Here is a 115,343-nt window from a genome sequence, read left to right on the forward strand (position 1 = left end):
AGGTCGTAGGTAACCGGCTCTCCGTCTGACGAGGAATGAGTTCGAGGATCGCGAGCTGCGTTGGTTCCGTGAAAGATGTCCAGTGCCGCATGCGTGTCCTGTCGTCGTCGGGTTTTGCTGCTGCCAACGTCGCGAATCGCTTCTCCAGTCGCGCAATTATTTCCACTCCACGCCCACTTCGCGTGCCGTAGGCAACCAATAGCCGTGAGCAACCAATACGAGTACACCATCATCTCTACGCATAATTACCTGAATTCCATACGCAGTCAACGGGATCCAGGGCAAGACGGTAACCGCGTTTGACCACAGTCTGCACCGCTTCGGGTGCGCCGAGACACGCCCGCAATCGCGCCACGGCAGTTTCGACGGCGTGAGTATCAGTGCCACCACCGGGCAGAGCGGCAAGGAGATCCTCCCTGGAGACGACGCGACCAGGACTCGCACCAAGGGTTCGCATCAGCGACATCGCCGCGGGCGACAGTTGCCTCACCGCTCCGTCCACGACTACGCAACCGCTTCTAACACTAATTTCATGCGCACCGGCCTGAATTTGATTGGCTCGCAGCGGAAGTTCCTCGACAATATGCCTGGCAAGTGCGCCCAGACGGGAACGGACAGGTCCCGTCGTCGGAACGTTCAGTGCATCCAACGGCGCCGATGCGACCGGTCCGACACACACAGCCGTCACCGACCCGCGCATGGCACCGAGGACCTCGTCGAGTCGTCCTGTACTGTCCGCACGCATCACCAGCGACGAAACCGCCGCCGCACTGGTAAAACTAACGGCATCAATTCCGGCAGAAGCGATTGCGTCGATCATCCGATCGAGAAGTGTCGGGTCTTCCGGTGGCTCCCAACGGTACACAGGGACCGCGATGACTTCGGCACCCGCGTCCCACAATGCCTGACAGAAATCAGAAATTGGTTCCCACTCGGTGGTGGCGCCGCGCAATTGAACAGCAATACTCTTGCCCGAGACGCCCTCGGACAGAAGATGTTCGAGAACCTCGGCCGAAGACTCCGAAACCGGTGACCACTCTTCGCGCAAGTCTGCCGCATGGATTGCACCCTTCGCCTTGGGACCCCGAGCCAGCAGACGCGCCGAACACAGTGCCGCGCTCAAATTCTCGGCCTCGCCCCAACCGTCAGCAGCCTCGAGCCAACCCCGAAATCCGATTCCGGTGGTAGCAATCACCACCTCGGGAGGATTCGAGATGATCTGTTGTGTAACGCGTTCCAGCTCACGATCGTCGGCGAGCGGGATGATGCGGATCGCCGGCGCGAACATCACATCTGCGCCCCGTCGGGTAAGGAGTGACGCAAATTCCTCGGCGCGACGCGAGGCCGTGATGCCGACGGTGAATCCCGCCAACGGCATATCGTCATTCACGAGGCAGTCTCGACAACGCAACCGGTGCTGCGCACTTGAACTACGCCGGCACAGACGTGAACCTCATACACCGGAAGCGATACCGACTCGTCGTCCAATGCCCGTCCGCCGATCAACGAGAACGCCTGCTTCAGAAACGCGGACAACACAATTGGTTCACCATTGCGATCACCGACCAGTCCACGCGATATCACAGCGGCGCGGCCGTACGGATCGAAGTTGCTCACGGCCCGCAAGGTGCCAGCCTCGAGCCCTAACAGCGCTCCCTGCTCCCCACTGCGAAGCAACACGGCAACTCCACGGCCCGTAATCAGGTGACTCAGCGGGCACGCCGACGTCCACTCGAGTCGCTCTGAAGCCAGCTTGGCGATCCGCACATCGATGACACTCATCGAGTCCTCCTCGTGTTCTGTTTACTCTGTTCTCGGAATCTATTCCTTCCCGAGGACTGACATCACGCCACTTCGCCAGGGCGCTCTTCCCTGTACAGAGGAGACACCCGGACCGCAACAACACCATCCCGGCTGCTGTCCTACACCACGCGGAGGTAGATCCTCATGCCGCTTGACTGCTCAACCAACGTGCGCCGATGCTCCGAGAATCGACGAACTGCATCGTAGCCACCTGCAAGTCTGGCTCGCGCCAGCAGGTACTGACATTGTCCAATCGATCCTCGAGAGTCATCATCACCACCTCCGATCGCCGGCGTAGGTACCTCCTGAACCTCTCACGGACGTGAACGTTGCGCACGGGCCCAAGTACCCGGATGGATACCTATCTCTCAGATGCACGCAAAGCCGCAACCTCGTCGCCGGCCAGAACCCGGTCAGCAGCTCGAACGATTCCGAGCGAAACCCTGGACCGGGCCCGAAAGCAGCCCAACCGTGGATGCGGCGGTTCAGCCATGAGGGGCAGCTCGGCACGGCTAGTGGGTCATACGTGTTGTGTGCTCCTCACTGATGACCCATACTCTTCAATTTACCCGAGTCTGGGGTCGCCGCCATTTATCCGAGCCCGATCACCCACCCGGAAACTGGACAGCCTTCGAGGTGCGGCGTCAACCCATCGCCTGCTCCACCAAGGGCGGTTGCCGCAGCTGAGGAGCGCCAAGCGCGTTCTGGATTCGGGTCGCGGTGTCCTCGAGTCGACGTTGCCTACCCGCCCGCCGCAAAGCGATAACGACGCGGGCCTTGGTCAATCGCGCACCCCGCGCAGGCGTCGGTGCGATCGCGAGTATCGCGCGGGCGTCCGCCATGGCGAGGTTTGTGTGAGCGGTGCCGGCGAATGCGTTGAGAAAACCCGGGTACTACTCGCGCAGGAGTGCACGCAGTTCCACGCAGTTCTTGGGTTGCCTTGGTGCGCCGCCCGATAGCGTCTTGGGAAGCGCAGGCGAAGACCGTGATGCCCGCGCAAGGTCACTGTCGGCGGGCAGCGTTCGGTGCGCGTACGCGTCGGTGCGCGTCGGTGCGCAAAATGTTCGCCAGCGTCATCGCGTTCACATGGTCGGACTTCTTGCGTGCCATCGAGTGCCGATCGCGGTAGCGGGCCACCGCCATGGGATTGATGGCATGGACTTTCTCCCCGATCCGCGCAATCCGACGACCAGCAGACCTCGTGAGTTCTCGATCGCCACGGGAATCGGATCGGTGGAAGTGCCACCTGCCTCGGCGAGCAACCCGAGCAGATCGCCGAATCCTTCAGAGCTATCGTCGATTCGACGCTTTGCCACTAATAGCCGTCACCATCGACCACCACGACATCACGGTGGTCCTCCGCCCAGTCGATCCCGCAGAATAGTTTCACCAGCCCCTACCTTCCTCCGACGACTGATCTCCTTCGCGTGGCTGCACCCAACGAGAACGCGCGGCTTAATGACGAGGCTCGATGACCTTCCCTCCGATGAGCCGTTCGCGATCCCAGCAATCCGCACGGTTCCGGTCTTCCTCTGAGAGCTCCAAAGCTCGTGAACTACGAGGTGTTGACCGTGCGGACCGGTTTGAATCACAAACAACAACTGTGACAACCAGTACCCAGGTGATGGCCCCGACACGCCGCCGGCGCCGATCTATCAGGAGGGATCGCATGTCCCCTGGGACAAGGCAGGCATCCATCGGTCGTGCGGGACCATCACCTCAATCAGTCCGCAACCCACCTTCCAGACCTAAGTGAGCCTGTATCGGACTGCGCAAGCAGCACTAGAGGATACGAGCATCCGAACAATCACAGCAGAGAAAACATCGTTCCACAGTTACCATTCGGATGTCATTAGGGACAGGGCCACCGGAAACGCAAACTCACCTCCATCGCAGTCAAACACGCACCCGTATGGGCGCTCGACTGGCCGACGAGATCATCGCCGCTCTCAGCACACAAACGGTTATAGCGCCCGGCAGCAATGCAGCGGAAATTGTCCTACCGAAACTTGCCGAATCTCTCGAAAAAGATTCTGCTGCAACGAAAGGACATCCGCGATGATGTCGAGAGGGTGCTCGCTGACCACCCTCTTTCCTAGCCGGTGACCCACAGGTCTGGCTCTTCGATCCGCAGTGAACACCCCGCACGATCAGGAAACCGCAAGCTCAAACGCGCCCAGTTCCTATCCGCGTTCGCGGCCCTGCACGACTCGACCAGTCGCTCTGCTACGACTGCAAACGGGCTGAAGGCAAGAAACACAATGCCGCTCTGATCTGCCTCACCAGACGCCGCTGTTGTGTTCTTACGCGATGCTCACGAACAAGACCCTTACCAAACGTCTTCCGCTGCAGCAGCTTGACGGAAACTACAGGTACACACCACTGCCCGTGATCCGCGACATCACTGCGCCGCCGTTGACCGTGGATACACACCACTGACAATCACGGTATGAACCTTTGCAGTTCGCGCCGATCGTCGTGCGGTTTCAGTGGACTAGATGAGAACAATGACTTGTCCCAAGGATTCGTATGAGGACTGCGGCATCCCTCAAGAACTCGACAGCAGCCCGGTTGGCGACGAGATAGTTGTCGTTCCGACGTATAGGGCGGTGACGTTCTCTAGGGCTGATGCGATCACCCGGCATCAGCAACGTACTTTCGCCTCAGCCGATTCGATGACGCTATCCGCTTCCGAAATCGGTGGGAATCCGTATCGCGCAGAGGTAACGTGGTTGCAGAGGTAGCTGCAGTGAAAGTGAAGGTCCCATGTACCCCGCCAACAAGGCAAACTTGGGTGACCTTCCCCATTCGTTGACGAGTTTCGTCGGCCGACGGCGTGAGATATCCGAAGTGCGGCATCTGATGTCCGTGTCACGCCTCGTGACGTTGACAGGCGTTGGGGGTGTGGGAAAAACAAGACTCGCACTACGGGTCGCCGTCGACTCACGTCGAGCATTCGAAGATGGCGTCTGGCTGGTCGGTTTGGGGGAACTGAACGATACCGGCGCAGTCGTGGATACAGTTTCTGCCACATTGAACTTGCGCGAGGGCGGGGGCACTTCGCTCGAAGACCTTCTCGTCGAGTACCTAACATCGAGGAAATTGTTACTTATTCTCGACAACTGCGAACACCTCGTCGAATCGATCGCCGACCTCACTTCGACACTCCTGCACAGCTGCCCAGACCTCCGAGTTCTAGCGACCAGCCGGGAACCCCTGGGAATCGGGGGCGAAGCCGTTTTCCGAGTACCTCCCCTCACCATGCCAGAACCGGATCGTCAGCCCACGATCTCCAATGGACTCAACAACTACGAAGCAATAAGACTCTTCGCCGAACGCGCTGCGACAGCTGCCCCGGACTTCGCCATCACCGAACGAAACCAGGATGTAGTCCTGACCATCTGCCGACGTCTCGACGGACTGCCGCTCGCGATCGAATTAGCAGCAGTCCGGCTCCGCGCGATGTCGGCGAATCAGATCCTGCAACGTTTGACAGACCGCTACGCACTGTTGACAAAAGGCAGTCGCGGAGCACCAGCCAGACAGCAAACACTTCAATGGTGCATTGACTGGAGTCACGACTTATGTTCGCACGCCGAACGAGAAATGTGGGGCCGTCTTACAGTGTTCTCGGGCAGCTTCGAACTCGATGCGGTCGAAGGAATCTGTGCTGGCAATATGCCACCGACGCAGGTTGTAGACGTAGTGACGTCCTTGATTGACAAATCGATCCTGATACAAGAAGGCGTCGACGGAACGATCCGGTACCGACTGCTCGAGACGCTGCGCGATTACGGCATGGAACGGCTGCAGGAGACGTCGGAAGTCGCATCTCTATTGCGACGACACCGCGACTGGTACGAAAGGGCGGTGATCGAAGCAGAGAGAAACTGGATCGGTCCGCAGCAGATGGATTGGATCGCAATGCTCAACGCCGAACAACCCAACGTCCGTGCGGCGCTGCAGTTCTGTCTGACCTGGCCAATCGAGGCGGAGGCGGGACTTCGCATGGCAAATGGACTGTATCCGTACTGGCGCGCGCGGGGAAAGCTGCGTGAGGGCATCCGATGGCTCAGGCAGCTTCTGGCAGTTGCGGATTGCAAATCCGGTTTCGAGCGAATCAAAGGCCTGTATGTACTGAGCGTCATGTCAGCACTGCACGGCGATGCGGATTCTTCATTGCTCAACGCGCAGAAGGGAAGCGCACTCGCTGCCCAGGTCGATGATCCCACCGCCACGGCGCTCATGGCTGACGCCGCCGGCCATCATGCTCTGTTCACTCACGACTTTGCAGGGGCCTCCGCGCATTTCGAATCCTCGCTCGCAGCATTTCGCACAGAAGGTCATATCCTGTACATGATCTGGTCGCTTCTAGGCCTCGCCGTATCCAGCAGTGCGCAAGGGGATTGGGCTCGGAGCGATGAGTGTCACCGGGAAATACTGCAATTGACTGAGTCATGCGGCGAATCCGTCTATCGGGGATGGTCACTCTTGGGCGCAGGAATCGGCGCCTGGAATCGGGGAAACTTCTCACGTGCAAAAGAATTGGCCGAAGAAGGGGTACGACTCGCTCGATCAGCGGATAACCGGCTAGGAGCAGCCGGATGCATAGAGGTTCTCACATGGATCGCTACGGATGAAGGTATCCCCCGGCGCTCCGCGACACTGATGGGCATCGTCGAAGCCATCGCACAGACGGTCGGGAGCCCTAGCGCTGTCTACCCGAACCTCCTCGTCCACCAAGAGCCGTACGAAAAACGGGTCCGCCAATCGATGGGTGATCGCGCGTTCACCTCGGCGTTCCGCGATGGATTCCGTATGCGATTCGAAGACGCCGCAGCATTCGCACTGAACGAGGCAACGGGTGGGTTCAGAGCGCCTGCAGTGTCAAAGACCACCTCCCTCACACGCCGCGAAAGGGAGGTGGCCCAACTCGTCGCCCAGGGAATGACCAACAAATCGATCGCAGCCAAGCTCGTCATCTCACAACGCACTGCACAGGGGCACGTAGAACATATTCTCCGCAAGCTCGGATTCACTTCCCGCAGCCAGATAGCGGCATGGAGTATCGAACAGTCTCAGAGCGCCGAGCCTGAGTAGCGTAAGCCACCTTCAGAAGCGAAATCCACAGCTGTTCTGATGTCACTCGAACACTCGGTGCGGAGTCTAGTCATGAGCCCCGCCAGGGATCCGAAAAGCTCTACTGATCAAATTGGGGCGAGTGGGACGAGCCGATATTCCCTCTACAACGGCTGCACAGTCGCTACGAACGAACGCTCGCCGGTGCGGTCACCGCCATTCGGGCTGCCGCCCGGCCCAGCAGTGGATCGTCGACGAGGGTGTCGACCGTCCAAAGATGCTGCTGCTGGTGTTATTCGCGCGATTCACGAGCTGTGCGCAGAAGTCGGTCGCCGGATGTAACGCGGCCGCTGCCGCGCGCGGGTAGGCTGAATAACTGAGTTGCTGCGCTGACTGCGAACTGGTGGGCGGTCGGAGCAGATTATTGGATGTCGGCGGCATTGTTATGGACCGAGGTCGTATCCCTTCACAGAGGAGGGCAAGTCGTCGATGACGGACCACGATGAGCCCGGGCCGCTGGATGGCTTCAGCTCGGAGATCAAAGCGGAACTCGAATCCGAGGGGTTCGTGGAAGTCGAGGAAATCGGCCGTGGCGGTTTCGGGGTTGTTTATCGGTGCCGGGAGCCTTCGCTCGAGCGGACCGTGGCGATCAAGGTGTTGAGTTCGGGTCTCGATCAGGACGGCTATACCCGTTTTCTGCGGGAGCAGCGCGCGATGGGGCAGTTGTCGGGGCATCCGAATATCGTCAATGTGCTGCACATTGGTGTGACTTCCACGAGGCGCCCGTTCATAGTGATGCAGTATCACCAGCAGAGCTCTTTAGACGAGGCTGTGCGCCGTAGAGGGCCGATGCGCTGGAGCGCAGCGATCCGTATCGGTGTGAAGTTGGCGGGCGCCTTGGAGACCGCTCACCGGGCTGGCATCCTGCACCGGGATGTCAAACCGGGCAATATCCTGTTGACCGACTACGAGGACCCACAACTGTCCGACTTCGGTATTGCACGTATTGCAGGCGGATTCGAGACCGACACCGGCACCATCACCGGATCCCCAGCGTTTACCGCCCCAGAAGTTCTCGCTGGTGAGCCGCCAACGGTTGCGTCCGACGTGTACGGCCTTGGTTCCACACTGTTTTGTCTCATTACCGGGCATGCGGCCTTCGAGCGGCGTTCCGGCGAGCAGATCATTGCCCAGTTCCTGCGTATCGCCTCCGAGTCGGCGCCGACGATGCTTGCGGCGGGGCTTCCTAGCGATCTTCGTGAGGCCGTGGAGAGAGCGATGGCGCGGGATCCGGACCGACGCCCAAGCACCGCGGCGGATTTCGGCAATCAACTCCGCGAGATCGAGCGCGCGCACGGGTTAGCCGTTGATGAGATGGCGCTCACGGCTGGCGAGGACGCGGGTTCCGCGCTGATCCAACCCGCGCCGACCGTCGGCTATGTCAGGACTGAGGTGCACCGGGGCCCGGGTGACTACGACTCGGTGTCACGGCTGCGACCGCCCAGCGCAATGACCAAGTATCGTCCTCCGAGGTCGTCGCGCGCTCTGGTCGTGCGGACTCGGCTCGCCGAGCGTCTGCAGGATGCGGGTCGGCGACGGTTGGTGTTGATACATGCGCCGGCAGGTTTCGGAAAGAGTACTCTCGCTGCGCAGTGGCGGGAGGTTCTCATCGAGGACGGTGTTTCGGTGGCATGGCTGAGTATCGACGCCGACGACAACAACGTGGTGTGGTTCCTCGCCCATCTGGTAGAGGCAATTCGACATGTCCGAGACGACCTCGCCTCCGACTTGGGGCAGATCCTCGAGGATCGCGGCAGCCAGGCTAGTCGGTATGTACTGACGACGTTGATCGACGAGATCCATGACATTGGGGAGCCGTTGACTGTCGTGGTCGACGACTGGCATCGGGTGAGCAATCCGGAGACGGTGGCAGCCATGGAGTTTCTGCTCGAGCACGGTTGCCACCACTTGCAGGTGATTGTGGCCAGCCGCACTCAAACAGGCTTGCCGTTGAGCAGGATGCGGGTGCAGGACGAGGTGGTCGAGATCGATTCCGCCGCGCTGCGCTTCGATGTTGCCGAATCAGGTCGTTTTCTGGTCGATCTCGGTGGTCTGTCGCTGGAACCGCAGGCGATCGCCGACCTGTGCGATTCCACGGAAGGATGGGTCGCAGCCCTGCAGCTCGCTGTTCTGTCACTGCGAGGACGGGAGCATCCCGCAGAGTTCATCAGTCACCTTTCAGGCAGGCACCGGGGTATCGCCGAGTATCTCGTCGAGAATGTCCTCAACACGCTCGAACCTGACATCGTCGACTTCATGCTGGCGACGTCGGTGACCGAACGTATGTGCGGTGACCTGGCTGCCAGGCTTGCTCAGGTGGGCAACGGGCAGGTGCTCCTCGAGCAGATCGAGGACCGGGACCTGTTCTTACGCGCTCTCGACGACGAGCGTAAGTGGTTCCGCTACCACCACCTTTTCGCCGATTTTCTTCGGCGCCGGCTCGCACGAGACCAGCCCGAGCGAGTCGCCGCGTTACATCGTGAGGCAGCGCTTTGGTTCGCCGACCACGATCTTCTCAGCGAGGCGGTTGACCAGTCTCTCGCAGGCGGGGACGAGGAGCGGGCCGCCGATCTTGTTGACGGGATGGCGTTGATCGAGCGTTCGCAGCTTGCCTCGGCATTGGGGCTGATCGACAAACTGCCAATATCAGTGGTCGCCGGACGGCCGCATCTACTGATCGCGGCCGCTTGGGCGCACGTGCTCCTACACCACGAACGCATCATCATTGATCAGACACTCGACGCGCTGAACGTCAGCCTTGCCGCCCTCCCCGATGAGGCCGGGGCGACCGCGGATCTTCGGGTCGAGGCGGCGCTGGTGAAAGGAATTGCGAATCTGCTTGGCGACCACATCGACGGACTACTCGATTTGGTGTCGGACTGTGTCGCCCGGAAGAGGACCCTGCGCCCGTTTGCGCTGGCTGCTGCCGCGAATGTGGCTTCTTATGAGGCAATTCACCGATTTGAGTTCGACGCGGCCCAGCGGTGGCAGAAGTGGGCCGAGCCGTACCACGCGCGCACCACCGGCCCGTTGAGTGCCGTGTACGGATACTGTTTTTCCGGACTCGCAGCCTTCGAGATGCTCCGCGTCGACGAGGCAGAACGACACTTCCGCCGTGCGTACGAACTGGCCGGGCGCTCAGGCGGCTCGCGGTCATACTCGACACAGCTCGCAAGCGCGATGCTCGGTGACCTGCTCTACGAGAAGGGATACGTGGACGAGGCCGAGCGGTTGCTCGATGAGAGCCACCAACTCGGATCCGAGGGGGGAGTGGTCGATTTCATGCTCGTCACATATGGGACCGGGGCGAGGATCAAGGCCATTCGAGGAGACCTCGTGGCAGCGCGCGACCGACTGGACGAAGGGGCCGCGATCGCAGCGGCATTGAAACTGCCACGACTCACTGCGCGCATCGAGAACGAGCGCACACGGTGGAATATGAAGGCCAATATTCGGTCGCCCGTCCGACGAGAAGCAGCCGCGGAGACAGACTCATCCCCGCTCAACGGTACCTTGGAGATGACCACCGAACTCTACGAAGATGCGGCCATCCGAATATTGCTCGCCGAGAAGACATCGCACGACGCGGTCGAGGCACTCGAACTCGCGTCCGCGCTGGTAGCCAGGGTGCGAGCGCAACCCCGTCCCCGCGCAGCCCTTCGCGCGGGTCTGCTCGAGGTGGCCGCGCTGTGCGCGGCGCATGGCGACGAGGAAGCGGAGGCGGCGTTGGTCCCGCTCGCAGCGAGATGTGGCCAGCTCGGCTTGGTCCGCCTGCTTTGTGACGAGGGACCCGCGCTGACAAATCTGGTGGCTTCGCTTCGAGAACGGTTGTTGCACAACCGATGGCCCAGTGAGTGGCCAGAGGTTGACGAACTATTCTTGTCAGCAGTTTTGGCCTCGGCAGAACCAACCGATCCGCAGTTGTCCACTCCATTGAAATGAATCGGGGCTCCGAGGGACCCTGGACGTGCCTGGGATACGGCACGTCCCAGTGATCGGCTTCCGTGGTCCATGGGAGTGAGCGGCCGCGGTGTCGGTATCAGTGACTGCTCAGCGATCGATGGGTCAGACGGTTTCGAGGGTTTGCTCCGGGGCGGAGACACCCGAAGTCCGTGACTGTCCGGCAATCCCGATACCGCCGAGCAGGATCAGCGCGATGCCAGGGACGATGAACCACCATGTCAAGGTAGTGGCCGCCTGGCTCGCGGTGGGGATGTTCGCCGCCAGCTGGAAGTTGCCGACGTTGGCCTCCATGCCAGCAACGAGTGCCTCGAACCTGGGAAGGATGGCGTTGAGCTGCGCTATGCCGGTCGCGACGTCGGAAAAGTTCTGCCCCATGAAGTCTTGGAACTGCCCTGGATCCATTTTCAAGGCGCCGGCCAGCGCGGGCACGGTCTGGGTTTGGAGTTGGTCGGACATCGCCGCGATCACAGTCATGTCCGACCGCACGGCTGCCACTCCCTGGTCGGTGACCACCGGGCCGAAGGCCACAGTGAGATCGTCGACGGCCTTGGCTTTGGCGGGAACGGACAACACCAGCGGGGCGATAACGAACATGAGTCCCACGGCGAAGCCTGCCACCAGTGCTGCCCGAGACAGACCCGGTCGGCCGCGAAACAGGGCACCGACGGTGAGGAGGAACAAAACAGCGCCGGGGATCAGGAACAAGAACGGCACCACGGTACTGGGGAGGAAGTTCGTGGGGATCTGATCGGCGTTGCGGAAGTTGGGCGCCTGCGTTTCCAGGCCGGTCACCAGGGCATCGAATTTCGGCAGGATCGTGTCGAGCTGGTCACTGCCGCTGACGACGTCCGGGAAATTCTGGTCCATGTAGTCATGGAACTGGTTCGGGCTCATAACGAGCGCGTTCGGCAAGGCGGGCAGGGTCTGCGACTGCAGCTGATTCGACATCGCCTGCACCATGTCCATGTCGGCCCGGGTCTGGGCCAACGCCTGAGGCTCGAAGCTGGCACGCAGGTCACCTGTGAGGTGTTCCACGCCCTGGACCTTGATCATCATGTCGGTGACGAGCGGGAATAGAAACAGTACGGCGCCGATGGCGGCGACGACGCCGAGCACGACGGATCGTCCTAATGGCATTGCTTTGCTCCCTTGATCATTCATCGGCACAGACCGCTCGTACGGCCCGAAAACGTCCGGTAGGTAAGTGGTCGATCAATTCCATTCGCGTTGCGGTGCAGTCGAATACGTTAGCCAAGCGGTTTGTGGCAGATCCAATTTAGGAAAAAACCAAGCCTCGCAGCCTCTGAGTCCACGGAGATGGGTGGGTGTTAGCCGAGATCACCGTCGGCGACGGGATGTTCCGTCGATAGTTATGGTGGTCGACACTTCGAGTCGTCATCCGACTTCGACGCCGGAAAACCAGGTACGTACACACACTGCACTGACAGAATGCAGCTGCAACGAGCGGAATCAGTCTGATGCGTCGTATTCTGCGACGCGCATGAAGGCCCATCGCGCCTCGATGCGAGCGAGTGCAACCCCTCACACGAAGTGCAGCACGGTGAGTGACAGTTTGTGGGCACGAAAAAAGCCGAGCCCCGCGATGACGAAGTGAAGGGCCAGGGGTGGCAGGTCTATGGGTTCCTAAGTTGTTTGTATCGGATCCCCGAACGTCCGGAAGATCCCTCAAATTGACAGTGAAATGTCCGACGGCCGCCACCGAGCACCGTGAGGTCGTTGTTTGCAGCGCGACTAGCAGAACGTGAGGATCAGTTCCTTCACTTCCTGGGGATAGTGGCGGGCAGCACGGCAGCTGCAGGCGAGTCGTAGAGGCGATCCTCGTACTTTTGTTTGGAGATTCCGAAGCTGATTCCTCAGGTCCTCCACCGAATACGGACCACCGCCGGAATAAGTCCACCAAGAGGTCGTCTTCACGTCTTTCTGTGTGACCGTGTAGGTAGAATTCATCGCGGTTACGCCGGTATGATTTTGGTGTGGTTCGTCGCCGCCTTCGCGTAACTTTTCAATGTGAAGTCAGCGGTCAGCACTTCACTGAAAGAGGGACGGCGTGGGCCAGCAAGTATTTTGCGGGCAGCCAAATGATCGCTTGGTCGATTAATCGATTCGACGCATGTGAGCAGATCGTTCCTGAAACGCAGCACGGAAAAGCTGGAGCTTTCCGAGTCTCCATGGACGATTGTGCTGTCGTCGGCGGACGCTAACCCGGCGATTTGGATATTCAGGTTGAACTGATGGGTCCAGAACCAGGGAACCGAGGCATACGGTCCACTGTCGTGCATCAGTCGACGTGCCACGTGCCGGGCGTGATCGACGGCATTCTGCACGGACTCCAAACGAACGCGTCGGCCCGCATGGACGCTGGGAAAGTTAGCGCAGTCTCCGATCGCGCTGATGTGAGGGTCATCAGTGAGCAGTTGGCCATCGACTTCGATCCCGTTGAATGTGGCAAGGTTAGATGCCTGCGCTAGTGCGATGTTCGGTTCCACGCCTATGCCTGCAACAACGGTGTCGGCGCGCAGGACAGCTCCCGTGTCGAGCTCGACGCCGGAGACTGCCCCGTTTCGCATGGTGAGGGCCGTGACCGCAACGCCATTGATCAGGGTTACACCATGTGACCGGTGTTCTCGCGCAACACAACTCGAAACTGCGGGATCAACGGCTCGCTGCATGATCCGATCGGAAGCCTCGACGACCGCGGTATTGTGCCCCGACGCTGCTGCTGAGGCGGCGACCTCCATGCCGATGAACCCGCCACCGATGATCACCACGTTCTGCGATGGCCCCTGCAGGCGTTCGCGGATTGAGTCGGCATCTGCGGGAGTCTTCAACGTGAAGACTCCCTGTGCTCTTCCTCCTGGAACCGTGAGAGATCGAGGCTCGGTGCCCACCGCAAGTATGAGATGTGCGAAGTCGATTTCCGTACCAGAGCACAAGACGACACGGCACTTCTCTCGGATGATCGCCGTGACAGAGTCTCCGGTGAGCAGTTCGATACTGTGGCGTGAATAGAACTCCTCGGGGCGGAGCGGGAGAGCTTCAGCCGGTGTGTGGCCGGCGAGGTAGCCCTTGGAAAGGGGCGGTCGCTGGTACGGCAGGTCGGGCTCATCTCCGATGAGGACGACCCTGCCGGCGAAAGATTGCTCACGTAGCGACACCGCCGCCTGGTGCCCGGCCTGTCCCGTTCCCACAATGACGATGCAGTCCTCTGAGGTAAACCGATGTGTCTGCATGTCAGTATTGGGTCGACGGAAGTACGACGACAAGCCCGTCGATATCCGCGGTGACGGGGAGTTGGCAGGACAACCGACTTGTCTCCAGGCGAGGGGCGAGTGCATTGTCGAGCATCTCGTCCTCGACCTCGCCAATGTCGGGAAGCGCGATGTCGGTGCTTTCGACATACACATGGCATGTCGCACACATGGCGTTTCCCCCGCACTCGGCAACAATCTCGTCGATACCGGCGCCCAAGGCAGCTTGCATGACACTGGTTCCGTATATCGCATCGACAATGGTTTCGGTTCCGCCAACGAGACGAAAACTTATCTTAGGCATTGAATTTCGTTCCTTCAGGTGTGACTGTTCTGACGAAGGGCGGACCGGGTGTGCGTACCGCTCATGGGCGCGCAGCACCCGGCGCCGGCGCAGGCTCCCGGACGAACCGGAACCTGCCCCGGCACTAGGTGCGTGATCAGCGCGGATAGATCTTGAGGGGCACGGACTCCATGCCGCGGATGATGTTGTTCGGGTGCAAGTGGGGTTCACCGTTCAGTTCGATCCGGTCGACACGCCTGGCCAGCTCCTTGAACAGCGAGGTCACCTCGAGACCGGATAGGTTCTTGCCAACACAGGAGTGCAGACCGTAACCAAACGCAAGGTGGTCGGTCGGGTTTCTCCGAACGTCGAATATGTGCGCGTTCGGGTAATGCCGCTCATCTCTATTCGCTGAGGCATAGCTGTGCAGCATCCTCGATCCGGCCGGAATCGTGATCTCGCCGAGCTGAACCTCACAGCTGGTCACCCTTGTGAACCACTGCGCGGTCGATTCCATCCGAGCTCCCTCGATCACTGCACTCGGAACGAGTGACGGATCATCACGGACGATCGCCCACTGGGCAGGGTGCCGCGCGAACAGCAGCAGCAGATTGCCGATCAGACTGGCCGTGGTGTCCAGGCCGGCCAAGGCCGCAACGCCGATGATCCCCAACGCTTGCTCGTCGGTGACCTTTCCAGCGTCGGCGGCCGCCCAGGCCTGCGCGGCGAGGCTGCCCGCCCTGACTTGGTCGCGCCCGAGGCTGGATGCGACGAAGTTGATGAGCTTTTCTACGCTGGGGAGCGTGTCGTCGTAAGTGCCCTCCGGTCCAGTGCAGTGGTACGAATCCGTCGCCCACCGAAGCATCTCCGGGCCGGCGACGGCGTTTTCGGCGCCGAGTGCGTACATGAATACAGCAGAGGGCATCCGCTGTGCGACCTCAGGAACTCCATCGAATTCCCCCATTTCCAAGATCCTGTCGACCACGTCCTTAGCGGCCACGTCGATGTTCGATTGGTAGGCCAATGCGGGTTTCGGGCCGATTCCCTGCATCATGATCCGGCGAGGAATGGCGTGTTCCTCCCCATCCTTCAGGGCCATGAATTCAGCCCACGCGGTGTTGATCGTGTCGCTCATAGCGATGCCGCGGCCTGAGATGAAGGTGTGAGGATCACCCAGAACTCGTTTGACTTCGTCGTATCGGAAGGTCCCCCACATGTCGTACTTGGCCATATATGCTGCGGGCCCGATGTCGCGAAGGGTCCGGTAGTCGTCATATGGGTCCGCCAGTGATTCTGCGGAAAACAGGTCGATATCAGATGAGAATCGTTCGGTATCAACCGAAGTCGTGGTTGAGGTTGTCATCGATTCACTCGCTTTCTGTGTTATCTGTGTCGGGGGAAGGTTCTGATCAGTTGCCGAGTGCGGCTGGGGTTTCCGTGCGAGTAGTAGCGTCACGGAGGCCGGCTAGGGCATCCTTTACTGCCGAATCAACTAGCAGAGCGAGGTTGTCCGGAGTGATTTCACTCGAGTACACGACGAGAGTTTTGTCCTCGATGGGGATGACATCAATAGTCCCCAGGTGGTGCTCCACGGGAAGGTCTCCACCCTGAATTTGGTACTGGAACCTGCGCAGAAACTCGTTTGAGGTGACGATTTTCTCCTCGAGCCGGCTGCCGTCGCTCAATTCGATGTGGCGAACACCATTCGAATCGAGATGTGATCGGGAAATCAGTGGGTACCATTCGCTGATGGTTGCCGCATCGCTAACTACCTCCCAAACGCGATCCGGTTTTGCATCGATAAGAATTTCTGCTCGGAGACTCGACATTTGTTTCTCTTTCAGTTGATTCATCTGATTCATCGGCGCAGGTGACTATTCGACCCGTGTCGGCTGTGTCGGCTGTGGTTCCCAAGAAACCGCATCGCCGCACTCGCCTCTTCTGATATACCGAGCGTACCGTGACTACAGTCACATCCATTTGTGCGTTTGTGCAGGACCTATTGTCGTTCTGTGCACACGTCTACCGTCTTGCGTGATACCTTGCGTGCCGATAAGGGTCGATAAGGGTCGATAAGCTGCGTGAGCGCCGCCTTATCCGGCCGGCGAATGTGCCACCGTTGCATCCAGGAAGTACTGACGTGCGGTTTACTGCCAGTCCGCACAACTGGGTGGCACCGCGATCACGGGACCGGTAGGTGATTTATGTCGATAATTTATGTCGATATGTAGAGCCTGCGGTACTCCGAAGGGCTCGCGCCGTACTTCTCGCGGAATATCCGGCTGAAATGCGCCTCGTTGATCATGCCGTGCGTCGCCGCAATCTCACCGACCGGCCGCCGAGCCATCAGAGGGTCGACCAACTGCTGCCTTATGCGTTCCAGGCGCCGGTGTCGTACGTATTGTGCGACACCAAATTTCTCGTTTTCGAATGCTTTATACAAGTATCGAACTGAAACGAAATGAGCTGCGGCGATATCCCCCACTGAGAGATGGGATTCCCTGAGATTATCCTCGATAAATGTCTTGACTCTGATAAGAAATGACCGCTGGGCGCATTCTGAATCGCTGGAATCCAAGAGCATTTCCCTGTACAAGGTCTCCACCAGATCCAGCAGGGTGGAGGATACTTTCCGCGAAACAACGTCCGAGAATTCGCCCCGCGAGTCAACCAGATGAAGCAACATCGCTGAGACCAGCTTTCCCAAACCATCGCCATCTGACATTGCTGTAGCTGTCACGCGGGCCATCTGGGTCACATCAAGGTTGAGCGCACTCCGGTCGAACATGGAAACCGCTGTCGTGTGTGGTGAACCGAAACGGGCTGCGAATTCACGGGTCGAGTCGTAAACCGTGAACTGCCCAGGACGGAGGACGGCTGTCCTACCGTCCTGGGTAAACGTAGCGATTCCCGCTCGCTGAAACGCGATGCAATAGTGTTCGCTCTCGTCCGATCGGGCCTGCACTTCAGTGCGAACGATCGTTTCGGGTCTCGCATGCACAACTGACAACTGGATCCCGCCGAGGTGGTGGGTATCGACTTCGCACCGGAAATCGTGCTCCACCTCGGTGCCTACCTGCAACGGAAAGAACGTTCCGCTGAGGGCGTTCTGCCAACCATCGAGTTGTTCTCGAACCCTCTCTCGAGGGTTTCCCGGCGCGATTGGAGATGACATATCGGGTGCGATTCTTGTTTCAGGCTCTCAACTCGTACGGCGAGACTCGCCGTACACACATCATAGAGCGATGTTGACGGCTTTGGTCTGGGTGTAGTGGTCGATGGCGGTTGCGCCGAGCTCACGCCCCCAACCGGACTGCTTGTATCCGCCGAACGGCATGGCGGTGTCGAACCCGTTGTATTGGTTGATCCACACCGAACCGGCCTTGAGCTGACGGGCCGTGAGGTGCGCCTTGGACAGGTCCTTGGTCCAGATTCCGGCGGCGAGGCCGTAGATGCTGCAGTTCGCCGCCTTCGCTACTCCTTCCTCTGCGTTGAACGGCATTGCTACGACGACGGGGCCGAAGATCTCCTCCTCAACGATGCTGAACTCGGGCTTCACGTCCACGAATACCGTCGGTTCGACGTAGAAGCCGGTGCCGCCCCAGCGTTTACCGCCGGTGAGGGCGCGGGCGCCGTCGGCGAGTCCGGCGGCTAGGTAGCCGGTGACCTTGTCGAACTGTTCCTGCGACACCAGCGGTCCGAGCTGGGTCGCGGGGTCGAGTCCGGGGCCGATCTTGACCTGGCTGGCGGCTTCGGCGACCGCGGCGGTGAAGTCGTCGAAGATGCTGTCCTCGACGAACATTCGGGTGCCGGCAACGCAGCACTGGCCGTGGTTGAACAGCCAGGCGTTGAGCGATCCGGTGACGGCAGCGTCGAAGTCGGCATCCGCGAACACGATATTGGCGCTCTTGCCGCCGAGTTCGAGCGACACTTTCTTCAGGTTGCCCCTGGCGGCGTCGACGATCTTCTTCCCGACCTCGGTGGAGCCGGTGAACGCAATCTTGTCGACGTCGTCGTGGGCCGACAGTGCCGCCCCGGCATCGCCGTAGCCGGTGACGATGTTGACGACGCCGGGCGGGAAGCCTGCCTCCTGGAATACCTCACCGAGCAAGATCGCGGTAAGCGGGGTCTGCTCGGCGGGCTTGAGGATCACCGTGTTGCCGGCCGCGAGTGCGGGCGCCAGCTTGAACGCGGCCATCAGCAGCGGAAAGTTCCAGGGAACGATCAGACCGCAGACACCGACGGGTTCACGCAGCGTGTACGCGTGAAACTGGCCGCCCGGGGCGAACGGCATGCTCACGTTGACCGTGCTGCCTTCGATCTTGGTAGCCCAGCCTGCGAAGTAGCGGAAGATGTCGGCCGACCACGCGACGTCGACGGCCGCGGCGATGCCCGCCGACTTGCCGTTGTCCAGCGCCTCGAGCTGGCCGAATTCCTCGGCGCGCGCGGAGAGGATGTCGCCGACCCGCCAGATCAGCCGTTCCCGCTCGTTGGGCTTCATTGTAGGCCACGGGCCCTCGTCGAATGCTGTGCGGGCGGCCCGGACCGCGCGGTCGACGTCCTCGGCGCCACCACGCTGAACCTCTGTGAGGGCGTGGCCTGTGGCCGGGTCGTAGGTCGTGAAAGTGCGGTCCGATGCGGCCGACACCCATTCGCCTCCAATGAGGAGTTTCTTCGCGCTCCCCAGGAATTCCTGCACGTCGCGGCGGATTGCCCATTCAGTAACAGCTGTCATACGAACTCTCCATTTTGCAAAATCAGCCGGCGGTGCCGCGTTGGCCCTGTCCGGTCAAGGTTTCGGTGCACCTCCGACGTTAGGTGATGGGCGCCACACTCAGTGATGGAAATCGTGCACTGCGCATTGCGCATTTGTGCACACTTCGCCCAATGCTGTGCTGCTTGTACCAACGCTTGCATTCCGAACAACATGACGCGAAGACGCGATCCGTGTGAGCTTTCGGTGCAAACAAGCAGGGCGTTTTCCGATCTTCGGCCTCCGTGTGCAAGTCAAGTTCGAGACCTGCCAGAGCGGCGCTCCGTTCGGCAGCAAGTCGGGGCCATACTTGAGGGTGGTGCGAGTAGTGCTACCGCTTCCGCTTTAGCTGGACTCCCCAGAATCTAATCGCCATGAATCTGAACCCGCGCGCCAATACCGTCGATGGAGTGCTGCGGCGCTCGGCAGCCAAATACCCCGATCGTGTGGCCGTGATCTTCGAGGACCGCACTCGCAAGTATCGCGAACTCGACGACGCGGTCACGCGGGTCGCCGCCTATCTACTGAGCTTGGGACTCGAGCACGGTGATCGTGCCGCCGCGTACGGAACCAACTCCGGCGCCTACGTCATCAGGTTCCTGGCCTGCGGGCGAGCAGGTTTGGTGCACGTACCCATCAACTACGCACTCAAGGGTGACGAAGTGGCTACCTCATAGCACAGTCCGGTGCCCGGGCGGTTCTGGTGGATCCAGCGCTTGCCCCGACTCTCGACTCGGTGCGGGAAGATCTGGAACTCGACTACGCGTTGCGCGACGCCGAACTGTCGGCACTGTCACGTTGTTGAACGCGGCGAACTGGGAGAATATGGCGTGACCACTCCAACGCTGTCGTACAAAGGGCACCGCTACCCGGTCGAGATCATCAACCACTGCGTGTGGTCATACTTCCGGCTTCCGCTCAGCTTCCGTGAAGTCGAGGAGATGATGCTCGAACGCGGTGTCGTGGTGAGTTACGAGACGATCCGCCGGTGGTGCGCCAAGTTCGGGCAGGCCTACGCCAACCAGTTGTGCCTGCGGCGGGCGCGGCCCGGCGACAGGTGGCACTTCGATGAGGTGTTCATCCGTATCAACGGCGTCCAGCATTATCTTTGGCGGGCGGTCGATCAGGACGGCAACGTGCTCGACGTGCTGGTCCAGTCGCACCGAAACGCTGTGGCGGCCAAGAAGTTCTTCCGCCGACTACTCAAAGGATTGGAGTATGTTCCGCGAGTGATCGTTACCGACAAGCTGACTAGCTACAGCGTCGCACACCGCGAGATATTGGCCTCGGTCGAGCATCGCCGATCCAAGTACTTGAACAACAGGGCAGAGAACTCGCACCAACCGACCCGACAGCGAGAACGGGCAATGAAACGATTCACTTCGCCCGGCCACGCGCAACAATTCCTGTCCGCGTTCAGCGGAATCTCACCGCACTTCCGGCCAGGCCGACACCGGCTCTCAGCGTCCGAATGGCGTGCTGAGATGGCCGACCGCTTCGCGGTCTGGCAGGAGGTCACGCGAGCGGGGTTGCATCCTGCAGCGTGAACAATCCCAACTGGGCGCATCGCTGTGTGCTCCAAACCGATTGCACCACTATTTCTTTGAATCAACGTGACAGTGCCAACGCAACACCTAGCTCAAGCCGAACAAGTACGTTCAGTGTCGGTGCGCCGACTCGACGCCGAAGTCCGGCCGATGTGCTCGCTGAGAGAGCGAGTGAAGCCGGCGGGCATCGAGAATCCGACTTGCGGCCAGTCCAGCCGATCTCACGCCCGCGTCCAAGTATGCGGCCCCGGCCGCGATCCGACGGCGGCGCGCCACCGGACGAAGAAAAGCCCGGTTTCCTCGGTAAACCCCGCGCTGCAGTGTACGAACGCCTATCCGTTCCGATCGTTGGCAAGCCGCTCCCGCACGCCCTGCTGATCCACATCGTCGGAAGTTCGATCCCGAGCGGTGGCGCCGCGCCAGGGAACACGGAGGACGGGAGTCTCGGTGCGATCGTCGATAGCGCCGATGGTCGCTTCGACAGCGCCGGTGTCGACTCCGTCGGGCAGTCTGGCCAGCCTGTGAAGGTTGATCTCTGTTCGTTCGATGCACATCAGCAGAAACGCCGGCGATCGGCGCTGTCCACGTCCTCTGCGCGGCTGGCCACTCATGTCAGATGATCGTGTAACCGAGTTCGTGCGCCGCGGTGTAGATGCGGTCGGCCAGTGCCGGATGACTCAACGGTTGCGAGAACTCGGGAAGAGCGGGGAAGGCGCCGGTGGCGCGTTCGAACAACGCCATGCACACAGTTCCGGCGTACCTGCCCCGGTAGATGATTCCGTCAAGATTGTCATGGGCGCGGTGAATTGTCCTGGCCCAGTGTTGGGTTCGTCGGTGCGCTGCCGAATCTAGCGCATGGTTCCCGCCGACTCGGGTTGCCCACACTCCGGTGCCGATTCCGGAGACATCGAGAAGGCGCAGTGCGCGCACGAATTTCACACCTGTCAGGAACGGTTCGCAGTGCCGCCGGTCGATGGTGCGTGAGGATTGGAATGCTTCGGCTAGGGCGCCGCGGGGATTGCTTGCGCCGTACCAAATTCCGTATCTCACCCGATCGGCAGGAGGGAGTGGATGGTGATCGAACCGAAGGACCGGCCCGAAGGTGCGAAGTCCGCTCCATGCAAGGACGTGGGGGCCGGCGGTGCGGTGCACCCTCCAGACCACGTCGCCCGGTGTCCACTCGATCACCTCGTCGGGAAGAATTCCCGCATCGCGGAGGTCCTCGATCGACGGCGGCGCAGGCAACATCACCGCCATCTAGGCGGATGCCCACTGCGCCGCAGTGATCACATCGGCGGCCTGGCTGATGTCATCGTCGGTTCCAGCAGACCCTGTCAGCCACGCCACGATCGACACCGGCTCTCCCTCGACGATCAACGACTTCTGTGGCGTGGTGAGCAACGCCTGCACAGACAGCGGATGCATGTCGCCCTCGAGCAGAGGAACGATCCGGTCGAGGTGCGGTACCTGACCGGTGGAGGTGAACTGGGCGGGCGGAAGTAGCCGGTTTCGGCCAGAGGCGAACGCCCACAGTCTGTGTTCGGCGAGGAGTTGGCGGATCCGCGCCGGCGTGACGCCGAGTCGCTCGGCGGCGTCCGGAATGGAGAGAGATTCGTGCACCAGGTTCTGCATGCGAATATCGCGGTCTACCCGCGCCGACGCCGCTGCCACCGGATCAGCGACAAACCCGGCATCGTCAAGGATGTGGGCGTCGTGGGCAGAGAGGACTGGCGCGATACCCCTGCGTTCGGAGGCGAGGCCTTCAAGGATATGCCAGAGATGACTTCGGTCGAGATCGGTACCGGTGACCTCTTTCAATGCGTCTTCGAAGGGAAGATCACCATGCAGGAAGCGCTCTCTGGTGCTACTGGTCGCTGCGTCCGACATCTCCACGCCTTTCGTTGATTTGCGCACGTAAATCAATGATAGCGCGCTGGGAGGTCGACGACCACCCATCAAACCCCACAAGGCCCCGCACCCCCGCACATGTTCAACTTCTTTGGACCCAGCACCTGCCAATTCGCGAACGTGCGACGCGTCGGGATCTCGACGCGTCGCGATGATGTAGTCACATCGTGACCGGACTCCCCACCCCAGAATCACCCCAAGTTCGACGGACACAGGCAATATCGATTCATGAACGCACCCATCGACCATCTCGCGCAGCGCCGCACCCGGCACCATTCCGAGCGCACCCGTCCCACAGTCGTCCACTGCTACAGCGAATACGCCCGCTACCTCGACGCCGGGGCCACCACACTGGTCATCGACACCGGCCCCGACCAATGGCTCGAACTCGGACACATCCCCGGCAACGTCGACGTCACCATCACCGGACAAACCTGCGCCGCCGTCACCTGCGCCGCCGTCACCGGCGGATCCATCACCGCCGCCGGACGGTGCTTCCTCCAAACCACCCACCACGCCCGCGTGAGCGCCTACGACTTCGCCCACGTCGAAGCCTTCGACACCGCCACCATCGACGCACACGGGGAAAGCCGCATCGTCGGAACCGATTACGCCGACATACGGGCAGACGAGCACGCCATCGTCTTCGCTCACTGCCACTGCCACGTCCACGCCGCCGGACACACCCGCACTGCGGCTACCGACACCACCACCGTCGCCATCGACGGCAACGCCCACGTCCACGCCAGCGCCGGCGTACGCATCACCGGCGATCGTCAATCTACGAATCTGACCATCGACCCCCGCCCCATCAATCGACTCGCCGACCACCTCAACAGGTAAAAACCAGCCCGCAGCGCTCCTTGCCCACCCGCGATCGCAGCAACCGCCTTCCTTGTCTCACACCCGGTCTCTGCCGACCTTCCATCAGCGACACCAGTGCTACGCTCTGCACGGCGGTGCGAGTAGTGGATGGAAAATCCACCTCGCGCCATTTCTCGTCCAGGGGCGCGTCTGGATCTGTTGATGCACTAGCCGAAACATCACCGGTGGGTGCTCCAGACATCAACGCGCGCAACCTTCCATCCCGGCCAAAGATAGTTGCCGTCCGACCCTGTTCACGCGCCGTCTACAGCCACCACGTAGCTCATCTGTGACGGCGTGTTTCGGCACTGAATTGAGGTCTATCGATGCCTGAAATATATTCGATTACAGCATCATTCGTCGAATTCTAGTCCATGATCTACGTGACATGGTCGAATGACGCCCAGTGCCCACAGCCCGGGGTGAGCGGTGTTCGGGCTCGATCTCGCCGGAGCGTCCAATGCCGTCTATGACGACCATGGTTGTTCAGTGAGCGTCGATTTCGCTGCTAACTGTTCTGGTTCTTGAGGGACGAACTACTGCTGATCTGATCCCGCCCTCACCTCGACAGCCGAGTTGATGAAGATTCGTTGAAGCTCTTCGCCGGGGTAAGTCGACGTAATGACTACCAAGATAGGTTGTCGGTCACGTACGGTTTAAGCGATGCTGCACAATCACCACACCGGGCGCGTTGATACGCCACCAGCATCGTGATCGTCCCACTCGACGCCCGCCGGTCCTGCATTTCTCCGATCTTGACCTACGGTGAGATCTGAGGGCGTAGACCAAATATCCTCAAAGTAAATGTGTTTGGGCGCTGGGGCTCGGACTGCCCGTCTGTTTCCACGCCTGTTTTCTCAGAGCATGCACTCGGGCGTCGCCAAGCCCTGAGATCACATCGGTAAGTTGACTCATGTGCTCGACCATCGACTTTTCGTCGTTCGACTGAAGCGGTCTGATCGGTGGATTCGATGCCGTCCTGATACGAACGCGCCGTCGAAACCTCCCCTGGTTCCCGAGGACGAGCGCCGCTGTATCTGATCGCCCCTCACGCCTCTGCGGCCGAGTTGATCGAGAATCGCTAGCTGTTGAGTCAATAAGACCCCTGAATCTCGACACCCCAAATCAACACGTTCCGAAACGAACCAGAACGACGGCTCCCGCGCGCACTTGACGTTGGCGGGTGAAACAAGGGCGGCGGCGGTCCACGTCCGCCACATCGGCCAAATGCGCCGAGCAGTCGAATAACGTCATGCGCTCATGCTGAGGAGAGATGGCGCTGTGATCGGCGACGATGCGTTCTACCAGATCGCGGCCTCTGCCACGATCGAGAGGCAATGCAGCAAAAGACGAATCGACGGCAAGAGCCGGATGCGATGTGACGGCCGGATCCGTGGTCAGGACCCACGCGAGAGTGTCCTCGTTGCGCCGAGGGCGGTACGCGAGGCCACCGATAACAGGGTCGGCAGCATGGATCGCGTGTGCCCACCTGCGCGTCGCGACGTAATGTCGCGCTTCACATTTGGTCAACCACAAATCCCGACCGACCGCAGACAGGTGCGGGCCGTGCAGCGCCGCAACGGTAAGGGTGCGGGTGAGCGTCAACGCGGTCAAGGTTCGGCCCGCCACCACGCTGGCAGGCACAATCCTCGCAACAGTCGGATCCAAAGGCAGATCCCGGCAGATAGTTTCGGCGATCGCTCCGTCCGGACTGTCAGCGATGTACAGGTAGGCGTACGCGGGGCGTCGAGGGAGTCGAATCGGCCACCGGAAAACTCGTCCGGTTGCGCGGTGGGATTGGGTGCCAACGCGCTGCGGCGGCTGCTGTGGACTCGCCACACCGTCGTGCCGGCGGCGAGTGTGCTGCGATGAGCCGGCCGGAACAGGCCTCCGGCCGGTGGTTCTATATCCGGCATCAGTCAGCTAGCACCGCGGAGGCCAGTCGTTCGAGTTTCCGATGGGCGGCAGGGTCGGGATCTACCGCGAGATCGGCCGGAGTTTGCCCCTGCGGCAGTCGCGTGGACGGCGCCAACCACCACGAGGCCACTCCCCACGGGTCAGCCCCCGCACCAAGAAGCACATTGACCGTGGCCACGACCTCACGCACCGAAGCGGTCATGTCATCGAAAGGCCATGTCTTTCAGTGGCATTCGGGGGTGAGTGCCGTCAAAAATTGCTTTTCGCTGTTGTTTTCTTCCAGAATTAGGTCGAGTTTCGACGCGAACAGCATGTTGTAGTCGCGCTCGCCGTAATCGAAGAGGTCGAAGGTTCCCAGACAAACAACGCAACTGTCCCCGATTTCCCGAAAACTACGCGTGCGACATTTGTTCCATCTGTGGCCGGCGGAGAGTAATCAGGGAAGGTCGATATCCAGGTCGAATCCAAGCCTGAGGGTTCGGCGGACCAGGTCCAGTCCCCATCCCGGCACAGAGAGATCACTGGTGTCCGTTATGTCCACGGGCAGCGAGTTACGGCGGTCGACGAGCATGACAGCACGTTCGTCCTTGCCGTGTCGGCAGGGGTAGCGGACACCCAAAGCACCCGGAGTCCCCACCAAGATGTCCGTGCAGGTTACACGCGAATCCCGGTAGTCTCGCCACGTGCACCCGACCAACGATCCGTCCTGGTTGATCGCAGCCAGTCCAACCTGGGTGTCAAGGGTGATCACCGAAATGTTTTCTCCAAGTGTTAGTTTCGTCAGCGAGAAGTCGGCGACCGCCGCGTAGGAAAGCAACTTGGATTTGGGGATGTCGGTACCTCGCAGAATTCCTTCTGCCACCACGGCACCTACCGATAATCCGACGTACAGGTATCCGCCCAACCCCGATCCTCCAGGACAGACCGTGTCGTCATGGACCGGATCGAACCGACCCTGGCGCGGTAAGCCTCGGTGCTTTCTGATATCGAAAGCCACTGCATCGGTCAGCGGTGCGATCCCCGTCGAGTTGAAACTGTTTGCAGGGTAGCGGCTGTCGGTGCGGTGAACACGCCACAGTTCCGCCCCAGCCGGCACGATCGCGGTGTGTGCAGGCGCTCCGTTGTACTTGCGCACCCGCTCACATGCCTCGACGCGAGTAGTCGAGCACGTTGTCGACCGCGATCTCCGTGAGCTGCCCGGCCTCGAGATCCTCGAGCGGACTGTTTCCGTCGAGCAGATCCGTACTCGTCAGCCACCAACTCGCCGCGCCGTACGGGTCCCGCTCGACATGGAGCCGCAGGTTCGCGTGCCGAACCACGTCGTGGATCTTGTGCCGCTCCTCGTCGAGCTGAAACGCTGGGTACTTGTAGTTGGGTCGGGTCCCGATGGGCAGGCCGATCAGCTCACCGGCCTTGCGACGTTTCTGCGCGACGCTGCGGGTCGCTTCACTTGTCGGAGCGAGTATGCGGGCGACGTCCTTGGAGTCGAGGACATCGAGGGAATCGAGAATTGACCTTCGTGCATTCGCCAATGCTGTTGACCTGGATGGATCCTCGTCATCTGTGGAGGTCTCCGGTGGTGTCGTCGAGACCTCGTCAGATACAGAGACCGACGCGATGAGAAGCTGCGCGAGCGCCAGACGCTGTGTGCCGGTCAGGGAAGCTGCCGAAAGTTGTGCGACCGCGGTGACGATGTCACCGCTGGCAGTGCCTTTCCCTGCCGGTGCGTGGAGGTCGTCAACTCGCGTGACTTTCTCTCGACCGCGCTCCGGAACGGGGCGGGAAGGGTGCAGTTCGGTGGTGTAGGCCTGCCACATTTCCGCCACGTGGACGCTGAATGCGTGAGGGAGACCGTCGGTGCGGATTGCTGCGGTCAGGTGCTCCACCGCCACGGAATCGATGTCGTAGCCGGCGACAGATGTCTGCGATCGGGCAATTTCGGCACTCATGGCGCTCCTTACCAGCCGAAGGCAAGTCCAACTTGAAGTACCTATCGTACCTGACGTACCACAAGGGCGTAATCTTCACCCTTGAACGTCACACACCCTCAGGCTGGGATGATCCGCTATCGGCCGCGATGCTCGGTGAGGCCTCGCGTCGAAAGCGATGGCCTGCCACTCGAGCCAGGGAAACCCCACGTCGATACACCTCGACAACCGATACCGCAGCCAGACCGACAATCGGCCGTGAACGAAAATCTGGTCGATATCAACGGCCGGCGAAAGTTACTTAGCGAAAAGAGTTAGCACTCGATGTGCATGAGTGCTAAATTTTGTTGAGGGCTACGCCACAAGCAAAGGCCCTGGCCGAGTCCGTCACAAGCCACTGGCCTTCGGCCGATCGCGACGATCAGCCGCAAACGCGGTCTCGACCACCCCCGCGCAATGTCTTCGATCGAACAGACCGAAGACATCCCCGGACCGCAAATGCCGACAGATGCCCGTCGACACGACTACCGACGACACGAAGGAGGAGTATGACCACCGTCCCCCACAGCCGCCACACCGACAACCTCCCGTGGGCCTCCTACGGCGACAACGACACGCAGCAGCAACACCGCTCGCGGTTACCCGCGGCGTCGATCACCTTGGGGGCACTGTCCATCGCGGCGTTCTGGATGGTCGGACTCGGCTTCGTACTGGGAGTAGCCGCCGCGGTGTGCGGCACCGTCGCCACGTCACGGCCCGCGGTCGCCGATGACGAAGCAGCCTCGCTACGGGCCCTACTCGGCATCGTTGCCGGCGCCGCAGGCATTATCGTATCCGCGGGCGCCGCCCTACTCCCCATGCTGGCGCCACGGTGAACCCCACACATGGGTCTCCCTGCGGTGAAACAGCCCTCTAGGTGCGCTGATTCCCCACCCGGCCCCTTGGAGCAACTGGACTCTCATCGGTCTGCTGATCACACCACTGGCCGACGAGCTTCCTGATCGAGAGACTGCGTCAAGCGCCAATCCCGGGGCCCTAGTCCCTAGAAAAATACGCAGCATTGCTAATTTGGCGCTCAAAGAACATCCACCCGCGGAGGATGGGCGTAGTCAGCTCCCGATCACTAGAGGTATCGACCCATCCTCCCCAACACATTGGCCTCTCGTTCACCAGCCAACCGGCGAAGTTATCCACAGTGACTTTGTCGTCCGTACCCACCGCCGTCGACACTGAACGCACAATCATCCCGGCAGAAACAGACTCCACCTCATCTGTCGGGCAAGCATTCTCCGGCGGCAGATGAGGTACCCACATGTACAACGCACCAACATCATCGAGCCGTCGACGTACCAGAAAGACCGATTCCAGCCGCCACGCACTAACACTCGGGCTCGCCATGTCCACGCTCGGAGCCGGAACTTTAGCGCTCACGGTTCCCTCACTCGCATCCGCGACACCGGCTGGATGCACCGAGGTCCTTGCGGTGATGACCCCGGGGACGTGGGAAACCACGTCCGACGCCGATCCCGGCGTTCCCGTCGGAATGCTCGCATCGGTGGGCAGTTCACTGAAATCGACGTACGGCGACACAGTCGGTCTGTTCTACACCCCGTACGCTGCCTCGGCATTCGATCAAGGAAAAACCTACGGCGACAGCAAGACAACGGCCATCGACACGATCAACGACAAGGTAAGCACTGTCGCCGCGAAATGCCCCAAACAACATTCATCTTCGCCGGCTACTCCCAAGGCGCCGATGCCACCGGAGACATCGCCTCCGCCATCGGAAACGGCAAAGGCCCGATCAGCGCCGACAAGGTCCTCGCCGTCGGACTGCTCGCGGACCCTAGCCGAGGAACCGGCTGGTAGTTGGGGTGACGGGTGACGGAGTCGATACCCTCGCTGGCGTACTTGGGGACCTCGGCAAGAAGTGCGACACGTTCGTCGGCGCGTGTTTCCAACTGCGCCACCTCATGCTCGAACCGGCCCGTCGACGCGGCTCGGATAAGCCATTGTTGGGCTTCGGGATCGTATTCGTAGGCGGCAATCACGGCGGACTGTTCCAACGTCAGACCGGATCCCTGGTCCAGCAAATTCCAGCGCGGCCGACGATTTTGCGATGACTAACGTGTGGTCGACGCCCTTTTCTTGGTGCAGGTGGCCTGGGCGGTCTTAGTGGCAGACATACCGGCGAGCGAGAGTTGTTCGATCGCGCTGACCCGGTGGGATGCGCACAACTCTTCCCACTCCAAGCTGACGAAACGGTCGACGATTCAGCCGATGGTCATGGCTCTGTCGTCGCCATCGGTAGCCACCGGCACGACGTAGACCGGGACGGGCCTCGCGGGCAGCGAGACCGGCCCCTATGCAGAATCATTGCGTACGGGCCGGTTCTCATGTTGCCGACTAGCCTTTCTGCCGACCCGCAACTCGGTCCGCAGTCGAATCATCCGTCAGGAGCCACCACGGCCATCCCGAAAGATTGTTATGGCAGTTCTGATCTCACGAAGTCGAAGATGTCCACACCACCGGTCGCGAAATTTTGCAGATCTGCTTGGGCCGCGGCGCCCTCCGGCGAGGACAGCGCCGCCCGCATAGTCTCCTCGGACTCAAAATCGCCCTCGAACAAAGCAAAGATCGAAGAGCCTGATTGCTCATGGTGCACATCCAGCGAGTATCGGGCAGCGCGTAGGCCCGGCAGTGCGGCGGCCAGAGGTAGGTGTTTGTTGCGGTAGTGATCACGGAATGCCACGGGGTCGACAGGCGGGCGATAAGTCACCATCAAGGTGTGCACGATCGGTTCCTCGTTTCCTTAAACAGCTGTTAACTGGTTTGTGGGTGTGTAGCTTTCCCGATGGATGCGGCGGGGTGAGATCCGTCGGCGTTTGAGTGCCTTGACGCCAGCTTCGACCATGGCCGGCGGGCCGCATAGGTAAGCCGAGAAGTTCTTGCACGACGGAAGGTCCGCGACAAGTGCGTCTCCGACGTAACCGGTCCGTCCGGTCCATCCGCCACGGCTGAGGCATGGGGTGTACCGGACCCCGGGGTGATCGGCGGCAAGGTCGTGCCAGTAGTCGACGTCGTAGAGGTCGGATTCGAATCGAACTCCGTGATAGACGTGGATCTCACGATGCGGATCGAGCTCCAGCGCAGCGGCGGCGATGGATTTCAGTGGCGCGAGCCCGGTTCCGCCGGCCAAGAGAACGAGGCCGAGTTCCGGATCGTCTGCGGTGTAACAGAAGTCGCCCCAGGGTCCGGTCATCGACACGGGGTCGCCGACTGCCAGACCGTCGAAGATCCAGCCATCGGTGGCGCAGCCGCCGGGCTGGCGCCGGATGTGGAACTCCAGTTTGTCGTCCTGGCTGGGCGGATTCGCCATCGAATATGGACGGGTGGTGTCGGTGTCTGGGATCGACAGCTCGACGTACTGACCGGCGGTGAACTCGAGCGGCTCGTCGAGAAGGATCGTCACGGCGAGGGTGTCGTCGGCCACCTGACGTATCGCGCCGACCGTTCCGGCGATATCACGGAGAACGTGATGTGGTGTGCCGGAATCGATCCCCACAGAATCGATCGTCACATCCGAGGTCGGGATCGACTGGCACGCCAGGACATATCCTCGATCCTGCTCGGCAGTCGAGAGCACAGTGTCCGGGGCAGGAGAGGTCTCGACGGTGCCACTGCTGATTCGGACCTTGCACGTGCCGCATGTGCCCTGGTTGCATGAGTTCGGGATCCACACGCCGCCCCGTAGGAAGGCGTCGAGCATCTTCTGGTCCGGGCCGCACGGGACGGTGCTGCCGCCGGTGTCGATCCGGAACGGTGGTTCGGTCATGTCATACCTCCCAAGTGGCGTGCAGCGAGGTCGGTCCGCGGAATCCCCAGCCCCAGAACTCGACGTCGCTGTCGGTGTTGCGTTCGAGGTTCGGGATGGATTCGAACAGTTCCTCGAGGCCGATCCGGCACACGTGATTCGCGAAGTAGATTCCGGCGCAGGCGTGATTTCCTGCCCCGAATGCCAAGTGCGGCAAAGGTGGCCGGGTGATGTCGTAGTCGGATGGGGCATCGTAGATGGTGTGGTCGTGGTTGGCCGATCCATAAGACATCAGGACCACCGATCCTTCGGGCAGATCGACACCGGCCACTTCGACATCGCGAGTGCTGATTCGGGCGGTCGCCGACCAGATCGGGGAGGTCCAGCGCATACCCTCGGCGATGGCCCGCGGGATCAGACCGGGTTCGTCGACTACCTGCTCGAGCTGATCGGGGCGGGTGAACAAGCCGACGAGGGTCGATGACATCGCATGTCCGGGTTCCTGCATCGCGCCGAGGAGGTAGACGTAGAGCGTCGGATAGATGTAGTCGCGATCACGGGTCTGCCCGGGTTCCATGCCGTCGTGGAGCCAGTGTGAGATGGCGCTGTCGTCGGGATTGTCGATCCAGTTGTCGATCAGTGGGTCGACGATGGACCGGATCTCTCTCTTCGCGTCGTCTGCTTCGAGGAAGCCGTCAGGGTTGGTGAACTCACCGTTCTCGTCGACGCCTGCGTTGGTGAACGAGTTCGACAGCTTGTGGAACCACTCGCGAAGCTTGTCCGAGCTGACGGACTGCAGTCCTAGGAGGTCGCCGAGTGCGCGGACGCTGACGGGTTCGCAGTAGTCGGCAACCAGTTCGGCGTGGCCGTTGTCCTCGAACTCGGTGAGGTAGCGGCGTGCGATGGGACGAACGAGGTCGTCGATCCAGCGGTCGACCTCCTGCGGTTGTAACGCGGGGTCGACCATTGACCGAAGATCGTGGTGAATCGGTCCGTTGACTCCGATGACGGCGGGGTGACCGAAGGTCCGTCCACCCGCTTTGGTGATGACTGCTTCGAAGTCGGGACTCGTGGCGATCGACCGGCAAATGTCGGCGGTGGTCGCCACGTATGAACCCAGGACCGGGAGATAGGCGAGCGGCGCCTCTTCGCGCAGTCGCTCGTAGACCGGGTAGGGATTCCGCTCGAGTTCGGTCATCGTGATGCCGTCGATCCAGGACAAAGTGCTGGTCATCGCGTCTCCTCAGTAGTTCGGGTGTTCGCTGAGCTGGTATGACATGACGGTAAGGCCGCCTGGTCTTACCGGCGACAACCGATGCGCGAGATCAGTACCGATTGCGCGAAAAAAGTGATTCCCATCGCTGAAAGCTCGACATGTGTGTCAGATCACGAGTTGAATCGCTTGTGCAGTTGTCGCAGCCCGATGGACGGAACGAAAGCTCAAATGCCCCAAGTACCTCACCCGAGAAGCACTCGCACCCGTGATTGGGAGGCCGCGCACCTGGCCGTCGAAAAGGTGTACTTCCCGCACGAGCTGCACGCGTTGTCGTCACCGGATCTGTTGGCGCTGACCATGCAGAGTGTCGACCTCGGGCCGGTCACGATCGGCCGGCTGAACTGGGGCACCGACGTGTCCATCGCGTGCGACTACCTGGGCGCCTATGAGATCAACATCCCGATCAGCGGACGCCTCGATTCACGGTCCGGGTCCGCGATTACGGTGTCCCAGCCCGGGCAGGCGACCGTGTTCACGGCCGACCGATCGTCGATGATCACCCGGTGGTCGGGCGACTGTCAGGTGGTGGGGGTGAAGTTCGAGGCCGAATACCTCGAGCGCGAGGCCGATCGCGTGCAGGCCACTCCTCTGCGTTCACGGCTGGTGCTCCCGGATCAGCTGGACTTGGGCGGGCCCGATGAACGCAGCTGGTTCACCCTCGTGCGCGCGCTCACTGCTCAGCTCCGGGAGCCGGCGGATCTGCTGTCGAATCCGTTGGTGGGTCCGCAATTGGCGAGCGCGGTCACGACTGCCTTCATCCTGGCGGTCTCGCCTGAGACGATCGGGACCGGATTGCGGCCCAGGATAGTCAAGCGTGTGCTCGACGCACTGCATGACGATCCGGCAAAGAATTGGACACTAGCCGACATGGCCGAGCTCGGCGGGTCCAGCGTGCGCCGGCTGCAGGAGGGGTTTGCCGAACACGTCGGGGCAAGTCCGACCGCGACGCTGCGCGACATCCGGCTCAGCCGCGCCCACGCGGACCTGACGTCGGCAGATAACGCTGCGAACGTCTCTGAAGTTGCCGCGCGTTGGGGCTTTCCGGGGGCGAGCCGGTTCGCGGCGGCCTACCGGAAGAGGTACGGCGTATCCCCCTCTCAGCAGCTGCGAATGTGACGCATTCACTTGAGAAGCCGCAGGGACACTCTGAAACTAGCCAGCAGTCAGTCCGTCACGCCAACGCTCGACAGATCTCGACACGTTCTCCGTGCCAGGTAGTTCGGGGAAAACCTGCCAAATAATTCCGAAGGTCACAGGGCTACGCGAGGGTCTCGACTGCCGATCAGACCAATGATCCGCAGAGCGACGCTCTGAGCGCTGCCAGCTGTTTCAAAGTCTGAACCGAAACCGCCTCCGGTGCAACGACCACCCGGCCGCAACTGACCGATCTTCTTTCCCCTCTTCGCGAGGGGGACACATTGGTGGTGTGGCGGCTCGACCGACTCGGCCGCGCACTCCCCCACCTACTGCAAACCGTGGAAGATCTCGCCGCCCGCGGCATTGGCTTCAAATCATTGACCGAAGCGATCGACACCACCACCTCCGGCGGCAAACTCATCTTTTCCATCTTCGGCACCCTCGCCACCGGCGACTCGATCCGCAAAGGACAACCCCTGTGCTTGATCGGGGACTCCGGAACCGGGAAATCGCATCTGCTCATCGGTCTTTGGGCTGCGGCCGCCGAAGCGTGTTACTGCGTCAAATACGTCCTCGCAACTCGGTTGGTGCCACCGAACGGGAGGAGAAGAATTCCGTCGCGATCGCGTCGAACGAGTCCTTCTCGGGCTGGACGAAAACGTTTACAGACCCGAGGCTTTGTGCGGCGATCGTGAATCGGCTCACGTTCGGCGGCAACATCATCGAAACCGGCACCGACTCCTACCGATTCGCTCATACCCGAAGTCAGCAATCCGCCTGACCCATACACCCGAGCGGGTCCGGATCAAGCCGCCCCACTGGACCTGAATGGGATTGACATATTCAGAGATCCCGAACTCACCGACAGTCTCATGGCTGGAGGGGACGGACTCCCGCCACGGCAGGGAGTGCACCCGATGAATGACGAGTTCAGCGAATTCGACGGTGAACTCGAAGACGACATCCCTAGGCGGGTGTACCTGTGTGAGCAGGCCGCAGAGCTATTCAGTGCCCCGGTCTGCCCCCACCCATCGCGCGGCCCACACATAAGGACAGCTACAAGCAGGACTTTGCTGTCTGCACATACTGATTCGATGCGTCGATCCCTGGTGCCTCCGGCCAGCGGGTGAACTCATGCGAGTACCCCTCGGCCGAGTAGATCTGTGCGCCGGAACCGTCGAGGCTCGAGGTCGCCCACACGCCGGTTTGTTCGTCTCCACCCGGTGCATTGAACCGCGCGGCGATGTAGTAATTGTCGACCGCTTTGACCGCTTGTGCTTCCGAAATCGTGATGGGTACGGCCGGGTTTGCCGCCATCGCCGGCAACTCGATCCGTTCCATGACCGCCGCGGGAACCTCGAGGCATTCTGCATCCGTGCCGCTGTCCGAAGACCCGCATGCTGCGATGGAAGCGACCGCTGCGAGGAGCGCCAAAGCACCGCTGTACATCGGAAGACGTGTCGACATCTCCGAATCATGGCAGGAGCTATGCCCGGCGCGTGTTCAACACGCGGAGGAGCACTCGGGTCGTTGTGAGCCTGCGCCTCAGCCCACATACGCAGCTCGCTGCAACGTCAGCAACTCACCGCGTCCCCACTCGACAGCATCACAACCGTTTCCATGCGTGTCGACTATTCCAGGCCCAGCTGAACCGCACTTAACGGGTGTCCGGCGAACGACGCTTCGCTTAGAAATTCAGTTCCGACTTCTAGACTCCGACTTCGAGGTTCGACCTCGAACCCAACGTCACCGAGCGATCGCCGAAGTCGGCTACCACACGAAGTCGACCACCGAGGGCTTCGACGTAGGACTCCAGAGTTCCGAGCTGTGTGTCGGAGGTCGCCCCGCTCGATCTGCGAGACCCGCGACTGGGACACCCCCATCAAAGCCAACAGGCCCTGGAGGATCACCTGTGCGCGGCCGACCTCGACCGAGCCTGGCGATCGGGCTGGCCATCCGCGCCTGCCAGGGTGGGCATCGAGTACTTTTTTCAACTCCAGCCCAGTGGGTTTCACGCCTTGCCGATGCTCACCATGGCGGGCGATTGGAAGCGGAATTGATCAAGCTCGGGCGTTATCCGCTGCTTGTCGTCGATGAGGTCGGTTACATCCCGTTCGAAGCGGAGGCAGCGAACTTGTTCTTCCAGTTGGTCTCGAGTCGATACGAACGGGCCAGTTTGATCATCACGTCGAACAAACCGTTCGGCAGATGGGGCGAGGTATTCGGCGACGACGTCGTGGCCGCGGCGATGATCGACAAGTTGGTCCATCACGCAGATGTCATTTCCCTCAAGGGCGACAGCTATCGCCTCAAGGATCGTGATCTCGGCCGTCCGATGACCGACCGGAACACCGACACCTGAACGGATAACCGCATGCAGGGGGTCAATTTTCAGATGCCGGAAAGGGGTCAAAATTCAGATGCCGTTGACAGTAGTCATGGTTAGGGAAGATTCACCATCGGAAGGTCATCACCGATGACGTCCCAGCCCCAACCGTCCCACAAGCAAAAGAAGCAGTCGTCAGGAGTGGACGTGTAGGGGGCCGATATCTCTGCGACGATCTTGAACTGGTCATTCTCGGTGAGATAGCCGTCGTCCGCAGGAGTAAGAGCGTCAGCCGGACTGCTAGCGTCGTTTTCTCTTTGACCCTCGTATGTCGGATCCGGTATGAACCGCAACCTCGCATATGCCGGGAACCCAATCGGACCGCTCACGGTGAGTTGATACCACGGCAGATCCTGCCCAACCAACCAATCGGCCGCCGATACGTTCGGTATACACGCTCAGGCTCATTCCCTCATTCTTCCCGCCCAACGCGTCATACGTTCACCTACAAGCACGACGACACACACCCCCACCGAGCGGATGCTGATTGCTCTCGAGAGCCTGGCAACCGAATCGCGCTCAGATCGTTCCTGCGGGATTCGGCGTGCGTTTTGACCATCGACGAAACGGACGAGCGCTGAACGTATGGTCAGCGTCGCGGCCCCAGTAGTCGGGACCAAGGTGATCTGGGCTTACGAAACAGGCTGTCGTCGTAGTGGCCGTCGACGTCGATGATCTTGATGTCGAGATCGACGCGTGGCGGATCGTCGAGGTGCTCGATGAAGACGCAGACGGCAGTCTCGACGTCGAGGCGAATCGTCGACGACGATTCCGATATCCATCGATCCTGGTCGTCGGTGGGTTCGCCGGCCAGCAATGAGCAGCACGAGCATCGCGGGTCATAGTTCGGCGTCGGGGTGGCCGTTGCTTCCCAGGCGGCGCGGCCGTGATGCGTCACAGCACGCAGACCTGTTAGCTCTACCGGCGGCGTCTGGTCGTCGTCGGTTCCGCCGAGTCCTCGGTCCGTGAGTTCGGCCGGGTCGAGCATCGCCACCCAGTGATAATCGGTGTAGAACGGTGCGTCGAAATCTATGTCCGATCGACCCGGGCGGTCGGTGACGAGGCCCTCGGAATTGAGGGCCGGTTCCGTTTCAGAGGGCCATATCCCTGGCGTTGGAAGCCATTTCCCCTTGGATCCTTCCTTATAGAAGGATCCCTCGAACGCTCTCGTGCTGACTCGAGTATCTCGAAGGGTGCCGTCGGGCCCTTCGATGCGGAAGCGGTCGGGCCGGCGAATCCAGACGTGGTCGGCGCTTGCGGCGCCGCGATCCTTCCATTCGAACTGGATGCTGGACCAACGCCACGGCGAGGAGCGGGCCAGAGCGCGGAATCGCGCGGGCGTTGGTTGCAGTCTGGCGTCGGTCACTGCTCCAGTCTCCCCGCGGTGCACCCGACAACTGGATGTGCGGGTTGTCGGAGCTGTCGTCCGTTCGCATACGAACATAGCGGCACCACCACTTCACGTGACTCCTGATTCCCTACGAGACTCCAGTAACCGAATCGCTCTCTCGTTCCTGCGGGTTTGTGTGTGCGTTTTGACCATCGGCAAACCGGATCATTTCTCCTGCCTGCCACTCACCAACATTGTCAACATCCGGGTCATCGACTACCGCGTCGATCCGCGGCTCCGAAATGATGAGTTCGATCGCCTCGGCGGCCCTGCAACCACCACAAAGCGCAGACCGCCAACCATCACGCCCGAGGGATTTCGTGGTGTGCTGCGGATCGCACAGCAGTCATGACAGCAGACGAGCAGGATTCTCTAACCAACCCCTAAGAGCTCACTAACGATCGCCAAGTTTCCCGCCCATAGATTCGGAGATGTCGAGGCCATCCTGGCCACGACCCTGAGCGAGGAGATCACCCATGCGTAAGACCGCCATCGACAACCCAGTCCGCCGGCGAGTCGCCATCACCGCAGCCGGAATCGCTGCCGTCGCCGCGATCGCCATGCCCGGCGTTGCCTGGGCCACCGGCGGCCTCTCCGAGACCGCACCGGTCGTAGTCTCCGCCCCCGTCCTGGAGAGTGCCCCGGCCATGCAGTCCGACACCCCGAACAGCGAGTGTGGCCGCGACCTGACCCCAGAAGAGGTCGACGCGCTGGTCGCGAAGGGTGAGGTCAGCCGGGAAGACATCACGCCCGCAGCCGCCATCGAACCCGCGGTCGTCGCCAGCGCCGAGGAGACCCGTGCCTACGCCGAGGGGCCCGGTACCGGCGAGGCAGCCGTAGGCACGGACGCGAGCGTCACATCCGCCATGCCGGCCTGCTGACCCGGTAAGCGCTGCGGGCGGGCGAGCCTAGTTTCTCCGCGCTCAGGCGCGATGGATCAAGTGACTGACCCCGCCCGCATCCTGCTCGTCGACGGCGACACCAAGGTCCTCTCGTCCCTCACTGAATCGCACCGGCGAGTCCGCCGGGATGCTTCTATATCTGTCAAGACACCAAGATTGGGTGTGCAGTGGCGAGTGTCCGGAACAGCTGCCGGGTGGCATAACACTTGAGGGATCGCATGATCTCCTTGGTTGTGCGGCCTTCGGTTCGTCGACGTTCGATATAGGCGCGAGTTTGGGGATCAACCCGCATCCTCACGATGACAATGGTGGTCAGCGCCCTGTTCAGACGGCGGTCACCGCCGCGATTGAGCCTGTAGCGCACCGTGTTACCTGATGAAGCCGGGACCGGGCAGATCCCGGCGAGCGAGGCGAACGCCGCCTGTCGAACGCACCCGACCTGCATGTGACCACGCGATCAGGACAGTCGCTGCAACCACTGCGCCCACCCCGACCGCGGCAGTGAAGTTCTGGCGCATTGGTCTTGACCAATGCGTCGAGAGAATCTCGATTGTCAATCAGCTCCGAGTCGAGCGCACGAATCCTCTTGGCTAGTCGCACGGCCTCTGCTCGGCACGTCGCAGTGGTGGCGTCCTCGGACCTAGCTCGCCAGGTTGCGATCGCCGTGATCTGACTGTATGTCAACGATTTTCGTGCATCGACACCAAGTTCGACGGTACGAACCAAAGCCGGTCAACGCATTGACCGCGCGCGTCTGCTCACACGTTATCTGCTCACGAGCGACCACGAGAACACGCATCGCCACTCGCGATCCATCCGCACGTGCTCGGCGCAGTCGATCGACATCGACAGACAGAACCGACCGGGCGATGTGAGCGGCGTCGAGATCGTCGGTCTTTCTGACTCCTCGCCGATCCGCCGAACCCATCACGGAGGGTTCGGCTACCGGGAATCCCGCCGCAAGAACGCGGCAGGAGAGTCCGGCTCCGTAGGAGCCGATGCCTTCGATGACGACGAGGGCGGCTTGTTGAACTGCTCTGTGTGCAATCCACGTGCGGGCCCGATCAAGACCCGCTGACTTGCTGGAAAACTTGCTTTGTCCTTCCGCGGCACCGGTTGCTGCGGCCCCGACACACAGCGCATGGGCGGCAGCGTGGGTATCTACACCGATGACGATCTCGTAATGATCTTAGGGCGATAGGCATAGCGACGGATGTCCCTTCCGATGGGCGACGTCGTTGTCGCCCGTCGGCCCGGAAAGAGCACTTCGAGGCAGGCCTGTAATGAGCCACGACCTCGCGGCAACGGGGTCGGGCAGGCTTGAAAATCAAGCCACCGAAGAAGGACCGGACCTTCCGTCGCCGCCACAACAGAGTGGACAAACCCCGGCCAGTGCACCCCGAATGAGCAAAACGATTCACGAGTCACACGGCGTTGTAGCGACGACACCTATCCTGTCAGCCCGCCCCGGGCCGGCCACTACAAACACTTACATGCGATTCAACGGCATACCCGCCTAGACACTTCCCTGGAGCCAAGGACAAGCGAATACTCACCGACCTCGACCCCACCCCTGCAACCTTGCAGCGCCCTAGTGACCACAAGTTGGGACCGCCTCGCGTGTTGTGAAACGTGGCCCACAAACCGAATGAATGCTCGGCAAAACGCACATGCAAAGCGACGACCCAGGATTGATGTACCCCGAGTTTGTAAACCGCCGGCGGCTTGGATGGGCCAGCGGAGGCCATCGACGGAGTTCCTTTCGACCTGCCCCAAGTTTCGGAATCAGCGACGGGCGGTATCGACGGCAATCCGCTCATAGATGTCAACGCAGTCGAGCAGCTCGTCGAGGGAAATCCGATCGACGCCGTCTGGCGACGGAAGTGAAATGTATGGTCCTACTCGTGCAGTATCAATTCCTGCCACGCGAAAGACCACGCCGTCCGTCGATCCTTTCCACCGGGAGATCACCGGAAGCTCATCTGATTTTACTGTCCTCCAGTAATTTTCAGCAGAGCGCACAATCTCCGATGTTCGAGGTGTTGCGGCGCCCTGATCGATGTGGACGATATCCACGACTATGTGTACGCACTCGCGGTCCAATGCCGTGCCTCGAATGGAAGAGCGCAAATACCCGCCCAAAGATTCCCGGATGATCACAGCGTCGATCTCGCCTGGATGCACGAGGTAGCCGTACAGTTCCACCACTGCAGGAATCAGATCCGGCTTTGTGATGATCCCACCGCGAATCGCGCCCAAACCGACTTCGGCGCCACACTGCTCACCGGCCTCTGCGGAATCCACATAGCACCGACCCCACTCCTCGATGGCCTCGATGATCAGGCCACAATGCCGCAGCACCCCACCTTCGGGCGCATTGGTAGCCCGCCACATCACTGGACCCCACTCGCCTGAAACGCGAACTCGGAAATAGAGCGCGCCCGGTTCGTCGTACAGAACCCCTCGCGGGCCAGCCTTCGCCACAATCACATGTCTCGGGTGTGATTGTGCTGCTAGGTATTCCGTAGCTCCCGTCCGTCTTCGCGACGGGCTGTCGAAAGCTGATTCGACTGTACGGTGAGTACCGCCCGCAGCCAATAGCAGTTGCAGACGATACGGTCCTGCCATGTCGGACAGTTTTTCGGCCGCCAATACAAACGCAGTGAGGGCAGCCGCTGCCGGTCCTTTGGCAACTCCCAACCCCAACCCGGAAACAATGCGAGATGCATCCTCTAGCTGATATTTCTCATCCCGCACCACGTCACCAAGAATTGGACGATCCACCACCAGATCGCCGAAGAGCGACGTGTCCAGGTGCGAATAAAGAAGGAGTCCACCGGTTTCAGCATCTCGCGAAGTTGTCACAAGTACCGAGGACGAATTTTCTCCGTCACCGTCGATGAGCTCCCAATGAAGGTGGGGAAACTGCGACATACCCCAACTGACGATGGACTCCGCAAGAAGTCGCTCCTCACCCGCGGGGCTCGACACACTGGTCAGCAACTCGAGCGCCTCCACGAGGAGGCGCTGACGAGCCGCGACCGGTGTCAGCTCAGAAGCGTTCCCAGTCATCCGACGCTGCTCGCCATACATCGATATTTCGGGGATCGGCCGTCATCCGTCGCGCCTGATGAGTCTCGTGCTCCTCAGGGGTGAAAACACGGTGGCCGTCGCACAATTCAATTCGGGGTCCGTGCTGCGGCTCATAGAGGTAGAAGGCGATCGAAGTGGACGCCGAATGATTGACAATATCGGAGGCGATGTTCACATCTTTGTAGAGCGCCTTCGCGCGTCCCCTCATCACGTGGTCGAGGCTCTTCATCTTGAAGCACAGGTGCGCGACGTAGTACGAATTATCCTGCCTCAGTGCAAGTGAATGGTGGTATCGATCTTCGCCGCGAATGAAGGAAGAGGCACCGAATCCGTCCGAGATGATGAAATCCGACGCGAGGAAGCCGAGGATATCGAGGTAGAAATTCTGGGACTCACGATACGCCGGCGTGGACAGGAATGGGTGAACGATTTCGAGGGGGCGCCACTCTACGAGCGGCGGTTCCGCGTATTCCTCGAACCCGGTAAAGATCTCGATTGTTTGACCATTCGGATCCTTGACGGCAAATCCGTCTTCGACCAACGCGGCAGTGCGCGGATGCATGTCGAAAACCTCGATGCCGTTGTCTTCGAGTCGCTGCCGAATCTCGGCAAGCACAGTCGCAGACTCTGCGCTGTAACCCAAAGCAAGACAATGAAAATCGGACAACGTTGTGTCCTCCACCAGCTCGATCACATGGTGAGAGGTATCTGCGCGCATAAATGCGTGCTCAGCCGAACGTTCTTCCAGACTCAATCCGACGTGATCGGTGTAGAAGTTGATCGAACTGGCCAGGTCGGGCACAGCGAGCCGCGCGTACTCGAACGCGTAAGGACCGCGCGGCCGTGTTGCGGTAGCAGTCATGGGATCAGTCCTATTCAGATGATACGAATCGACCGTAACGATTGTCTGTCCAGCGATTACGGATCGCCATTTTTCGGTCACGAACGATTCGTGTGATTGTCCGTTGAGATATGCGTTCAGCTCTGTACGACTGGGGAATTCGACGGTAAATACATGAGACATCGTGGTGTCTCGTTCGCTGATGTTGGGTCCCAGTACCCAATTGCTCATGGCTGGATATTGAGCGGGGAAGGTGTCGAGTTCGTCGAGGATCGCTTGCCGATCCGTTTCCTCCACCTCCGGTTTGAAACTGAAGGCGACTACGTGCTTGATCATGTCGCTCCCCGTTAGATGATGAAGCTCAGTCGTGCACCGGACGTGAGCAGTTCATGCGAAAGCACCGACCGCCTGCGCCGGAAGCGAAGCCCGGACTCCGCGATCTCGAGAAGGTGCTTGTAGTAGCCCACGTAGCACTGGGTCGTTTCGTCGCGGAAGCGGTGAATCACGAACGACGCCTTGATCTCGACCAGATTACCGGTTCGTTCGCCCACTGCGACATTGCTGATCATGCGGTGCACACGAGATTTGGGGTTCTCGGCGTGTGCCTTGCGACTCTTCAGTCTCTTGACCCTCGCCTGAATCAGGTCGTAATTGTCCAGGATGAAGAACCCGCCGCCGCGTTCGTCCCAGCCGCGCCAATCGGTAGTCGGTACCTCGTACACAGATTCAGAGGTGAAGAGCGCCAACCAATTATCCAACTGCCACGCGTCAAGAATCTCGGCCTCGCGGTACAGAAACTCCTCGACGTCGAAACGAGAGACATCCGCATGGTGTGTTGTGGGTGTAATCGATGCAGTCATGACTGATCCTCCTCCGCCGACCCGTTGACCTCTCCTACTGCTCGGCTCCAGTGACGCCAGAAAGTTCGCATCTGTCCTTCGTCGATGGAACGCCCCTTTTCTCCGCGTACTTCGGAGATCATTCCACGCGACATATCGCTGTAGTCGTTGATTCCACGTCGGTCACCGGCCGTCGCGACGATGCCACGCTGCACGGCTTCATAAGCTTCGATGTCATCCGGCGTGGCCAACCCGCCTGGGCCGACAAAGCTGGCCATGGTTCGCAGGCGGATTTCACGGGCCTGGTCAGACTCGTCAGTGGGGACGTATTGCCAAGCGCGGACATCAGTTTCACCCGCTGCAAGCGGCTCGAGCTGACGAATGGTCAGGGCTTCGAGGTCGAATAGCAGGAGATTCGGGAAGACAAAGAGTATTCGGCTCGCATCACCTACCGTGTCAGCACGCTCACGCCCGAGCCTTGCGGCCATCTCTTCCCGTGTTTTGCGGGTGCGCTCTTTCTCTTCCTCGCCGAACCGGGGCTCCCACAACATTCCGAGGCGACCGTTGTGACCAGTAAGCACCAGCATGGAATGCCCGTTGCCGAGGTTGTATCCATACTGATCGTCGTCGGTAACGTGGAATCCCGTTTCTCTCAGATACCCGACAAACGTATTGTGCGTGGGAGCGAAATGGTAACCGTCCATGGCATTTTCGACGGCAAGCTTCCAGTTTCCCTTGATGCCGTAACGCTGAATTCCGGGCAACGCGACCATGCCGGCGGCGCTCTGCTCGGTGGCCATGCTGATGACATCCGCGGCAGCGCCTAGATGCTCTTCCAGCGAAGGCCCTTCCTCTGCAAACGAAATGAAGACGAATCCCTCATGGCTGTCGACCCGCGGAACGGCACGCAGTTTCACCGAATCCCGAAAGTCACGTGAAAAGTCGTATGCATCCTCACCCGGGATAGCTGCGATCTCGCCTGACGTTGTGAAAGTCCATGCGTGATAGAAGCACTGAAGGTGCCGGGAATTTCCTTCCGCCTCACGACACAGTGTCGTTCCGCGATGCGGACAGGAGTTGAGGAATACCCTGATCTTCCCTTCGTTGTCGCGGACGAAAATCAGAGGCTTACCCGCAATCACCCGAACGCGGTAGTCGTTATTCCTCGGAATCTCGGTCTCGTGTCCGAGATAGACCCAGGTCTTCATCCATACCCGTTCGCGTTCGGCCGCGAATACCTCGGCAGATCGGTAGGCCTCGCGGTCTACACGAAAGGTCAAGTTGTCCCAGTCTTCTCGAACAAAAACGTTGCCCAGTCGTTCGGGTACATGCTGGGTGATGCTTTGCGTCATGTTGTCAATCTCCTACAGTCGTATCTCGGGCTGAGCGAGAAACGGAGGGTTTGTGAACAATCTTTCGAGTGATGGTGCGATACAACGCTCAGTGAGATTCGGTACGCCAGGTTGTTTCGCCAACCCTCGCCCGTGCCCGTCTCAGGGTCATTCCATCTGGGAGCAGGCTTGTCCGGTCATGAGGTCCTGACAGTGATCAGCTGCAGCGAGTTCCAACCAATATCTGCTTAGCCTCGTCAAATCCGCCCCCAGCCTCTCGACGGTTATCCACACCACCGCGGCTCGGTGACCGGTCGCGAGACGGTCCGCTGCGATCATGCGCCAAGGGCGGGAATATCCGCGACACGCGACTGGTCGGCAACCTAGAGTTCAGCGCACTCCGTATCGAACGCCGCTAGTTTCGCTCGTCGCCATTCCACTACCGCGCCGTGCAGCCTCAATCTTGATCGGAGTGAGAGTTTCATTCGCTGTCATTGATCGTCCTTGCGTTCGTGGCCGCGAAACAGTTGCTAAATCGAGGAGTGTGATGACCGAAAAGAGGCGGACAAATGCACCCTCTCGACGCGATTCTCGACACAGCCGAGAGTATCAATACGTGTCACTTTGTGCAATGGTATATCGCATATGGATATGATGAGGCTGAGAGGACCTGGTGTCGGCACCGCCACCGAAAGGCGGTTCGACTCAGTGACATGACAAAACCGACGAAAGCTATGCTCAGCATTTAACCGTAGTCGAACCGGCGCACTCGCGAGTGTGTTCTGACTGATATTGCCTGGTTGAAGTACATTTTGGGAAGCCTTCCCACTGCCCAATTCGACCACTTCGAATCAAGAGCAGCGCAGATGTGAACCTTGCCCCCACAAGGTATCCGTTCCACATCGCAATATGTAACACCAGAAAGCAATACACAACGATCGACCAGGACCAGCAATACTTACCCACGGGCTGCGATCCGAATCGATGCATTGGTCAGTCACGCATACCGTAGGCTCTGGGGAAACAATTCGAACCCGGGGACACGATGACAAAGAAAACCGATCAACCCGATAATGCTGCTGAAGCCAGCCCCAATGCGATACAGGCCGTCGAACGTGCTGCGATGATCCTGTCCGCATTCACCGTTCGCAAACCCTGGCTGAGCCTCAACGAATTGACCGCACATCTCGGCACCAGCAAACCCACTGCACACCGCTACACAAAAGCCCTCCGTGCTGTCGACCTACTCCGTTACGACGAAGCCAAGGCGCTGTATTCGCTGGGACCCCAGATCTTGGCGCTGTCGTCAGCGGCCCGTGCCGGACTACCCATCATCACCGCAGCCGGCCCCTTCATGGATCGCCTCATGCGGGAGATCAACGAAACCGTCGTGTTGAGCATCTGGGACGGAAGCGATTCCGTTGTCGTTGTCCGCGCCGAAGACAACACCGACCGAACCACGAGAGTCAGCATTCGAGCAGGCACTCGGCTGCCGCTGTTCACATCCGCGCAGGGTCGCATATTCTGCGCATATGTCGACAACGACGATAATCCAATACTCGTCAAGCGAATGGGCCGGGTTCCCGGATTGCGGGAAGAGCTTCGGCGAGTACGTTCGAGCGGCTTCTCAGTTAACTCGCCCGACGGTCACGGAACCAGGACCATCGCCGCACCGGTATTCGCCGATGGCGAGGTAGTAGCAACGATTGCAGTAGTCGGGACCGCAGAATCCATCTCGGCAGCGCCCGAATCCCCCATGGTCCGCGCATTGCTGCAGACGACCGCAGATCTTGCATCCGGACTAGGATCCTGATTCTTACCGGGGCACAAGGATTTTCGTCACTCGCGCCCCGGCAATATCAAACTTTTCCACACGATTCGCCTGCCGACTCCTACCCTGCACAGCTATTCGCATCTGTTATCCGGACCTTTGACAATGCCTTCGATATCGGAAAAGTGCCGCCAACCGTCGCAGACGGTTGGCGGCACTTCTCCGACAGCAAGGCCCTCAAGCACGGTTCAACAACAGGTTCCGTCGTCTACTGGAGCCACATGGCGCACGTTCGTTCCCCGCCACGGCACCTGATCCACAAGTTCGCCCCGATTTACCACCAGTACCGGTTCCAGTCGTTTCACCGGCAGTCGATCATCGCTTGCGTCCGGCAGAATATCGGGTTCCGTCAACTGCTCGAGGACTGTGATCGATGCCATCCCTCCCTCTGCCAACACTCCGTATCCGTCCACGCTGATACCCAGAAGCTCAGCAGGACGTATTGTCGACGCAACAAGCGCATCGGACAACGGCATTCCCAGTGCAATCATTTTCGACATGACCGTCAGTAGGTCATATGCAGGTTCACGCCAATTGCGCAGGCTGAGATCAGATCCGATCGTATCCGGATAAAATCCTTGTTCGAGTGCGATACGCGCAACTCGATAGGCCAGTTGCGTCGTACCGTGGCCGACATCGAACAACACACCGCGCTCCCGCGCTGCGAGAGCGGCCTCATTCAGCCGGCCTCCATCGAGAAGCCCAGCGGACTTACCGTGGAATGAATGTGTGAGGATGTCCCCTGGACGAAGCTCGTCAAGAACTTCCTCGATCGAACATGCTGTCTCCCCGAAGTGCACCATGACGGCCTTGCCGATGCTCTCGCCTACCTCGATTGCTGCGCGCAAATATTCGAGTGGAGTTTCAGCTGCCTGACTTCGCGAGAGCCGAACCTTGACGCCCTTGACGATGTCAGGGTAATCCTTGCCGACTGCAATTGTCTTGTCCTGCATGACTGCTGCGGGCGACGCGAACTCGCTCACCTCCATGTTCGACAGACCCACCGAGGAAATATTGACGAACCCAACCACTCGGCACGGTGAATCCTCGACAATGTATCGACGAAAGCCTTCAAAATTGCTGCAACCGAAACTACCTGCATCGGCCACTGCCACAACACCGCGTCGAAGATGCGCCTCCACCACTGGAACCGACTTCTCGAAAACGCCGTCGTAAACATGAGTGTGCATGTCGACCAGGCCCGGAGAAACGATCTTGCCACGACAATCAACGACATGTGTTGCAGTGCCGGCGATGTCTTGGGCAATTCGTGCGATATGACGACCTTTGATGGCAATATCTGACGTGCGGAAGGTCCCCGTCGTAGATTCGAAGACGTTACCTCCCCTCAAAATTATGTCGTGCTGCCTGGCAGAGTTGTCTTCCTGCATTCGATTCTCCAAGCATTAGTAGTGGTACGCAGCACTCTGCGCACAAAATGACAGTTGCGGGCTAACGATATGCACGAAATCCACTGCCCTCGTAGTCTTTTCGAGGTGGCGCAAAAACATCGACATTGATGCAAAAATCGGTGACCGGTTCGATGTAATGCGGCTGCTTCGCGGGCACGAAGAGCATTGATCCCGCTCGCATTCGGTGCGGTACTCCGTCGACGTAGTAGTCCGCTTCACCCTCGAGTATCAACGCAAGTTGGTCGAAGTCGTCATGTGAATGAGGACGAAGCACCATGCCGTGGGACAAATGATGCCAACACAGCATCACGTCAGGTGTCGAGTAGATCTTCCGGCTCACTCCTGGGCGAATTTTTTCTTCGTCAATCTCGTCCCAATTCACGGCTACGGAAAGGTGCTGCATGTCGTTCACGATTGCTCCTGGATGGTCCCGATCGGGTCGTATGTAGGTGCAGATTCCGATGCCGGCGTCAATGTGCGGAGTCCACTTGCAAGAATCTGAAGGTCTGATCCGATCACGGTGTAGCGGTCTCCCCATCGGGTCGACATATCGAGTGACGACCGATCTGCAACCCACGATCCGGTCGGTACTCCCGCGTCGCGCGCAGCATCCCTCAACCGAATGCGCTCTGATCGATACGCCTCACCGTCGGTGGCACCCGCATCTCCCAGAGCGACGGACATATCTGTGGGGCCGTGGAACGCCACATCGACGCCGCGCACTATATGATCAAGTGGGTCAGACAGATTCGGTGACTCGATCTGGACAACGAGCACTGGCGGTTGCTCAACCTCTCCTGCCAGGTATTTCGGAATCCCTGCGCGGCCGTAATCGGCCTGGCTGTGCGCAAGACTGATGCTCCGTTTCCCCGACGGGGCATATCTTGTCGCCATTTTCAGATCGTCAACTTGCTTACGCGAGACAACATTCGAGAGCTGAATGCCCACGGCGCCGGCTTCTAACGCGCGATTCACATACCCGATGTCCAGCGTGGGTATGCGGACCAATGCCGGAAAGCCAAGTGCACATGCATATCCGAGAAGTTGACGGACACTGTCGTCACCGAGTTGAGAGTGTTCGGCATCGATCACAACAAAATCAAGCCCGGCGGTGTGCGCGATATCGACGACGCTGCAATCATCGATCTTGACGAATGTCCCTATGACAGTTGCAGTCTCGATTAAGCCTCGGCGAAGACCAGCACGCATATCCAGCATTCGCATCGACATCTCACACCGACATCTCTGAGGAATGCCCGGGCGAGGCCGACCACGATGAATTGACCAGCGGCGCCAAGTTGTTGACAGCAGTCGCAGCCTCAGCGAATCCAACGGCGATGATCCTGATCTTGCCTTCGAAGTCTGCGATATCACCGACCGCGTAAACCCTGGGTATGTTCGTCTGCATCGTGCGATCAACGAGGATACGACGCTGGTGGAGCTCGAGTCCCCACTCCTGCAACGGCCCCAGTTCCGCCAAGAAACCGAGCGCAGCCACCACCGTAGTCGCGGGGAGCGTCGTACGGTCACCGTTTACACCGCGCGCGACCACTGATTCGATGCGCTCGGTGCCACTGACAGATTCAATTTCGCATGAGGTCAGTACGTTCACTGACGAACTGCGAAGCTGAGCGACACTGTGTTCGTGCGCACGAAAGCTCCCGCGACGATGCACAAGGGTTACCGACGATGCGACCCCTTCCAGAGCGAGCGCCCAGTCCACCGCAGAGTCACCGCCGCCGACGACCACAACCTCGTGCCCGGCCAAGTCAGCCAGGCGCGGAACAAAATACTGGAGACCGCGGCCAAGGTAATCAGCTGCCGGTTCGAGCACGCGCGGTTCGAAGTTACCTATTCCGCCGGCTATGACAATGCCCTTGGCAGTGAGGGTAGTCCCCTGCGCGGTAGTCAGTTCCACTCCGTCGGCAGAGCAACTCAACTTTTCTGCGCGCTCACCGAGAACCCAGATCGGCTTCGCTTTTTGCGCCTGAGCAACGAGACCATCGATGAGTACCTGCCCCTTCACCTCTGGGAAACCGGCAATATCGAAGATTTCCTTCTCCGGGTACAGGGCAGAACATTGGCCACCGGGCTCCGGTAGCGAATCCACGATCGCGACGGACATACCTCGAAATCCCGCGTAATAGCCGGCATAGAGCCCGACCGGACCAGCCCCGACAATCACTACATCGACCTCATGGTTTCCGGACGGGCCAACGCCGTTCATACCCGTCGGGACCAGCGGATCTCTCACTGGAATCCTCTCAGCGGCGGTCTCCGGCACCGATGCCGCACTGGCGAGCGGTGCGGTGTGGGTTATGTACTCCGGCTCAGCGGTTTTCACTGCGGACGCCATGAGCGGCAACGCCGCGACGTACGGGTGATCGACGGCGAGGGGACCAATCTTGCGGGCACCTCCGGGTGAAGGCATTCCGAGGTTCACGAATACGGCCTCGTTGATCTCGCGGTACGGCAAGCGGTCTTCAGGCAAGTCTTCTTCATGGAAAATTGAGATTGTCGGACAAACCGGTTCGCATCGGCCGCATTCGACGCATTCGTCAGGATTGATGTACATCATTCGCGGGCCTTCGTAGATGCAATCCACGGGACACTCTTCCATACAAGATTTGTCCTGGATATCGACGCACGACTCTGTCACCACGTAAGCCATGTCACCCTTCCTTCATAAGCTCGCGAAGCGAGACCGAGCCCGAACGAGCACCGACGGTATTGACCAGCGGCGTGCAGGTTCCCACCGAAATCGTCACAACATCACCAACATTCAAATATTGCCCGGAATCGATCCCCCGTCCTTTCGGTCCACCTGTGAGCACGACATCTCCGGGTAAGAGAAGCGCGAACCGCGAAATGCGGGCGAGCAATTCCGGTACGGAATAGACCAGCTCGCGAGTGGAAGAATTCTGCCGAGGTTCTGAGTTCACCCAACTCCGGACCGCAATATCGTCGCGATTCTCGACGCAAGACAGCGGCAACAGTGTCGGACCGATCGCCGAGAACTGTGGGAAGGACTTCCCGAGCGTGGGATTATCCGTTGCCTTCATCACGTCTCGGGCAGTGGAGTCGTTTGCGGCAGTGATCGCGGCTACGTAGTCCCACGCATGTTCCTCGGACACGTCACACATGTGCCGACCAATCACGACGGCCAGCTCGCCCTCATAGTCAAGCTGGTCTGCGATTGTGTCTGGTGCCCCGATCTCCGCACCCGGATTCGCCAGGCTGCTCGGAGCTTTCATGAAGATGGTCGGATTGCCCGAGCGGACAAACTGCGTCCCCGTCTGCGGTCGATAATTCGATCCGACACCCCAGATCGAAATCCGACGTCCCAGCGGGGTCAATACTCGGGCATCAGAGAATGCGATCTCGTTCCGAACCGGCGCCTTGCGAAGCTCCTCCAATGTGGATCCAGCCGCAAGAACTTCCGAAAGATCCGCAAACTCTTTGGCCAGCAATGTAATTGATTCGCCCTCTAAAACCCCGATGCCATCATCGGTAAGAAGCAGCTCCATGGCTCGTATATTGCATTGCGAGACGCCATGATGTCAAGCAATACGTGTGGCGTGCACACGCTCTGCGGCGACCGCGCCGGAACGGCTCGGCTACAGCGCCTCCACCAGCGCAGCTGGGATCGATGCACGAAGCCAGAGCGCCGGACTGACACTGCCGGTCGATCACAGCCCACCGCTGTTAACATCAAGCAAGACAATGAATTTCAGGCGATCCGGGGTTCCAACATGGAATTGTTGATATATTCCGTGCGGACCATTTACGCGAATGGTCAAGAAATAGTCACAGTCGGCTTTCCGTCGACGGATTGTCAGGAGGGGTCTGAGTGGAACTCGTGGGTGACGTGCCACTGACGCCCCTGGGAATCACCGTCCTGGGCCTACTGTCCGAGCGTCCGATGCACCCCTACGAAATGTATCGACTTGCCTCGGTTCGCCGGGGGGATCAACTGGTGAAGATCAAGCCCGGCTCGCTCTATCACACGGTGTCCATCCTGGAAAAGCGGGAACTTCTCGCCTCGATCGGTACCGATCGTGAAGGAAATCGTCCTGAGCGAACGACCTACGGGATCACCGCACGAGGCCGGATGGCCCTCGAACACCAAACGCGTGAGATGCTGGCAATTCCAGTGCGGGAGTATCCGCGACTGCCACTCGCACTCGCCGAAATGCACAACCTCCCGGCCGCGACCGCGTGTGAGATGCTTCGAATCCGCCTCACGCATCTTGACGAGACAATTGCGAACTTCGAGACCGACTACAAAGCGATGAATGGCGTGGAAAAGCCACGAATCTTTACGGTGGGCGCCGATTACGCCCACGCACTCACGGTCGCCGAACGAGAGTGGATCAACGCATTGGTGAACGACATCGAGAGCGGCGAAATGCCCTGGCTTTCACAAGAACTCATCGACCGGATGCCCGGATCCACATACTGAATCGCAAACTCCACCGCGACTGAACTACGCGATCGACACGACCGGCCTGACCACGTCGGATGCGACCCGGGCCATGAGCTAGGCGATTCTGGCCCTTCCAGCCCTTGATTCTTCACTCTCTGCCGACCTGGTGGCGGCGCTTCCGCCGCGTCCTGAGGTCGATGCTGCGGGAAATGCTTGACAATCTCGCCCGATGCCCACAGCATATCTCGTACTACGAGTTACCGAATCGCAATGCGAGATGGCAATCGTCCCGTACACCACGGCGTCAGTCGAAATCTTGCGGACAGTAGTCACCACGTCAGGTAGTTCGAGGCCCGCGTGACTCCACCAGCCCGAAAGGACACACCAGTGAGACCCTTCCAGCGAGGTAATGCCGCAAAGGTGGCAATGGCTGCTGTTGTCGTACTCTCGCTCGCAGCGTGTGCGAGCAACGAAGCATCCGGCAGCGAGCAGGGAAGCAAGGAAACTGCTTCGACCCCAGCGGGGCAGCCTGATGTCAACGGAGACGGCAAGGTCGTCATCGGAATTCTCAGCCCGGGCGACATCAACGACGGAGGCTACTTCCAGAGCTTCGTCGATGGTGCGGAGACGTTCTCAAAGCCCAAGGGCTGGACGGTCATCGCTCGTGGCAACGTCAGCACAGCCGATGCCCTGAGTGCCGCTCGCGCCTTGTGCGCGCAGAAGGTCGACATGATCGCCCTGGGTGCGGGTTCGCTCGCCGACGCGATCCCGGCATCCGAGGAACCGGCGTGCAAGAACACCGTCTGGTACGTCCCCGCGCAGGGCAACATCGCGCAGACTCCGCGTATCCTGCTCTCCGAGGACAGCGTCAACCAGAACCTTCTGGCCGCGGGCTATGCGGCCGGCCTGCTGATGCAGGACAAGCAACTCAACCAGGCCGGTTTCGTCGGCGGCCTCGACGTCGAGTTCGAGCGACGCGCTGCGGCGGCATTCAAGAGCGGCGTTCGCTCGGTTCTGCCCGATGCCAACGTGCTGACATCGTTCGCGGGCGATCAGAACGACTCGGCCAAGGCCAAGGAAGCCACCCAGGCGCAGCTGCGTCAGGGCGCCAAGGTCATCTACCCCTATCTGGGCGGATCGACTGATGCTGCTGCCCGCCTTGCCAATCAGGCGGGCGCGCTCACGCTGACACCGGGAACCAACCGGTGCGCGTCAACTGATCCGACGTTCGACATCTCGGTCATCTTCGATCCGGGCTCCTACCTGACCGCGGCGCTTGCACAATTCGCCGACGGCAAGCTCGAGATCGGCACGAAGAAGACATGGAAGATGGGTGTCGACGCCGTTCCAACCGTCAAGTTCTGCAACGGAACCGACGAGCAGAACCAGAAGCTCGATCAGTTCATTCAGGATATCGGTTCAGGAAAGATCAACGCCGATGACGAAGTCAAGCGCCTTGGTTCCTGAGGTCGCGCAGCGGGTTTCCGGGATTGCTACGGCGGTCCCGGAGCCAGCGTTGGAGCTGCGCGGAATCAACAAAGCCTATGGCAAAGTCGTTGCCAGCGAGAACGTCGATCTGTCGATCAAACCCGGTGAGATCCATGGACTTCTGGGTGAGAACGGCGCCGGCAAGTCCACCCTCATGAAGATCCTTCTAGGCCTGGAAAGACCGGATTCAGGCATCATCCGTATTCAGGGCAACGAAATCCGCATCGCCAACCCGCAGGACGCGCGCAAGCACGGGATCGATATGGTCCACCAACATTTCAGCCTGATCGGGCCAATGTCAGTGTGGGAAAACGTTATCCTCGGAGACACCGGTGCGATCAACCGGTCGTCGGCCTGCGAGCAGATCGAGCACGTGGCCCACCGTTACGGACTGCCAATCGACCCGCTCGCGCGAGTCGATGCACTGTCCGCCGGCGAACGGCAGCGGGTCGAACTGATCAAGTGCCTGCGCCGTGAGCCAGAGTTCCTGGTTCTCGACGAACCGACCTCGGTCCTGACACACGAAGAGTCCGAGGAACTGTTCGACGTCCTGCGGCGCATGGTTCAGTCGGAAAACCGGGCCGTGATCCTGATCAGCCACAAGCTGGCCGAAATCACGGCCGCGACGGACGCGATCACAGTCCTACGCAAGGGACGCGTCGTGTTCCATCAGGAAACGTCGCTGACGACGCACCAGGAACTCGCGCGTCAGATGGTCGGACGCGATGTCTCGCTACTGGCCGACGCGGCAGCGGTCGGTGTACTACCCGTCCCGGGTGCCGACAGCCGGACGGGTGAATCCGCTTCTGATTTCTCGAACCAGCCGGCTGCCTTGAGCCTGCAGGAACTGACCGTCGTCCAGGACGGCGCAGTGCTGCTCGACAAGTTCAGTCTCGACGTCGCTCCGGGCGAGATCGTGGGCCTGTACGGCGTCGAGGGCAATGGTCAGTCTGTGCTCGGCGATATCCTATCGGGCCTGGTCCTTCCCAGCTCCGGCTCCATGTCGGTCCAGGGCGAGATCGTCGACCTGGGACGTGCTGACGCACTGACTCGCGCGGGCATCGGCATCGTCCCGGAAGATCGGCACCGCTCCGGTGTCATTCTCGCTCTGAGCGTTGCCGAGAACCTGGCGATGAAATCCCTGAACGCTGTCAGTGGACGCTTCCTGCTGTGCCAACGTGCGATGAGGGAGAACGCCCAGCGACTGATGGTGGAGTACAACATCACTGCCCCGTCGGTAGATGCTCCCGTCGGCCGATTGTCCGGCGGTAACCAGCAGCGACTGGTGCTGGCACGTGAGCTCTCCAACAAGCCGCGCGTCTTGGTGGTCGCCCAGCCGACCCAGGGACTGGACATCGGTGCGATCGAAGACATGTACTGCCGCATTCGCACGGTGGCGTCGCAAGGTATTGGCGTGCTGCTGATCTCGACGGAGTTGGAAGAGGTGATGACGCTCGCATCCCGAGTCGCTGTCATCTCCTCGGGCATTCTCAGTGGTGTCCTGGCCGCCGAAGACGTGACCGCCGAGCGTCTCGGCCTGATGGTGGGAGGAGCGTCCTGATGGATGCGTCGCAGAATCCGGCCGAGTGGAACTCGGCCGAACCGAACCGTTGGCGTGAACTGCTGGTCGGGCTCAAACCTTCACGGTCGACCGCTCAGCTTGCCTTGGTGACGGCCGGGGCCGTCCTTCTGGCGATGGCACTGTCGCTGGGGCTCATCGTCTGGACCGGTGGTTCCGCGTGGGACGCGGTCAACGCGCTCTACACCGGAAGCATGGCCTCGACGTCCGCTTGGTCCACGACCTTGCTGTACGTCGCTCCGCTCTTGCTGGTCGCGATCGGATCGTGCGTCTCGATGCGCGGCGGCATCTTCAACATCGGCCAGGAAGGTCAGGTGCTGATTGGTGCGCTAGCTGGCAGCTGGGTCGCACTACGACTCGCGCTGCCCGGAATGTCACTCGTGATCGCGACGCTGGTAGCAGCAACCGTTGCCGGCGCTTTGTGGGCCGGCCTGAGCTCACTGATGTATCGACTGCGCGGTGTCAACATCGTCGTCAGCACCTTGCTGATGACATTCGTCGCGATCCAGATCGTCGGCTTCGCCGTGAGCAAGGACTGGTGGCTGCAGGCTTCCCGTATCGGCGATTCAGTCGTGGAGAGCCAGTCCAATCAGCTACCGGCCAACGCCCGGATGGGATCCTTCGGTGAGTATCCGAATATCCAGATCAACGGCGGACTGATCATTGCGTTACTGCTCACGGTCGCCATCGCGCTGCTGGTGTCGCGCTCGCGCTGGGGCCTTCAACTCAAGATGATGGGCCTGAGCCCGATCGCAGCCAAACATGCAGGCGTCAAGACGGGCCGGCTCTCGGCCTTGGCATTGACCATCTCGGGGGCGACTGCCGGCTTGGCCGGCGCAATCCTGGTCACCAGTCCCGTCGGCACCAATCGCCTTCAGCCGGAAGTCTCGAACGGAATCGGTTGGGACGGTCTGCTTATCGTCCTGGTCGCTCGATCGAACCCGCTCATCTCCGTTCCCGTTGCATTGTTGTTCGGCGTGCTACGCGCCGGCGGAGGATTCCTGGCTTCGACGGGAGTGCCGTCGTCGTTGGTCGACGTCATGAAGGCGTTGCTCGTGCTCGCCTTCGTGGTGCCCCCCGCCGTGATGCAACTCCTCGAGCATCGACGCAAGCGGGCCAAAAAGCCCTTCATCACGACTCCGGCCACCAAAAATCCGACGCCCGAGGGAGCTGTGGCATGACTGCGGCAGACAATTTGACCACGATCCTGTCCAGCGGAATGCGGCTGACTGCACCACTGGCGTTCGCGGCGTGCGGTGAGTACCTTGCGCATCGTGCCGGTGCAATCAACATCTCCGTCGAGGGCATGATGCTCGGCGCGGCCTTCGGCTCAGTCGCCGTCGCCAGCGCGACCGGCAGCGCCACAACAGGTTTGGTGGCAGGCGCCCTGGTTGGCCTCGTCATCGCGATGGTCCACGGAAACCTCGTGCATCGCGCCCACATCAACACATTTGTCGTGGGTCTCGTCCTCAATGCCCTGGTCCTCGGTCTCACGACATTCCTGATCGCGATCAGCACCTTCACGAGCCACCAGGTCACCAAGATCGAAATACCACTCTTGTCAGACCTACCGCTGATCGGCGAAGCCCTGTTCACGGGGCGATGGCCGATGTATCTACTGGTGCTGATCATCCCGCTGACCTGGTGGCTGGTCGAACGCAGCAGGTGGGGTCTCGAACTCCGGGCCGTAGGCGAAGATCCCATCGCGGCCGACCTGACGGGCATCGAGGTCAACAAGCGTCGGCGTCAGGCGCTGATGTGGTGTGGTCTGCTGGCCGGACTCGGTGGTGCATATCTGGCTGTCGGTGAGGTCGGTTCGTTCAACCAGAACATGACCGACGGTCGTGGCTACATCGTGCTCGCCGCAGTGATCTTCGGCGGCTGGCGTCTGGGTCGCACGATGCTGGGTTGCGTCCTGTTCGGCCTGGCCGACGCGATGCGCCTGGCACTGCCGTCAATGGGACTGACGTTGGACAGCCATCTGCTGATGGCAATGCCTTACCTGCTGGCGATCGTGGTGATGCTGATGTTCGCGAGCTCCAAGCGTGAACCTCGAGCGTTGGCGAAACCCTTCCAACGAACTATCTAGAGCGCACCTCGGTCTACGACACCCTCCGAGGACCTCGGGGGGTGCCGCGCTGTCCCCGGCCCAGCTTTGACCGCAGCGTGCCGAAATGCCAAAGCGATTCGTGGCCTACCGGTTTCGACCCACATCGACTGACACGAGCATCACATGGTGCACAGCGAAGCGACGCGACTGCTCATGTCTTGATGGATTGGCGTATCGACAGCACTCAAGGGAGCACCACTGCCCTTGTAGCGAGTCGCGATGATCTCGGCGGCGATCGACACCGCTACTTCCTCGGGTGTCCGAGCTCCGAGATCGAGTCCGATCGGACTGTGCAGGCGTGCGATATCGGACTCGTTCACGCCTGACTCCCGCAGCCGACGATTTCGATCCTCGTGAGTCCGCCGACTCCCCATCGCGCCCACATACAGAATTGAGTGGTAGCGAAGCGCTGTCGAAAGTAACGGCACGTCGAACTTCATGTCATGAGTGAAGATACACACCACGGTGCGTGAATCAATGCGTCCGGCGGATATCTCGCGTTCGAGGTATCGGTGGGGCCATTCGACGACAACATCATGCGCCGCCGGGAATCTCGACGCAGTGGTAAATGCAGGGCGTGCATCGATCAGGGACACTCGGTAGCCGAGTTGTCTGCCCTGTTTGACTACGGCCCCGGCAAAGTCGTTGGCTCCGAACACCAACATACGAGGAGCCTGCGTGTGCGGCGCAATCAGCACCTTCTGGTCTGGGTAGGTGAATACCGACGTCTGACCGCTTGCCAGCGCACGGCGAGCATCGACGGCAACCAAATCTTCCAACATCACTGAGTCGCAATGCAATACGGCGTCGGCGCTCACTACCACGTGTTTACCGAGCATCCCCGCGTCGACGTGCTGGACAACCGTGGCAATCACGGCAGGCACGTCGGCGCGAAGACTGGTGATCAGCGAAATCAATGCCGCACTGTTCGACCCCGAGATCGGTTGGACGAATACGTCGATGGTCCCGCCACAGGAGAGACCGACCGAGAAGGCCGCGTCATCGTCGACACCGAAGTGCTCGAGAGTGGATTCTCCAGTTTCCTGCGCGTACTGACATGCAGTTAATACGGCTCCGTCAACACACCCGCCCGAGACAGAGCCCATAACCCTCCCGTCGCCGGTGACGATCATCGAACTTCCGGGTGACCTCGGCGCCGAGGCGAAAGTCGATACAACAGTGGCAAGTCCGAATGTGGCTCCGGCGTCGACAAGTAGGGCCACATCGTCAACGACGTTATGCATGACGACCTCGGAGACGACGATCATCGATCCCGCGTTCTGCGGTCACTGCAAGCATGCACGTTATCTTACATTCCGAGACATCATCCTGCACAGCGTTACGAACGCGCCACGTGCGCCGGCGCCCGACATCAACGACACCCAATTTTCTTACGTTGCAAAGGAATTCGGCATGCGCGAATACCCGGCACCGAAGATCAGTGCCGGGTATTCGCGCCACCTGAGAAGAGTTACAGGTCAAGCACCAAGCGAGGTGAGCAGGACCGGCTCACGCAGATGATCATGGAATGCCCGGACTCGCGCTCGGTCTCACTGAGTACCTCGTCTCGATGGTCGGGCTCGCCCGCGATGACGCGGGTCTCGCACGATCCACAGAAGCCCTTCTCGCAGTCATAGGCGACGCCCGGGACCACTTCGCGCACAACCTCGATCAGTCGCTTGTCCACCGGGACGTCGACAACAATGCCGGATCGGGCGAGCTCGACCTGAAACGGAACATTGTTCTCCGTCGAGGTGAGTCGCGCTTCCATCTCGTCACTCGCAGCGAAACGTTCGACGTACAGCCGGTCCGCTCGACCGAGGTCGTCGCACATACGTTGCACCTCGGCGATCATCGCGCCGGGACCGCAGCAGTACACGGCGGTCGCCGGCCCGCTCTGCCCGACAGCCGACCGCAAGTCCGGGAATCCGCGCTCGTCCTGGGGAACCAACTCCAGGTCGATCCCCTCCAGACCGGCCAGCTCGTCGACGAACGCCATTGTGCCGCGCGAACGTCCACCGAAGAGCACCCGCGCCGGCTTGCCGCGCGCCGACAGTGAACGCGCCATAGCCAGGATCGGAGTCACCCCGATGCCGCCTGCGATCAACAGGTAGTCGTCTGCCTCCACCAGCGGGAAGTGGTTTCGTGGCCCACGGACCGTCAATTGGAGTCCGCCGACGGCAATCTCATGGAGTTCCTCGGATCCACCGCGACCGGACCGCTCGCGGAGCACACCGATCTGATAGGTCTCCGGATCATCGAGACGCCCGCACAGCGAGTACTGACGTAGGCGGCCCGACGGCAGCCGAACCTCGAGGTGAGCACCCGGATCCCACGAGGGAAGCTTCGAACCATCCGCGGCACGCAGGGTCACCGCGATGACATCCTCAGCCATCACGTCGACTGAGTCCATCACGACGTCGAAGGTGTCGCCACCCTGGCTCGCAACGGTAAACTGCTCGACCTGCTCACCGACACGGGCACCGGGTGTGAAGGTCGCCGGGATGACGTCCCAGCCCATGTGGTTACCACGCGAGGCGTACCCCACCACCGCCTCGTGGTCGACCTTGTAGTCGGGCAGCCGAGTCAGGACCTGATGAATCATCTCCTGGAACATCGCCCGCGCGAGGTGTGCACCCGGGCAACGGTGCGTACCAATGCCGAAGGTCAGGTGGCGGCTCGCGTCGCGGTCGAGGCGGACCTCGTGAGGCTCGCTGAACACCTCCGGGTCATGGTTCGCAGCGAACCAGGGCACCAGGACACGCTCACCGGCCTTGACTGGGCAGCCACCGATCTCGGTGTCCGTGGTCGCCGTCCTCGACATCGCGGTCACCGAACCGTAGCGGCGCAGGAACTCATCCGTTCCGTCGATCAAGATGTCCGGTGCGTCGATGAGTTGCTGACGCATCTCGGGATGCTCGTCGAGGTGCACGAGCACCGAACCGGTCAGCGACGTCGTCGTGTCGACGCCGCCGGTGACAGCGAGGCCGATCACGGACAGCAACTCGGCGTCATCGAACAGCGAGCCGTCAGCCTTGCGTTCCTGCACCAGCACGCTGATCGCATCGGTTCCAGGATTGGCGCGACGCTCGGTGATGAGCTCGGCAATCCGCTGTTCCATGTAAGACATGCCCTCGTAAGCGCGTTGCGCCCGCTCGCTGCCCGGCTCGGAGGTGAAGACGTCGTGGATCGGAGCACCGATCCGAATCCAGTCCTCCTCCGGGAAACCGAGCCAGTCCAACGTCACCGCACTGGGCAACGGATTGGTCAGCGCCGTAACCATATCCACGCTGCCGGACTCGATGAACCCGTCGACGATCCGCGAGGCGTGCCGCGCGATCATCGGGCGCAGATCGTCGATGGCGGCCGGCGACAGGACCAGGTCGAGGAGCCGGCGGTACTCGAAGTTGTCCGGCGGGTCCATCTCGAGCGGGTACTGCATGTTGCCGCCGAAGGGCCCACTCGGGATCACGATCGCGGTTCCCTCGAGGTCACCGGCGGCGCGCGTCGAGGAGAACAGCGCGTCATTGCGCGCGACGTGGAATACGTCGGTGTAGCGAGTGAGATAGACGTAGCCGTTCTCATGCGCGGTAGACCGACCGACCGGACATTTGTCGCGGAACGCCTCGTAGTAGCCGACGATGTCGTCGCGACATTCCGGCGAATGGTGGTCGAAGTTCTCGTAGGTTGACATACCCGTCCTCATCGGCCGTTGCCTGTGTGAGCTAGATCTCAAGGAGACTAACAACGTCTTGCAAGGTGAGTCAACGTCTCGCATTGCGCAATCGTTAGACCTGCCCTAACGTCGGGGAGACAGCACGTGTCGGCCGTTCGTCCATGACAAGATCCAGGATCCAGAGGGACACCTGACTCAGGGCGCTCCGAGCCGAACCCGGACACGATAAGGAACTGAACATGCGAACTAGAGGCGCCATCGTCCGCACCGCCCCCGGCCCCTACGAGATCGTCGACCTGGAGGTAGCTGACCCGATCGAAGGCGAGGTCCAGGTCCGGCTTGTCGCTGCCGGCCTCTGCCACTCCGACGACCACGTCACGGTCGGCGACTCCCCTACCGCCATCTACCCTTTCGCGCTCGGTCACGAGGGCGCGGGCGTCGTGACCAAGATCGGTCCCGGTGTCAGTGACGTAGCGGTGGGCGACCACGTCGTCTTCTCCTTCCTGCCCGCCTGCGGCCGCTGCCGGTGGTGTGCCCGAGGGCAGCAGAACCTGTGCGACGAGGGTGGCAAGGTCTGGATGGCCCCGGAGGTCCCCCGCGTGCACCTCGCCTCCGACGGCTCCCCTGTCGGCCAGATGTGCGGTGTCTCTGCCTTCATGGAGACCACCACCGTCTCGGCGCGCTCAGTGGTCAAGGTAGACAAGGATATTCCCCTGGACAAGGCCTGCCTCGTCGGCTGCGGCGTCGCCACCGGCTGGGGCGCTGCCGTGCACTCGGCAGCAGTCCGGCCCGCGGACGTCGTCATCGTGATGGGCATCGGCGGCATCGGCATCAACGCCGTACAGGGCGCCGTACACGCCGGCGCCACCACCGTGATCGCGGTCGACCCCGTCGAGTTCAAACGTGAGCAGGCCAAGCGCTTCGGTGCGACTCACTCTTTCGACAACATGGACGCGGCCGCTGATCTCGCCCGCCAGCTCACCAACGGCCAGGGCGCCGACTCCGCAATCGTCACGGTAGGCGTCGTCCAATCAGAGCACGTCGGCGATGCATTCTCCGCCATCCGTAAGGGCGGCACCGCCGTCGTGACCGGCCTCGGTAACAGCGAAAACACCGGCGCGCCCATTAATCTCGCTGAGCTCACCCTCTATCAGAAGCGCTTGCAGGGCTCGCTCTTCGGCCAGTGCAACCCGACCGCCGACATCCCGGCACTCCTGGACATGTACCGGGCCGGTGCACTCAACCTCGACGACATCGTCACGCAGACCTACTCGCTGGACGAGATCGGCCGAGGCTACGAGGACATGCACGCCGGCAAGAACCTGCGCGGCGTGGTGCTCTTCGACTGAGATACCCATCAAAGGAAGCGGGGCCGCGCCGATAGGTGCGGCCCCGACTTTCGTGGGCCCTGCCAATCAATTCGTATGCCTGTCAGCCGATCTCGCAGACCGACATAGTTCCGCAATGCAATACAGCATCTTGACTTATGAGATCCAACGGGCTGAAAATGGGCGTGTGAACACCCTTGAGACAACTCCCGCACCCGCACCGCCGACGGGCGACCACTCCGGCACCTTCATCGCTGGCGAATGGCTTGACCGAGGTCCTGCGTTCCCCTCGATCGATCCTGCCACGGGCGACACTTACGGCCACATCCTGGCCAGCGAGGTCACCGATGTCGACCTCGCCGTCGCCGAGGCCCGCCGCGCTGCCCGCCAATGGTCACGAACCTCCCCGTCCGAACGAGGAGCGATCCTCGGCCGCTGGGCTGGACTGATCTTCCAAAACCAGCATCGCCTCGCGGCGATCGAGGCCCGCAACGTCGGCAAGCCCCTCTCGGCCGGACTGCTGAACGTCCAGATTGCCGGGTCGATCATGCAGTACACGGCCGGTGGAGCTGACAAGCTCACCGGTGCAACCCTGCCCGTTCGCCAACCCGACTACTTCGGATTCACGCGCCGCGAGCCGCACGGCGTCTGCGCGATCGTGTTGCCGTGGAACGTGCCCGCCGTGCTCTGCGCCGCCAACTTGGCACCCGCACTCGCTGCAGGCAACACGGTGATCCTCAAGCCGTCCGAAGTTGCCCCTCTGGCGATCCACGCGCTCGTGGAACTGGGCCAGGAGGCCGGAATCCCGCCAGGTGTCGTGAGCGTCCTCACCGGCCTCGGCGCTGAGCTCGGTGCCGCACTGGTGAGCCACCCCGGCGTGAACCACATCAGCTTCGTCGGCTCGGTGGCCACGGGCCGCCTGGTCATGCAGGCCGCCGCCCAGAACCTCACACCGCTGAAGGTCGAGCTGGGCGGCAAGTCGCCCAACATCGTCTTCGCAGACGCCGATCTGGATGCTGCCGTACCGGCGATCGTACGTTCGATCACCGAGAACGCCGGCCAGAACTGCAACGCCGGATCGCGACTTCTCGTGCACGCAGACGTAGCGGACGAGGTCCGGACGCGGGTCGTCGACTCGATGTCCGCGCTCCGGATAGGCGCCTGGCACGAGGACCTCGACATGGGCCCTCTGGTCAGCCAACTGCAGCATGACCGGGTCAGCAAGTTGATCGACTCCGCGCTCGGCGACGGAGTCGACCTACTTCTCGGCGGATCGCGCCCCGAGGGCCACACAGTCGGCCACTTCCTCTCCCCCACAGTGCTTTCCGTCTCCGATCGAAATGCGCCAATCGTCTCGCAGGAGATCTTCGGACCGGTCCTGACGGTGGAGACATTCACCGACGAAGCCGATGCCCTGGACCTTGCCAACTCCACCGATTTCGGGCTGCTGGCTTGCCTGTGGACCAACGACGTCTCGCGCGCGCTGCGGATGTCTGCCGAAATCGGTGCCGGCCAGATCTCGGTCAATCAGTTCTCCGACGCGGGCGTCATCGGACTTCCGTTCAACATGTACAAGCACAGCGGCTTCTCCTCCGGTAACGGCTACCGCGGGCTGTACGAGTTCACCCGTGAGAAGGCCGTGGCGATCAAGCTCCTCCCCTGAGCAGCCACGCAGAAACGCCGAAGCCCGCGCCCCTCATTCGGGGCACGGGCTTCGGCGTGTTCGGGGTTGAGCGCAATCAGGTCAGCCGCAGGAGTGGCCCACGACGCCACCGACAGCTGCCTCGATCTGCTCGAGCATGGGCCGCACCTCTTCGAAGCGCGCAAGACGATCGGGCAACGTGGTCCAGATGCGGGCGGCGATCTCCTTGGCCTCGGCGCGAATAGCATCTTCGTCGATGGTGGTGAACTTACGATCGACCATGACAGCCTCACCGGCGATGTACACGCTGCGGACCGCAGCGCCGAGCTCACCGTACACAATCTGATGGCGGAGCTGTTCGGCCGGCGCAGGCCACACGTAATTGGTATCGAGCACCGTGAGGTCAGCCGCGGCACCGACCGCGAGACGCCCGAGATCAGCCCCCATCGCGCCAGCGCCGTTGGTCCAGCACATCCCCAGCCCGTCGGTCGCGGTCGGCCACGTGGACGGTGGGCCCTGGACCCGATGCAGGATCGTCGAAAGTTTCAGGGTCTCGAGCATGTTCTGCGTATCGTTGCTGCTGGCACCATCCGAACCGATTGCGACTTTGGCACCGGCCTTCAGTAGCGCCGGCACCGGCGCTACACCCGCACCCAACTTGAGGTTGCTGGCCGGGTTATGCACCGCAACGGCGTCGGTCTGCGCAAAAAGCTCAATCTCATTCTGATCGAGCCAGATTGCGTGCGCGAACGACGTCCAGTCCTGCAGCGCATCCATTTTCGCCAGGAACTCCACCGTGGAGACCCCGTATCGCTGCTGAGCCATGGGCACCTGCGACGCCGCCGACAGCAAATGGGTCTGCATCCGCACGCCGCGAGTGCGTGCCATACGCACGCTCTCCTCGAAGAGTTCGGTGGAGCAACGCGGTAGCGAGGACGGACCGAGCACCGGCTGCACCAATCCCGACTTGCCCTGCCAGCGGTCAACGAACCGGTTCGCCGCAGCAAGCACCGTCGCCGGATCGGAGACCGGCGGCTTACGCAGCGCCGCGCCACCAGGAACCAGATCCACCGGAATCGAGGAGAAGAAGTCCAAGTCGGAATACTGGATCGCCACGTTTGCACGCATTCCCAGATCCGAGTACGCGGTCATGATCGCGTCCATGCCGTCATCGACCCACTCGTTGTCCGAACGAGCGCAATCGAGCACCGATGTGGCACCGCTGCGCACCATCTCCAGGGCCCCGACCATCGCGGACACATACAGGTCGCGCGGTGAAAGTCGCGCTCCTGCACCGCCGTAACTGGCAACAACCATCCACGCATCGAGCGGAAGCGCGTCGCACAATCCCTTCTCGATGGTCTGATTCGAGTGGGTGTGGGAGTTGATCAGGCCGGGGATCAGGATGTCCCCACCCAAGTCGACGGACTCCACATCACCGGTCGCATAAAATCGGTCTGCGGCTCCAGGTCCGAGGTCGGCGATGACGCCGTCCACCACCACCACGTCCCCGATCTCACCGCCGTGCTGAAGATCGAGCAGTCGAGCATTGCGCAACAGTCGCGTTGTCATAGTTCCTCATCCTTCGGCCGTTCCCAGTTCGCAAGTTGTGTACGGAACAGCTGCTGAGCCTCAGCGCCCGAGAGTTCACCGGGGCCACCGTAAGGCGACGGCTCCGACTCCACCTCGACGACGAGAATTGCTGGTCCTGTTGAAGCACTGAATAATTCGCCGAGTAGCTCGGCAAGTTGCGCAGTCGACGTGCCCCGTACGGCGCGGGTGGCGAACGGCCAACCCGCGCCGAGCGCAATAGCGACGAGATCGGTACGCCCGGCAGCTGCCAACGGCTGACCGCCCCCGGTCTCGTATCTGCCGTTGTCGAACACGATCATCCGCAGGTTGTCCGGCGCGGCATCGGCGATCGCCAACAGCGAGCCGAGGTTCATGACCAGGTCGCCGTCGCCCTCCAGCAGGACGAATGGCAGATCCGGCCTAGCCAGGGCGGCGCCCAGCGCCAGACCGGGTGCGGCCCCCATCGGGTCGGAGGCATAGAAGGTCGGATTTGTTCCGCCGTGATCGCGCCACGACCGTCCCGCAGTGCCGAGGCTGGCTATCACCACGTGGCCGGGGGCAGCCTGCGCGATAGCCTGTGCCACGTCAGCGCGCCTCATGCCGGAACTCCCAAAAGCGCACTCCGCGAGCACAACAGCACAACCGGACGTCGTTCGAGCCACGCCTGCTCACTGGCTCGTTCAAACAGCCAGTCGTCATCCGGCCCGTTGACATGATGCACCGCCAGGCCCGCCGCAGTGGCTACCGATTCGGTGACCTTGCCCTTGTACATCTGGTAGTAGAACCCGTCTTCGGCACCGCCGCGGGCCGCAGCCACGATAACGACTGGCAACTGGTGGTGGTGCGCGAACGCCGACAGCACGTTGGTGGAGAGCAGCACGCCCGCGTTCTGACACAGCACGGCAGCGCGGCGCCCCATGAGCGCGGCTCCACCCGCGATCGCCATCGCATCGTCCTCGCGGCTGACGCGTACATCCTTGATCGACTCGTCGGCGATCACCCGCTCGATGAGCGGGGTAAGCCAGCTGTCGGGCAGATAGGCGGCGAGCTCGACGCCACCGGCGGCGAGCCGAGCGGCAATCTGCTCGCCGCGTACTGCGGCTGCCTTGCGCTCACTCATCATTGACAACCTTCCTGTGTGCGTCGACGGCGGCACTGCTGTTCTCTCCGCCGATCAATCGTGCGGTTGCTTTCCGCGCCAGCCCGAGGGCTGCGTCGAGCTTCCATCGGGTTCCTGGCAGGGGGTGTGCCTCCCACTCGAACTCCTTCTCGAGACTGGTGATGACGGCCTCGGCCGTCGGGGCAGTTCCGGCCAGGACGCGCCCCAAACCCTGAGGGGACCAAGGAGTGGGGGCAATACCGCCGAACACGTAACGCGCCGACTGCCAAGTACCGTCGGCGTTGACGCGCGCTGCGGCAGCGACGGAGACCAGCGCGAAGTCGCCGTCCCACTGCTGCAACTTCGCGAAGGTACTGCGCAGCGAGAAAATGTCGGCCGGTAGCAGTACTGTCTCGATCATCTCGCTGGACTTAAGGCTCAATTCGCCTGGCCCGCTGTATAGCTCAGAAATCGACAGCGTCCGGGAACCAGCCGCACTGCTCACCACAACTTCGCCGCCCAGCGCGTCGAAAGCAGTCGCGAGGTCTGACGGTGTCACCGCCTGGCACCGATGCGCACCAATCGCAGAGTGGTGCAATCGGTGATCACCGGTCACGGCGTAGCAGGGACAGCTCCCGCCGCCTCGCTTATAACAATCGAACCCGTTGCGGAAGAACCAGCAACGCTTCTGCTGTGCGAGGTTGCCGGCGAGCGTAGCCACTTCACGGATCTGACCCGACGCGATAGTTCGGACAGCCTCGGCGAGAAGCTCTACCTTGCCGTCGGCCCAGTTCTCCAGCTCGACCAACGTCACGGCTGCTCCCAGCCGCCATCGGCCGTCGGGGAGCTGGTCGATTCCCCGCATCGAGGTGATTGCACTGGTTCCAATGAGCACCGTCGGGAAGGTCAGGCCTTGATCACGCTGCACCAAAAGGTCTGTGCCACCGCCGATGACGGCGGTGCCCTTGCCTCCGAGCTCGGCAACTGCCGCTGACACGCTCACTGGCAACTCGACGCGTTCGATCGCACGTGGGGTGGCCCGGCGAGCGAAACGCGTGCCCCACCGATCGAGCACGAAGTGCATTCCGACCGGGTAGAGCTTTCGGAATAGTTCGATCTGCCAGCGCGACGGCCGCCGCGCAAGGTGATGCCGACGCGGCTGCGCGCCCTCACGTGCACGCAGCGCGGTCAAGACCACATCAGGGGTCAACGGCAGTTCACGGAACCGGATTCCGGTCGCCGCATACACCGCATTCAAAAGTGCTGGCGCCGCAGGGATCAGAGCAATCTCACCAACACTCTTGGCATCGAGCGGCCCGGCTTCTTCCGGTCCCTCCACCAGCGCGACGTCGATTGACGGCGCCATGGTCGAACGCGGAACCGGGTAGTGCAGATAGGCCGGGTTGACCGGTCGGCCACCTTCGTAGATCAGTCGCTCACCGAGTGCTGCGCCGAGGCCCTGCACAACTCCCCCAATGATCTGGCCCTCGACAAGCGTGGGATTTATCGCGCGGCCGATGTCATGGACGGCGGAGTAGTTGAGCACCGTGATGACGCCCGTGTCGTTATCGACCTCGACTTCGACGGCGTGCGCAGCGAACGAGTAGGTCGCCGAGATGTTGGGCCTTGGGATGCCGGTCCAGTACGGCTGCATCCGTTGCTCGATGTACTCGGTGTCGATTCGCAAACTGCCATCGACTGTTTCGGGCGCGGCGACGACGAGATCGGCGATGTCTACTCCGTCCGCGTCCGCCTCGACTCGACCGCCCCGTAGTCGAACGTCTGTGGCGGCGGCACCGAGTTTCTCGGCGCCGAGCTCACACAGCCGGCTGGCCATTGCCTCTGCCGTCTGGCGGACGGCATGCCCACCCATGTGCGTTCCCCGGGACGACCAGGCCCCCATATCGGGCGGCGTCTCGTCCCAGTCGGTCATGATGACCTGCACGGAATCCAGTGGAATGTCGAGGATTTCGGCGGCGATCTGCGCAAGGATTGTGCGCTGCCCGGTACCGGCGTCCGAGCCACCGAACCGCACGACGACCTCACCGTTACTGCGTACCTCCACTCCTGAGGCGCTGGTGTTGCCTCCCGGATAGGCGTACGAGCCACTGGCGTGCATCCCGGAGGCGACGCCGATACCGCGCAACGGGGTGTCAGCGCGACGCTTCTCGTCCCAATCCGTCCGCACCCGCAGCTGTTCCAAGCACTCGGCCAGCCGGTTGGAACCGACCTTGGATCCGGACAGTGCCTGGGTGTGGGGACGGCCCGCATTACGTACTCGAAATTCGAGGGGATCCATCTCACACAGTTCAGCGAGCTCGTCCATAGCGGTCTCGAGCGCGATGCCGGTCTGCGGCTGTCCGTAGCCACGGAATTGGCCGCCGGGTACCAAATTTGTGTCAACGAGCCGGGCATCCCACCTCACCGCATCCGGACGATACATCGAACCGAGTTGCTTGATGCCCGCACGCATCACCGACGGGCCGTAGTGGTTGTACGCGCCATTGTCGACGTCGATCACGGCGTCGAGAAAGCACAGTCGGCCGGTCTCGTCGGCATGCGCCTGCAGGGTAGTGACAAACTCGTGGCGCGGCTTGGTGAAGGCGAACTCTTCCTCCCGAGTAAGCGCGATGAGTACCGGGCGAGAAGTTTTCATCGACAGCGCCGCGGCAAGGGCTTCGTGCTCGGAAATCTTCGACTTCGAACCGAAACCGCCGCCTACCGACACATCGCGGCAGACCACCTGGTCAAGGCGCAACCCGAACAATGCCGACAGCTCGTGGACTACGAAATGCGGTGCCTGGCTTGACGTCCACAGCTCCAGGCGCTCGTCGTGCCACCAGGCCAGCGTAGTGTTGGGCTCCATGCAGGCGTGGTTGACGCGGGGGTAACGATAAGTGCTTTTGGTCGTCACTCGGGCATTACCGAGAGCAACGTCGACATCGCCCCAGTGGTCGGCAGCCTCGACTGCCACGTTGGTCCCGCTCTCACGCTGGTGGAGCACGGGCGCACCCTTCGCCAGTGCATCGGGCACCGACAGCAACGGACGCAGTCGGCGGTAGCGAACCTTGATCCGTCGCACGCCTTCGTCCGCAGCTTCAATGGTCTCCGCTGCGACTGCGGCGATTTCATGTCCGACGTAGAGCACCCGGTCGGTTGCCATCGGTGGTCGATCAGAGTACGGCGCGCCGCTGTGTTCGTAGATTTTCCCAGGTGCGAAGTCCGCTGCGGTGATGACCGCGTGAACGCCTGGCACCTTCAACGCCGGGCTCACGTCCAGATGGCGGATTCGCGCATGTGGAAACGGGGAGCGGAGCACCCGCACTACCAGAGTTCCCTCCGGCGGATTATCAGCCGCGTACGACGCTGTGCCCGTGGACTTTTCGACCCAGTCGATCGGGCGGACCCGTTGGCCGACAACCTTCATGACTTACCCTCCGGGTCATTGCGACGCGAACTCGCCACAGCGCACACAGCGTCAACGATCTGTCGGTATCCGGTGCAGCGGCAAATGTTGCCGGACATGCAGCGGACCACCTCGTCACGCGAGATATCAACATACTCAAGAAGAATCGACTCCGCGCGCACAATCTGACCCGGCGTGCAAAAACCGCACTGGAAGGCACCGTAGTCGGCAAACGCCTCACGCAGGTCCGCGGCTGCCTCACCCAGACCGTCGGCGGTCGTGACGTCGCCGGTCACCAACGCAGCTAGTTGCGTGCAGGCCATCACGGCACGCCCACCGACAAGCACGGTGCAGGCGCCGCATTCACCACGCCCGCAGGCCTCTTTGACGTCGGTGTGACCGGCCCCGCGAAGAACCTCCAGCAGCGTCGCCCCCGCAGAGCTCGTGACGGTTAACGGCTCGTCGTTGACGGTCAAAGTCCGGCCGGGCCGGGGCACGTCGGCGCCCCGGTCGGCCAGATCAGCCATCGAGCGCTGCGGTCAACCCGGCCAGGTCAGTGACAACGCCGTGGAAGCGTTCGATGCTCGCCAGGGTCGCGGCATGCGCTGCGTCATCGGAGTCGGCCACGCAGTCGGCCGGAACAACGACGTCGAAATCACGCGCATACGCATCACGAATCGTCGAGTCCACACAGAAGCTGGTGGTCGTACCCAGCACAACCAGCACCTGCACGTTCCGCATCCGGAGCTCACCTTCGAGTGGGGTCTGGAAGAAAGCGCTGGATCGGTGCTTGACGACGACCTCGTCGCGGTCCTCTTTGATCTCCTTCATCTCGTCGAGCATCTCGGCATCCCACGTCCCACGGCGGCACAACTCGAGTTTGACGCCGCGACGTTCCAGGTGCGACGGAATCCGGCGACGTCCGCGCGTCACGTCGTCGTTGTAGTGCACCTGCTGGGTGAACCAGACCGGAATATCAAGGCGGTGAGCGAGATCCACTGCTCCGACTACGTTAGGGATGATTGCCCGGGGGTTCGCCACGGAGTCAGCGCCGAACGCCTGTCCTCGTGCACCTTCCGGGTGACAAAACCCGTTCTGCATGTCGACAATGAGCAGGCCCACGTCCCGCGGGTCGAGCTTCACATTAAGCGGCATGCCAGTTCCTCTCCTTGGTCAAATCAGGTTCGGGCTTCACGATCACTTGACCGCTGCCCGGTTCAGCCAGGACTTTGCCGTCCCGGTAGATAATTTCTCCGCGTCGCATGGTCAGCGTCGACCAGCCGCGCAGCGGCACACCCTCGAATGCACTGACATATTCGCTCTGGGTGACATCTGGACCGACGACCTTCTCGGTCTCCATGTCGACGATCACCAGGTCGGCGTCGGCACCGGGCTGCAACGTACCCTTGCGCGGGTAGAGGCCGAAGAGTCGCGCGGGGTTGTAAGCCATCGTTTCGACGACTTTCTCGATGCTGATCCGCCCAGCCAGCACGCCCTCGGTGAGCACGACCGGGAGCATCGTGGCGAGACCGGCGAAGCCGGGTGCCTCTTCCCAGAATCCCTTGCCGCTCTTGGCGATCGGGACATGGTCGGAGCCAATGGTCGAGATCCAGCCTTCGCGGAGACCGCGCCATAGCTCTGCCTGATGCTCATGGTTGCGCAGCGCCGGCGCAACCTTCCCCACACCCGATCCCTCGGCAGAGAGACGAGGATTGTCGGCGGTGAGGGCGAGGTAGTGCGGGCAGGTCTCGAGGACCACCACACGACCCTTACGGCGCGACTCGGCCGCCGCGTCCACCGCCATGCCGACAGTGGTGTGCGGAACGTACAGCGGACAGCCCTGCAGATCAGCGAGCCAGATCGCCCGCAGCAGGTCCTGCTCTTCGACGAAGTCCGGTCGCGACTCGGAGTACGCAGCGAGGTCTTTACCGCCCTTGGCCTTCACCTGGGCAGTGAGGTGGCAGACCAGCGAGTCGTCCTCGCAGTGCACCATGCACCAGCCGTACGGCCCCAGATCGCGGATGTGTTCCATAGCCGCATACAGGACGGCGTCGTTGACCGACACCAGCCCGATCGGGTTGCCGGGCTCGTAGCCTCCCATATAGAACTTGAAGCTCGTGACGCCGAATTCCTCGGCGTAGCGAGGGATTTCCTTGACCTGCTCCATCGTCGAAATGATGAAGTGAAACTGAGTGTCGACCAACATCCGGGTTTGTGCGAGCTCGAACTCCGCAGGGAATGTCTCCAGGAAAGTGCTGGGCGAGCGGCGGTACTGGAGCACCGTCGTTACGCCACCCACAGCGGCACAGGCCGTCTCCGAGGCGAAGATCTCCGAGAGTGGTCGCCCACCGCCTAGGTGCACGTGGGGGTCCACAATCCCTGGCAGTACATATTTGCCTTCGGCGTCGATGCGTTCGGTCGCCTCAGGAAGAACGCTCTCGTCGCCGATGGCGACCACACGGCCGTCTCTGATGGCAATTGCCGCATCGACAACGCCGCTCGGACTCACAACCCGTCCGTTTGCGACTATAGTGTCCACGCGCATCTGACCTCCGGTTCTTGCTCCGCAACTACGGAACTCGCCTCGCAGACGCATGGTAGAAATGGCAGGTGGCTGTCGGCCGCACACCCGGCGCACATGCGTCAGGGCTTCAATCGATCCACCGGTTTGGGGAGCGATGCCGTCCTGCGGAATGCTAGTGACCCACACCACTGCACGTCAAGGTTATGCGTGATGGCATCGCGCATTGCAAGATATCCCCCCACACTCAAACATGCGGAGCACCGGACAGCGGATCCTCGTAGATCCGCTCACAACATTCCAAATCATCCCCCTGACCGCACAACGCGAAGCAGCGGAACTGTCACGTTGTCGAACGCGTCCAACTGGGAGAATCGGTGTGGGAGAGCACCCCAATGCTGTCGCACAAAGGGCACCGCCATCCTGTAGAAATCATCAACCACAAATTGTCCGCTGGATTCGCTCACGGGGACGGGCCCCGCGCTGAGCGAACAATAGGGTGGGTTGAACGACGATCAGAACGTCCCGAAAGCTGGGACGATAGACAACTAATCAGATAATCCCATCCGCTCCAGCATCGGGAAACTCAACTGCAAGCGCTTCGATGATTTGGGGTGTCCCGAGGCCGGTTCGCCAGGTCACGTACCACTCGGTCGTGCATGGCGGCGAGATCGGTCGCCACGTGCGCCCCGGGGGTTGATAGCCCATGGACTCTACGCAGATCAGGACTGTGTCGGAGTCGTCGACGAGGTCTGCGCCCGTGGCCGCGCCGAACATGGTGGTGCGACTCCACTTTGGTACTTCTCCGGTCACTAGCAGGATGCTTTCGACGAAGCTGTTCCAGCGACTGAGGGCGCTGTCGAAGAACCGCTGCACCACTTCGAGTTTGAACTCGAACGAGAACGATCGCCTGTCCGGTTTGGTCACCGACGCTACTCTGCCTCGGACCAGCCATCTGTGGTGCAAATTTCTGACCGCGTCCCTGCTCACACCCAACTGTGTAGCGACGGAATGCGTGCCCGCACCTTCCTCGAACAACGCTACCGCTACCGCCCGCTGATCCTCCGACAGTGAACTTCGTGCTTGCATAAAACTGCTCCCCGAACGTTGGAACTGAATTTCTCAGTCCAACTTCCGGGGAGCAGTTCACTTTCGGGGTCCACTCCACTGCTGAGCGACTACTTTCCACGGACACTAACCTAAGCGTGCATTCGCCGAGACATCTCCTGACGGTCGAGAACGAACTCAATCACCGTCCCCGTCAGTAATCCAAAACCGTCACTGCCACAGACCCGAAGCCACGTCAACTGTTGCAACGATGACTAGAATCCCCTCTGGACCAGGTTTCCACCGTCGTTAACATCCCATCAGATGCGCAGTTCACTATCGATCGCGCGATGCTCCGATAGCGGTCTGCGATCGCATCGATCGACAGGCGTCCGGACGGGTCGAACCACTGACAGACCCCATTGATCAGATCCATCAGTGCAAGGGTCGTGATCTCGACGTCCGTGGTCTCGGCTCCCGGGTCTCGGATGGCGGCCACCGTGTCACGAACGGCACGTTGGTAGGTGGCCTGCAAGCCCACGACGGTGTCCAACTGGTCAGGAGAGAGCGCGCCACGGTTGCCCCGAATGCTGAGCAGTTCAGTGTTCCGCGCGTTGCTGATGCGTAGATGTAATGTGATTGCTTCGTCCAGACGATCCTGCGGCGCACGCGTCGAGTCGGTCAGGACTGGGAGTATGGCGTCGTTGAATTCCCGCATGAATTGCAGGGATATAGCGAACAGTAGATCCTGTTTATTTCGATAGTGGTGGTACATCGTCGACGACGAAATTCCGACGGCGTCGGAAATATCGCGGATCGTGGTCATGCCGTAACCACGTTGGTGAAACAACCGCGCCGCTTCGACTCTGATCTGCTCGGCCACGTCCACGCCGGCCTCGAGTCCGAGGTTTCTCGCCATTTTCACCTCCGAAGTAACAGTGATCCGGTTCCGCGTGCATTCAAAGAAAAATCTAGCAGGAGAACGACGTCTCGGATCCGGTCTTCGGCTCAGCGAGGCGGTGGTGCGCATTCGAAAGTAGTCTTGCTCAGTCGCGGCGCCGAAGCCGTCACAGGCGTTCGAGGCACTGCCCGCTAGACCGAGATTATCTGCGAGATCTTTGGAAATTTCCTCCAGCGCCCGGTCCCGACACTTCGGGCACAGTCGATTTTCGGTTAAATCGACTGTGCCCGAAGCAATTCCAGATGCATCAAGCGCTGGGGATGATACTGGCGCCGAGTCGCCAGATGGTATCGAGCAGGTACTGCCGTGAGGGTGTCACCTCGCGGCTCATGGCCTCGGCCATGAGCTCACGGAACGCTCCCAGGAACGCCGCAGAGACGAGGCGTGCATCGACCTCGGGATCGACCTCGCCGTTGCGCTGTGCGTACGCGACGTTGCGCGCGGCCATGTCGATCTGGGAGGCGAGGCGTTCTGCATCCGCTTGAGCGGCTGACGGTTCGCGCATTCGCCGACCCATCACGATCTGCGCGAGCCGGTCCTCGAACAGGAAATCTATCTCGCGAGACAGGCGTAAACGTTCGCGCTCGGTCCAGCCGAGTTCCGGTGATACCGAGACCGCGAAGACGGCATCGTCGTAGGAGTCGTAGAAGCCGTGGACAACAGCGGCGACCAGGCCGTCCTTTGCGCCGAAGTACCGGTAGAGCAACGCTGGAGATGTCTCGGAGCGTGCCGCGACCTTTGCAACCTCCAAGGTCCCTCCCGTTTCCAGCAGTTCCGCGCGGGCGGCCGCGATGAACCTCAATCGGGTGGCGTCACCGCGGGCCGTCCGCCCGTAGCGGGTGGTTTTGTCAGACGTGGATGACATTGTTCGGGTTCGGCTGCTCGTCGGCCGGCGCAGCACTGTAGTCACCGAACGGTGTATCCCGCTCAGCGACAACCGCTGCGACGCCCTGTTGTTCGGCGATCGTGATGAACTTCTTCGCTTCGGGGGTGTTGCGCATCAGGCCGTCGAGAATCGGGCCGAGCATCTGGGTGCTCGCGAGTCCCTGGTTCTCGTAGGCCTGATTGACGATCAGCTTCATCGCCGAAAGCTGCGAAACGGGAATGCTCGCCAACTGGGCGGCCATCTTTGCTACCTCTGCTTCGAGGTCCTCGAACGGAACAGCCTTGTTGATCAGGCCGATACGCTCCGCCTCGACGCCAGACACTGCTTTGCCAGTCAGTGCGTACTCCTTCGCTTTGGCCATCCCGAGCCGGTAGATCCACATGCCGGAGAGGTGGCAACCCCACATACGAGCATACGGCGTACCGATACGAGCGTCCTCGGAGGCAATGACGATGTCGGCGCCGAGGGCCATTTCGCTGCCGCCGCCGACGCACCACCCGTGGATCTGAGCAATGACCGGCTTCGGGCTGCGCCAGATGCTCATGAACTTCTGCGTCGGGGACTCCGATGGAGCAGTCGCCATCACGAAGTCTTTGCCGGCATCCCATTCACCATCGGTGTTCATCTGATCTTCCCAGTGCTTGAAACCGCCACTGAAATCGTATCCGGCACAGAATGATCGGCCCGCGCCACGGACCACGACGACCTTGACCTCGGGGTCGCGATTCGCCTTGGTCATTGCTTCCTGGAATTCGTCGGGCATCGGAGGAACGATGGTGTTCAGGCGTTCGGGGCGATTGAACGTGATCGTGGCAACCGGACCGGTAACGGAATACAGCAGGGTCTCGTACATAGTTTCTCCTTCATTTGTAAAGTAAATTCACTTTACAATCACGATCGCGTAAATGTCCACCCTTTGAGCTGAGCCGCTTCCAGCCTTCGGCAACTCGACAAGGGAGATGATGCCAGCCCATTGACAGGCACATAGTGACGTGGGTAACTTGATGCCCATTCGAGCGGTCGATCAAACAATCGACCCAATCACTTTGTGCGCAAACATCATCCAGCAAGAAGATATCGGTAGGGAGACTCGTCCGTCATGGAGTCAACGTCAGCCAGTCCCGCAACAGCACCCGGACCCGGAACGAAGGTCATCGTCACCGGCGCAGCCGGAGGGATCGGCGCCGCACTGATCGGCGCCCTTGCTGCACTCGGCTGTGAGGTCGCCGGAATCGACCGTCCCGGGACGGCGCTGCCGGAAGGACTCGGGGCGATCCCGCTCTTCGAGGCCGACCTCGCCGACGAGACTGCAGCGGCGGACGCAGTGGAACGAGCAGTGTTCCAACTCGGGGGTTTGGACTGCCTGATTGGTGCCGCAGCCAGCGTCGCGACCCTCCATCGAGCGAAGTCCTTCTCTCCCAGTGTCTTCCGCCAGGACATCGAGTCGAACCTGCTGTCACAGTTCTGGACCGTCCAGGCCGCCCATGCCGCCCTAGTCGAGAGCGATCAGGCTAATCTGGTTCTTTTCTCCTCGACAGGCGCCCTGGATGGCCTCCCCGGTCAGGTGTCCTACGGGGCCGCCAAGGCTGGAGTGCTCGGGCTGGTCCGCACCCTTGCGGCCGAATGGGCAGACTCCGGCATTCGCGTCAATGCAATCGTCCCCGGATTGGTCGCGACCCCCAAGGTCCTCTCGATGCCGCCAGAAACTCGGGATCGGGTGCTGCGCAACGTCGCGATGAAGCGGCTGGTCGAGGTGGACGAGGTAGTGGCGTCAGTGTTGTTCCTGATGTCGTCCGGAGCCGGCGCCATCACCGGCCAGTCGTTGCGAGTCGACGGGGGTGCGGGGATTAACACCCAAGGCCTCTACCGCTGATCCGTCGTTCCCCGTCATTCATATCGAAAGGAGCTGTCGCAGTGGCGAATTGCGACCAGGAAGGAGCTGCAACATTGATGAGAGGCGTTGTAGACCCGGCCTTCGCCGCGGTGACAGAGGAGTTCGGTCGGAATTTCGCCGAGCGAGGCGAAGTGGGAGCGTCCCTGCATGTGCTCCTCGACGGCAAGCCGGTCGTTGACCTGTGGGGCGGTGTCGCCGATCCCGAGACGGGGCGAGCATGGGAACAGGACACGGTCAGCGTCGTATTCTCGGCCACCAAAGCTGCAGTCGCACTGTGTGTCCACCGACTCCTGGCCTCCGGCGACCTCCACGAGGACATGCCGGTGGCACAGGTGTGGCCTGAGTTTGCTGCGAATGGCAAGGGCGACATAACAATCGGGATGTTGCTCAATCACTCCGCCGGGATTCCCGTGCTCCGCGAGCCGCTGGGATCCGGGATGCTCGAGGATTGGGAGTTCATGGTCGGCCGGATTGCAGACCAGATGCCGTTCTGGCGGCCAGGCGAGCAGCACGGCTACCACCCGGTGACCTTCGGGTACGTTCTCGGTGAAGTCGTGCGCCGCGTCGCCGGCTCCACGGTCGGCAAGTTCTTCGCATCAGAGATTGCGGGTCCGCAAGGTTTCGACTTCTGGATCGGGCTGCCACCGGAAATCGAACCGCGTGTCGCGCCGATCGTCGAAGGAATCGCTGGTCAGGTCACCACGACGCCGTTCCTCGATGCCGCCGTCCACCAGCGTGGTTCGATCCCGAATCTCTTTGTGTTCAACTCGGGAAACTGGGCTCGTGCGGGGGTGAACACCCGCGCCGGCCGGGCGGCGGAAATTCCCGCAGCAAACGGTGTCACCAATGGAAAAGGGCTCGCGCAGATGTACGCAAGCGCCCTTGAAGATCCCGCCGTGCGGAGCCTTGGCGAGTCCGAGCCGTCTTCGGCACACGAGATGCCCACGTCCGACGGATTCGACGCAACACTGTTGATGCGGACCAGATTTCGCGGCGGGTTCATGCTGTCGATGGATAGTGGTGCACACCTTGGCCCCGGTCACAGCATGCGGATCGGTAGCAAAGCCTTCGGCCACTGCGGATCGGGCGGTTCGATCGGGTTCGCAGACCCCGAACTCGGCCTCAGTGTCGGCTACACAATGAACAAGCAGGGCCCGGGAACGCTGCTCAACGAGCGCGGACAGTCCCTCGTAGATGCCATCTATCGCTCGCTCGGACAGCCTGTCCCGACGCCGGGCGCCACCACAGCTGCAATTTGAACAGGACGACTATGACTTCTGAAAGAACACAGAGCAATTCGAGCCGGACCGACGTGCTCATCCTCGGCGCCGGATTCTCAGGCCTCGCCGCGGCTGCGACGATCTCCCGCGTGGGCGGACTCGACTATCTGATACTCGAACAGGGTGACGACGTCGGTGGCACTTGGCGCGAGAATACCTATCCCGGGTGTGCCTGCGATATCCCGTCACCGCTCTACTCGTTCTCCTTTCGGCAGAACCCGGGCTGGCGGCACCTCTTCGCGCCGCAACAGGAGATCCTGGACTACCTCCGCGACACGAGCGCCGAGCTTCGGATCACCGAGCGTATTCGATTCGGCACCACGGTCACCGGCGCAGACTGGGATGAGCAGGACGGTACCTGGACAGTGGAGGCTGCGGACGGCTCGGTGTTCCGAGCGCGATTCCTGGTCTCCGCAATGGGACTACTGCACCACGCCTCCTATCCGAAGTTGCCAGGCCTCGAGAACTTTCAGGGCCCTGTCTTCCATTCCGCGCACTGGGATCACTCGTGCGATCTCGAGGGCAAGAAGGTGGCCGTCGTCGGCACCGGTGCGAGCGCCATTCAGTTCGTTCCCGCTATCGTCGACCAGACCGCAAAACTTACGCTCTTCCAACGGACAGCCCCGTGGATCGCCCCGAAGTTCAACCGCGCGTTCAGCGAGGAAGAACGAGAAGAGATGCGCCGCAACCCGATCAAGCGATGGAACCGACGCGCACGACTATTCTGGATCCACGAGAAGCGGGCCAAGGGGTTCGTTTCCGATACCTCGAAGATGGGCCCCACCAAGGCGTTGGCGTCGGGGCACCTGAAGAAGCAGATCAGTGACCCCGCGCTACGGGCGAAACTCACTCCGAACTACGAGATCGGCTGCAAGCGACTGCTGATCTCCAGCGACTACTACCCGGCACTCGTCAAGCCGCATGTCGACGTCGTCACCGCCGGCGTCGGGGAGGTTCGAGCGAAGTCCGTAATCGACACGGACGGAAACGAATACGATGCTGACGTCATCATCTTCGGAACCGGCTTCGACGCACAGAACAGTCTCAGCCGGGTGCCGATCCGCGGACGTGACGGAGTCGCGCTCGGCTCGCAGTGGGCGTCGGGCCCCGAGGCGTATCTGGGGACGACGGTGGCGGGATTTCCGAACCTGTTCCTGCTGTGCGGTCCGAATACAGGCCTCGGGCACAACTCGCAGGTTTTCATGATCGAGGCCCAGGCCAGGTACATGAAGCGGTGCATTCGGTACGCAGGTCGCCGAGGCGTTATCGAGGTGCGACAGGATGCCCAGGACCGCTTCAACCAGTTCCTGCAGGGCAGGCTCTCGTCGACCGTGTGGCAGGCCGGCGGCTGCAAGAGTTGGTACCAAGATCCCGTCACGGGGCGCAATACGCTGCTGTGGCCGAAGTCGACGCTGTCGTACTGGCTGCGCACTCGCTTCCTTCGGCGGACTGATTATCGCCGGAGTGTGAGTACCACAACTACTCAGCAGTCGGTGACTGCCGGCTAATGCACTGAGCTTTTTGTTCGATCCGACCCAAGCGTGCTCCGGCCGCAGCCTTAGTGAAAGGTTCTGCAATGTCGACGATTCCTGAACTACTACACCGCAACGCCGAGCAATACGGCGACATGCCCGCGTTGTCCCACAACGGACAGGTTCTGACCTGGAGCGAGACCCGAACTCGCATCGCCCAGATCGCTCTGGGACTATCCAAACTGGGCGTGCGCAAGGGTGATCGCGTCGCGATCATGATGTCCAGTCGCCCCGAACACTGGTTGACGGACCAGGCGCTCGTGCATCTCGGTGCGCTTCCGGCGACGGTGTACGGCACGATGCCGTCCTCCCAGATCGCGTACGTCGCCAACCACAGCGGGGCCAAGGTCGCCGTACTCGAAGGCGCCGGCGAGGTCGACCGTTGGTTGCCGGTGCTCGACCAGTTGCCCGCACTCGAGCGTGTCGTCGTGCTCGATCCCGAGGCCTGTGTGGCCGACAACGATCGATTCGTGAAGTGGTCGGACGTCGTAACGGACGAGACGGACCTAGACACGCTCGAGGCCGGTTGGCGGGAGATCACCGAGAACGATCCGGTGACACTGATCTATACCTCCGGCACCACCGGCATCCCCAAAGGCGTGCTGCTCACTCACCGCAACGTGATCGCCAACGCCGAAGCTTGGGATGCCGGGGCGCCAATACCCCAGCATTTCCGCAGCGTCTGCTACCTGCCGTTGGCGCACATCGCCGAACGCATGATCTCGGTCTACATGGCCATCCACAAGGCCGGCTACGTGACGTTCTGTCCCGACCCGAGCCAGTTGGTCGGCGTACTCCTCCAGACGCGCCCGACCAGCGTTTTCGGCGTCCCCAGAATCTGGGAGAAACTTGCCGCAGCGCTGCGTGCGCGACCGGGTTCGTCCCTCGTGGACGTCGGCCTCGATCAGGTCACCTGGGCATGCAGTGCGGCCGCGCCGCTGCAGGTGGACGTGCAGGAGTACTTCCGGGAGCAGGGAATCGCGATCATCGAGGCATGGGGCATGACCGAAACCACCGGCGTTGCCACATCGACGACCGAGACGGACTTCCGCTTCGGGTCGGTCGGCACCCCGATCCTGGGGACCGAGATCAAGATGCTCGACGACGGCGAACTCCTGGTTCGCGGCCCGATCGTGGCCTCGGGATACCTTCAGGACGACGGAACCGTTCTCCCCGTCACCGACGACGAGGGCTGGATGCACTCCGGTGATATCGGACGCATCGATGAGGACGGACACCTCTACATCATCGATCGCAAGAAAGACCTGATCATTACATCGGGCGGCAAGAACATCGCCCCGGCCGCGCTCGAGGCGCTGCTGACCAAGCATCCATTGGTCGGTCAGTCGCTTGCATACGGTGACCGCCGACCGTACGTAGTCGCCCTGATCGTTCTCGACCTGGATGCGGCGACGGCATGGGCAGCCTCGCAGGGAATCGTCGTCGCAGCGCCGTCCGAGCTGGCCGCACATCCGGACGTAGTCGCGGAGATCGACCGCGCAGTCGAGATCGCCAACCAGGATCTCGCCCGGGTGGAACAGATCAAGCGCTACCGGGTGCTTGCGACGGAGTGGACTCCAGAAGGCGGGGAAATGACCGCGAGTCTGAAAATCATGAGGCGCGCCGTCCATGAGAAGTACGGCGACGTATTCGACGCTCTGTACGCACAGTGACGGCACCGTCAAATTTTCGAGAGTGAAGTGACATAGCGCGGTGGTGACGTCGACGAAAAGTCGGTTTCATCGGGGATGATCATCGCGCAATGCATGTGTGTGCTCCAACCACTCACCCCTTGCCCGGCAAGATCGAATGAAGGTGAACCCGGGATCGAAGTGACAGGCAAGACGATCCGCGCCCGGTGCGACCGGTCCGGGCGAGACTTCTGCCGCCGACGCAGGCGGCATCTCGACAAAGTGATCATCAAAGTCCCGTGTAGTGAAACAGTACTTATGACGGGCGCTCTACCAGGACGGCAACGTCTTCGACATCCTGACCCGCATCAGACGGAACGGCTTGTCGGTGACCCAAGCGGGCTCTGAAGCAACCAGGAAGCCCGCAGAAGATGACATCGGTCGAGCAGATCCAGCAGCTCGTCCGCATCGCCGGTGAACTCGGCCGTGAGGTCGCCACAGGTAAGGATGCCCACGAGATCTACATGATCGGGCAGACCTACCGCCACGCGGACGAAACTCTGGCGAACCTCGGCTGCGCACCGAACCGCCGCCCCGGCCAGGTCGGATTCACACACCACGCCCGATATTCGGGCACACCGACGCGATGGGGCACGGAATGCAGTTCCGTGCCCCATCTTCCGGGCGTCCCCACCCCGCCTGCAGCCAAGATCAGCGACGGGTCCCGCCACCAGAAAGTTCTCCCCCACCTCTTCCCCACCTAGGAGTTTCACGTGATCAATGGCTTGACCATGGACGACTACCCCCTCTCAGTGACCGCTGTGGTCGAGCGCGCCGAGCGTTTCCACGCCGATAAAGACGTCGTCTCGCGTCGTCCCGACGGCAGCATTGCCCGCACCACCCTTGGAGCATGCGCCCACCGTGCCCGCAAACTTGCCACTGCCCTCACCGACCTCGGCGTCAGCGACGGCGACAAAGTCGCCACCCTGCTGTGGAACCAAGCCGAACACCTCGAAATGTACTTCGCCGTCCCCGCGATGGGGGCGATCGTGCACACCCTCAACCCACGCCTGCACGCGGACGAGCTGACCTTCATCGTCGGTGACGCCCAGGACCGGATCATCGTCGTCGACGAATCCCTCCTCGAAGTATTCGACACCTTCCGACTCACCCACCACTTCGACCATGTCATCGTCATCACCCACGATCGACCAGCACCCGCCGACATGCTCGACTACGAAAACATCATCCGCGACGCCGAACCCACACAGTGGCCGCTGATCGACGAACGCCAAGCCGGCGCAATGTGTTACACATCCGGCACCACCGGCCGACCCAAAGGCGTCGTCTACTCCCACCGGTCACTGGTACTGCATTCGATGGCCGCCGCACTGCCCGACGCACTAAGCGTATCGACGCAGGACACTCTGCTGCCCGTGGTACCGATGTTCCACGTCAACGCCTGGGGACTTCCCTACGCCGCCGCACTCCTCGGCGCCCGACTGGTCCTCCCCGGATCCAAACTGGACGCGGTCAGCGTGCTCGACCTGATCGAAACCGAGAAAGTCACCATGACCGCCGGAGTCCCGACCGTCTGGATGACGATGCTCAACGCCCTCGACGCCGAGCCCAACCGCTGGGACCTGAGCCTGCTCGACCGGTTGATCGTCGGCGGAGCAGCAGCACCACGAAGCCTCCTCGAAGGATACGACCGACACGGCCTGACCGTCGTGCAGGCCTGGGGCATGACCGAAACCTCCCCGATGGGCGCCGTCAGCCGCCTCCCAGCAGACCTCGAAAACTGCGACGACAACACAAAATACGACTTCCGCACCCGCCAGGGCATCGCGATGCCGTTCTTCGACATCCGCGCCCGAAACGAGGACGGCGGGTTCAGCGAGTGGGACGACGTCGCCATGGGCGAGCTTGAAGTACGTGGCCCCTGGGTGGCGTCCGGCTACCACAACGGCACCGGCGCAGACAATTTCACCGAGGACGGGTGGTTCCGCACCGGGGACATCGTCCGCATCGACTCACGTGGTTGCATCCGGATCTGCGATCGCTCCAAGGACCTGGTCAAGTCCGGCGGCGAGTGGATTTCCTCGGTCGATCTCGAAAATCACCTCATGGCGCACCCGTCGGTCGCGGAGGCCGCGGTGATCGCCGTCCCCGACGAACGATGGGGTGAGCGGCCGTTGGCGGTACTCGTCCTCCGAACCGGCATGACTGCCGACACGGTACAGCTTCGTGAACACCTCTCGACCGAATTTGCTCGGTGGCAACTGCCCGAGCGGTTCGAGTTCGTTTCCACTATTCCACGAACTGCGACGGGCAAGTTCAAGAAGCGGGATCTACGCGACCAATTCACCGCATAATCACACAGCCGTAAACCGAGGTGACAACAGGAGAATCAAAGACCCAAGTCATGTCGAAATCACCAGGAAGGTGGGCGTGAATACCCACCTCATGACGCTGCTGGACACTTCCGAATGCCAGCAGCTTCGTCATATCCGACAGTGGTCAGCCACTACCGTAGAGGTCGAGTTCATCCTCGATTCTTCCAGAAACAACCGCAGTCCCACACGAGTAGGACACGCTCCCACTCCCCGATCAACGGGCATCGACCATAGCTCAAAGCACGGATGTCCACGCCGAGAAAAATGCCGCACCGATCAACACCCACCCGGCGAACGCGAATACCGAAACTGCACGGTCGCCGACTCACCCACGCCTCGCGCTCGTCGATAGGGCGCATAGGTCGCATAGGTCCACGACGATCTCACAGCCGGCAGCCACGCCCGTGCCACACTCTGCCCGCCGCACAGGAACCGGATGTACACAGCTCAAAAGAAGAACCGCCCGAAAACAGGAACGCGAAAGCACCGAAACACCCCACCAGCAACACGAACCCCTCCCCGCGCAACCCAGCGCTGACGCTGGTAACCGAGACGCGTCCCATGTGGGCGGCTCGGAGACGGAGACGGCTCAAGACGACTGCGGATCACCGAATTATCATGTACGCGTGATCCTTCGGGTCGACCGGGAAACGAGCACCGAGCCTGCCTATCGCGCCGTAGCTACCGCGGTGCGTCACCTGGAAAGTCGAGACACCCTCCCCACTAATGTGCAGGGTGACCTCGACCCCGCTCGCCTCACCGAGACATGCGCCTGGAGTCGACGACGTCGGCGATCCACAGCGGCATTCCCCAGCTTGAGAATGCGGGGGTAAGCCAGCGACAGACGGCGGGGTTGGTGATCGCACCGAGAGTCAGCGTGCCGACGAAGCTCACGTCGTGGAATCGACCCGAACACTCACCACACCTACTTCCCGGTGCCAGCCGGGGTGGACGGCGATCCCGCGCTCCTCGAACACACGCCATCGCCCTAACCGCTCGGCGACACTGCACGACCACTGCCCGACCCGATGATTCACCGGCATGCACGGTTACGGGCCTGACTTGCACGCGGATTCGACGCCGCTCCAGACATCAACGCGCGCAAGCTCTCACCGCGCCGGTGATAGCCGACCGTCCCTCTTCACGCGCCGCCTGCGGCCACCACGCCGAAAGTAAAACCGGCCGCGGAGTCACCGACTCCCGCAGCACCATCAGATCGACTGGTCAGGCCCTTCCCCTGCCGAACGTGCCCGCGACAACGACCGGATTCGCCTAGCCGAGCAAGCAGCACGCCAGCGCGAGGCGCACGAGCGGAATTCACACATCGCGGCCGCTCACACCCGTGCCGAAATCATGCAGCACATACGGCAGCAACTCTCGACGAGAACAACTGCATGAGCCCGAGCAATCCATCAGTCAGCTGCCGCAAGATCGTCGTCATCGGCAAAGACCAGCCTTCCGTCATCCAAGGCGATAGCCCACCGATGTACCGGAGCCCAATCGCGCCCTACCGACTCCGAATCGATGACCATGTTCGCGTAGTCCTCGATCACCACACCGGTATATGCCACGCCGCCGCTGCCGGGACCAGGCACGGTGACCTTGACCCGAGAGCCAACACCCGTCGCCGCATTGGTTTCGCCGTTCTGTTCGTTCATCCTCGGATTCTCCCCGACCACCTCCACTCGCGCACCATCCTTCACACACTCGCGACGGAGCTTCTGGTAGCGAGGGGTGCGCGTAGTGAAGTGTCCCAACGCTCTGCGGCCTGGCCGTTTGCCCGTATCCAAGCATCGGATACGAGGATCTTTCGCGACCATTCACAGGCTCTATTGGCATTGCCTGGCGTTTCATTTCACCCGATAGCAGTCGCGGATGCCGGTTTCTGCAGCACTTAGCGCGCCAAGCGCGCGCTGCACACCGCTGTCGGCCGATCAGCGTGTTCACATCAGCGCGAACCTCACCCGAGACCTGGTTGCACTTGTAACTGCAGCCACCTTCGGTAGGTCTTGTACAGGGAGGCCTGAAGCGATGAATGCAACATTGACCGATCGCGGCGTAGGAAAAACCACGTTAACCGTGACAGATACCGCAGCCGCACAAGCCCGAGCAGTCGATACCGCGGCACTCGCGTCCGCGGTTCCACCGGAGCTGGCGAGCATCCTCACCGAGGTGATGCGCATCGTCGCAGCCGGCGGGACCGTCACACTCGGTTCGATCCCGGATGAGCTCACCACCACGAACGCTGCGGACATGCTCGACATCTCGCGCCCCGTCCTGATGAAGCTCATCCGCTGCGGGGATATACCAGCCCACAAGGTCGGCTCCCGCACTCGACTGAGGGCCGGCGATGTACTGGCATACCGCGAACGGATGCGTGAACAGCAACGGGCTGCGTTCCGGGAACTGCGCGCATTTGAAGATGACGAAAGCCTGGACTACTGACCGGTGGTCACCGCCCTGGACAGTCGGCCGTGACCTCTATCGCAACCGAGAACAACTGCACTCCAAACACATTGACAACAACACAACAATCACGTCAACACTTCGAGAACCGACAGAGAGGGGTACTACCGCTCATATGACGACGGTGTGGGGGTAGACCACACGTCCGTTCTCCTTCACCCACGTCTCATCGTCGCCGCCCCAGTTCTCGATCAGCAACTCCACGGTAGGAATGTCCGCGGCGAGAGGGTCATCGAACGCCGCGCGAGCATTGCGCGCACAGATCGTCGCCACACTGCTCTCATCGTAGAGCGCGTCGATGACGAACGCCGGCGTGAATCGCCCCCCGAAATCGTCACCGCCCCGCGCTGCAGTTTCACGGCCCCGCCACCACCTGCTCAGGGCCCGAGCCTTCGTGATATCAACCGGCGCTTCGACATCGAGAATCGTCAACTTCTGATAGTCCGCCTCCGCCAGCTCGGCAAGCAATCGCCGACCGAGCCCCGGCCAGCTGAATGTTCCTTCCAACACGACGTTTTCACCGATCCCGAGGCAACGTTCAGTAATAGCATCGACGATGACCGTCGACTCCGTATGCACCAGCGTCGCGAGTTCACGCGGCATCAACCGGTGACCGTCTGCCAGCACCTGGTCGAGAAGGTCGTCGTAGAAGCCCTGATCGAGTGCATCGCGCAGGAGATAATCTTTGACTCGGTCCGCGTCGACGACACGCCACCCCTGCCCGGCCAACTCCCGGCGTTCGATACTCGAACTCTTTCCCGCAGCCGGCGGCCCAGCCGTCGCGAGCGCCAAGAACTGCCGCCCCACAGCGACGTCGATTTGCTCGGACAGATACATCTCGACGATGTCCATGCGAGTTCTGCTGCGCGATACTGCGTCCCGGGCGCGGGCCGAGGAACGAGGACCGTTCTTGTCCAACGGTTGACCTGGGATACACAATGTTTCGAGTTGAGCTGCGACCGCCTCCAATAGTTCAGAGTGCATTCGCCTGCGCACGCCCCTGGGCTGTGGCCTCGAACAGGGCGCGGCGATCGTCGTCAGTGAGAAGCTCTCCTGCTCGTTCGATCTGATCCCACGACCCACGCACATACGATTCACCGATCGGGTCATCGGAGGCGATGTGACCGAACGTGTAGTCCCAGCTGCCGAGTTCCTTCATCATCTGTTCGTGACTGATACGGCCGGCCGCATGTTCGAGCATCACCTCACGCGGACTCCGATCACGAGCGGCAGGATTGAGGCGCAACTTCTTCAAGATCCGACTCACCTCGGGTTGCGCGACACCGAGCATCACAGCGATCGTGCGTTGGGGCACGTTCTCGCCGGTCGCCTTGCCCACCGCACGCAAAAGCTTCAGTTGCAGCAGTTCCTTCTCCGCCGGGATAGCCCGCAGATCCCGCTCGATACCGTAATCGATGGTCATCGCCATCTCCCTCCAACTGCAGTTATACCAAATAGTATCACCTTGGTGGGTGATACCCATCTCCCCACACCCACCGACTGATGCCCCGGCGGTTCCGCAGCTGGCATCAGCTGAGACAACACCGCGGAGGCAAGCCGTTCACGCTTTCGACGGGTGACACGGTCGAGGCCGAGCGCAAGATCAGCCGGAGTTGTGCCCCCGGCAGGCGATGACAGCCTCAGAGCAAAGGACCTACAGACAACGCCAACGCCGCCTCGGAACCAGGACGGCGTTGGCTATTTTCAGATGCGGCCGAACAGTGCCGGCCGGGCATTGAGAAGTCAGCTAGCGATGAGGCGCCGCTCACCACTGGGTCTTGAGCTGAGCCAATCTCTCGATCTGAGGCTTCGACGTCCTCTTCAACTTCTTATCGATGATCAACTTGGTCCGCGCTGCATTGATCCGCGCGTCAGTGACATGCGCAGCGCCTTGCGGTGTCGAGTCCATCATGACTAATCCTGGAGAGTCTTCACTGCAAGCATCACCCCAAGCTTGATGACTTCACGGGGTAGCGGCCTCGGCACCTCGTAACGGTCGGGTCGAGGGCAGGGAGTCCACTCCCATGGCGCGGGACGGAAACCGATGCGATGAGCTCTCACACCGGCGACATACGAGCACGACAGCGCACCAAGCGACGTCAAAGTTTGACCAACCGAGGTCATCCGACAGCAGCGAACTGACGTGCAGCAGCAAGTACCTGAGGCCCGACATCGGCCAGATCACCATCACGCAGAAGAAGCGCAGGTGCACGATCATCCAAAATCGGGTTCAAACCCTGGAACCACGCCTGCGCGACCGCAGCCGTGTCACGGGCAGTGATCAGCTTCGCCGCACGGTACGCGATACGGAGACGTTCGACATCGGTGTCGTTGCCGATGGTTCGTGTGCCCTCCGCCCACTGACGAACCGCTCGTGTTTCCTTGACCTTCCCGAGATATGCGACAAGGCGAGCGCCGAGCATCTCGTGCAGGGCGGTCACCAGTTCTGCCTGCGTCATGCGGGCAGCAAGATTGTAGGCAGCGAGATCAGGCCTCGGATGCGCCGTAGTCATGTAAATACACCTCCTAATCACATGGCAGATCACATCCGAGAAACCCGCCATCAATACAACACTCATTTGGCACCGACAATCGCTGGAACGGGCCGACAAACTATTGCTGTCCACATCACCTCAACCCATGTAAGGGTCACTGACATCGGAAAGCTGTACCTGTGTGCGATTCGCCGAAGACGTCCGCGGGGACGCCGGCGGCGCGTGCGGCGGCGAAGGACTTGTGGGCACGGCGGGTGAGCAGATCCATAAGTTTGCGCTCTTGTTCGATCAGGGTTTCCATATCGACCACCGTTTCTGCGTCAACTTTGTCAACTTCAGAATGCCCTTTCCGTCAATGCAGTCGGCCTTGCGACACTGAACTGGCCCGGCTGTGCGGGAGTCCATCGACCCGTCCATTGGATAGACGCAGCACTTGCATGCTCGCTTCACCGTGCTCGTTGCCATAATCGGGGCACCGTCAGGTTTCGCCTGTCGCAGCCCTAAGGACCGGGTTTACGACGAACAATCATTGATTACTGTGAATCGACAAACCCAGCAGCATCACACGCGGCGATCAGGTCACCCTCGCCTCCGCCGACCAAGAATGGAATTACCTCGTAACCTCCGAACCCCGCGCGGTCCGATGCCTCAGTGCCGCATTTCCTACCGCACCCGTACCGACCCGCCCCGCCGGGCCCTCATCACCGGAAACCACGTGATGAGGGCCAACTCGGCATGGCTAGCGGCTCACCTGTGTCGTGCACGCAATCCGAATGATGATGGTCCGATCCCCGTTGCTTCAATGACCGCTTCGGGGGTCCACATCGACAACGCTCCCACGACAGAATCGCCCCTACACCCCGCACTGCGCTTCTGACAGAATGGTTATCGTGGCGTACCTGGTCAAACCTGGACATCGCGCGCCGCCGGTGCGTTCACCTGTGCCGGTAGACACCGCGCTCCCCCGGGTGTGCGTCATCGGCGCCGGATCATCGGGTATCGCCGCCGCCAAAGCGCTGTATACCGCAGGCATTCCCTTCGACTGCTTCGAAAAAGGCAGCACGATCGGCGGCAACTGGGTCTACGACAACCCCAACGGCCAGTCCGCCTGCTACGAAACGTTGGAAATCAACACCTCCTGTCCACGCATGGCGTACTCCGATTTCGCGATGCCACCCGACTACCCGCCGTACGCGCGGCACGACCAGGTCCACGCCTACTTCGAGTCCTACGTCGACCATTTCGGGTTCCGGCACACCATCACCTTCGACACCACCGTCGAGAACGTCCGACGCGAGCACGACGGCACCTGGTCGGTGCGCACCAACGGTCCCACCGGTGAACACACGAAAACCTACGACGCCGTCCTGGTTGCCAACGGGCACCACTGGGACGCGCGCTGGCCAGAACCCACCTACCCAGGCACCTTCAGCGGAACGCAGATCCATGCCCACGACTACCGCAATGCGGACCAGCTCGCCGACCGCGACGTGGTCGTCGTCGGTATGGGAAACTCGGCACTCGACATCGCCGTCGAAGCATCGAAAGTCGCTCGCAGCACCACCCTGTCCGTGCGGCGCAGCCAGTGGGTACTGCGCAAGATGCTCTTCGGCAGGGCAGCCGACCAAGTCGCACTGCCAGGATGGATGCCATGGTGGGTTACCGGAGCCAGATTGCGGCTCGGTGCCGTCGCCTCAGGCAGCCTCACCCGCTACGGCCTGCCCCGGCCAACGCACAAGCCGAGCCAGTCGCACCCGGTGCAATCCGAGCAACTACGCGCACGACTCGATGCCGGCGCGATCATCCCACGCCCTGGCATCGACCGATTCGACGGCAACACAGTAGTTTTCACCGACGGACACAGCACGCGAGCCGACCTGATCGTCTGGGCCATCGGCTACCGGGTCAGTTTCCCGTTCCTGGACCCGGATCTGATTCGCGCCCGCGACAACGATCTTCCGCTGTGGAAGCGGACCGTGCACCCGGACCTTCCGGGCCTGTACTTCATCGGACTCCTACAACCGGTCGGCGCGGTCATGCCGCTCGCCGAGGCGCAATGCGCCTGGATCGCGGACATCCTCACCGGCCGATACCTTCCGCCGTCCGACGCCCGGATCCGTAAGCAGATGGCAACCGAGCACAACCGCAACAAAAAACAGTTCTACACCTCCCCCCGGCACACCATGGAAGTCGACTTCGACCACTACCTGTGGGACCTCACCCGCGAACGCAAACGAGGCGCGCACCGCGCCCACGCCCTGCGCTGATCGCCCATACTCGTTCGGGGAAATGACGATTGGTCGCCACAATCTCTCCGCTTCGTCGCTCACAGCCGCCGGATCTGCTAACTATGAAAGAGCGACCAGCTTGGCGATTGACAACTGCTGCAGCCGGATCCGATTTGCGAGAATACTTGCAGCGCCTGCACTCCGGGTGAAATACGGGCACCACCGGCATCGTAAGCGGACTGACTACACGGATCAGCTTCCTCCCGGCCCTGAACAGCCAGAATTCCGCCGATAACTCAGTTGAATGCCCCGATTCGACGAGAGGCACGCCCGGCAAGGTACCCCACGACGACGCAGAGCACACCCCCCACTGCCGAGACACCGGCAACGGTCCCCCACATCGTCGACGCCACCCCGGCTCCGAGTGCCGGAGCCGCCACCGCAAACGGCCTTGCGCAGTAACGGATTTGAGCTCGCCTTGGTGCGCAAGGATTTCGGACAGACCTACTCAGCCGTTCAACAACGGCAGTTTCGAGGAATTCGTGAGTCTCCGCGAATTGGTGCTCCAACTCGGCGATCATGGCATGCGGTACGTGCGGTCAATCTCGCGAACTGTGCGACCTGTGCAGCCACCAGTTCGGCGAGTTACCCGTATATTGGCCTGGACACAGAATCTGTTGTTATACAGCATGATACGAGATCATCACTGACGATCCTTGTCACCGTCACTCAGCAGGACTGGGGCGCAGAGATGGGCTTCGACGACCTGGAAATGGAACCCCTGAGCGAAGGACCTGGACTACCGACTCCAGTCTCTCAGACACTTCATGGCAGAGAAGTCACCCGACGAAGTTACCGGCACCATCACCGACCTCCACCGACGATGAACTGCGCCCGTCCGTGCAGTCAAACGAATCGCATCCTTGGTGCTTGTTAGGTGGCGGGACTGTCACAAATCGCCGATGTCCAGCGTCTTCATGTTGAACCACCAATGACAGGAGACGATTATGACCAGCACAACCCGCATTCCGCGGACCGAGATCAAGGGCATCTACGGAGGGTTGATCAAGATGATGATGCGCAAGATGATCGGTCGCGTACCGGAAAGCGCCGAGACACTGTGGAATCACCCTGCCGTCTTCAAAGACATGATGAAGTTCGGCGGCAGGACGGAGAAGTGGGACAAGCTCGACCGCAACCTGGCGACTTTCGCCACCATGGCCGCGGCCGCCGAGATCGGCTGCAGCTTCTGCCTGGACTTCGGCTACTTCACGGCCCACAACAAAGGCCTTGACGAGGCCAAGGCGCGCGAAATACCGAGATGGCGGGAATCTGATGTGTTCACCCCGCTCGAGCGACAGGTTCTCGAGTATGCCGAGGCCATATGCCAGACCTCGCCGACCGTCACTGACGAGATGTCGGCTGCGCTGCGCGAAAAGCTCGGGACGCCGGCGCTCATTGAGCTGACCGCCAAGGTCGCCTTCATGAACCTCTCCGCACGGTCCAACGTCGCACTTGGTATCCACTCAGAGGAGTACGCCACATCGTGTGGTCTGCGACCGCTCGCGGCCCCGAAGCCCGTAGTCTCCACCTCATGAGTGGAGATCCGTTCATCACCCACCGCCGACTGCTCTTCACAGTCGCGTACGAGATGCTCGGGTCCGCTGCCGACGCCGAGGACGTGGTGCAGGAGGCCTGGCTGAAATGGATCAACGTCGACCAGGCCGATGTCCGGGACCCGCGAGCCTTCTTGGTCCGAATCGTCACCCGGAAGGCGCTCGACCAGTTGCGGGTGCTGGCAAGGCGACGCGAGGAATACGTCGGACCGTGGTTGCCCGAGCCGCTATTGACCACTCCTGATGTGGCCGACGACGTCGAGTTGGCAGATAGCCTGTCCACAGCGATGCTGCTCGTACTCGAGACGCTGACACCAACCCAGCGGGCTGTGTTCGTACTCCACGAGGTGTTCGACCTGGGGTACGACGAGCTCGCGGAGGCAGTGGGCAAGAGTCCCACCGCGGTACGCCAGATCGCCCACCGCGCCCGGGAACGCGTCGCCGCGCGGCGGCCACGCGGGATCATCTCCCCCGCCGACACACGGAAGGCCCTGATGGCGCTCCAGCGGGCGATAGCGACTGGCGACCTCCACGACCTGGTCGACATACTCGCGCCTGACGTCGTGGCCTTGGGTGACGGTGGCGGCATCAAGCAAGCTCTGCCGCGGCCGGTGTCGGGCGCAGACAAGGTGGCTCGACTGTTTGCTGCCGGTCTGGCCGGCTGGGGTGCCGGTATGACCGCCGAACTGGCCAATGTCAACGGCGGACCCGCGCTGATCATCTGGTTGGACGGAGAACTCGACAGTGTGGTCTCAATGCGCGTCGAAGACGGCTTAGTCAGCGGGATCTACACTGTCCGGAATCCCGAGAAGCTCTCCCGGATGATGCAGGAGGCCACTGTCAGTCGCTGAGGCAGGCCTTCTCGCGGATCGTTTCGTTCAATGCCGACGGCGAAACAACGTGCATCCTAGCGAGTTGCGCCGCCCTACTGGCTCCCCATCAACATGTCGCTGCCAGTTGATCGGCGAGCGAATGCAAGGCCTCGCCCTGCCTGACCGCGTACTCAAGGGTCCCCACTCGCAGGTCACTGGACGCAATCCACGCGAGCACGGCACCGGGTTCGGCGCCGCTGCGGCGAACGGGCCGGCTCGTCGCCACCACCGACAGCGCGCGTAGTGGGGATACCGAGGGCATACATCGCCTCACCGACCAGATGTTCGCGCAGCATCGGGCCGACAACCGCCCCGTGGACCACCATGAGATGCCCGGTGCGCGTTACGCTGTCTGCGACGGTGTCGACGTCGAATGGCCGCATCCATCTCATGTCGATGACTTCGACGGAGATGTCCTCTTCTTCGAGTTTCTCTGCGGCAGTGATGACTTCGTATTGAATTGCGCCCCATGTCGCTATGGTGATGTCATCGCCGCGGCGCCGGAGAGTAGCTCCACCGATTGGTTCGATGGCGCCGTCGAGTTGAACGGTGTTTTTGGTGCCGTGATAGAGGTTTCTGTTTTCGATGACGATGGTTTGCCGTGTTCGACGAGTTCGACTCCGACCATGAGCCCCGATCCGCGCACCGCACTCGAGAAAGCACTACAACTGCATCTCGATCTGAACTAAAAGGAACAGGTCCGAAAACTATCGAGATCCTCGCCGCGGCCAGGGCAGATCCCGCCGATTCCCGCGTACCGTCCGACCAGTGCCCGCGTCCTCGGGCAGGACGGCGACGCCGTGCGCGAGGCTCTCGTCGACGTGAACCGGCATCATGTGACCGTTTCCGCGTGCGTAGTCGCTGCGAGTCCGGCCGATCTGCTCGCTGAAAGAGCGAGTGAAGCCGGCGGGCATCGCGAATCCGACTTGCCGGCCAGTCCAGCCGATCTCACGCCCGCGTCCAAGTATGCGGCCCCGGCCGCGATCCGGACAGCGGCGCGCCACCGGACGAAGAAAAGCCCGGTTTCCTCGGTAAACCCCGCGCTGCAGTGTACGAACGCCTATCCGTTCCGATCGTTGGCAAGCCGCTCCCGCACACCCTGCTGGTCCACATCCTCGGGAGTTCGATCCCGAGCCGTGGCGCCGCGCCAGGGAACACGGAGGATGGGAGTCTCGGTGCGATCGGGCATAGCGCCGATGGTCGCTTCGACAGCGCCGGTGTCGACTCCGTCAGGCAGGCTGGCCAGCCTGTGAATGTTGATCTCTGATCGTTCGATGCACATCAGCAGAAATGCCGGCGATAGGCGCTGTCCACGTCCTCGGCGCGGCTGACCACCCATGTCAGATGATCGTGTAACCGAGTTCATGCGCCGCGGTGTAGATGCGGTCGGCCAACCCCGGATGACTCAACGGCTGCGAGAACTCGGGAAGAGCGGGGAATGCGCCGGTGGCGCGTTCGAACAACGCCATGCACACGGTCCCTGCGTACCGGCCCCGGTAGATGATTCCGTCAAGATCGTCATGGGTACGGTGAATTGTCCTGGCCCAGTGTTGGGTTCGGCGGTGCGCTGCCGAATCGAGCGCATGGTTCCCGCCGACTCGGGTTGCCCACACTCCGGTGCCGATTCCGGACACATCGAGAAGGCGCAGTGCGCGCACGAATTTCACGCCTGTCAGGAACGGTTCGCAGTGCCGCCGGTCGATGGTGCGTGAGGATTGGAATGCTTCGGCCAGTGCGCCGCGGGGATTGTTTGCGCCGTACCAAATTCCGTATTTCGTCCGATCGGCCGGAGGGAGCGGATGGTGATCGAACCGAAGGACCGGCCCGAAGGTGCGAAGTCCGTTCCAGGCAAGGACGTGGGGGCCGGTGGTGCGGTGCACCCGCCAGACCACGTCGCCGGGTTTCCACTCGATCATCTCGTCGGGAAGAATTCCCGCATCGCGGAGTTCCTCGATCGACGGCGGCGCAGGCAGCATTACCGCCATCTATGCGGATTCCCACTGCGACGAGGTGATCACATCGGCGGCCTGGTTGATGTCGTCGTCGGTTCCGGCGCACCCCGTCAGCCACGCCACGATCGACACCGGCTCTCCCTCGACGATCAAGGACTGCTGTGGCGTGGTCAACAACGCCTGCACAGACAACGGATGCATGTCGCCCTCGAGCAGAGGAACGATCCGGTCGAGGTGCGGCACGTGACCGGTAGAGGTGAACTGGGCAGGCGGAAGCAACCGGTTTCGACCAGAGGTGAACGCCCACAGCTTGTGTTCGGTGAGGAGTTGGCGGATCCGCGCCGGCGTGACGCCGAGCCGCTCGGCGGCGTCCGGGATGGAGAAGGATTCGTGCACCAGGTTCTGCATACGAATATCGCGGTCCACCCGCGCCGACGCCGCCGCCAACGGATCAGCGACAAACCCGGCATCGTCGAGAATGCGGGCGTCGTGGGCAGAAAGTACCGGCGCGGCGGCCCTGCGTTCGGAGGCGAGGCCTTCGAGGATATGCCAGAGATGACTTCGGTCGAGGTCGGTACCGGTGACCTCTTTCAGTGCGTCTTCGAAGGGAAGATCACCGTGCAGGAAGCGGTCTCTGGTGCTGCTGGTCGCTGCGTCCGACATCTCCATATCCTTTCGTTGATTTTCGCGCGTAAATCAATGATAGCGCGCGGGGAGGTCGACCGCCACCGATCGAAAACCCCACAAGGCCCCACACCCCGCACACCTGGAACTTTCCCCGGACCCAGCACGCTCACCCCGGCGCAGAGAGCAGCGCCAACACCGCACCGCCGTCAGACCCCCCTTACAACCGCGGCAGGAGTCTACGGCCGCCCCGTCTGTGACCGACGTAAGTCGCAGACCACATCCAAGATTGCGGACCGCCCACCACGTCCGCTCCCCCATCCCCGGGACCTCCGTACTCGAGTCGTGGAAGCGCCGACCATCGCGGACACGACGTGCACGCGTACCAATTCGCGAACGGGTGCCACCTCGACATCTCCACGGCCGCGATGCTGTAGTCACATCGTGACCGGACACCCCGCCAAGAAACACCCGAACTTGGACTGACACAGGCAATATCGATTCATGAACGCACCCATCGACCACCTCGAACGCCGCCGCATCCGGCACCATCCCGAGCGCCCCCGCCCCACAATCGTCCACTGCTACAACGAATACACCCGCCACCTCGACGCCGGCGCCACCACACTGATCATCGACTCCGGCCCCGACCAATGGCTCGACCTCGGACACATCCCCGACAGCGTCGACGTCACCATCACCGGACAAACCTGCGCCGCCGTCACCGGCGGATCCATCATCGCCGCCGGCCGATGCTTCCTCCAAGCCACCCACCACGCCCGCGTGAGCGCCTACGACTTCGCCCACGTCGAAGCATTCGACACCGCCGCCGTCGACGCACACGGGGAAAGCCGCATCGTCGGAACCGATTACGCCGACATCCGGGCCGACGAGCACGCCATCGTATTCGCGCACTGCCACTGCCACGTCCACGCCGCCGGACATACCCGCATCGCGGCTACCGACACCACCACAGTCGCCATCGACGGCGACGCGCACGTCCACGTCAGCGCCGGCGTACACATCACCGGAGAACACCAATCTACGAATCTGACCATCGTCACCCGCCCCATCAACCGACTCGCCGACCACCTCAACAGGTAGGAACCCGCCCGCCGCGCCCATTGCCCACCCGCGATCGCAGCAACCGCCTTCCTTGTCTCACACCCGGTCTCTGCCGACCTTCCATCAGCGACACCAGTGCTACTCTGTCCACGGCGGTGCGAGTAGTGGATCGAAAATCCACCTCGCGCCATTTCTCGTCCAGGGGCGCGTCTGGATCTGTCGATGCACTAGCCGAAACATCACCGGTGGGTGCTCCAGACATCAACGCGCGCAACCTTCATCCGGGCCAAAAATAGTTGCCGTCCGACCCTGTTCACGCGTACTCGGTCTCGGGCGGGAAGCGATGCTGCGCAATCACCACCCGGGCGCGTTGATACGCCCAAAGCATCGTGGTCGTCCCACTCGACGCCCGCCGGTCCCGCATTTCTTCGATCTTGACTTACGGTGAGATCTGAGTGTGTAGACCAAATATCTTCAAAGTAAATGTGTTTGGGCGCTAGGGCACGGAGTACCCGTCTGTTTTTCGCGCCTGTTTTCTCCGGGCATGCACTCGGGCGTCGCCAAGCGCTGAGATCGCATTCCGAAACGAACCAGAACGACCGCTGCCCGCGCACACTTTGACGTTGGCGGGTGAAACAAGGGCGGCGGCGGGGATCCACGTCCGCCACATCGGCCAAATGCGCCGAGCAGGCGAATAGCGTCATGCGCTCATGCTGAGGAGAGAATGGCACTGTGATCGGCGACGATGCGTTCTACCAGATCGCGGCCTCAGCCACGATCGAGAGACAGTGCAGCGACAGACGAATCGATTGCAAGTGCAGGATGCAATATGACGGCCGGATCTGTAGTCAGGACCCACGCGAGAGTGTCCTCGTTGTGCCGAGGGCGGTACGCGAGTCCCCCGAGAGCAGGGTCGGCAGCATGGATCGCGTGTGCCCACTTGCGCGTGGTGACGTAATGTCGCGCTTCGCATTTGGTCAACCACAAATCCTGCCCGACCGCAGACAGGTGCGGGCCGTGCAGTGCCGCAACGGTAAGGGTGCGGGTGAGCGTCAAGGCGGTCAAGGTGCGACCCGTCACCGCGCTGGCCGGCACGATCCTCGCGACAGTCGGGTCCAAAGGCAGATCCCGGCAGATAGTTTCGGCGATCGCTCGGTCCGGACTGTCGGCGATGTACAGGTAGGCGTACGCAGGCGTCGAGTGAGTCGAATCGGCCACCGGAAAGCTCGTCCGGTTGCGCCGTGGGATTGGGGGCCAACGCGCTGCGGCGGCTGCTGTGGACTCGCCACACCGTCGTGCCGGCGGCCAGTGTGCTGCGGTGAGCCGGCCGGAAGAGGCCTCCGGCTGGTGGTTCTATATCGGGCATCAGTCAGCACGCACTGCGGAGGCCAGTCGTTCGAGCTTTCGATGGGCGGCAGGGTCGGGATCGATCGCGAGATCGGCCGGAGTTTGCCCCTTGGGCAGTCGCGGGGACGGTGTCAGCCACCACGAGGCAACTCCCCACGGGTCAGCGCTCGCCCCGAGAAGCACGTTGACCGTGGCCACGACCTCGCGCACCGACGCGGTCACGTCGTCGAACTGAAACTCCGGGTACCGGTAGCCGTTGCCGATAGGCAATGCGACGACCTTGCCGGTGGTTCGCAATCGCGATGCAACGGTGCGGTCCGATTCCGGCCGCCGCAAAACGGCCGCGACCTGACCTGCAGTCAGCATCGGATAGTCGAGGATATGGCGACGCGCTCGGGTTTCGAGTTCGGCTTGTTCGACGGCATCGTCGACGAGGTCTGCGCCGATGCGGTTTGCCTGCGTGCGATCGGTCAATGTCGGTGCCATCGCCAGCAGCGCAGTGACGTGGTTGCGGACGAGGTGCATCTCGGGGCGCGCCGCGAGCTCGGAGGCGACGGCGTCGATCAATTCCGGTGTCGAGAGGTTCGACAGGCCACCACGCTCATCATTCGCGATATCGATGCGGTCAGCTGCGCTCCCCCTATCGCGCTGCGTTGCAGCCAACCGGGACTCGTCGGCGAGGGCGGTACCGGTGCGATCTACATGGCGGTACCTGGCAGTCGTAGCAACGCGACTGGTGCGGTGACCGGCAAGTTTGACGGCACGTTGATGTGGGGCGATCTTCTTCGTAACCATGAGCACTCCCTGCTACGTATGCACCATCATAGTATGCCGTTACTTACGTAGCATCCACTACCTGCTTCAACCCCGTCACCATCCACCACCAGCCCCACTCCCCCGCGACACCGCCGAGATGCACCGACATCCTTCGGACTCCAGCCGACACGAACTACCCGACCTGCGCCCACCTGCAGCGCAGCTCGTCTGTTGTCAATCCAACTGCTGGCGCCGAATGAAATCGACCATTCCCGGAACCGTGAACGCAATCCGCCCACGCTCAGGAGACCAGACCACGTTTAATCGCTGAATCGCGTACCTCACTTGTTCCCGAGGCAGTCGATCCCATCGCCTCGGCGACCTTCGCCGACCGCGGCTGATCCCCACTGAGAGTGGATCGTCGCCAAGATAGTTGCGTTCCCTCGGAGTGGCACGCTCCCACCACGACGGGAATATGCGTATATCCATTTTTTTGGATAATTACCGATAAGAAAGGATAGTCACCGAAACACCAAAGGTAAATGCAACCGGCCCAACAGATCACGAAAATATGAAAACAGCGAAACAGACAGCGCCACAACAATAACAGCTTACGCATCCAACGAACACAATCCCAAGGTTGCTGCAGCTGAACACTGAAAGGGTCAACGAGAGGGGTGCGAGCGGATCGCAAGCAAGCTGCCAGTTCGTTGCCGACGAAGCCCCCGGAGGGGCGCATGGGCGGACGTCTCCTGCCGATGTTCGCCGGTGGACAACCTCACCGGTTGGACCCTCATATCGCACTTCCTCTGGGCCCTGCTAGCGCTGAAATTGGCGAAATCTCGGTCCGTGAACGACTTTCCACTGCGATGCACCTAGTGACGATGCTGCGTCGTTCGTACCTGCGTTGCGTACCCTTATGCGGCGCAACGCATTCGATTCATTCAAGACCAACTTGAAATCCTCGCGGCAGATCGCGAGTACCTGGAACAGGGACGCAATTGGCCAACAACCCGTTGGCCAATGCCGTGGACCATGTGACGGTATTGCTCGACAAACTGGGCGATCAGTCCGACCGGGGCTGGTGTGCCGGAACAACAGCCAAGCACTACCAGTCCCGCAACGTACTTCAGAATCAGAACAACAGCGGCGTGTGTCGCCGAACCGGTGCGACACTCTCAAAACTCCAGGATCATCCTCCGTCCGGAAACTGTGATCGCACTCAGCACGCAGTTAATGCGCGACCCGTATGTCTTCGATTTCCTTTGAAATCACCGAACATACTGCAGAACGTGAACTGGAATCTGCACGGATGCAAATGCAGAACACACCCGAACCGACCCAACGGACACAGCCAACGACCTAGTTCCCCTGACTCTCACGTTACCGTTCCAGTATGGGGACAACCTTCCACGGCCCGGACCCGTGGCCGCACATCACCCGCGCTATCCGCACACGAGGTGCACGCCTGGCCGCGATCGCCTATCTCGGCCTGGAAGCACCTGAACTACTTCCGCTGCGCGCCGGGGACGTCCTGATCGTCAACGCTTCCAAAGCGGCACTTCGCGCACATGCCACCTCCCCTGCCATTCTCGCGTACTACCTCGGCAGGGATGTACGGGTCCTGTCATCGCCAACTCTTCATGCCAACGTGATCGCCACGAACCGACTAGCGGTGATCGGCTCGGCGAATGCGTCCGTGAACTCCATATTCGCCCAGGATGCCGTCATCATCACCGACGATCCCAATATCCTCTCCCAGGTCCGCACGTTCATCGACAACATCGACGAGATCACCGACGTCGATCAAGTATTTATCGACAACGCCACCCGGGAATGGGAAATCGGCCGCGCCGTACCAATCCCCGGTATCAGCGGTCGCGTCCACGACTTCGAAGCCGATTTTCTGCCCTCACCGCTCACCCGGATGTTCATCAAACACGTCGTCGACTACAAGCTCAGCCCCACCGAACAACACATAATGGACGAGCAGCAACCACGGAAGCGAACCACAGCCGGACCGACGGCAAAGTACCAACTTGAATCGCTGCGCATCGACAAACCCAGCCGCATCAAGCGCGGCGACGTGATCGTCTTCGTCTCTGTCGACAACGAGTGGATTTACCCGCCGGCAGTTGTAGTCTCCGAACCAATCCGAATCCCGCACGCAGGCGGCGCAGTCTTACACTTCCTCCGTATCCGAACCGATCTGTCTCCGCTCCCCCTCACAGATTCCGAGAGTCGACTCACCGAACTCGGACACCCAGGGTCGAGACTGCGAACCGACCACCACGTCCGCTCCCCTAGCCTGCGAACAGCACTACTCGACTTCTGGGACCTTTGATCTACCAGCCAATGCCACTGTCTTACAATGAGTATCGATCGATCACGCTACTATTTCCTGACATTGAAGACGACCGCCTACACCGCGACCAACGTAGAATGTCCACACTGCTGGCCACCTCACACGAGATCGCCTCCCCCTCGACTACTGCTGGCACTCTCCACAGACAGATTGCGCCGCTCATCGCAACACCCACCGACGTCTCAGCTCAGCCTCCAGCGTGCTCGCGGCGCTCAAACCGGCCACCGTCGTCACCAGATACTGGGCGTAGTAACAGAAAGCTCAGAACCTCAGTCTGGCAGACTCCTTGACGACGACGGCCAACTCATAAGGGACTGCCGAACTCGCATCCCATCCTCGGGAAAGGCTCGACACCATGTCGTGACTGGGCCCCGACCGCGGGGCCCAGTCATCCACTACCGAACGCGATAAGGCAAACAGAGGACAACTCTGTAAACCAATCGAATCGACTCTCACAGTGCCAATGACGCGCGAAGCGATTCCGGTTCAACGAACAAACCTTCCTGCCGCACGATCTGGCGTCTGAATTTCGAATCATCTTGACCAGAGAAACATCTCAGCGACGACGATGATTTCGGCTCACTCGCCCTATCATCCTGGCCGAAGATTCGATGGGCGCTACCAGATCTAAGTCCAGTCGATGTGGACGGATTCGATGGAATCGAAGTGGAACCCAAAGGCATCGTTGTATTGGTCGAAGCCCTTGTTCTCCGGATAGTCCATCGTCGCATGACGTTCGAGAATGGCCACCACACGGGCGTGGTCGTCGTTGGCCAAAGCTGCAGCGAGTTCTCGTGTTTCGTCGAGGCTGAAAGGACTCTCGGAGTTGGCGAAATCCAGGGTGCGCACGCGATAGTCATAGCCATCTTCGGAGCCGTTACGGACCGAGACTCCCCCACGAACTCGGATGGTTGCTTTTTTCGGTTGTCCATCGGGTCGCAAGACGCCGGCACGGTCCATGATGTCGCGGGCTTTGACGTTTTTGAGTTTCTTCTTCGCATCGGCACGCAGTTCGTTCGTCCCCCCCGACCGATACCGCGAGACCGCCGAGCGGGAACGGCCGATTTTCTGTGCGACAGCATCGATTCCCCCGAGACGCTCGATTGCAGCCCGGCGTTGGGCACGCTCGAACACCTCCGGGTGCGGGATCCGTCCCTTCTGCGCCCACCGCCGCAACGTTCGATCCGACGGCGGCGTCCTGCCGGCATCGATCGCTGCTTGGCGCAATCCGTCGTTACCGATCTCCGAGCGAATCTGCCGGATCGACACTTTGCTGGTCAATCCCGCCAGTCCTCCACTTTTGACGGTTTTGGATTTTTCGATCCCCCTCGTCGCGGCGGTGGAGACGGAAACGTTGAGGCCGTCCAGGCCGACTGTCTTTTGCGCGGGTTGCTTCGTTCGTGGCTTCGGAAGGTGCAGTGCCACTAGTTGTTTCCTTCATCTTCGTCGGTAAAGACTGCCTTGATCGCGAGATTGATCTCGTGTGTATCGCGGGCATCTGTGAGAGCGGTGACCAGATCGTCGGTGAGAGCGGCGCGTTTTTCGAGCGTCATCTTGCCCAAAGCATCACTCTCGTCGGCTATATCGATGCCTTCGGGCAGTGGGTAGACCCAGGAGTCGGTGACGGTACGTAGTGGCCACCGGCCGGTTTCACGGGCGATGCGCATCGCGACGCGGCGGCCCCGCCAGCGGCAGTGCGCGATGATCGCCGCCCGCCACAACGGCTGGTGGTGATGCTGCATCTGTTTCGCAGTCCACATGTCCGGGTTGACCATTCGTCCGATATACCCTTTGTAGCAAGAGCCGAGGAACCGTTTCATGGCGGCATCGTCGGTATCGACCGCTACTTTGCGGGCTTCGCGCAAAATCTTGGCCCACTTGTCCAGGGCCCGTCCTTGTTCCGGATATACCCAGGCTTCGGTGATGTCGAGTTCGTCGAGTTCGGCGCCGATACCGCCGTCGGCGACAGGCGCACAGAATGCATCGAGGCTGACAGTCGTGACCCACGTGTGCACCGGTTGATCGGCCAGCATATGCGGGTGCGGTAATGGCATTTTGTCCGGCAGCGCGAGCATATTCCCCGCTGGCAGGGTGACACGCCAGAGCCCGAACGGAGTTTTCGCTTCCCCCGCGGCAGCGCGAGCGGCCTCGGCGCGAAAATGGCGCGGTTTCCCGTAACCGAATTCGAGCATTCCCGCAGACGCAAGGTACGCAGCGCGTTGGTCGATCGACACGAGCACAGCAGCGCCGTCGAGCTCTTCCGGATCGGGAACGCGCGTCCACCCCACAGCGGGCTCGAGATCACCACGATGTTCACCATCAAGGGGTGGCACCGGCCCCGCCGCAGTGACGACGATCCCCTTCCCGCTGCGGGTACGTTCCCGTTTGATCTTGTCGACGACAGCTGCTCCGGTGCGAGCGGGCGTGGGGCCTGGCAGAACACCGAGATGCTCTGCGCACCAAGCGAGTCGACGCCCAAGCTCGCGGGCTGCAGGCAGGTCGTCGTCAGGGAGATACGTTCCAGCGGTGGGTGATCCGAGGATTCCCATGTCCCCTACTCGGTTTCCCCAACCGAAATCCTTGTTCCAGTACGTCCACACATACGGCTCGATGACGATATCGACCATCGACGTGAATTTCCCTGTCGTACGAGAAAGATGAACGACGTGGCCGGGATCTCCGCGCAGTTCCCACCCGGCGGTCAGCATCGGATTCAACGTGGCCTGCAAAACACCGGTCAATTCGGCTGCAGCGCGCGTGCGGAGAACTTCCATATCTTCGACGTCGTCTTCGCTGCCAGGGTCGATGGCCCAGCCGAGCATCTCACAAGCGTCGATTCCGACGACCCATATTTGAGCTGGAGCGCCGAGAGGTGTCAGCGTCGCCCAGCGAATCAGTTTGTCGAGCTTTTCGACCGAGTCCACCGGTCCGGTGAGGACCTGCCCGGAAGGTGTGTACGTCCCCGCTGCCGTCACGATGACGGCATGTCCGTCAGCACTCTCACCTGCCGGCGGCAGTGAAATGGGTAGAGGCTCAGCTGGTGTGGTTTCTGAGATGTCAAGTTCCGAGTCATCAACCATGGCAGCGTTGGTTGTGGGTTCGACTGTCGCGTCGGCTAGTTCGGCGTTTCGTTCGGCCGACTCGCCCTCGACAACATCGAACAGCGAGGGCTGCAACGCTTCGTGAGCCTGCACGTCCGCGGGAGCCGGCTCGGGCACTTCAACGTCGAACAGAGCGAACTGCTCGCCCTTCTTCAGTGCCATGTTCCACCCCGTGCCGTCGTCATGGTTGTCATTCGAGATCGAACGCGCCGCGAATCGCGCGAGTAAGCGATTCCTCTTGCGCTGGAAAGAAATACCCGATTCCCGGACCGAGCGCACTCACCGGGATAGTCGTGATGCTGTCGCAACTGATCACCGAATCCCCGTCCAGGCCGTTCATACGTCCGACAGCCACCTCGGTGGACAACCCGCGGATGATGGTGGTGATCGGTGCAACAGTCACCCGGTTCAGATGCGGGCGCACCACTTCCCGTGTCAGGACGAGCACGGGACGAACCTTGTCGAGTTTCGCTTCATGAATCGGCCGCATCAGGCCAAATCCCTTGACAAATTATCCACATGCGTTGCGAGAGAATCCATATCGTCCTCGCTCGACACCTTGGCTAGAATCTCCGCATCCCGCGCTGCAATCTGTCTGCGACGCTCCCGCTCGAGCGCCCTCAGAACCAATGCTGCACGTGAAGATGCGCGATGGCCATTCACTTCACCGTCGAGGTACGCCACCATCTCGTCGGGGAGCCGGATGGAAATCTGTGACATCCCGAAATGGTACCGCAGTGGGATCCGAATTGAATCCCACTCCCTTGACGTGCACGACCGGACGGCAACCAAGCCGCCAGCGTCGACAGGGAACCAACCAAAACCCTGACCGCCCAGCGAAAACGTACCAATGCCCTGCACCGATGATCCGCTGCGATAACAGCCTCACCTTATAATTACAGCGCCTTCGTCCAACGAAACTGTCAGCTTGATTCCGCGGCCGTACATGCAGCCAGGTGCACAGTAACCAAACTGTGCATGCGAGCGGTGAAATCGCCGGTATCCCCGAGAACCCGGATGATGTTCACGGTCCCGATGAACCCCGCGCACAGGTTCCACGACAGCTGCCGCGTTGTGGAATTGTCGGGCAGCTGTCCTGATGCGATTGCTGCATCGACGAGACTGCTTGTGATATCCATCCACTGAGTAAATGTCTCTCGTGCCCCGTCGATCCCGGATTCGGTGGTGAGTCGAAGTCCCGCACGGGCAAGCGAACTGACCGCGACGCTCGCTGCAAGGTCCCCAAAAAATGAACTGATCTGGGCGACGGAAGGCGGCTGCAAGTCGTACGCGGCTACGGACGCGTGCGTAAGCGCCGCCGACCAGTGAGCGACGAGTTCCCGAGTATTGCTTCCTTCGAATCGAAATGGAAGTACACAGCGCCTTTGGTCGTCCCGGACGCGGCCAGCAAGTCGGCGAGTGACGTTGCGGCGTAACCGTTGTAAGCAAATGATCTTGCAGCGGCTTCGAGGATGTTCGCTTTCGTGATCGTTGCGCGCCGCTGACGCCGCCGACGCGTACGCACGGGATCGGCAACCTGTCGCAGGTCGTTGATTGGCTCAGTCATGTCGGATTCCTGTCGGTTGCGATCATCACGATGAAGCCCGGTCTCGGACAACAATGCACTGATCGGGTTCTGTGGCTTGATCCCGTTTCTGCACGAGCAATGTGACAGCGTCTATCCCGGCCATCAGTTCAGGGCGAAAGAGGCAAATCGACATCTCTTCCCTGTGTGCGGCGATTCCACATCCACACAATTTTCGCGATGCCGATGCCGATGCCGATGCAGGTGAGTGCATGTGAACACACTCGCCCAGCAGTGGCGGGAATGACCTGGTGCACATGGCGTACGAGGTTCGCGCGTGAAGAGTTGCACGTCTGCACAGTCTCCCGGCTAGTTCTATGTGCGATCCCCGGCACGGGAGAGCGAACAAATAATGCATGCACTGCGTGCACGCCGTGCACGCATCATCAGGGTGGCGGCTTACAGACCCCTGGCGTTCAAATATTCATCCAACGCAGCTTCCGTCATCGACGCTTCGCTAATCTCACGATCGCCCGTCTCGTATCGCAACTTGTCGACACCACGGCGGAGGCGGTCCTTGGTGGAGGGTTTAATCCGGGTGTTGTGCGTCATCGAGAGCTTCTCCCCCTCCCTGCGGCCATGAGAGCCCACAGGCTGAACCGCGGCCGGCGCAACAGGAACAGACGCCACGGAAGGTTGCGTCGTTGAGGCAACTGCCGATTCGCCCCTCGGCGGCCGTTCCGGGATCAGTTCCGCAGGATGAGTCTTACGGATCGCCGGTTCACGCTTGACACTCATGCCGTCGCCCCAATCTCGACAGGCAGCTCAGCGAGGAGATCCGAGTACGCAAGCTTGAGCGTCAATGCCTTCCCTCCCTTGAACTGATGGATAGGTGTGTGATTGGAATGCGCATCTTGTCGGGCAGCGAGTTCTGGAATGACAGTCTTCGCCACTAGATCACCGTAGGTTTCGCGAAGTTCGTTCTCGCGAAAATCATGCTCCCCCGTCGCGCGTCTACGGCTGATGACAATCTTGTCGAACGCAAGCTTCGGGTTAGCGCGTTTACGGACGGTGTCGATGGTCTGCTCGAGCTTCTGAACACCACGAACACTGTCAATGGTGGGTTCGGTAATAGCTACAACACCGTCTGCCGCAATCAGGACCGCAAACAAGACCTTGCCCATATTGGGCGGGCAGTCGAAGAGCACAGCGTCATAAGGCGAAAGATCCAGCCCTTCAAATGCCACATCAAGACGAAACACGAGATCGTTGGATCCGTCCGACTCAATTTTGCCGAGCTCCTCGTCAGCCGGAATCAAGTCAACCCCGTCCCACGGTGTAGCAACGATTGCCTCGGCCGCAATACCTTCCCGGGTTTGGTTCATAAGGTGGTAAGCCGTCAGCATTCCGTCTTCGAGTTCGACACCCAATCCGCTGGTGGTGTTTCCCTGTTGGTCCATGTCAACGATGAGCACTTTACCGCCGACCGCCGTTATAGCGCTGGCCAATCCGAGCGTTGACGCCGTCTTGCCGACGCCACCCTTCTGGTTACCCAGTGCAATTTTGCGTGGCTGCATTGCGGACCTTTCGTCGAATTCGTTCACGCATGCATTGCGCGCGTCGGGTGCACCGAACGCAATGCATGTAAGTAAAGCGTTGCATGCATTGCACGTCATGCTTGCGTTATGGACAAGACTTGCACGAATGGCTATGAATGCACGTTTTGCACGCACAACATAACACGCGTGCGTTGCACTTTGTGTACGCATCGCAACGCGTGCGTGTCGCGCTCACATTGAGAGCAACGCATGCTTAGCACTAAGCGCGTGGCATGCATGTAGCGCGAGCTATGCAACTTATACGTACAGCGCACTGCATGCTATGCATGCATTCAGCGCACACTACGCATTACACGCACGCCCCGCATTCATCACTCCAGGTCGACTGCACACAAGGCATGCACTACACGGAGGCAAGCTAATGGACATACGGTCCGCGCGCATTGCACGCAATGCACGCACTACATATGCCCAGGTAGAGATATTTCCACATCTACAAGATCCGATCTACACCCAAGATCCGACACATCAGTCCTCCAACACCGCACTTCCGGACGTGCATTGCAGCGGAACGAAAACACCTCCATTTGTCGAACGCAGCCCATTCATACTGACACTGCACGCAGCAGACGCAATGCACGCACCAGATGTGAAGAGTGGGACTCGCGGCGCAGCCAAGGCGACATCACCGGCCTCTTCGATTTACACAGCAAAGATCAACCAGCTCGAACTGCGGAATGAAGCTATAAACAGGTCGCTCGAACCGGTCGATCGCCCGATTCGATTGAACGAGAAGTCCTGGAGAACACTGATATTCGAGTCCATCGACCGGTTCGAGCAGGCTAATCCTCACGGCTCGCACGGCGGATCGATACAACGTCGACTTGCATAACACACGCCCCGAACGCCGGAACCAGCCGGAGCGGGGGAGTCAATTGCGGCGGGATTCTTATTGCGCGACCCAGTCACCACAGCCGCGATGGCCAAAGATGTCCGGAATACGTGTTGATCGGCCGATTAGAACAATACATACGTATTTACACCGACTTCGACACAGTCCTGCCATCCCTACTCAAAACGTCACAGTGACATATCTAGCGCACCCAGGGGAGCACGAAAATCTCATCTCCAACGGCCTCCGCAGAGGATCGCGGATCCACACAGTCTCAGCGGGAAACTGCTATCAGAATCTGGAAGTCTCCGCCGCGGAGTGCGTCCCTCCAACAGTAGCGCCGAGGGGAGTAGACGCGGGTCCCACTTCGATCACCGTTCGAGCACGCAAAAACGCCATCTTAAGACGTGCCGCACAGCAGGCGCAGTGCTTTACGCATGCAATGCTTCGCGTCCGCGCGTCATACATAAATGCCACAACCACGTAAACGACGCAAGTACTCCCACGGGATCGGCGATCGGAAGACTACATCCACGCTGCGTGCAATCGCCTAACCCGAACACCAAAAGACAACGACGACACTCTGGCCTCCGTCAATACGCCGGACGCGCAGACCGGAACCCACCGAGTCGATCACCGCTGACGAGTCGACATCACGAACGCACGGCATACAAACCTTCCGCTCCACGTTCTCTCGCAATCACAAAACTTGTGATGTAGAAACGTAGCCACGGCGCCACCGAACTGGAAACACCTCAAGCCGTTTAGCACAAGAACCGTCACCGAAAGCCACCCAAACTGGCAGATTTTGGCAGCTCAACGCTAATTTCTTCCTACTCCACGAATTCAGCTTTACGCTGTCCTTGCGCGAGTACACGACGCGGTGGACGAACTTTCACCGTAGCCGCAGGCTTGCGCTCAGATTCGCACGAATATCGGTTAACGCCTGCGCCCGATGTTCAGGACTTGCGGCACTTCGAGTACGTCGCTGCTGTGTTCGTTCGAACTGTTTTTGCTCCTTTCGTCTCGCCAGATCTGCAGCTTTACGCTGCTCACTGGGTGATTCTCGGGCCCAATCGATCCCGCTAATCCTGTATTTGAGATATGCCAAGGGAGAAGTGAGGCTGGCCGCTGTGGGCCAGATCCAACCTCGTTCCTTGGTATCGCGGGAAAGCGTTCGAGCGATATCGCGACCTGTCCAACGAGTGTGATCGATTCCTGCACGACTCAACACATCGCAAACCGCGCCGATATGGCCAGGCGGCGCGAGAGCGGGCGCATGCTTGACGAGTTCAGCGGCTGCTCGCTGAAGTTGGAGCGGCCGAGGATAACCGTAGCCGCTGCTAGGTTTCTTGCTTCGCGGTTGTGTTCGCGCACTTGCGCTTTGGTGAGTTCTTCCTAACGGAAGAACTTCACAAGATAAAGAACCACCTCTAGATAGGGTGTCAGCGACAGTCGTCGCCGACGGAACCTGGGACGGCGGATACTCGGCGGCGAAACGGCAGCGCCGGGAATTGCGGTTCCGATATCTGGAGGTCCGCTCAGCCGCCCGGGAGGGGCGATTCTTCAACGATTTGGTCGGCGGTGTCGACTCTACGATTGATCGGGGGGACGACAATGCCCACGTTGACGCCGCGCGGCGCTGTTGACCTCCGTGGTGCGCTTCTGCCGCAAGAAATTCGATGGTTCTCAGCTTTCGACCCCGGACCTGCTCAACACCCATCCCTAGGTCGATAAGGACGCGACGTCCTCGATTGACAGCAGATTCGCTGACTTTGGCGCGCGCCGCGATCGTTGATTTCGACGCCGTCACTCCGCGCCCTGTCCGGGACTCTGCGAAATGAGCGTGTGCCTCGGCAACTACATACGCCTTGTCGGGCTTGATCAGCCTGCGCGCGCACAAAGCCTTACCCGCAGAAGAATTGGTGTGATACCGAAATTGACGGAGCCATTCACTGCGCGATGTCCACACAGGGACCCGGGCTTGTTCGGTTGGTTCCACAGGTAACGCCCAGGAGAATCCGCGCTGTTCAGAGGCTTTGTTCAGTTGCTGTGTCGTCTCTTCAATTTGGGCGACACGTGCGACTGCCGCGTTGACTGCGGCTTCCCATTCGTCGACGACGGCCGCCGAAACGGCGGGAACGTCGGGAACAGGGGGGTTGCTGCGCGACACGCCCAAAACGAGTGATAGAGAATTTGCTGATCCGTATTCAGGGTATGAGCTACCCTGAGACATACCTGCCATAGGTAGTCCCTTTCCGGGGATGCAGTTCGAGCCGAGAAAGCGTCAACTTTCGAAGCTCACCTCTCGAGAACATTTCGAGAACAGATGACCGAGAACCTGCCAGTTCTCAGTCCGTCAAGGACCTGCCAGTCCTTATTCGCCGCGATGCGGTCCGCTCCAGATCACCCCCTTCGGGGGGCCTGTGTGTTCGAGAGGTCTGCGCTGTGTAGTTGGATATCGAGATCCCTCGTCCGCCACTAGCTACAGGCAGCCCCCGTTCACGCGAGTCCACGAAACACACGTTCGCGGACCAGCAGAATGTCGGAACAAGGATCGGATCCGCCGGCAGCGGGAAGGTGCCTTCATGGGCACGGCGCTGACCTGGGCAGACAGGGAAATTTGTCGATCCACGCAGTGTGATGCGGAAATCATCCAGACCAAATTGTGATGCGGGTGTGCTGAAAAAGACACCGCTGAGACGCCTATGTGTATGGCGGAATTATGTTTCTGCGATATCATCGAATAAGCACCGCCTCTTCCTTAACCGGGTTAGTGGTGGTCAGGGAACTGGGAAGCTCCCACAACCGCATAAACGGACAGCCCCCGATGCCGCCAAGCCCTGGGGGTTGTTCGCTGTCTAGGGGTAGTTCATGCGCCGATCGCAAGCTGCTCGATGCGTTGCAACGAACCCGCAGCTTCGACTTCGAGCAAACGAAGCTGATCCGGACGCAGCTTGTCGCTGATGTAGTCCGGTATGTCCAGTCCGTGTGTGATGGCCAAGATGAGCACGGAATAGTCCCCAGCAGGGATCCCGAGTTCGGCGGCCCGATCCTCGTACACCTTGTGCTGCTTGAGGGGAGCACGAGTCGCGATGTGTCCGCGAGGTCCCTTGTTGTGCTGTGCCATGAGGAAAGACTAGAACCAATCTGTAACTGATACGGGTAGGCGCGCCCATTCGGTGTGTCGCATGTTTCGGAAGACTGCCGGGGTTCACCGATTTCCAGGCTGATTCCAAAACACTGCCGAGCGAAATCGACGGCTTCTGAACGCAACTGGGCAAAACCTCGGCGGGTTGCCACCTGCGAAACTTCTTGACGCGATCAGGCGCAACGGTTGACACGGCCAGGCCAAGGGCCACGGCACGCACGTAAAGCGCACTCAACTAGAGCAATTCCGGCGACCGGAAGCCGGCGCTCCCTGGAATCTCGCTCATTTCGCGCGTCTCGTGATGACAGGCGCTGTCGCCAGCCATTGCGAGTCTGGTGACGGCCTTGCGGAGGCGAAGGTCGAGGACACCAAACATGGCGCTCAGCTCCGCGGACGCGGAGGCGGAGGCGTGAGATGGCAGCGAAGACCAGAGGTCAACTTCCGCACACTACGCATATGCCGGGCCGCTGCGCACGGTCGGTAGAAACATAAGAATTCGATGAAATTGATTGTGCTGCAGCATTTATATCTACCTTTGCGTGTCACACTCGCTGCGCGAACTGCATGCCCTGGCCACGTACCAGGACCGTTCAACGGTCGTTTCGACACCCTTCGCCAGGAACAGATTGCCGTCGAACATCACAACGCCATTTCCTGCCGGCCAAAGCCGAGACGGACAGCTGCTTGGTGGAGACTACGAACCTTGCAGGCGCTCTCTGCCGTCAATGCGGCAGGGGCATAGTGCGAGCCGCACGTCCGGCAAGGCGACGACGAAGCCCGGCGGACCAGAGAAACGGCAACCCGGCAGGTATTGGTGAGGCACCCGGGAACAACGAAACGGTCGACGTGCAGAACATCAATCGAGGTGAGACCACCCACGTCGGTTCGAATCCAGCACGCCGCATGTCTGTTTCGGTATCCGTATGCGTTGTCAACGAATCGAATTCGACTTCACGGACAACGGCATCCGCCAATTGACACTCGAAGCGTACCTGGGATTCCGGATCGAGATGGAGTTGCACGTGGTATCCGCAGTCCATGATGTCGGCATCGTCCAGACGGTAGATCTCGTGTACCACTGGCCTGCTCGCCAGGGCCAAATGGGAGCTGGCGGGGCAGCCGCAGTACGGCCGATACCACTCTCCGGGTCATCGTAGTCGCGGAAGCAGTTGCAACCAAAGCGCTTCGCCAAGGGCCTTGATGCGGCCTTGATGCGGCGGTGGGCATTCTCATGGCACGCTACGCCTATGATGAAGTACCCGGCGACTCTGTCGCGAACCTAAGCACCGAGCACGGGAACGTCGACCTCGCTGTTGAACGCCAGCCACTGAGTTCAAGGTGCTCACCCTGCTGAGTCAGCGAAGCGAGAACACCTGAGACAGGCCACATTCCACCTCTTCCTGTCCAAGGCAACGTCATCGCGTCCACCATCGCGCGGAGTACGCTTCGGACGACAAACTCCGTCAAAGATCCTGCTGCCAGACCTGCATGAGCCACCGGCGAGATCGCCGAGCCGGTCCGGGCGACGTATGCGGATACGAACCCCAGACAAGTTCTACCGGCACCCACTCATCCGAGCCCGTGATCAGAGCGACGATCTTGGCTCCGGCTAAATCGCTACCGCCCATACGGATAATCGGTTACTGACGATGTTGCAGCAATAACGCTCCACTACTTCGCCGATCGCTTGCAGAGGTCGGCCTGGATCGCCGAGATCGAAGCAGTACCCAGCGCCTACCGAGTCTCCCGACCGCTCCGAGAAACGCACCGAATCCACCACGCACGAGCGAATCAGCTTCAACTTCGGTGGGAAGCGTCCGGGAACAACTACGTCGACCAACTCTCGAATGATCCCGGTTCCCCGGTCTGCAACCACCGACGTCATGCCAGGGAAACCGGAAGGTGCAAGTTATGTGGTGCGCGCGGTGTTCAAGTGTTGCCGCACTGGTGAGGAGCAGATATTCGGGTATGACTTTGCCGCAAGATCTTTCGACTGCCACCTGCCACCTGCCGCGGCCTCGCGGCCGACTGCGTCGTCGCCTATCGACACCCCGAATTCGTAAAGCTCGGCACGAAACGAAACAACATCACCGAAGCGGCGCATGTCGGCCACTGGTACAGCCCATCCCACTGACCCTCTCGGCATGTCCGAGCGAATGTGCGGTTCAAGGAATACCGCTATCGACCGGGTGCCGTTGGTTACTGCATACCGGTCGCTCGCCATCAACACGGCGTGCCTGGTCGGACAGCGGATCGAGCGCAGCAGGAACGGTGATTACGGAACGGCCGACCACCCGATTCGTCGACAGCCCACAGGCGCCGACGTTCAGCGCCACGACTGTGCAGACGATTATCTACTTCGTTCCGAAAGTCGGTCTCACCATCGGTGAATGAAAATTCGAGCAATCACAGGACGCTGCAGCGCCTAGCAAGTCCTGGTAGTCAGTCTTTGGTTACAAATGGTGACTGCTCAGAACAGTCTGTGATTCAAAACGCGCGAGCACGTAAACGGAGACATTCGTACCCCATTATTATGTGTCAAAACACACCATGCGTCGTTCCACCATTAGGGCGGGTATTTGTGATGGGATATGGGGTGAATTGTATTCAGAAAGAGTAGGAGAACTAAGTTACTGAACAGTAATAAGCGGACAATTACATATCTCACAATCCAAAGTCGATAACCCCCGCAGGGGGTTATTTGTCGACCCATTTTGGATCTTAAACAGAAAAAGACCGATTGGCTTTTTCTGTCTAATTTTCATTTTGATGAAGCCGAAGTTGGCCCTTCTGCCTCATCTGTTGCTCTCCCCGAAGGGACTCACCGTGGTAGGTACGTCTCAGGGTAGCCCATACCCTGAATCTGTTTCAAGCTATCTTCAACAAAAAAACAGCTATTCCGCGCAAATTCGAGTGATATCGGCAACAAACGCCCCCGTAAACGGCATATCCAACCCTGATCTTGCCGATTCGATCACCCGCGCGGAAGAACGCATCAACCAAATCACCACACTTAACACGGACAGCGAACAACGCGGACAATCCTGGTGCCTACCCGTCGATCACACAGAACAAGCGCGAACCCCCCTATGGACAGGTAGAGCCAAATGGCAACGCCAAGTTCGAGAGCTTCTGAATACTCCCACCGGCACAGACGCCTGCCGCCAACATCAAGTAGACCCACAACGCGTCTTCGCAGTCGCAGTCACCATGGCAGGATTCGCCGAAC

General features: G+C 60.9%; 97 protein-coding genes and 12 pseudogenes. 34 read left to right on the top strand and 75 right to left on the bottom strand.

Features of this window, described 5'->3' with window-relative positions; translation table 11 throughout:
- Window positions 1–235: 235 nt before the first annotated feature.
- From CJ178_RS30925 to CJ178_RS33005, 4 genes are all read right to left on the bottom strand, one after another.
- Complete coding sequence (locus CJ178_RS30925) at window positions 236–1,390, bottom strand: uroporphyrinogen-III synthase (protein WP_095888873.1); 1,155 nt, start codon at window positions 1,388–1,390, stop codon at window positions 236–238.
- On the bottom strand, window positions 1,387–1,782 hold the full coding sequence (locus CJ178_RS30930; protein ID WP_095888874.1) for a nitrite reductase (NAD(P)H) small subunit: 396 nt from the start codon (window positions 1,780–1,782) through the stop codon (window positions 1,387–1,389). The genes CJ178_RS30925 and CJ178_RS30930 overlap by 4 nt, the downstream gene beginning before the upstream one ends.
- A 665-nt stretch (window positions 1,783–2,447) precedes the next feature.
- Window positions 2,448–2,645 (bottom strand): hypothetical protein, encoded by a 198-nt coding sequence (locus CJ178_RS33000; protein ID WP_179300891.1) that lies wholly within the window; start codon window positions 2,643–2,645, stop codon window positions 2,448–2,450.
- Window positions 2,646–2,805: 160 nt separating this feature from the next.
- Window positions 2,806–2,946: a hypothetical protein gene (locus CJ178_RS33005; protein ID WP_179300892.1), complete on the bottom strand. Its 141-nt coding sequence runs from the start codon at window positions 2,944–2,946 to the stop codon at window positions 2,806–2,808.
- A 728-nt stretch (window positions 2,947–3,674) separates the two neighbouring features.
- On the opposite strand from CJ178_RS33005, the pseudogene CJ178_RS32580 reads away from it, so the two are divergent.
- The 4 genes and pseudogenes from CJ178_RS32580 to CJ178_RS30950 all read left to right on the top strand — a co-directional run.
- Window positions 3,675–4,134 (top strand): annotated as a pseudogene (locus tag CJ178_RS32580) (IS110 family transposase); the annotation flags it as partial.
- Window positions 4,114–4,242, top strand: coding sequence for a hypothetical protein (locus CJ178_RS33485; protein ID WP_257013611.1), 129 nt, complete (start codon window positions 4,114–4,116; stop codon window positions 4,240–4,242). The pseudogene CJ178_RS32580 and the gene CJ178_RS33485, both read left to right, overlap by 21 nt.
- Window positions 4,243–4,569: 327 nt before the next feature.
- The gene (locus CJ178_RS30945; RefSeq protein ID WP_095888875.1) at window positions 4,570–6,903 is read left to right on the top strand and encodes an ATP-binding protein; all 2,334 of its coding nucleotides are present in this window, start codon (window positions 4,570–4,572) and stop codon (window positions 6,901–6,903) included.
- 468 nt (window positions 6,904–7,371) lie between these two features.
- Window positions 7,372–10,884, top strand: a complete 3,513-nt coding sequence (locus CJ178_RS30950; protein WP_095888876.1) for a serine/threonine-protein kinase — start codon at window positions 7,372–7,374, stop codon at window positions 10,882–10,884.
- A 123-nt stretch (window positions 10,885–11,007) separates the two neighbouring features.
- Here CJ178_RS30950 and CJ178_RS30955 read toward each other — a convergent pair whose 3' ends face one another.
- The 7 genes from CJ178_RS30955 to CJ178_RS30985 all read right to left on the bottom strand — a co-directional run bounded on the left by CJ178_RS30955 (window position 11,008) and on the right by CJ178_RS30985 (window position 19,192).
- Window positions 11,008–12,021 (bottom strand): hypothetical protein, encoded by a 1,014-nt coding sequence (locus CJ178_RS30955; protein ID WP_257013613.1) that lies wholly within the window; start codon window positions 12,019–12,021, stop codon window positions 11,008–11,010.
- A gap of 857 nt (window positions 12,022–12,878) precedes the next feature.
- A complete protein-coding gene (locus CJ178_RS30960; RefSeq protein ID WP_306453227.1) occupies window positions 12,879–14,261 on the bottom strand; it encodes an NAD(P)/FAD-dependent oxidoreductase in 1,383 nt (460 codons plus the stop codon).
- A complete protein-coding gene (locus CJ178_RS30965; protein ID WP_045063372.1) occupies window positions 14,158–14,478 on the bottom strand; it encodes a 2Fe-2S iron-sulfur cluster-binding protein in 321 nt (106 codons plus the stop codon). Before CJ178_RS30965 ends, CJ178_RS30960 begins: the two co-directional genes overlap by 104 nt.
- Window positions 14,479–14,614: 136 nt before the next feature.
- Window positions 14,615–15,820, bottom strand: a complete 1,206-nt coding sequence (locus CJ178_RS30970) for a cytochrome P450 (protein ID WP_095888879.1) — start codon at window positions 15,818–15,820, stop codon at window positions 14,615–14,617.
- Between the two features lie 46 nt (window positions 15,821–15,866).
- Window positions 15,867–16,286: an SRPBCC family protein gene (locus CJ178_RS30975; protein ID WP_095889114.1), complete on the bottom strand. Its 420-nt coding sequence runs from the start codon at window positions 16,284–16,286 to the stop codon at window positions 15,867–15,869.
- Window positions 16,287–16,672: 386 nt separating this feature from the next.
- Window positions 16,673–17,632 carry a helix-turn-helix domain-containing protein gene (locus tag CJ178_RS30980; protein ID WP_095888880.1) on the bottom strand — a complete coding sequence of 320 codons (960 nt, stop codon included), beginning with the start codon at window positions 17,630–17,632 and terminating at the stop codon, window positions 16,673–16,675.
- 60 nt (window positions 17,633–17,692) lie between these two features.
- Entirely contained in the window at window positions 17,693–19,192 is a 1,500-nt protein-coding gene (locus CJ178_RS30985) for an aldehyde dehydrogenase family protein (protein ID WP_095888881.1), read from the bottom strand.
- A gap of 392 nt (window positions 19,193–19,584) precedes the next feature.
- Here CJ178_RS30985 and CJ178_RS30990 point away from each other — a divergent pair.
- Window positions 19,585–20,006 (top strand): annotated as a pseudogene (locus CJ178_RS30990) (AMP-binding protein); the annotation flags it as partial.
- Window positions 20,007–20,040: 34 nt separating this feature from the next.
- Window positions 20,041–20,757 (top strand): IS6 family transposase, encoded by a 717-nt coding sequence (locus tag CJ178_RS30995; RefSeq protein WP_095888882.1) that lies wholly within the window; start codon window positions 20,041–20,043, stop codon window positions 20,755–20,757.
- A 332-nt stretch (window positions 20,758–21,089) separates the two neighbouring features.
- Here the strand turns inward: CJ178_RS30995 and CJ178_RS31000 are convergent, their stop codons facing one another.
- Genes CJ178_RS31000 through CJ178_RS31010 form a run of 3 tightly spaced genes read right to left on the bottom strand, consistent with a single transcriptional unit; the run spans window position 21,090 to window position 22,644 of the window.
- Window positions 21,090–21,368, bottom strand: a complete 279-nt coding sequence (locus CJ178_RS31000; protein ID WP_095888883.1) for a hypothetical protein — start codon at window positions 21,366–21,368, stop codon at window positions 21,090–21,092.
- A gap of 1 nt (window position 21,369) precedes the next feature.
- On the bottom strand, window positions 21,370–22,014 hold the full coding sequence (locus CJ178_RS31005; RefSeq protein ID WP_095888884.1) for an RES family NAD+ phosphorylase: 645 nt from the start codon (window positions 22,012–22,014) through the stop codon (window positions 21,370–21,372).
- Window positions 22,015–22,644 (bottom strand): helix-turn-helix domain-containing protein, encoded by a 630-nt coding sequence (locus CJ178_RS31010; protein ID WP_257013616.1) that lies wholly within the window; start codon window positions 22,642–22,644, stop codon window positions 22,015–22,017.
- Window positions 22,645–22,893: 249 nt separating this feature from the next.
- On the opposite strand from CJ178_RS31010, the gene CJ178_RS31015 reads away from it, so the two are divergent.
- The gene (locus tag CJ178_RS31015) at window positions 22,894–23,508 is read left to right on the top strand and encodes a hypothetical protein (RefSeq protein WP_095888885.1); all 615 of its coding nucleotides are present in this window, start codon (window positions 22,894–22,896) and stop codon (window positions 23,506–23,508) included.
- A 1,146-nt stretch (window positions 23,509–24,654) separates the two neighbouring features.
- Here CJ178_RS31015 and CJ178_RS31020 read toward each other — a convergent pair.
- The 4 genes from CJ178_RS31020 to CJ178_RS31035 form a co-directional block, all read right to left on the bottom strand.
- Window positions 24,655–25,368 (bottom strand): RES domain-containing protein, encoded by a 714-nt coding sequence (locus tag CJ178_RS31020; protein WP_179300893.1) that lies wholly within the window; start codon window positions 25,366–25,368, stop codon window positions 24,655–24,657.
- A 76-nt stretch (window positions 25,369–25,444) separates the two neighbouring features.
- Entirely contained in the window at window positions 25,445–25,648 is a 204-nt protein-coding gene (locus CJ178_RS31025; RefSeq protein ID WP_052683284.1) for a hypothetical protein, read from the bottom strand.
- Between the two features lie 234 nt (window positions 25,649–25,882).
- Window positions 25,883–26,581, bottom strand: coding sequence for a hypothetical protein (locus CJ178_RS33490; protein ID WP_257013618.1), 699 nt, complete (start codon window positions 26,579–26,581; stop codon window positions 25,883–25,885).
- 4 nt (window positions 26,582–26,585) lie between these two features.
- Window positions 26,586–27,395 carry a hypothetical protein gene (locus tag CJ178_RS31035; protein ID WP_095888887.1) on the bottom strand — a complete coding sequence of 270 codons (810 nt, stop codon included), beginning with the start codon at window positions 27,393–27,395 and terminating at the stop codon, window positions 26,586–26,588.
- 527 nt (window positions 27,396–27,922) lie between these two features.
- On the opposite strand from CJ178_RS31035, the gene CJ178_RS33495 reads away from it, so the two are divergent.
- Both CJ178_RS33495 and CJ178_RS31050 read left to right on the top strand, forming a co-directional pair.
- On the top strand, window positions 27,923–28,249 hold the full coding sequence (locus CJ178_RS33495) for a hypothetical protein (RefSeq protein WP_257013619.1): 327 nt from the start codon (window positions 27,923–27,925) through the stop codon (window positions 28,247–28,249).
- Window positions 28,250–28,770: 521 nt separating this feature from the next.
- Complete coding sequence (locus CJ178_RS31050; protein WP_095888889.1) at window positions 28,771–29,259, top strand: hypothetical protein; 489 nt, start codon at window positions 28,771–28,773, stop codon at window positions 29,257–29,259.
- Window positions 29,260–29,859: 600 nt separating this feature from the next.
- Here the strand turns inward: CJ178_RS31050 and CJ178_RS31065 are convergent.
- The 3 genes from CJ178_RS31065 to CJ178_RS31075 are packed head-to-tail and all read right to left on the bottom strand — an operon-like array spanning window position 29,860 to window position 32,422.
- Entirely contained in the window at window positions 29,860–30,168 is a 309-nt protein-coding gene (locus tag CJ178_RS31065; protein WP_095888892.1) for an EthD family reductase, read from the bottom strand.
- 18 nt (window positions 30,169–30,186) lie between these two features.
- On the bottom strand, window positions 30,187–31,209 hold the full coding sequence (locus CJ178_RS31070) for a 2Fe-2S iron-sulfur cluster-binding protein (RefSeq protein ID WP_095888893.1): 1,023 nt from the start codon (window positions 31,207–31,209) through the stop codon (window positions 30,187–30,189).
- 1 nt (window position 31,210) lies between these two features.
- Window positions 31,211–32,422, bottom strand: a complete 1,212-nt coding sequence (locus CJ178_RS31075) for a cytochrome P450 (protein WP_095888894.1) — start codon at window positions 32,420–32,422, stop codon at window positions 31,211–31,213.
- A 210-nt stretch (window positions 32,423–32,632) separates the two neighbouring features.
- Between CJ178_RS31075 and CJ178_RS31080 the strand changes: the two genes are divergently transcribed.
- Both CJ178_RS31080 and CJ178_RS33500 read left to right on the top strand, forming a co-directional pair.
- Window positions 32,633–33,580 carry an AraC family transcriptional regulator gene (locus tag CJ178_RS31080; RefSeq protein ID WP_095889117.1) on the top strand — a complete coding sequence of 316 codons (948 nt, stop codon included), beginning with the start codon at window positions 32,633–32,635 and terminating at the stop codon, window positions 33,578–33,580.
- 263 nt (window positions 33,581–33,843) lie between these two features.
- Window positions 33,844–34,382 (top strand): annotated as a pseudogene (locus tag CJ178_RS33500) (ATP-binding protein).
- Between the two features lie 275 nt (window positions 34,383–34,657).
- Here the strand turns inward: CJ178_RS33500 and CJ178_RS31090 are convergent.
- Together CJ178_RS31090 and CJ178_RS33505 are read right to left on the bottom strand one after the other, a co-directional pair.
- A complete protein-coding gene (locus CJ178_RS31090; RefSeq protein ID WP_095888895.1) occupies window positions 34,658–35,068 on the bottom strand; it encodes a hypothetical protein in 411 nt (136 codons plus the stop codon).
- A gap of 241 nt (window positions 35,069–35,309) precedes the next feature.
- Window positions 35,310–35,490 (bottom strand): annotated as a pseudogene (locus CJ178_RS33505) (helix-turn-helix domain-containing protein); the annotation flags it as partial.
- A 44-nt stretch (window positions 35,491–35,534) separates the two neighbouring features.
- On the opposite strand from CJ178_RS33505, the pseudogene CJ178_RS31100 reads away from it, so the two are divergent.
- A pseudogene (locus tag CJ178_RS31100) lies at window positions 35,535–35,963 on the top strand (ATP-binding protein); the annotation flags it as partial.
- Between the two features lie 80 nt (window positions 35,964–36,043).
- Here the strand turns inward: CJ178_RS31100 and CJ178_RS31105 are convergent.
- On the bottom strand, window positions 36,044–36,316 hold the full coding sequence (locus CJ178_RS31105) for a hypothetical protein (protein WP_143547569.1): 273 nt from the start codon (window positions 36,314–36,316) through the stop codon (window positions 36,044–36,046).
- Between the two features lie 260 nt (window positions 36,317–36,576).
- Window positions 36,577–37,353: a hypothetical protein gene (locus CJ178_RS31110; protein ID WP_095888897.1), complete on the bottom strand. Its 777-nt coding sequence runs from the start codon at window positions 37,351–37,353 to the stop codon at window positions 36,577–36,579.
- A 500-nt stretch (window positions 37,354–37,853) separates the two neighbouring features.
- Here CJ178_RS31110 and CJ178_RS31120 point away from each other — a divergent pair, with 500 nt between their 5' ends.
- Window positions 37,854–38,258, top strand: coding sequence for a hypothetical protein (locus tag CJ178_RS31120; RefSeq protein WP_095888899.1), 405 nt, complete (start codon window positions 37,854–37,856; stop codon window positions 38,256–38,258).
- A 163-nt stretch (window positions 38,259–38,421) separates the two neighbouring features.
- Here CJ178_RS31120 and CJ178_RS33835 read toward each other — a convergent pair.
- From CJ178_RS33835 to CJ178_RS31145, 6 genes and pseudogenes are all read right to left on the bottom strand, one after another.
- Window positions 38,422–39,456 (bottom strand): annotated as a pseudogene (locus CJ178_RS33835) (IS110 family transposase).
- Window positions 39,457–40,064: 608 nt separating this feature from the next.
- A complete protein-coding gene (locus tag CJ178_RS31130) occupies window positions 40,065–41,351 on the bottom strand; it encodes a hypothetical protein (protein ID WP_095888900.1) in 1,287 nt (428 codons plus the stop codon).
- The gene (locus tag CJ178_RS31135; RefSeq protein ID WP_257013622.1) at window positions 41,332–42,234 is read right to left on the bottom strand and encodes a VOC family protein; all 903 of its coding nucleotides are present in this window, start codon (window positions 42,232–42,234) and stop codon (window positions 41,332–41,334) included. The genes CJ178_RS31130 and CJ178_RS31135 overlap by 20 nt, the downstream gene beginning before the upstream one ends.
- 39 nt (window positions 42,235–42,273) lie before the next feature.
- Window positions 42,274–42,549: pseudogene (locus CJ178_RS33770) on the bottom strand (Dabb family protein); the annotation flags it as partial.
- A gap of 11 nt (window positions 42,550–42,560) precedes the next feature.
- A complete protein-coding gene (locus CJ178_RS31140) occupies window positions 42,561–43,073 on the bottom strand; it encodes an aromatic-ring-hydroxylating dioxygenase subunit beta (RefSeq protein WP_095888902.1) in 513 nt (170 codons plus the stop codon).
- Window positions 43,070–44,404, bottom strand: a complete 1,335-nt coding sequence (locus CJ178_RS31145) for an aromatic ring-hydroxylating oxygenase subunit alpha (RefSeq protein ID WP_095888903.1) — start codon at window positions 44,402–44,404, stop codon at window positions 43,070–43,072. Before CJ178_RS31145 ends, CJ178_RS31140 begins: the two co-directional genes overlap by 4 nt.
- Window positions 44,405–45,428: 1,024 nt before the next feature.
- On the opposite strand from CJ178_RS31145, the gene CJ178_RS31155 reads away from it, so the two are divergent.
- Window positions 45,429–46,196 carry an IclR family transcriptional regulator gene (locus CJ178_RS31155; RefSeq protein WP_095888905.1) on the top strand — a complete coding sequence of 256 codons (768 nt, stop codon included), beginning with the start codon at window positions 45,429–45,431 and terminating at the stop codon, window positions 46,194–46,196.
- A gap of 206 nt (window positions 46,197–46,402) precedes the next feature.
- On the opposite strand, the gene CJ178_RS31160 is transcribed toward CJ178_RS31155, so the two are convergent.
- The 6 genes and pseudogenes from CJ178_RS31160 to CJ178_RS31180 all read right to left on the bottom strand — a co-directional run bounded on the left by CJ178_RS31160 (window position 46,403) and on the right by CJ178_RS31180 (window position 51,153).
- Window positions 46,403–47,605: an amidohydrolase family protein gene (locus CJ178_RS31160; protein ID WP_095888906.1), complete on the bottom strand. Its 1,203-nt coding sequence runs from the start codon at window positions 47,603–47,605 to the stop codon at window positions 46,403–46,405.
- Between the two features lie 61 nt (window positions 47,606–47,666).
- Complete coding sequence (locus tag CJ178_RS31165) at window positions 47,667–48,029, bottom strand: cupin domain-containing protein (protein ID WP_257013672.1); 363 nt, start codon at window positions 48,027–48,029, stop codon at window positions 47,667–47,669.
- A 5-nt stretch (window positions 48,030–48,034) separates the two neighbouring features.
- Entirely contained in the window at window positions 48,035–48,850 is an 816-nt protein-coding gene (locus CJ178_RS31170) for an HpcH/HpaI aldolase family protein (protein ID WP_179300896.1), read from the bottom strand.
- 7 nt (window positions 48,851–48,857) lie between these two features.
- On the bottom strand, window positions 48,858–49,982 hold the full coding sequence (locus CJ178_RS31175) for an NAD(P)/FAD-dependent oxidoreductase (protein ID WP_306453234.1): 1,125 nt from the start codon (window positions 49,980–49,982) through the stop codon (window positions 48,858–48,860).
- Window positions 49,980–50,297: pseudogene (gene fdxA / locus CJ178_RS33100) on the bottom strand (ferredoxin); the annotation flags it as partial. The pseudogene fdxA and the gene CJ178_RS31175, both read right to left, overlap by 3 nt.
- Before the next feature lies 1 nt (window position 50,298).
- A complete protein-coding gene (locus CJ178_RS31180; protein ID WP_095888910.1) occupies window positions 50,299–51,153 on the bottom strand; it encodes a fumarylacetoacetate hydrolase family protein in 855 nt (284 codons plus the stop codon).
- 332 nt (window positions 51,154–51,485) lie between these two features.
- Between CJ178_RS31180 and CJ178_RS31185 the strand changes: the two genes are divergently transcribed.
- From CJ178_RS31185 to CJ178_RS31205, 5 genes are all read left to right on the top strand, one after another.
- Window positions 51,486–52,088 carry a PadR family transcriptional regulator gene (locus tag CJ178_RS31185; RefSeq protein ID WP_095889118.1) on the top strand — a complete coding sequence of 201 codons (603 nt, stop codon included), beginning with the start codon at window positions 51,486–51,488 and terminating at the stop codon, window positions 52,086–52,088.
- Between the two features lie 351 nt (window positions 52,089–52,439).
- Window positions 52,440–53,519, top strand: a complete 1,080-nt coding sequence (locus tag CJ178_RS31190) for a BMP family lipoprotein (protein WP_218833769.1) — start codon at window positions 52,440–52,442, stop codon at window positions 53,517–53,519.
- Window positions 53,491–55,101 (top strand): ABC transporter ATP-binding protein, encoded by a 1,611-nt coding sequence (locus CJ178_RS31195; protein ID WP_095888912.1) that lies wholly within the window; start codon window positions 53,491–53,493, stop codon window positions 55,099–55,101. Before CJ178_RS31190 ends, CJ178_RS31195 begins: the two co-directional genes overlap by 29 nt.
- On the top strand, window positions 55,101–56,300 hold the full coding sequence (locus tag CJ178_RS31200) for an ABC transporter permease (protein ID WP_095888913.1): 1,200 nt from the start codon (window positions 55,101–55,103) through the stop codon (window positions 56,298–56,300). Before CJ178_RS31195 ends, CJ178_RS31200 begins: the two co-directional genes overlap by 1 nt.
- On the top strand, window positions 56,297–57,208 hold the full coding sequence (locus CJ178_RS31205; protein WP_095888914.1) for an ABC transporter permease: 912 nt from the start codon (window positions 56,297–56,299) through the stop codon (window positions 57,206–57,208). Before CJ178_RS31200 ends, CJ178_RS31205 begins: the two co-directional genes overlap by 4 nt.
- Window positions 57,209–57,348: 140 nt before the next feature.
- On the opposite strand, the gene CJ178_RS31210 is transcribed toward CJ178_RS31205, so the two are convergent.
- Window positions 57,349–58,497, bottom strand: coding sequence for an XdhC family protein (locus CJ178_RS31210; protein ID WP_257013624.1), 1,149 nt, complete (start codon window positions 58,495–58,497; stop codon window positions 57,349–57,351).
- Window positions 58,498–58,700: 203 nt separating this feature from the next.
- Window positions 58,701–60,923: a cytochrome P450/oxidoreductase gene (locus tag CJ178_RS31215; RefSeq protein ID WP_179300897.1), complete on the bottom strand. Its 2,223-nt coding sequence runs from the start codon at window positions 60,921–60,923 to the stop codon at window positions 58,701–58,703.
- 221 nt (window positions 60,924–61,144) lie between these two features.
- Here CJ178_RS31215 and CJ178_RS31220 point away from each other — a divergent pair, with 221 nt between their 5' ends.
- A complete protein-coding gene (locus CJ178_RS31220; RefSeq protein WP_095888916.1) occupies window positions 61,145–62,254 on the top strand; it encodes an NDMA-dependent alcohol dehydrogenase in 1,110 nt (369 codons plus the stop codon).
- 166 nt (window positions 62,255–62,420) lie between these two features.
- Window positions 62,421–63,896, top strand: coding sequence for an aldehyde dehydrogenase family protein (locus CJ178_RS31225; protein WP_179300898.1), 1,476 nt, complete (start codon window positions 62,421–62,423; stop codon window positions 63,894–63,896).
- Window positions 63,897–63,977: 81 nt separating this feature from the next.
- Here CJ178_RS31225 and CJ178_RS31230 read toward each other — a convergent pair whose 3' ends face one another.
- The 12 genes and pseudogenes from CJ178_RS31230 to CJ178_RS31280 form a co-directional block, all read right to left on the bottom strand.
- Window positions 63,978–65,447 (bottom strand): amidohydrolase family protein, encoded by a 1,470-nt coding sequence (locus CJ178_RS31230; RefSeq protein ID WP_095888918.1) that lies wholly within the window; start codon window positions 65,445–65,447, stop codon window positions 63,978–63,980.
- Window positions 65,444–66,046, bottom strand: a complete 603-nt coding sequence (locus CJ178_RS31235; RefSeq protein ID WP_095888919.1) for a thiamine pyrophosphate-dependent enzyme — start codon at window positions 66,044–66,046, stop codon at window positions 65,444–65,446. Before CJ178_RS31235 ends, CJ178_RS31230 begins: the two co-directional genes overlap by 4 nt.
- On the bottom strand, window positions 66,043–66,567 hold the full coding sequence (locus CJ178_RS31240) for a thiamine pyrophosphate-binding protein (protein WP_179300899.1): 525 nt from the start codon (window positions 66,565–66,567) through the stop codon (window positions 66,043–66,045). Before CJ178_RS31240 ends, CJ178_RS31235 begins: the two co-directional genes overlap by 4 nt.
- Window positions 66,560–69,973 carry a molybdopterin cofactor-binding domain-containing protein gene (locus CJ178_RS31245; RefSeq protein WP_095888921.1) on the bottom strand — a complete coding sequence of 1,138 codons (3,414 nt, stop codon included), beginning with the start codon at window positions 69,971–69,973 and terminating at the stop codon, window positions 66,560–66,562. Before CJ178_RS31245 ends, CJ178_RS31240 begins: the two co-directional genes overlap by 8 nt.
- A complete protein-coding gene (locus CJ178_RS31250) occupies window positions 69,970–70,479 on the bottom strand; it encodes a (2Fe-2S)-binding protein (protein ID WP_095888922.1) in 510 nt (169 codons plus the stop codon). The genes CJ178_RS31245 and CJ178_RS31250 overlap by 4 nt, the downstream gene beginning before the upstream one ends.
- Window positions 70,472–71,107 carry a cysteine hydrolase family protein gene (locus tag CJ178_RS31255; protein ID WP_095888923.1) on the bottom strand — a complete coding sequence of 212 codons (636 nt, stop codon included), beginning with the start codon at window positions 71,105–71,107 and terminating at the stop codon, window positions 70,472–70,474. The genes CJ178_RS31250 and CJ178_RS31255 overlap by 8 nt, the downstream gene beginning before the upstream one ends.
- Window positions 71,097–72,491, bottom strand: a complete 1,395-nt coding sequence (locus CJ178_RS31260) for a dihydroorotase (RefSeq protein WP_179300900.1) — start codon at window positions 72,489–72,491, stop codon at window positions 71,097–71,099. The genes CJ178_RS31255 and CJ178_RS31260 overlap by 11 nt, the downstream gene beginning before the upstream one ends.
- A gap of 534 nt (window positions 72,492–73,025) precedes the next feature.
- Window positions 73,026–73,400, bottom strand: a complete 375-nt coding sequence (locus CJ178_RS31265) for a hypothetical protein (RefSeq protein WP_257013625.1) — start codon at window positions 73,398–73,400, stop codon at window positions 73,026–73,028.
- Window positions 73,401–73,433: 33 nt separating this feature from the next.
- Window positions 73,434–73,562 (bottom strand): annotated as a pseudogene (locus CJ178_RS33775) (helix-turn-helix domain-containing protein); the annotation flags it as partial.
- A gap of 214 nt (window positions 73,563–73,776) precedes the next feature.
- Window positions 73,777–74,550: a TetR/AcrR family transcriptional regulator gene (locus CJ178_RS31270; RefSeq protein ID WP_095888926.1), complete on the bottom strand. Its 774-nt coding sequence runs from the start codon at window positions 74,548–74,550 to the stop codon at window positions 73,777–73,779.
- Between the two features lie 178 nt (window positions 74,551–74,728).
- The gene (locus CJ178_RS31275; protein ID WP_095888927.1) at window positions 74,729–75,346 is read right to left on the bottom strand and encodes a TetR/AcrR family transcriptional regulator; all 618 of its coding nucleotides are present in this window, start codon (window positions 75,344–75,346) and stop codon (window positions 74,729–74,731) included.
- The gene (locus CJ178_RS31280) at window positions 75,330–76,220 is read right to left on the bottom strand and encodes a crotonase/enoyl-CoA hydratase family protein (protein WP_095888928.1); all 891 of its coding nucleotides are present in this window, start codon (window positions 76,218–76,220) and stop codon (window positions 75,330–75,332) included. Before CJ178_RS31280 ends, CJ178_RS31275 begins: the two co-directional genes overlap by 17 nt.
- A 246-nt stretch (window positions 76,221–76,466) precedes the next feature.
- Here CJ178_RS31280 and CJ178_RS31285 point away from each other — a divergent pair, with 246 nt between their 5' ends.
- From CJ178_RS31285 to CJ178_RS31310, 6 genes and pseudogenes are all read left to right on the top strand, one after another.
- Window positions 76,467–77,240, top strand: a complete 774-nt coding sequence (locus tag CJ178_RS31285) for an SDR family NAD(P)-dependent oxidoreductase (RefSeq protein ID WP_095888929.1) — start codon at window positions 76,467–76,469, stop codon at window positions 77,238–77,240.
- Between the two features lie 77 nt (window positions 77,241–77,317).
- The gene (locus tag CJ178_RS31290) at window positions 77,318–78,520 is read left to right on the top strand and encodes a serine hydrolase domain-containing protein (RefSeq protein WP_143547570.1); all 1,203 of its coding nucleotides are present in this window, start codon (window positions 77,318–77,320) and stop codon (window positions 78,518–78,520) included.
- 11 nt (window positions 78,521–78,531) lie between these two features.
- Window positions 78,532–80,049, top strand: coding sequence for a flavin-containing monooxygenase (locus tag CJ178_RS31295; RefSeq protein ID WP_095888931.1), 1,518 nt, complete (start codon window positions 78,532–78,534; stop codon window positions 80,047–80,049).
- Between the two features lie 68 nt (window positions 80,050–80,117).
- Window positions 80,118–81,746 carry an AMP-dependent synthetase/ligase gene (locus CJ178_RS31300; RefSeq protein ID WP_095889120.1) on the top strand — a complete coding sequence of 543 codons (1,629 nt, stop codon included), beginning with the start codon at window positions 80,118–80,120 and terminating at the stop codon, window positions 81,744–81,746.
- A 383-nt stretch (window positions 81,747–82,129) separates the two neighbouring features.
- A pseudogene (locus CJ178_RS31305) lies at window positions 82,130–82,327 on the top strand (3-keto-5-aminohexanoate cleavage protein); the annotation flags it as partial.
- Window positions 82,328–82,477: 150 nt separating this feature from the next.
- A complete protein-coding gene (locus CJ178_RS31310) occupies window positions 82,478–84,079 on the top strand; it encodes a long-chain fatty acid--CoA ligase (protein WP_257013629.1) in 1,602 nt (533 codons plus the stop codon).
- Window positions 84,080–85,512: 1,433 nt separating this feature from the next.
- Here the strand turns inward: CJ178_RS31310 and CJ178_RS31320 are convergent.
- A complete protein-coding gene (locus tag CJ178_RS31320) occupies window positions 85,513–85,758 on the bottom strand; it encodes a hypothetical protein (RefSeq protein WP_095888933.1) in 246 nt (81 codons plus the stop codon).
- A 373-nt stretch (window positions 85,759–86,131) separates the two neighbouring features.
- On the opposite strand from CJ178_RS31320, the gene CJ178_RS31325 reads away from it, so the two are divergent.
- Window positions 86,132–86,545 carry a helix-turn-helix domain-containing protein gene (locus tag CJ178_RS31325; RefSeq protein ID WP_095888934.1) on the top strand — a complete coding sequence of 138 codons (414 nt, stop codon included), beginning with the start codon at window positions 86,132–86,134 and terminating at the stop codon, window positions 86,543–86,545.
- 132 nt (window positions 86,546–86,677) lie between these two features.
- Here the strand turns inward: CJ178_RS31325 and CJ178_RS31330 are convergent, their stop codons facing one another.
- From CJ178_RS31330 to CJ178_RS31340, 4 genes are all read right to left on the bottom strand, one after another.
- Window positions 86,678–87,418: a zeta toxin family protein gene (locus CJ178_RS31330; protein WP_257013630.1), complete on the bottom strand. Its 741-nt coding sequence runs from the start codon at window positions 87,416–87,418 to the stop codon at window positions 86,678–86,680.
- A 121-nt stretch (window positions 87,419–87,539) separates the two neighbouring features.
- Window positions 87,540–87,989 carry a hypothetical protein gene (locus CJ178_RS31335; RefSeq protein WP_306453228.1) on the bottom strand — a complete coding sequence of 150 codons (450 nt, stop codon included), beginning with the start codon at window positions 87,987–87,989 and terminating at the stop codon, window positions 87,540–87,542.
- A gap of 342 nt (window positions 87,990–88,331) precedes the next feature.
- Complete coding sequence (locus CJ178_RS33015) at window positions 88,332–88,478, bottom strand: hypothetical protein (protein ID WP_179300901.1); 147 nt, start codon at window positions 88,476–88,478, stop codon at window positions 88,332–88,334.
- A 208-nt stretch (window positions 88,479–88,686) separates the two neighbouring features.
- Window positions 88,687–89,079: a hypothetical protein gene (locus CJ178_RS31340; protein ID WP_095888937.1), complete on the bottom strand. Its 393-nt coding sequence runs from the start codon at window positions 89,077–89,079 to the stop codon at window positions 88,687–88,689.
- 872 nt (window positions 89,080–89,951) lie between these two features.
- Between CJ178_RS31340 and CJ178_RS31350 the strand changes: the two genes are divergently transcribed.
- Window positions 89,952–91,328 (top strand): flavin-containing monooxygenase, encoded by a 1,377-nt coding sequence (locus CJ178_RS31350; RefSeq protein WP_095889121.1) that lies wholly within the window; start codon window positions 89,952–89,954, stop codon window positions 91,326–91,328.
- Window positions 91,329–91,585: 257 nt separating this feature from the next.
- On the opposite strand, the gene CJ178_RS33020 is transcribed toward CJ178_RS31350, so the two are convergent.
- Window positions 91,586–91,729 (bottom strand): hypothetical protein, encoded by a 144-nt coding sequence (locus CJ178_RS33020; RefSeq protein ID WP_179300902.1) that lies wholly within the window; start codon window positions 91,727–91,729, stop codon window positions 91,586–91,588.
- 567 nt (window positions 91,730–92,296) lie between these two features.
- Between CJ178_RS33020 and CJ178_RS31360 the strand changes: the two genes are divergently transcribed.
- Window positions 92,297–92,887 (top strand): carboxymuconolactone decarboxylase family protein, encoded by a 591-nt coding sequence (locus tag CJ178_RS31360; RefSeq protein WP_095888940.1) that lies wholly within the window; start codon window positions 92,297–92,299, stop codon window positions 92,885–92,887.
- Window positions 92,884–93,756 carry an RNA polymerase sigma-70 factor gene (locus CJ178_RS31365; RefSeq protein WP_095888941.1) on the top strand — a complete coding sequence of 291 codons (873 nt, stop codon included), beginning with the start codon at window positions 92,884–92,886 and terminating at the stop codon, window positions 93,754–93,756. Before CJ178_RS31360 ends, CJ178_RS31365 begins: the two co-directional genes overlap by 4 nt.
- Window positions 93,757–93,853: 97 nt before the next feature.
- Here the strand turns inward: CJ178_RS31365 and CJ178_RS33520 are convergent.
- The 5 genes and pseudogenes from CJ178_RS33520 to CJ178_RS31390 form a co-directional block, all read right to left on the bottom strand.
- A pseudogene (locus CJ178_RS33520) lies at window positions 93,854–94,415 on the bottom strand (protein adenylyltransferase SelO family protein); the annotation flags it as partial.
- Between the two features lie 69 nt (window positions 94,416–94,484).
- Entirely contained in the window at window positions 94,485–94,691 is a 207-nt protein-coding gene (locus tag CJ178_RS31375) for a hypothetical protein (RefSeq protein ID WP_095888942.1), read from the bottom strand.
- A gap of 146 nt (window positions 94,692–94,837) precedes the next feature.
- Window positions 94,838–95,143 (bottom strand): hypothetical protein, encoded by a 306-nt coding sequence (locus CJ178_RS31380; protein ID WP_143547571.1) that lies wholly within the window; start codon window positions 95,141–95,143, stop codon window positions 94,838–94,840.
- Complete coding sequence (locus CJ178_RS31385; protein WP_257013632.1) at window positions 95,118–95,762, bottom strand: RES family NAD+ phosphorylase; 645 nt, start codon at window positions 95,760–95,762, stop codon at window positions 95,118–95,120. Before CJ178_RS31385 ends, CJ178_RS31380 begins: the two co-directional genes overlap by 26 nt.
- A complete protein-coding gene (locus CJ178_RS31390) occupies window positions 95,763–96,392 on the bottom strand; it encodes a helix-turn-helix domain-containing protein (RefSeq protein ID WP_257013633.1) in 630 nt (209 codons plus the stop codon). It abuts the gene before it with no gap.
- 465 nt (window positions 96,393–96,857) lie between these two features.
- Between CJ178_RS31390 and CJ178_RS31395 the strand changes: the two genes are divergently transcribed.
- Window positions 96,858–97,457 carry a hypothetical protein gene (locus CJ178_RS31395; protein ID WP_095888945.1) on the top strand — a complete coding sequence of 200 codons (600 nt, stop codon included), beginning with the start codon at window positions 96,858–96,860 and terminating at the stop codon, window positions 97,455–97,457.
- A gap of 729 nt (window positions 97,458–98,186) precedes the next feature.
- Here the strand turns inward: CJ178_RS31395 and CJ178_RS31400 are convergent.
- Window positions 98,187–98,678 (bottom strand): annotated as a pseudogene (locus tag CJ178_RS31400) (RES domain-containing protein); the annotation flags it as partial.
- 105 nt (window positions 98,679–98,783) lie between these two features.
- The gene (locus CJ178_RS31405; RefSeq protein ID WP_257013634.1) at window positions 98,784–99,560 is read right to left on the bottom strand and encodes a hypothetical protein; all 777 of its coding nucleotides are present in this window, start codon (window positions 99,558–99,560) and stop codon (window positions 98,784–98,786) included.
- A gap of 1,357 nt (window positions 99,561–100,917) precedes the next feature.
- On the opposite strand from CJ178_RS31405, the gene CJ178_RS31410 reads away from it, so the two are divergent.
- A complete protein-coding gene (locus CJ178_RS31410; protein WP_095888947.1) occupies window positions 100,918–101,865 on the top strand; it encodes a phospholipase D family protein in 948 nt (315 codons plus the stop codon).
- A 648-nt stretch (window positions 101,866–102,513) separates the two neighbouring features.
- On the opposite strand, the gene CJ178_RS31415 is transcribed toward CJ178_RS31410, so the two are convergent.
- From CJ178_RS31415 to CJ178_RS33530, 11 genes are all read right to left on the bottom strand, one after another.
- Complete coding sequence (locus CJ178_RS31415) at window positions 102,514–103,311, bottom strand: hypothetical protein (RefSeq protein ID WP_095888948.1); 798 nt, start codon at window positions 103,309–103,311, stop codon at window positions 102,514–102,516.
- Window positions 103,311–105,149: a hypothetical protein gene (locus CJ178_RS31420; protein WP_095888949.1), complete on the bottom strand. Its 1,839-nt coding sequence runs from the start codon at window positions 105,147–105,149 to the stop codon at window positions 103,311–103,313. The genes CJ178_RS31415 and CJ178_RS31420 overlap by 1 nt, the downstream gene beginning before the upstream one ends.
- A 28-nt stretch (window positions 105,150–105,177) precedes the next feature.
- Window positions 105,178–105,477 (bottom strand): type II toxin-antitoxin system PemK/MazF family toxin, encoded by a 300-nt coding sequence (locus tag CJ178_RS31425; RefSeq protein ID WP_095888950.1) that lies wholly within the window; start codon window positions 105,475–105,477, stop codon window positions 105,178–105,180.
- On the bottom strand, window positions 105,477–105,707 hold the full coding sequence (locus CJ178_RS31430) for a hypothetical protein (protein WP_033236926.1): 231 nt from the start codon (window positions 105,705–105,707) through the stop codon (window positions 105,477–105,479). The genes CJ178_RS31425 and CJ178_RS31430 overlap by 1 nt, the downstream gene beginning before the upstream one ends.
- A gap of 203 nt (window positions 105,708–105,910) precedes the next feature.
- Window positions 105,911–106,126 carry a hypothetical protein gene (locus CJ178_RS31435; protein WP_095888951.1) on the bottom strand — a complete coding sequence of 72 codons (216 nt, stop codon included), beginning with the start codon at window positions 106,124–106,126 and terminating at the stop codon, window positions 105,911–105,913.
- 155 nt (window positions 106,127–106,281) lie between these two features.
- The gene (locus CJ178_RS31440; protein ID WP_095889123.1) at window positions 106,282–106,554 is read right to left on the bottom strand and encodes a helix-turn-helix domain-containing protein; all 273 of its coding nucleotides are present in this window, start codon (window positions 106,552–106,554) and stop codon (window positions 106,282–106,284) included.
- Window positions 106,555–106,971: 417 nt separating this feature from the next.
- A complete protein-coding gene (locus CJ178_RS31445) occupies window positions 106,972–107,310 on the bottom strand; it encodes a hypothetical protein (protein WP_095888952.1) in 339 nt (112 codons plus the stop codon).
- Entirely contained in the window at window positions 107,307–108,089 is a 783-nt protein-coding gene (locus CJ178_RS31450; RefSeq protein WP_095889124.1) for a ParA family protein, read from the bottom strand. Before CJ178_RS31450 ends, CJ178_RS31445 begins: the two co-directional genes overlap by 4 nt.
- Before the next feature lie 3,746 nt (window positions 108,090–111,835).
- On the bottom strand, window positions 111,836–112,093 hold the full coding sequence (locus CJ178_RS31465) for a hypothetical protein (RefSeq protein WP_033236862.1): 258 nt from the start codon (window positions 112,091–112,093) through the stop codon (window positions 111,836–111,838).
- Between the two features lie 743 nt (window positions 112,094–112,836).
- Window positions 112,837–113,193 (bottom strand): hypothetical protein, encoded by a 357-nt coding sequence (locus CJ178_RS33525; protein WP_257013636.1) that lies wholly within the window; start codon window positions 113,191–113,193, stop codon window positions 112,837–112,839.
- 530 nt (window positions 113,194–113,723) lie between these two features.
- Window positions 113,724–113,999 (bottom strand): hypothetical protein, encoded by a 276-nt coding sequence (locus tag CJ178_RS33530; RefSeq protein ID WP_257013637.1) that lies wholly within the window; start codon window positions 113,997–113,999, stop codon window positions 113,724–113,726.
- Window positions 114,000–114,385: 386 nt separating this feature from the next.
- Between CJ178_RS33530 and CJ178_RS33535 the strand changes: the two genes are divergently transcribed.
- On the top strand, window positions 114,386–114,508 hold the full coding sequence (locus CJ178_RS33535) for a hypothetical protein (RefSeq protein WP_257013638.1): 123 nt from the start codon (window positions 114,386–114,388) through the stop codon (window positions 114,506–114,508).
- The last annotated feature ends 835 nt before the right edge of the window (window positions 114,509–115,343 follow it).

It is taken from the genome of Rhodococcus sp. ACPA4 (assembly GCF_002300185.1).
Lineage (GTDB): Bacteria > Actinomycetota > Actinomycetes > Mycobacteriales > Mycobacteriaceae > Rhodococcus_F > Rhodococcus_F globerula.

Excerpts from the sequence above, each read along its gene's own strand:
- CJ178_RS31295 (WP_095888931.1), top strand. The coding sequence starts at position 78,532 with ATGACTTCTGAAAGAACACAGAGCAATTCGAGCCGGACCGACGTGCTC.
- CJ178_RS31340 (WP_095888937.1), bottom strand. The coding sequence starts at position 89,079 with ATGACTACGGCGCATCCGAGGCCTGATCTCGCTGCCTACAATCTTGCT.
- CJ178_RS31330 (WP_257013630.1), bottom strand. The coding sequence starts at position 87,418 with ATGGACATCGTCGAGATGTATCTGTCCGAGCAAATCGACGTCGCTGTG.
- CJ178_RS30965 (WP_045063372.1), bottom strand. The coding sequence starts at position 14,478 with ATGCCTAAGATAAGTTTTCGTCTCGTTGGCGGAACCGAAACCATTGTC.
- CJ178_RS33015 (WP_179300901.1), bottom strand. The coding sequence starts at position 88,478 with ATGATGGACTCGACACCGCAAGGCGCTGCGCATGTCACTGACGCGCGG.
- CJ178_RS30930 (WP_095888874.1), bottom strand. The coding sequence starts at position 1,782 with ATGAGTGTCATCGATGTGCGGATCGCCAAGCTGGCTTCAGAGCGACTC.
- CJ178_RS31445 (WP_095888952.1), bottom strand. The coding sequence starts at position 107,310 with ATGAGTGTCAAGCGTGAACCGGCGATCCGTAAGACTCATCCTGCGGAA.
- CJ178_RS31250 (WP_095888922.1), bottom strand. The coding sequence starts at position 70,479 with ATGGCTGATCTGGCCGACCGGGGCGCCGACGTGCCCCGGCCCGGCCGG.
- CJ178_RS31090 (WP_095888895.1), bottom strand. The coding sequence starts at position 35,068 with ATGTCGACACGTCTTCCGATGTACAGCGGTGCTTTGGCGCTCCTCGCA.
- CJ178_RS31440 (WP_095889123.1), bottom strand. The coding sequence starts at position 106,554 with ATGACTGAGCCAATCAACGACCTGCGACAGGTTGCCGATCCCGTGCGT.
- CJ178_RS31015 (WP_095888885.1), top strand. The coding sequence starts at position 22,894 with ATGAACGCACCCATCGACCATCTCGCGCAGCGCCGCACCCGGCACCAT.
- CJ178_RS31385 (WP_257013632.1), bottom strand. The coding sequence starts at position 95,762 with ATGGCGGTAATGCTGCCTGCGCCGCCGTCGATCGAGGAACTCCGCGAT.
- CJ178_RS31220 (WP_095888916.1), top strand. The coding sequence starts at position 61,145 with ATGCGAACTAGAGGCGCCATCGTCCGCACCGCCCCCGGCCCCTACGAG.
- CJ178_RS30950 (WP_095888876.1), top strand. The coding sequence starts at position 7,372 with ATGACGGACCACGATGAGCCCGGGCCGCTGGATGGCTTCAGCTCGGAG.
- CJ178_RS31010 (WP_257013616.1), bottom strand. The coding sequence starts at position 22,644 with ATGTCGGACGCAGCGACCAGTAGCACCAGAGAGCGCTTCCTGCATGGT.
- CJ178_RS30970 (WP_095888879.1), bottom strand. The coding sequence starts at position 15,820 with ATGACAACCTCAACCACGACTTCGGTTGATACCGAACGATTCTCATCT.
- CJ178_RS31130 (WP_095888900.1), bottom strand. The coding sequence starts at position 41,351 with ATGACTGGGAACGCTTCTGAGCTGACACCGGTCGCGGCTCGTCAGCGC.
- CJ178_RS31435 (WP_095888951.1), bottom strand. The coding sequence starts at position 106,126 with ATGGATATCACAAGCAGTCTCGTCGATGCAGCAATCGCATCAGGACAG.
- CJ178_RS33485 (WP_257013611.1), top strand. The coding sequence starts at position 4,114 with ATGCTCACGAACAAGACCCTTACCAAACGTCTTCCGCTGCAGCAGCTT.
- CJ178_RS31160 (WP_095888906.1), bottom strand. The coding sequence starts at position 47,605 with ATGCAGGAAGACAACTCTGCCAGGCAGCACGACATAATTTTGAGGGGA.
- CJ178_RS31170 (WP_179300896.1), bottom strand. The coding sequence starts at position 48,850 with ATGCGAATGCTGGATATGCGTGCTGGTCTTCGCCGAGGCTTAATCGAG.
- CJ178_RS31300 (WP_095889120.1), top strand. The coding sequence starts at position 80,118 with ATGTCGACGATTCCTGAACTACTACACCGCAACGCCGAGCAATACGGC.
- CJ178_RS31025 (WP_052683284.1), bottom strand. The coding sequence starts at position 25,648 with ATGACCGCTTCGGTGCGTGAGGTCGTGGCCACGGTCAATGTGCTTCTT.
- CJ178_RS31335 (WP_306453228.1), bottom strand. The coding sequence starts at position 87,989 with ATGACCATCGATTACGGTATCGAGCGGGATCTGCGGGCTATCCCGGCG.
- CJ178_RS31180 (WP_095888910.1), bottom strand. The coding sequence starts at position 51,153 with ATGGAGCTGCTTCTTACCGATGATGGCATCGGGGTTTTAGAGGGCGAA.
- CJ178_RS30985 (WP_095888881.1), bottom strand. The coding sequence starts at position 19,192 with ATGACAGCTGTTACTGAATGGGCAATCCGCCGCGACGTGCAGGAATTC.
- CJ178_RS31120 (WP_095888899.1), top strand. The coding sequence starts at position 37,854 with ATGCGTAAGACCGCCATCGACAACCCAGTCCGCCGGCGAGTCGCCATC.
- CJ178_RS31140 (WP_095888902.1), bottom strand. The coding sequence starts at position 43,073 with ATGACTGCATCGATTACACCCACAACACACCATGCGGATGTCTCTCGT.
- CJ178_RS31195 (WP_095888912.1), top strand. The coding sequence starts at position 53,491 with ATGACGAAGTCAAGCGCCTTGGTTCCTGAGGTCGCGCAGCGGGTTTCC.
- CJ178_RS31175 (WP_306453234.1), bottom strand. The coding sequence starts at position 49,982 with ATGGCGTCCGCAGTGAAAACCGCTGAGCCGGAGTACATAACCCACACC.
- CJ178_RS31005 (WP_095888884.1), bottom strand. The coding sequence starts at position 22,014 with ATGGCGGTGATGTTGCCTGCGCCGCCGTCGATCGAGGACCTCCGCGAT.
- CJ178_RS31465 (WP_033236862.1), bottom strand. The coding sequence starts at position 112,093 with ATGGCACAGCACAACAAGGGACCTCGCGGACACATCGCGACTCGTGCT.
- CJ178_RS31230 (WP_095888918.1), bottom strand. The coding sequence starts at position 65,447 with ATGACAACGCGACTGTTGCGCAATGCTCGACTGCTCGATCTTCAGCAC.
- CJ178_RS30945 (WP_095888875.1), top strand. The coding sequence starts at position 4,570 with ATGTACCCCGCCAACAAGGCAAACTTGGGTGACCTTCCCCATTCGTTG.
- CJ178_RS31380 (WP_143547571.1), bottom strand. The coding sequence starts at position 95,143 with ATGAACTCGGTTACACGATCATCTGACATGGGTGGTCAGCCGCGCCGA.
- CJ178_RS31325 (WP_095888934.1), top strand. The coding sequence starts at position 86,132 with ATGAATGCAACATTGACCGATCGCGGCGTAGGAAAAACCACGTTAACC.
- CJ178_RS33495 (WP_257013619.1), top strand. The coding sequence starts at position 27,923 with ATGACCACCGTCCCCCACAGCCGCCACACCGACAACCTCCCGTGGGCC.
- CJ178_RS31050 (WP_095888889.1), top strand. The coding sequence starts at position 28,771 with ATGTCCACGCTCGGAGCCGGAACTTTAGCGCTCACGGTTCCCTCACTC.
- CJ178_RS31270 (WP_095888926.1), bottom strand. The coding sequence starts at position 74,550 with ATGCGCACCACCGCCTCGCTGAGCCGAAGACCGGATCCGAGACGTCGT.
- CJ178_RS31245 (WP_095888921.1), bottom strand. The coding sequence starts at position 69,973 with ATGAAGGTTGTCGGCCAACGGGTCCGCCCGATCGACTGGGTCGAAAAG.
- CJ178_RS30980 (WP_095888880.1), bottom strand. The coding sequence starts at position 17,632 with ATGTCATCTCCAATCGCGCCGGGAAACCCTCGAGAGAGGGTTCGAGAA.
- CJ178_RS31235 (WP_095888919.1), bottom strand. The coding sequence starts at position 66,046 with ATGAGGCGCGCTGACGTGGCACAGGCTATCGCGCAGGCTGCCCCCGGC.
- CJ178_RS31200 (WP_095888913.1), top strand. The coding sequence starts at position 55,101 with ATGGATGCGTCGCAGAATCCGGCCGAGTGGAACTCGGCCGAACCGAAC.
- CJ178_RS31390 (WP_257013633.1), bottom strand. The coding sequence starts at position 96,392 with ATGTCGGACGCAGCGACCAGCAGCACCAGAGACCGCTTCCTGCACGGT.
- CJ178_RS31275 (WP_095888927.1), bottom strand. The coding sequence starts at position 75,346 with ATGTCATCCACGTCTGACAAAACCACCCGCTACGGGCGGACGGCCCGC.
- CJ178_RS31450 (WP_095889124.1), bottom strand. The coding sequence starts at position 108,089 with ATGCAGCCACGCAAAATTGCACTGGGTAACCAGAAGGGTGGCGTCGGC.
- CJ178_RS33000 (WP_179300891.1), bottom strand. The coding sequence starts at position 2,645 with ATGGCGGACGCCCGCGCGATACTCGCGATCGCACCGACGCCTGCGCGG.
- CJ178_RS31405 (WP_257013634.1), bottom strand. The coding sequence starts at position 99,560 with ATGGTTACGAAGAAGATCGCCCCACATCAACGTGCCGTCAAACTTGCC.
- CJ178_RS31430 (WP_033236926.1), bottom strand. The coding sequence starts at position 105,707 with ATGTCACAGATTTCCATCCGGCTCCCCGACGAGATGGTGGCGTACCTC.
- CJ178_RS31240 (WP_179300899.1), bottom strand. The coding sequence starts at position 66,567 with ATGAGTGAGCGCAAGGCAGCCGCAGTACGCGGCGAGCAGATTGCCGCT.
- CJ178_RS31425 (WP_095888950.1), bottom strand. The coding sequence starts at position 105,477 with ATGCGGCCGATTCATGAAGCGAAACTCGACAAGGTTCGTCCCGTGCTC.
- CJ178_RS31035 (WP_095888887.1), bottom strand. The coding sequence starts at position 27,395 with ATGAGTGCCGAAATTGCCCGATCGCAGACATCTGTCGCCGGCTACGAC.
- CJ178_RS31255 (WP_095888923.1), bottom strand. The coding sequence starts at position 71,107 with ATGCCGCTTAATGTGAAGCTCGACCCGCGGGACGTGGGCCTGCTCATT.
- CJ178_RS31070 (WP_095888893.1), bottom strand. The coding sequence starts at position 31,209 with ATGACCGAACCACCGTTCCGGATCGACACCGGCGGCAGCACCGTCCCG.
- CJ178_RS31365 (WP_095888941.1), top strand. The coding sequence starts at position 92,884 with ATGAGTGGAGATCCGTTCATCACCCACCGCCGACTGCTCTTCACAGTC.
- CJ178_RS31395 (WP_095888945.1), top strand. The coding sequence starts at position 96,858 with ATGAACGCACCCATCGACCACCTCGAACGCCGCCGCATCCGGCACCAT.
- CJ178_RS30975 (WP_095889114.1), bottom strand. The coding sequence starts at position 16,286 with ATGTCGAGTCTCCGAGCAGAAATTCTTATCGATGCAAAACCGGATCGC.
- CJ178_RS31205 (WP_095888914.1), top strand. The coding sequence starts at position 56,297 with ATGACTGCGGCAGACAATTTGACCACGATCCTGTCCAGCGGAATGCGG.
- CJ178_RS33005 (WP_179300892.1), bottom strand. The coding sequence starts at position 2,946 with ATGGCGGTGGCCCGCTACCGCGATCGGCACTCGATGGCACGCAAGAAG.
- CJ178_RS31285 (WP_095888929.1), top strand. The coding sequence starts at position 76,467 with ATGGAGTCAACGTCAGCCAGTCCCGCAACAGCACCCGGACCCGGAACG.
- CJ178_RS31280 (WP_095888928.1), bottom strand. The coding sequence starts at position 76,220 with ATGTACGAGACCCTGCTGTATTCCGTTACCGGTCCGGTTGCCACGATC.
- CJ178_RS31320 (WP_095888933.1), bottom strand. The coding sequence starts at position 85,758 with ATGAACGAACAGAACGGCGAAACCAATGCGGCGACGGGTGTTGGCTCT.
- CJ178_RS30960 (WP_306453227.1), bottom strand. The coding sequence starts at position 14,261 with ATGCACTCGCCCCTCGCCTGGAGACAAGTCGGTTGTCCTGCCAACTCC.
- CJ178_RS31410 (WP_095888947.1), top strand. The coding sequence starts at position 100,918 with ATGGGGACAACCTTCCACGGCCCGGACCCGTGGCCGCACATCACCCGC.
- CJ178_RS31075 (WP_095888894.1), bottom strand. The coding sequence starts at position 32,422 with ATGACCAGCACTTTGTCCTGGATCGACGGCATCACGATGACCGAACTC.
- CJ178_RS31360 (WP_095888940.1), top strand. The coding sequence starts at position 92,297 with ATGACCAGCACAACCCGCATTCCGCGGACCGAGATCAAGGGCATCTAC.
- CJ178_RS31420 (WP_095888949.1), bottom strand. The coding sequence starts at position 105,149 with ATGGCACTGAAGAAGGGCGAGCAGTTCGCTCTGTTCGACGTTGAAGTG.
- CJ178_RS31135 (WP_257013622.1), bottom strand. The coding sequence starts at position 42,234 with ATGACTGCTACCGCAACACGGCCGCGCGGTCCTTACGCGTTCGAGTAC.
- CJ178_RS31375 (WP_095888942.1), bottom strand. The coding sequence starts at position 94,691 with ATGCCCGCCGGCTTCACTCGCTCTTTCAGCGAGCAGATCGGCCGGACT.
- CJ178_RS31145 (WP_095888903.1), bottom strand. The coding sequence starts at position 44,404 with ATGACGCAAAGCATCACCCAGCATGTACCCGAACGACTGGGCAACGTT.
- CJ178_RS31000 (WP_095888883.1), bottom strand. The coding sequence starts at position 21,368 with ATGAGTGGCCAGCCGCGCAGAGGACGTGGACAGCGCCGATCGCCGGCG.
- CJ178_RS31210 (WP_257013624.1), bottom strand. The coding sequence starts at position 58,497 with ATGATCGTCGTCTCCGAGGTCGTCATGCATAACGTCGTTGACGATGTG.
- CJ178_RS31215 (WP_179300897.1), bottom strand. The coding sequence starts at position 60,923 with ATGTCAACCTACGAGAACTTCGACCACCATTCGCCGGAATGTCGCGAC.
- CJ178_RS33530 (WP_257013637.1), bottom strand. The coding sequence starts at position 113,999 with ATGACGTCGGTGGTTGCAGACCGGGGAACCGGGATCATTCGAGAGTTG.
- CJ178_RS31165 (WP_257013672.1), bottom strand. The coding sequence starts at position 48,029 with ATGCAGCACCTTTCCGTAGCCGTGAATTGGGACGAGATTGACGAAGAA.
- CJ178_RS31290 (WP_143547570.1), top strand. The coding sequence starts at position 77,318 with ATGAGAGGCGTTGTAGACCCGGCCTTCGCCGCGGTGACAGAGGAGTTC.
- CJ178_RS31080 (WP_095889117.1), top strand. The coding sequence starts at position 32,633 with ATGCCCCAAGTACCTCACCCGAGAAGCACTCGCACCCGTGATTGGGAG.
- CJ178_RS31155 (WP_095888905.1), top strand. The coding sequence starts at position 45,429 with ATGACAAAGAAAACCGATCAACCCGATAATGCTGCTGAAGCCAGCCCC.